Source organism: Rhodospirillales bacterium (assembly GCA_016712595.1).
Lineage (GTDB): Bacteria > Pseudomonadota > Alphaproteobacteria > Rhodospirillales > Defluviicoccaceae > Defluviicoccus.
In genome coordinates, this window is sequence record JADJQT010000002.1 from 977859 (window position 1) to 1093201 (window position 115343).

The window sequence follows — 115343 nt, forward strand, 5'->3', positions numbered from 1 at the left end:
CACGGGTCAGTGCCGAGGCAAGGCGGCGGCAACGGGCATACGTTTCGCGCCAGGTGTAGCGGCGCTCGCCATGAACGATGGACGGGCGATCGGGATAGACCATGGCGGCCCGGGCGAGAAACCCGAGTGGTGTAAGGGGCTGGTGATTGGCCTGGGTGCGATCAAGGCCGGTCTCGAACGGGTCGGCGGCAAGCGTGTCGATCGACATTACAGTCCTCCCTGTTTCCTCTTTTTAACCTTCGCCCGTGCGATCGGCAACTGTGCCAATGCCCTGAACTAAGAGGGGCACGACCCGCCTCGGAGTTGGCGGGGGAAACGCACTCCGCCGTCGGCGGCACGGCTCTTGCTTGAGACGAGCCAAGTTAGCCGGAGGAGTGGAGAATGAGTCGAATGCCACAGCTTAAGCGCGCGCTCAGCACCATCCACCTTTGGGGGATCGCGGTCGGGCTCGTCATCTCCGGCGAATATTTTGGATGGAACTACGGATGGGGAGCGGCGGGGACCATTGGTTTTCTCTGGGCAACCCTGATGATTACCTTGCTCTATACAACGTTCATTTTTTCCTTCACCGAGCTCACCACCGCGATTCCGCATGCTGGGGGTCCGTTTGCCTATAGTCGCCGTGCCTTTGGACCGATCGGCGGTCTCATCGCTGGTTATGCCACCTTGATCGAGTTCGTCTTTGCGCCTCCCGCGATCGCATATGCGCTCGGCGGCTACGTTCATTTTATGTACCCGGGGATTTCCGTCACCGCGATCGCGATCGGCGCGTATTTCATCTTCGTGACTATCAACATACTCGGCATCAAGCAGGCGGCGATGTTCGAGCTGCTGGTCACCGTTCTTGCCGTGGTCGAACTCCTGGTGTTCATGGGTATCGTCGCCCCCGGGTTTTCTTTTGGAAACTTCATTGCCAACAACGATGACTTCGGATTTGAAGGCATCCTTGCGGCAATTCCTTTCGCCATTTGGTTCTACCTCGCGATTGAAGGCGTCGCCATGGCTGCGGAGGAGGCGCGAGATCCGTCACGCACCATCCCGCGCGCCTATATTTTAGGCATTATCACATTGGTCGCGCTGGCGCTCGGCGTGATGATTCTTGCTGGCGGCGTCGGCGACTGGCGCGCCTTATCGAGTGTCGACTATCCTCTGCCGGAGGCGATGTCGATGGTGGTGGGCAAGGACTCGGGCTGGACGCATATGCTCGTCGCGATCGGCCTGTTCGGCCTCGTCGCTTCGTTCCACGGCATCATCATCGGCTATTCCCGGCAGATCTTCGCCCTCGCCCGCGCGGGCTACCTGCCGGCGGTCCTCGCCGCTGTTCATCAGCGTTTCCGCACGCCGCATTGGGCGCTGATCGCCGGCGGCATTGCCGGGATCGTCGGCATTCTGTCCGGCAAGACCGCCGAGTTGATCACGTTGTCGGCCTTCGGCGCGCTCGTTCTTTACATCATCAGCATGGCGGCGCTGTTCCGCCTGCGCGTCAAGGAACCGGACCTGACGCGGCCGTTTCGCGCGCCGTTCTTCCCGGTATTTCCAGCCGTCGCCCTGGTGCTTTCGCTCGGCTCGCTGATTGTCATGTTCTACTACAACCAAATTATCGGCGTTCTTTTCATCGGCCTATTCCTGCTGGCGCTGGCGTACTATTCGATGACGCGCCCGAGCCGGGAGGCGGCGCCCCGAGACGCCCTGCTGGAGAGCGTCCCGGTACTGGAGGGCGCCCTTGCCAGGGGTGACATCGACTGACAGGTCTCGGCGATCCGACGCGACGCGACGCGGCGGACCGGCGGTGACCTCGATCATGGTGCAGGGAGGGTGGGCTGATGCGCTACACCTCTACGGTCGCCGGGACCCGATGGGTCTTCACTGACCTTAAGGACCTGCTGGCGAAGGCGACCCCGGCCCGATCCGGTGATGCGCTTGCCGGTATTGACGCCGGATCGGACGCCGAGCGGGTGGCGGCCCGCTTCGCGCTTGCCGACCTGCCCCTTGCGGTCTTTCTCGACGAACCTGTCGTGCCCTACGAGTCCGACGAGGTTACCCGACTGATCATTGACAGCCACGATCGGCGGGCATTCGCGCCGGTTGCGGCGATGACGGTGGGAGAATTCCGCGACTGGCTGCTCTCGGATTTTGCGACGTCGGAACGTCTCACCGCCCTTGCCGCCGGAATTACGCCGGAGATGGCGGCGGGCGTTGCGAAGTTGATGCGCAATCAGGACCTGATCGCCGTTGCCCGGCACTGTCATGTCGTTACCGCCTTTCGCAATACGATCGGCCTGCCGCGGCGATTGTCGATCCGCCTGCAACCGAACCATCCGACCGACGACCTCAAGGGAATCGCCGCGGCAATTCTCGACGGACTGCTCTATGGCAGCGGCGATGCGGTCATCGGCATCAATCCCGCCACCGACAGTGTCGCCCAGACGACGGCCCTGCTGAACATGCTCGACCGGCTCATCGAGCGCTACGCTATACCGACGCAATCCTGCGTGCTCGCGCACGTGACGACGACGATGCGGGCGATGGCCGCCGGTGCGCCGGTCGATCTCGTCTTTCAGTCGATTGCCGGTAGCGAGGCGGCGAACGCGTCGTTCGGCACTTCGCTGGCGATGCTCACCGAAGCCCGCGAAGCGGCTCTGTCGCTCCGCCGTGGAACTGTCGGCGACAACGTCATGTACTTCGAGACAGGGCAAGGCAGCGCGCTCTCAGCCGATGCGCACCACGGGGTCGATCAGCAGACGATGGAGGCGCGCGCGTATGGCGTCGCCCGCACCTTTCACCCGCTTCTGGTCAATACCGTCGTCGGGTTCATCGGACCGGAATACCTGTTCGACGGCAAGCAGATCATTCGCGCCGGTTTGGAAGACCATTTTTGTGGCAAGCTGCTGGGGCTGCCGATGGGGGTCGACGTCTGCTACACCAACCATGCTGAAGCCGATCAGGACGATATGGACACGTTGCTGACGCTGCTCGGTGTCGCGGGGGTCACCTACGTCATGGGCGTTCCCGGAGCCGATGACATCATGCTCAATTATCAGAGCACGTCCTTCCACGATGGGCTTTACTTGCGGTCCGTCCTTGGCCTCGCGCCGGCACCCGAATTCGCGTCATGGCTCGGGCGGATGGGCATCAGCGATGACGCAGGGCGCATCCGGCCACGCCTCGCGTCTGGTGGTGCGATCGCCGGCCTTCTCGATTTCGAGGTAAGGCGATGACTGGTGGTGAGCAGGGTAATCGGGTGGCCCCGGGCGGCGATCCGTGGGCGGATCTGCGGGAATTTACGGTGGCCCGCATCGCCCTTGGTCACGCCGGCAACGCGCTGCCGACGGCAAGACTCCTGGAGTTCCAGCGCGACCATGCCCTGGCCCGCGACGCCGTCCACGTTGCGTTCGACCCCAGCGCCGTCGAGACGGCGCTCTCGGGCATGCGTTGCATCACCGTTCGCTCAAAGGCGCCAGATCGTAAGACGTATCTCCAGCGCCCAGACCTCGGCCGGACGCTGAGGGCGGTCGATCGTGGCTGTCTGGCGCGCGGTGATTACGACATCGTCTTCGTCATCTGCGATGGTCTCTCGGCCCTGGCGGTGCACCGTTGGGCTGCCGATCTGCTCCGGTCCTTGCTGCCGCGGCTGGAGGGCTTGTCCATTGCGCCGGTCGTCCTTGCTCATCATGGTCGGGTGGCGCTGGGTGACGCGGTGGCGCTCGCCCTCGGCGCGCGGATGGTTGTCGTGTTGATCGGCGAGCGACCCGGCCTGTCTTCGGCCGACAGTCTCGGAGCCTATCTGACTTTCGCGCCGCGCTGCGATACCCGCGACGCCGAGCGTAACTGTGTATCCAACATCCGTGGCGAGGGCCTGCCGACGACCGCCGCCGCCGGGGAAATCTCCTTCTTGGTCAAGGAAGCATTCCGACTTCAACTCACGGGCATTGAACTGAAGGCGGACCGGCCAGATGGGCTCCTTGCCTCGGGCGACCTGTCTTGCGCGTCCCGGGTGACGTAAGGCCGGTAAAGCCAGCGCGTCCCGGCGTGTGGGCAATGTGACGGCCCTCACGCCGCGCCGCTCAATTCGCCGCGAAATGCGCCGGCAGCGATCTTGACGCGTTGACCGCCGTGCTTGTTGCCGCGTCGTATTCGGAACTCTGGTTGCGGTCGGCAACCGCTCTTGCAGAAAGCGTGCGGTCGGCATGATCGGCACTGCGAAGTGCATACCATCGACCATAAGAGGTCTCCCAGACCACGTGATAGTCGCGCGACAAAAGAGCAGCCGTCTGGGGACTGTTGTGGGCAACGAGCGGGATGAACGGTGTTTCGATGAAGACCCAGACAGGGCGCGACGCGCGAAGTTCATCGGGCAATCTCCGCCACTGGTCCGGCAGATAGAAGTCCCATGCGCTGCCCTGCTGCGGGATGGCCTGCTCGCGTCCGCTGAGAAGGTGGATGGTCGGATCGCCGAAAACGTAGATTGGGCCAGGTGGCGCGTGGACTTCAAGAAACGCCGCGGCGTCTGCCGCCTCAGCGTATTGTAGCGAAGCTTCCCGGCGATATGCTTCGATACCGGCGCCGTCAGGCGCGAGGGCGGTAATCAGCGGGCGTGCCGTTTCGCCTGCCGGATAGCCCAGGGCCGCCAGGACCGGGGCGACCAGGATGACCGAGATGATCGCTGGCGAAAGGCTGCCCGGTGCCCGCCCGTGCCGCAAACGGCTGACCACCAAATCGACGCCGCGCGCTCCTAGAATGCCGACCGGCGCATAGAGCAAGAGCATATGGTAGGTCCACCAGGAACTCTTCTGGATGAGGATCACGCCAAGGCCAACGACGAGCCACAGGATCATCCGCGCCGTCAGATCCGCTTGTTTCGAGCGGCGCCAGCGAATCACCGCGTACGCCCCATAGGGGAGCCACGGTGCCGTCGCCGTGATGAAAATCGCCAAGGCGATCAATAACCGGCTGTAAGGAGCCTGGCTTACGTCCTCCAGCGCCATTATCGGATAGACGAAGGTCGTGGTTAGGAAGGCGTCGATCGCACCAAGACGCCAAAAGGCGAAGGCCATCCCGCCCCAGACGACGAGGACGCCGAGAATGAACGGCAGCCACATGCCGGCGACGAGTGCGACCGTGATACCCGGGCGCCGACGCCATTGTTCAAAGGTGGCAGCAAGCAGGAACGCAACCGGAATTGGCGCAAGAACGTGCTTGAAGGCCGTCACTATGCCCGCGGCGATCCCGGCGGCGAAGTATCCCAGCGCGCGGCGAAACTGGCTTCGCCAGTTGATTACGGTAATCCAGGCGACGATGAACAGGGGTAAAGCGACGAGGATCTCGAGTTGCGTTTGCTGATGCGACTGGCAGAAAACGTAATAGCTGGTCAGCGCCGCAGCAGGCCCGAGAACGGCGAGCCACGGGTGGCGCAACGACGGGCGCAGTGCGATCGTTGCAACCGCCGCGAAGGTGAGATGCCAGAGCAACTCGAAACAATGCACGCCTTCGGCGGTGAATCCGAACAGCCTGCCGGCCAGCAAGTCGAACATAAAGATGCCTGGTTGCTTGACGTCCCAGACATCGACGTAGAGGACCGCTCCTTGCTGGATGCGGCTTGCCAGCCACAAAAACGTCGCAGCGTCGCGATGAAGCGGCAGCGGGACCTTCAAGGCACCAACGGTGGCGATAACGGCGAACGCAGCAAAGACCCAGCAAATCTCGAGCTTTAAGCTGGGCTTGTCCCGCTGGAATTCGGAAATCGAAGACCATCGCTCCGCCGCTCGTTGTATGCTGGTCACGGTCTCCGCCGGGTGGTCTACTACCCTAGGCGCGGCAGACAAACTCGGGTACTCCTAACGCTGAAGGGGATACGTAACGGATTACTCCCCCCGGCGTTCTACCTTCTCGTCGTCTCAATAAGCGTTTTTGTGCGTCCAGCCGGCGAATGCGGTGAGGATCATGATTTTTATGTCGAACCACAACGTCCAGTTTTCGATGTAGAAGATGTCGTGATCGACGCGACCGCGCATCTTGTCGAGCGTGTCTGTCTCGCCCCGAAAGCCGTTGATCTGAGCCCAACCGGTAATCCCCGGCTTGACCTTGTGTCGGCCGTGATAGCCGCCGATCAGCTTGGCGTATTGTTCGTTATGCTCGACGGCATGCGGACGCGGTCCGACCATTGACATGTTGCCTTGCAGGACATTGAGCAATTGCGGCAGCTCATCGAGGCTTGTCGAGCGCAAGATTCGCCCGACGCGCGTGACCCGCGGGTCATTCTTGGTTGCTTGCGGCACGCCGGCTTCGCGAGGGCGGTTATGATACATTGAGCGGAATTTGTAGACGATAATCTCTTGATTGTTGAAGCCGTAACGCTTCTGGCGGAAGAGCATCGGCCCCGGGCTATCCAGGCGGATGGCGATTGCGACACCGAGCAGCAGCGGCGAGAGCAATAGAACGAGCCCGCCGGCGACAACCCGGTCTTCAATGGTCTTGATCAGTCCGCTCCATCCGGTCAGAGGCGCGGAGGCGATCTCTAGAACCGGGACTCCTTCAAGCAGCTGTTCGCGATGCCGCGGGAAATGATAGCCGATCAGATCGGAGCCGAGATAGATGTGCACCGGCAGGGAGCGAAGCTTGCCGATGATCGTAACCAGACGCTCGTCGGCGCTCCATGGCAGCGTAATTACCACGTCGTGGATCTTACCGGCACGAACATAGCGGACAAGGTCGTCGAGGTTGCCGAGAACCGGAAAGCCGTTGACGTCGCGGCTGATGCGGGTCCGCCGGTCGTCGAAGATACCGACAATCCGCTTCCACGGCGCGTCTTCCAGCTTCAAGCGAGAAACCAAGTGCTGTGCCTGGCCGCTGGCGCCGACGACGGCAACGTTCCGCACGAGCACTCCGGCGGTCGCGAGTTGGCGAATGACCAGCTTGGCGCAGCCCCGAAGGCTGAAAATCAGCACTGACGACGTCAGGAAGCTGGCGAAAAACCATAGCTGTGAAAACTTGTCGGCGATGCGCAACGCCAACGCGAGCGTAAGGAGGATGAGCGTTACCAGCGCTCCGAGGAGCACCATTTGCCGCATACGGCTCGGCCACGAGACGATCGTATTGCAGTCGTAGAGGCCGGCGTAATGAAAGACGCTCAGCGTCAAACAGACGTTGACAGCAATTTCTGTCAGGTAGGTCTGGTACGTGGCGCCGCTCCAACCCGGAATGACGGCGTAGTAGAACAGGCCGACGAGAGCGAGAGCCAGAGCATCGGATGCGCCGACCAAGCCAGAGACGATACTTTCCGACCACGAGATACTGCGCCGGGAGGCCGCCGGAAAATCCGCAAGACCGCCGCCGGCTTCTGCGGTCATCGAGGTCTCTATTACTGCCATGTTGCTGCCCGATGCTCCCGAGCGTTTTCTAGGCGCTGACACACCGTCCATCATTCGCTGGCATTCCTTGTCCAGCAGGAGATTCCGGAAACACGCTGTCCCTGGCGGCGTGGGCAAATCGGCGTACACGAAGCATTATGCCGATGACCAGCTTCCCCGACCAAGCCGTCAGCCGTCCGACCGACGAGGACAAACGATACTCGGTTTCGATCCCGATTACAATCATATGTTGAGCCGATGCCAAAACCAATCCATTTGCGCGCATTTTACGCACATATGAGGCAATTTAATGCAGCATTAGCGCATGCACGAAATAGCCGGGCTCGGCTTGATGAGACGCAAGACGTGATGCTGTCGCATCACCTTCTACAACTCTTTGGCATAACTGTCCGCGAAATGCACGCAACGACTGACCTAAGGATGCGCCAAATCCGCCAAGCAAAAGACAGACCGACCTCGCGCTTTCCTTAACTTTTTGGCTCGTTCCTCAGAGTCCTCCCTTGAGGCGGTTATAGCTGCCGACGACGGAAATGTCCACTCATTTATAGTTGGTATATATTCAACTCATGCGAGTTTTTCGAGCATTGTGCAAACAATATTAGAGATTATCACCATAACTTTAGCAACTCCGGCAAGGAAACGCGGTCTCCGCACGTTATGAAATGGCCGCGCGCGATACGCGCACGGCGCGGGTCGGACGAGGATGGATTGAGATTGTCTGCTCAGAATGCGCCCTATGAGCGCAGGGGGCGGATAGCGTCTAGAGTTCGCGTACCGGCGTCCCGGTCCTTGGCCGGTGCAGGTAAACCCAATCTTTCTCATGCTGCCGGCTCTTGTCCGGTGATGTCTGGCCGGGTCGGCAGGGATGGGCGGCGCGCCGTCGTCAACGCTGTGGACACCCGCATCGAACTGTGGTTTACGACCGGAAGACACTTCAGTATGGGAGGAGCTAGACCCGTGCCCCAGTTCGGCAAGGATAGCCTGCGCACGCGACGGACGTTGACCGTCGGCGCCAACAGCTATGACTATTACAGCTTGGCGGCGGCGAGTGCGGCGGGCCTTGGCGATCTCGCTAAGCTACCGTTTTCGCTCAAGGTCTTGCTGGAAAATCTGTTGCGCTGGGAAGATGGGCGCACGGTTACGGTGGACGATATCAAGGCGTTGGCCGGCTGGCTGGAGACCCGGTCGTCCGACCGGGAGATCGCCTTCCGTCCCGCTCGCGTGCTGATGCAGGACTTCACTGGCGTTCCTGCCGTTGTCGATCTCGCCGCCATGCGCGATGCGATGCAGACAAAAGGGGCAGACGCCGCGCGGATTAACCCGCTCGTGCCCGTTGACCTCGTCATCGATCATTCCGTGATGGTCGATGCCTTCGGCACGGCGGGCGCTTTCGCGGAAAATGCGAAGGTCGAGTACGAACGCAACCGCGAGCGTTACGAGTTCCTGCGATGGGGGCAGGCAGCCTTTGATAACTTCCGGGTGGTTCCGCCGGGAACGGGAATCTGTCATCAGGTCAACCTCGAGTATCTCGCGCAGGTCGTGTGGACCGCCGCGGACGATGGGACGATGGTCGCCTATCCCGATACCCTCGTCGGCACCGACAGCCACACGACGATGATCAACGGCCTCGCCGTGCTCGGCTGGGGCGTTGGCGGCATCGAGGCCGAGGCGGCGATGCTTGGCCAGCCGATCTCGATGCTGATCCCGCCGGTGGTGGGCTTCAAGCTTACGGGCAGGATGAAGGAGGGGACGACGGCGACCGATCTCGTGCTCGCCGTCACCCAGATGCTGCGCAAGAAAGGCGTCGTCGGCAAGTTCGTCGAATTCTTCGGTCCCGGGCTCGATCACCTGACACTCGCCGACCAGGCGACGATCGCCAACATGGCGCCCGAGTACGGCGCGACCTGCGGCTTCTTTCCGATCGGTCAGGCGACCATCGATTATCTGCGTTTTTCCGGCCGCGATGCCGATCGGGTGGCGCTGGTCGAGGCCTATGCCAAGGAACAGGGGCTATGGCGGGATTCGGCGACGCCCGATCCCGTCTTCACCGATACGCTCGAACTCGATATCGGCACGGTCGAACCGGCGCTGGCCGGACCGAAACGGCCTCAGGATCGGGTGCTTCTCTCCGAAGCGGCGAGCGCTTTTGCGTCCTACCATGCCAAGGAGCGCGGCGGCAGCGGCGAGCGTAAAAGCGTTGCTGTCGGCGACGGTAATTATTCGCTCACCGACGGTGATGTGGTCATTGCCGCAATCACCAGTTGCACCAACACCTCAAACCCGAGCGTGCTGATCGCCGCAGGACTGCTTGCCCGTAACGCCCGGCGGGCCGGCCTCGGGGTCAAACCGTGGGTGAAGACCTCGTTCGCGCCGGGATCGCAGGTGGTCACCGACTACCTCACCGCCGCCGGCCTGCAGAGCGACCTCGATGCCCTCGGCTTCAATCTCGTCGGCTATGGCTGCACCACCTGCATCGGCAATTCCGGGCCGCTGCCCGACGCGATCGCCAAGGCGATCGACGAGGGCGATCTGTTGGTCTCCTCGGTGCTTTCCGGCAATCGCAACTTCGAAGGCCGCATTCATCCGCAGACGCGCGCCAACTATCTCGCCTCGCCGCCACTGGTCGTCGCCTACGCCATCGCCGGCTCTCTCGCCGTCGATCTGCTCAATGATCCGATTGGCACCGGCGAAGAGGGGCAGGCGGTTTACCTGCGCGACATCTGGCCGTCGAACAAGGACATCCAGGCGACGATGGATGCGGTGCTGTCTCCGGAAATGTTCCGCCGGCGGTATGCCGACGTCTTCCGTGGTGATCAGCCGTGGCAGGACCTGCAGGTACCGAAGAGCCAGACCTATGCGTGGTCGGCGCCGTCGACCTATGTTCGCCATCCGACGTTCTTCGCCGATGGCGGCGCCACCGGCTTTGCCGACATCGCCATGGCCCGGCCGCTGGCGATCCTCGGCGACTCGGTGACCACCGACCACATCTCGCCGGCTGGTTCGATCAAGAAGGACAGCCCGGCGGGCCGCTATCTGATGGACCACGGTGTCGGGCCCGTCGACTTCAACTCGTACGGCTCGCGTCGCGGCAACCATGAAGTGATGATGCGTGGCACGTTCGCCAATATCCGCATTCGCAACGAAATGGCGCCAGGCACCGAGGGCGGGGTGACCCGCCACATGCCGGCCGGAGCGGTAATGTCGATCTACGACGCATCGATGCAGTACCAAGCGGATGGCGTGCCGCTGGTGATCATCGCCGGCGCTGAGTACGGCACAGGCTCGTCGCGCGACTGGGCGGCGAAGGGAACGCGGCTGCTCGGCGTCAAGGCGGTCATCGCCGAGAGCTTCGAGCGCATCCATCGCTCCAACCTTGTCGGCATGGGCATGCTGCCGCTGCAGTTCAAGGCGGGCACGACGCGCAAGACCCTGGGGCTCGACGGCAGCGAGCTGTTTGACATCACGGGCGTCGGCGGCGAGGTTCGCCCGCTCATGGACGTCACCATGACCGTGCATCGGGCAGACGGCCGTTCGGATGTCGTTCCGCTGCTATGTCGCATCGATACGCTCGACGAAATCGAGTACTACCGGAGCGGCGGTATCCTTCAGTACGTTCTGCGCCGACTCGCGGCGGCGTAATTTCTGCGAGCAGCGATGCCAGGCGGGCGCCCAGCGCCCGCCCACTTCACCCGCGCGTGATTGGCTTCGGCGGCTCGCCGTGGTTACGTCTGCTTCATGTTCAAAAGCCTTTCCGCCCTTGCTCTTGGCTTGATTGTAGCGAGCGGCGCGCCGGCCGTTGGCGCCCAGTCTCTCACCGTCGTCGAGCTGTTTACCTCTCAGGGCTGTTCGTCCTGTCCGCCAGCCGAGGCATTTCTCGGCGAGTTGGCGAGGCGCCCCGACGTTCTGGCGATTTCCGAGCATGTCAATTATTGGGACTATCTCGGCTGGGTCGATCCGTTCGCTGACGACGCCATTACGCAACGACAGCGCAGGTATGCGCGTCGCCTAGGTCTGAACTATGTCTACACGCCGCAGATCGTCGTTCGTGGTCAGACGCAGACCACGGGGGCTGATCGCACCGGCGTTCTCAAGATGATCGCGCAGGCGGATCCGGCGATATCCACCGATTTGCGCGTCACGCGTGCCGGCGAAAATCAGCTCGTTATTGACCTGCCGGCGGCCGACGTGCGTGACGAGGTGGATGTGTGGCTGGTGGAATACGATCCCGAGCAGACGACCAGCGTTGACCGGGGCGAAAACCGGGGGCGAAGCATTCGCGGCTTCAATGTCGTTCGCAATCTTGAGCGTTTGACAACTTGGCGGGGCGAGCCACGTACGTTCTCAGTTGTCGTGGACTCGCTGTCGACCGGCGGAAAGTGCGCAATCCTGGTACAGCAAGCCGATGCTGGGCCAATCCTTGCCGCCGTGCGCGCCGACACAGCCACTCCGGCGAATTCTCCCATTGGTGAGCGAGACGGCAAGCAAAATCTACCATAGCGCTTGTTTTGGTAAAAGATCGCCGCTATACTGTGGTTATCAGATTACAGGTGCGCTGGAGAGATGTGGGAAGGTGCGCTGGACTGGCGGAAGTCGGTTATGATGTGGCAAATGGCCACGATATGCGGGCGCGTACGGGCAATAAAAAGCGAACTGGATCCGTAAAAAGGCGCGCCAAACGCGCGCGACGCGTCAGCGTATGCAGACTAGCGGATTGTCAAGGCGGGGTTACACCCGCTTGAGGAAGGGAGGCTACAGGTGCTACAGATCGCCCTCGATCGCCGCGCCGCAGGTTCAGACGTGCCTGCCATGACGCGCGCACCAAGGCCGCGGCCGCCGCGGAAAGAACTCTACGCGGAAGGCGGCATCGAACCTGCGTTGGAGGAGCTTCTGACAGATCCGCTGACCCAAGCGGTGATGCGGCGCGATGGCGTCAGTGCCGCGAGTCTGCGCAATCTGATCAGCGCCATGCGCAAGGAACTTCGTGAGAGGGCGGCATCCTGTTGATCGCGGTACTGCCGGCCGCCAGCGGCCGGCAGTACCCCTCACGCGGCTATGGCGTTGGAGGGAGTGCACGATCGCGCTGATCGTCCGGCAGCGAGTAAGCAGCCGATGCCGCAGCCTCCCGCATCGCCAATCCTCTCTCGTATGCAACCAGATCAGGTCATCAGTCGAAAGAACTGAGCGATAGGTCGACTAGGCTGGTGCAGGATCGTGCGTGCTTGGCCGCATCGTGGTGGCAAGCGAAGTAGGTAATTTATCCTACACCGTGCCGTTTCGCGGTCCCCTGTGGGCGAAGTGGATGTGCTCATTCACAGCAGGGATCGTGGCACCGGGTTCGCGCCGGAGCGCGGAGCGGTTGGGTTGCGCTCCGCACTTCCGCTTCGCTTGAGTGCTTCTCCTCGCCGCAACATCACAGCATCCGTTATGTCCCAGCGAAAGACTATATCCCGGGTGTGCCGAGTCCCTGGGTCATGATCGCCGTGAGGCGGTGCGCAAAGGCCGCCGGATCGGGGAGGGGATCTCCTTCGATAATGCGTGCCTGATCGAGCAACAGCCATGCTGCGTCACTCAGACTCGCGTTCGCGTCGTCACCGGATGCCCGCTCGGCCATGCGCGCGATCAGCGGATGGCCGGGATTGATTTCGAGAATTCGCGCGGTGATCGAGTCAGCCTCCAGCTTGCGGTGTTGCCGCAGCAGGCGCTCGAGATACATATCCATATCTCCTTCGGCCGCAACTAGGCAGACAGCGCTTTCGGTCAGTCGTGTCGACACGCGCACATCCTTTACCGCATCGGCGAGGACCGACTTCAGCACGCCGACAAGGCGATCGACATCCGCCGACGGAACGTGCGGCGCGGCCTCGGTGCCGGCGGGATCGTCCGGTGACGACAGGGAGGCGATCTTGCTGAGATCGGCATCGGCCCCGGCAGCCGATTTAAACGGCTTATCCTTGTAGGTGCGCACCATCGGGATCCAGAATTCATCGATTGGATCGGTCAGGAGCAGGACCTCCACGCCCTTTGCCTTGAAGCCCTCAAGCTGTGGGCTGCGCCGAAGGGCCTCCAATTGACCCCCGGAAATGATATAGATCGCCTCTTGCTCCGGTTTCATCCGTTCGAGGTATGCGTCGAGCGAAGTGATCGCGTCGGTGGCCGTAGAACGGAAACGCGCCAGCGATAACAGCCGATCGCGATTTTCGAAGTCTTCGTAAATTCCTTCTTTGAGAACGGCGCCGAATGCATCCCAGAACACGGCATACTCGTCCGGGGCGTCATCGGCTTTCTTCGCCAGTTCGTCGAGTACCCGTTTGACGAGGCCGCCGCGGATTTTCGCCATACGCGGGTCGTGCTGGAAGTTCTCGCGGCTGATATTGAGCGGCAGGTCCTCGGAATCGACGACGCCGCGCAGGAAGCGCAGGTAGGCCGGCACCAGTCCTTCGCAGTCGTCGGTGATGAATACGCGTTTGACGTAAAGTTTCAGGCGACCCTTGCGTTCATTATCGAATAGATCGAGCGGCGCTTCTTTGGGCACAAACAACAAGTTGATGTAGGAAATGACACCTTCGACCGAGTTATGCACGACGATCCAAGGGTCGTCGAACGCGTGACTCACGTGGTGATAGAATTCTTTATACTGATCTGGGGTGATTTCCTTTTTCGCCAGGGTCCACAGTGACGATGCCGCGTTGAGCATCTTCCGCTCATCGCCCTCGCCCATGACGATCGCAACGCCGATATGATCGGAGTAGGTCTTGATGAGCTGGCGAAGGCGGCTTTCCTCGAGAAACTCGTCGGCCTCCGCATTGAGGTGGAGTGTTACGGTCGTACCGCGCGTCACCCGCTCGGCTTCCTCAATGGTGAACGCGCCCTTGCCGTCCGAGGACCACAGCCACGCCTGCGCGTCACCCGCCTTGCGCGTCAGCACGTCGACCCGGTCCGCAACCATGTAGGCGGAGTAGAAGCCGACGCCAAACTGGCCAATCAGCGAGACGTCTTTTTTCGCATCGCCGGTTAACTTTGCGAGGAACGCTTGTGAGCCGGACCGGGCGATGGTGCCCAGCGTCTCGATCAATTCGTCACGGTCCATGCCGATCCCGCTATCGGCGACGGTCAGCGTCCGCGCGCTGCGATCGAGATCCAAGCGAATTTCCAATGCCGCATCGTCGGCCATGAGGTGTGAATTGGTCAGCGCCGCGTAGCGCAGCCGGTCACACGCGTCCGACGCGTTGGAAATCAGTTCGCGAAGGAAGATTTCCTTATGCGAATAGAGCGAATGCGCGACGATGTCGAGCAGACGGCCGACCTCGGTTTGAAATGTGAACGTTTCTTGCGCCATCGGTTCTCCCCGTTTGCCGGAACGGCACGCTCCCGGTCACGCGGGGCATGAAACGCCATTTCCGCCTGTCCGCGCGGTGCCGGTCGCCGCGTGATATGTGCGACTTGCCGATGGGGCGCAAGAGGCTTGCAAGTCAGCCGGCGGCGGGAACTCGCTCATAACGTTGACACTCGACGAAGCGGGCGCTTGGTGTTCATACTTGCCACGAAGGACGAAGGGGAATGACTGACCCTCCCGAGATGGACGCGGCCCGCGTCGCTCTCCTCGATGAAATCGTCCGTGAAGCGGCGGAGACGGCCGCGTGGACCGGACGGGCCCATCTTGCGCCGCGGGTGCTGCAGGCGATGGCCCGTGTGCCGCGACATCGCTTCGTTGCCCGGCAGCAACGGCGTTTCGCCTATGATAATCGCCCTTTGCCCATCGGCTACGGGCAGACGATCTCACAGCCCTACATTGTCGCGATGATGACGGACCTGCTCGATCTCGCGCCCATGGATCGCGTTTTGGAAATCGGCACGGGTAGTGGATACCAGAGCGCTGTCCTGGCGGAACTCGTCTTTGCTGTCTTCTCCGTCGAACAACATCCGAAGCTGGCGGCGGGTGCACGCGAACGCTTAGCCGAGCTTGGCTATGCTGGCGTCGAAGTCCGCGTCGGCGATGGCAACCGCGGCTGGCCTGAAGCTGCGCCGTTTGACGCGATTCTCGTCACCGCGGCCGCGCCGGACTTTCCGCCGGCGCTGGAAGAGCAGCTCGCGTCCGGGGGCCGCCTGGTCATTCCCGTCGGCCCCAGCGGCGGGGCACAAACGCTTTGGCGCTGCGTTCGCAATCCCGATACGACGATAAGTCGTGAACGCGTTCTGCCTGTCGCGTTCGTGCCGTTGCTGCCTGGTGTTTAGAAACCCTGCGCGTCGGCGCCTCGATACTGAGCGCCCTGCGCGTCGGCGCCTCGATACTGAGCGCCCTGCGCGTCGGCGCCTCGATACTGAGCGCCCCGCGCGACGGCGCTTTAATACTGAATGTGATCCGACCTTGGAGGCGACTGATTGCGCGGCTGTCCGGCGCTCCCCGTTTTCCTGGCGGTCATCGGCGCGGAAGCGCCCAACAACCGATGGAAAATCAGAATAATCTGCTCTGCGGCCTGGGAATCACAATCGCGGCGGATCGAAGATGACCGTTGGATTGCGTATCGCGTACCGTTTGACATCCGTGCCCAGAATCTCTTAAGGTCCTATTTGGGTTACAGCCGGGATCGGCAATAGCGGTCCTGTAATGGGGGTGAGGTTCGACCGTCAGAAGGGAACCGGCGGCGGGCCACGTCCTGCGGGGATATTCCGGGTAATAGTCGTAGGCCGCTCGAAGTGTATGGGCGGGTCGGGTTGCAGGTTTTACGTGCGCACAGATGTGCGCGCACGCCCGTGTGTGCGGATTGAATTCAAGTTGGTCGGGGGACTATTGAATGAGCGGGACAGCAACGATCGTCGGTGGCAGCGAAGTTAAGCTCTATTTGGATCCTGCGGAAATTGCGGCGGCACAAGATGCCCTCGCCAAACTCGGACAAGGCTATACCAGCGGTATCGTCCACACGGATCTTTCCGATCCGGCGGTCTCCGGAAACCTCAACGTCTATAACGTGCCCGGCGGCGGCACCATCCACCTCCCCTCGGGCGGCCAGGGTGTCGTGCTCACCGGCGGCGCGGCGACATCGTTAACCGGCGTCAGCCCCGGCGGCTCGAACCCCAGCGCGATTCTGCTCATCGGCAACGAAGGCAACGATACGATCGCGTTGACCGGAGCGGGATCCGTGATGTCCGGCGACGGCAGCGACTCGATCTACGCCAAAGCGCTCGGCACCGCCTCTGTCTCCGTCCTTTCCGGCAACAACCAAGATACGATTTCTCTTCTCGGAAACGGCATGGCCGATGCCGGCGACGGCAACGACTCGGTCTACGCCAAATCGCTTGGCAGCGGCACCATTGCCGTGTTCGGCGGAAACGGCAGCGATACGATCACGCTGATCGGCAGTGGAACCATCGACGGCGGCGACGGCCAAGATAGCCTGAGCCTCGTCGGCCAGGGCTCGGTAAACGCCGGCGATGGTAATGATACGGTCTATGCGAGTACGACCGGGCCGGTTTCGATCACGGTCAATGCCGGCGATGGTGCCGATTCGATCACGTTGGTCGGCAGCGGCTCAGTCTCTGCCGGCGATGGCAACGATACGATCGCGCTGCTCGGCAGTGGAACCGCCGACGGCGGTGCCGGTCGCGACTCGGTGTATGCCAAGGCGAACGGCGGCGGCTCGATTTCGGTCAATGGCGGGCTGGATAACGATACGATCACGCTGATCAACAGCGGCACGATTTCCGGCGGCGATGGCAGCGATTCGGTCAGTCTGATCGGCCACGGCTCGATTGATGCCGGCGCTGGCGGCGATTCGATCTTCGCCCAGGCCAAGGGCAGTGGCTCGATTACGGTCGACGCTGGAAGTGGCGCTGACACGCTGACGCTCGTCGGCACCGGTTCGGTTTCCGCCTTTGGTGGCGACGGGGCCGACTCCGTCTACGCCCAGCCGGCGGTCGGTGGCTTCATCGCCGTGGACGGCGGCAGCGGCAACGATACGATCACGTTGATCCGTACCGGATCCATCGCCGGCGGCATTGGTCAGGATTCGCTCGCGCTGACCGGATCGGGGACCGTCGATGGCGGTACAGGCAACGACTACCTTTATGCAAAGTCGACCAATGCCGGGACGGTTTCGGTCGTGGGCGGTGATGGTAACGATACGATCGTGGTTGGCGGAACGGCCACCGTCGACGCAGGCGCCGGCAACGACTACGTCGGAGTCATGGTGGGCTCGACGGCGCAGATCGACGTTGGCACCGGCACGGACACCGTCGTCGTCTACGGCGGCAGCGCCAGTGTCGTCAATCAGGCGGGTGCCGCGACGGTGCTCACCGCCACGGGCAATGCCAGCGTCAATTTCTCAGGGTTTGGCAACGATACGATCACCTTGGGCTCCGGTGTCGACACGGTGGTCGAGGCCGGCTCGGCAACGGTCAAGGGCAGCTCAGGCATCTCTTCGGTGCACGGCGGTAGCGGCAACCTCTACTTCACCGGGACAAGCGGCACCGATTCCGTGGTCGCCGGCACCGGCGATGCGACGCTGATCGCCGGAAGTGGCCACAGCGAGTTCTTTGTCGGCAGCGGCGATGCGACCCTGCAGGGCGGTTCCGGCTCCGGCGAGGTCACCATGCATGGCGGCAGCGGCGAAGACCAGATGTACGCGAAGACCGCCCAGGTCCTGTTCGCTTTCGACAGCGCCCAGGCTGGCGGGCAGCATCTCATCTTCGGATTTACCGACGGCACCAAGACGACCCTCGACTTTACCGGTTACGGGGACGCTTCCGACATCTTGTCGCATTCACAAGTCATCGGGGGCGATACGATCATCTCGCTCGACGGCGGCAGTACGACGATCACGCTCAAGGGCTTTACCACGCTCGACGCGTCGGAAATCAAGACGCACTGAACGTAAGGCGTATCGAGCGCGGAGGCGCGGAGGCGGAAAACACTGAGGCTGCCGGCGACGCAATCCCTTCGAGGGGCGCCCGGCAGCCGGTTTTTCGCCTATCTGCGATCTCCGCTCCTCGCTTGAGGGTGTCTCGCGTTGTTCCGCGATCAAGATTTCCATCCAATCAATGGCGACGATACCCGACCAGGCGGCCGGGATCCGTCGGGACGAGTGGTGTTGGCCGGCGGCGATGCCGAGGAGGCTGGCCACCTCCGCCGACTGCTGCTGGACGCGGCTCGCGCCATTGAGGCGGGGAATTTCGATGTGGCGATCCGATGCGCCGACCGGGCATGGCGTCTTGCTCCTTCGAGTGTCCCGGTCGTCCTCCTCTATGCGCAGCTTCTCATCAACCGGCGAGAATTTTCGGGGGCGCTGTCGAGGCTGGAAGACGCCTTCAGACTGGAGCCTCATCCCGATACGGCGGTGCTGATCGTCGACGTGCACGCGCAGCAAGGCTGCTGGGACGAAGCCGTTAATTGGACGACGGCGGCTTTGCGTCGGTTCGCCGTCGTCGCCGATGGCCCGCTGGCACGGTGCGCGAGCCGGATCGCCGCAGCGCCGGAAAGCCGAAGCCGCGGCTGGATTGGCCTTGCTCCCGACCTCGATCTCATCGGCGAAGCTCGAAGCGACAACGCCGACGCCCGCTGCGCGGTGACGAGCGGGGATGGGGCGTTGATCGACGCCTTCGATGTTGTCCGCACCGGTGGGCGGCCGCACGTTTTCAAGTCGAGCCTCCGCCCAGCCGATGACGGCGCGCCCACCACACTTCATGCGACCCTTGGGGGCGCGCGGCTGCTCGGCAGCGGCCTTGCCTGGCCACCATGCTTCGCGCTCGATGGTCGCGCATCGGCGGAAAACGGCGCCATTATCGGCTGGGTCACCTGTGGCTGGCATCCCGGTCATCCGCTCGCGCTGATCGCCGAGGACGAGCGGGGCAGCCGCGTCCATATTGACACCCAGCCCGATGAGGAATCGCCTTTGCGCCGGCGGTTCAGCGTCGATTTTGCCGGTAGCGGGCTTCGTGGGACGCGTGTGAGCATCGCAGCAGTGCTGCCCGACGGCAGCAACGAGGACTTTCCGGATTCGCCGCTGCTGTTCGATGCGGCTGTCTCGCGGTTTACCGTGCGGGCGCATGAACAGCGCGTCCCGTCTAGCCGCCGCATGGCCTCCTTTCGCAAGGTGGTCAAGGCGTCCAGGGTGCTCAAGGCACCCCCGGTACTCGCGCGTCGAAACGTCACAATCGTCGTTCCGGTCTTTCGCGGATGCGACGAGACGCTCGCCTGCCTTGATGCCCTGCGCGCGCACGCGTCGCCCGACGTGGAAATCATCGTCGTCGACGACGCGACGCCAGAACCCGCGTTGCGAAACGCCCTGGACCGGTTGGTGGCGGCGGGCTCAATCACACTTCTGCGTAATGAGACTAACTGCGGGTTTCCGGCGACGGCCAATCGCGGCCTTGCCTTGCGGCCCTATAACGATGCCGTTCTGGTCAACGCTGACGCGCGGGTCTTCGCCGGCTGGCTTGAGCGCATGCGCGAGGCGGCTTACAGCGCCCCCGACGTCGGCACGGTTACCCCCCTGAGCAACCGCGGTTCCGTTGCGAGCTTTCCCTCGCCCGACGAGATGGACGTTGAAATCGATCAGGCATCGGCGCTCGACCAATTGGTTGCTCGCGTTCATTCCGGGCAGACCGTCGCGTTACCGGTCGGGGTCGGATTCTGTCTTTACCTGCGCCGGGATTGCCTCGACGAGGTTGGAACGTTCGACGTTGAGACGTTTGCCAAAGGCTACGGCGAGGAGAACGACTTCTGCTTGCGGGCAAGCAGCTTTGGCTGGCGTCACCTGCTTGCTGCCGATGTTTTCGTTCATCACTACGGTGCCCGGTCGTTCGGGCGTCGCCGCGATGCGCTGATGGAGCGAAACCGTCGTCTGTTGAATTTGCGGCACCCGGGATATGACGCGCTGATCGACGCGTTCGTCGAGCGTGATCCGGTCGCGCCGATCCGTCGATCTCTCAACGAAGCACGTCTGGTCGACTTGCGCGAGCGGTTCGTCCTGCTGATCTCGCTCGCGTTACCGGGTGGTGTCGAGCGGTATGTCCGCGAGCGCTGTGTCCGCTTGCGGCGCGCGGGACTGCAACCGCTGGTCCTGCGACCACTCGATGTCGAACGCAAACGCTACGAACTGGCCGGCGATGACGGGTTGCCGATCCGGCTGGTTTACGACATGCCCGACGGACGTGCGCACCTGCGCGCGCTGCTCGCCCGCGTCGCCTTGCGCCATGTCGAGTTGCATCACTTTCTCGGCGTCGATGCGCGGATGATCCAGACGGTTCTCGACCTCGGCCGGCCCTACGATGTCTATATCCACGATCATAGCTGGATTTGCCCGCGCCTGTCGCTGCTCGGCGGTAATGGGCGATACTGCGGCGAGCCGCTCATCGCCGCCTGCGAGCGTTGCATCGCCGCAAACGGCTCGTCGTTGCCGGAGGCGATCTCGGTCGCGGCGCTGCGCCACCGCAGCGCCCGCTGGCTCAGCGCCGCGCGCAGGGTGATCGTGCCGTCGGACGACACCGCGCAGAGATTGGCCAAGTATTTTCCCACGATACGACCCCTGTCGCGGCCGTGGGAGCGGGGCATCGTTCCCGCGCGCGCCACGCCGCCGCGCGATGGCGTCATTCGAATCGCACTGATCGGCGCCATCGGCGCGCAGAAAGGCTATCAGGTCCTGCTCGAGTGTGCTGCCGACGCTGCCGCGCGCGCACTGTCGCTCGAGTTTGTCGTCATCGGGTTTAGCGAGGACGACGAACGCCTGTTCGCCACCGGCAAGGTGTTTGTCACCGGCCGCTACGACGAGACAGAGGTCGTGGACCTGCTGCGTCGCGAACGTCCTGACGCCGTGTTTTTTCCGTCGCTAACGCCGGAGACTTGGTGCTTTACCCTCAGTCACGCCCTGCGGAGCGGCCTTCCCATTGTCGCGTTCGCGCTCGGCGCGATAGCCGAGCGGCTGCGCTCATCCGCGTTCGCGACGTTGCTCGCACCGGAGTCGACCGCGGCCGAGATCAACCAATCGCTGATGACCATCGCCCAGGTGGCGCGCGCGCCGGCGCAAAGCGCCAAAACGGGGCATACCGACTTCACGCAGGCGCTGCGCAATCACAAAAAAAACGGCCAGGCGGAGACAGCAATGATGCCGAACGAGGTACACGATACGGCGAATTTACCGCGCGGTGCGTTCAATACGTCCGCAGAGCTGCTGACGTTACGGCAGGGGCTCTATCTATTTTCCGTGCGCTCGGCGAACCCGGCCCGCGCCGCGCTGGCCGAGGAAAAACTGACGCTGCCGGCGGTGCACGTCGGCCTCGCACCCGGCGTTTCTTCCGCCGGTGTCGAGTTCATTCCCTGGCCACGCGTAAACAGTTGCTGGCTGTGCGAGCCGGGAGACATGATCGTAGCCAAGGTCGCTGAGGGAGCGGTGACCGTTTTGATGAAATCGATTCGCGCCGCCGGCGAGCAGCCGCTAGCCATCGATATCGAACGGCTCGACCGCAGCGGCGCGAACAGCGGCATCTCGCATGCGCCAGCGCCGGTTGCGCCTCCGTCCGTAGTTCCGGCGCGCGCCGGATATCCGCTGGCGCCGCTCTTGTCCGCCGCGAACGGAGGGCTCGCCGATGGCCGCCAAGCGGCCCTCGCCCCTTCACAGCAACCGCTCGCAAAGGTGCCGCCGCAACCTCCCGCGCCTGGACAAGGGAGCGGAATTCCCCTCGAAGTTCGCGTGCACGTGCGACATACCGGTGACCTGTCGACAACGGACGGCGGCTGGGCGGGGCGGCCCGGCGATGGGCTGTGGATCGAGAACTTCTCCATTCGGCCACTCGATGCAGTTTTGATGCAGATGATTGAATATAAGGGGCTGACGATCAACGGCGCTGAAACCGCCTGGGTCGACGGCGGGCTCGCCTGCGGGACGCGTGGGATGAGCGTTCCGCTCATCGCCTTTGCCATACGAACGAAGCCAAACCTCGGTCAGGCAGGATATGACTGTGAATACACCGGCCGCTTCCGCTCGGGCGCGGTGGTCGGCCCGGTATTGAACGGCGCGCCCTGTCGCTCACCCCAGTCGGGCGATCCGCTCGAAGGCCTGAAAGTCCGTATTGTCGAGCGCAACCCGACAGTCGCTCCCCTAACGACGCGCCAGCCCATCCTCGGGCCGCGTTTCGGCAGGTTGCGGGAATCGGCAGCGGCTGCCGATCCGCGCGACGCCGGCGGGACACCAATCGCGCCGGCCACGGCGCCAGCGCCCGTGGTCGCGCCGACGGCGGAGGGAACATCGGCGATCTTCGACTCTGGTCCTGGCGCGCGCAGTGCGCGGCCAGCAGTCAGCGACGCAAGCGATGCGGCGCCGATTGTCGAAGTCGCATCCGCCGCGTCGCGATCGGCGTTGATGAAGCGAATTCTACCGTTTCTTGCGCAATGACCCGGCCTGTGCTGATCAACGCCGGATGCGGTCCGGTCGGCAGCGCGCGGTTGCCGACGATGTTCGATCAATGGCAACACGTGCGCGTCGATATCGATCCGGCGTATACGCCGGACGTCGTCGCCAGCGTTACCAACCTTTCGGCGATTCCGAGCGGAGCGGCGGATGCTGTCTGGTCGGCGCATTGCGTCGAGCACCTCTATAGCCACGAGGTTCGCGCCGCGTTGACGGAATTTTATCGCGTGCTCGCCGACGATGGCTTCATCTGTGTCATCGTTCCCGATCTGCAGGCCGTCGCCGGCTTTATCGCCGCCGATAAACTGCACGACGTGATCTACCAATCGGCGATGGGTCCGATTACTGCGCACGACATGCTCTTCGGCTTCGGAGCGGCGATAGCGAGCGGCAACATCAGCATGGCCCACCGCTGCGGCTTTACGCCGACGGCGATGCTGCAACGGATGAGCGAAGTTCCGTTCGACGAGGTCGTCATTCGCCGGCGGCAGAACCTGGAAATTGCCGTCGTCGGCCGTAAGATTCGCTCCAACTCGTCAGCGGAACGTGACGCACTGCTCGCGGCGTTGGAACTATGATCATCTTGTTCATCCATCAGAACTTTCCGGCACAGTACAGGCACCTCGCCCGCTACTTCGCCGATCGTGGCGACAATACGGTTTATTTCATTACCCAGCCGAACGACAACCACATGCGCGGCGTCACAAAGATCACCTATAAGCCGGATCACGGTACGCCACAGGCCTCGCATCCTCTCTCGGCCGACTTCGATGCGACCATCCGCACCGGCGCTGCCGTCGCCGAGGTCTGTCGTACCTTGAAGATGCGCGGCGTGCGGCCGGATATCATCGTCGGCCACAATGGCTGGGGCGAGACCCTCTTCGTCAAGGATGTCTTCGCGGACACCCCGCTGCTGTCCTACTTCGAATTCTTTTATCATCCCAATGGAATAGACGTCGGTTTTGATGCTGAATTCGCGTCGATCTTCGACGATCCGAGCCGCCTGCGGGCGAAGAACGCGATCAACTTCATGGGACTTGACGCCGCTGAATGGGGGCACACCGCGACCCGCTGGCAACGAAGCCTCTATCCGCCGGAGCTGCGCGGGCGGATCACAGCGATCCACGAAGGTGTCGATACCGACGCGATCCGCCCCAACCCGTCGGCATGGCTCAAGCTCGCCCGCTCTGGGCAGGTGCTGACACCCCGCGATGAGGTGATCACCTACGTATCGCGCAATCTCGAACCTTACCGCGGATTCCACATATTCATGCGCGCGTTGCCGACCATTCTCCGCCGTCGTCCGCGTGCCCATGTCATCATCGTCGGTGGCGACAAGGTCAGCTACGGCTATCCGGCGCCGCCGGGAACCACGTATCGCGAGATGATGTTGCGTGAGGTTGGCTCCGGTCTCGACCTCGACCGGGTGCACTTTCTGGGTCAGATCCCCTATGAGACATACACCAACGTCCTGCAGGTCTCCTCCGTTCACGTCTACCTGACCTATCCCTTCATCTTGTCGTGGTCGTTCATCGAGGCGATGGCGTGCGGCTGTCTCGTTCTCGGATCAGCGACACCACCGGTGCTCGAGGTGCTTGAGGATCGGGTTAACGGCCTTGCCGTCGATTTCTTCGCCCCCGCGACGCTCGCCGACCGTGTCGATGAAGTACTCGATCATCCGGATCGCATGCAGCAGATCCGCGAGCGCGCGCGCGAGACGGCTGTGCGTGACTTCGATCTTAAACGGCGTCAGCTGCCGCGCTGGCAGTCGCTCTTCTTGGACATCGTCAACGAGCGTCGACCCGCGCTGGTGGCTTGACCAATAAGAGGAAATGGCCGCAGAAAGAGGGTGGATGTGCGGGACGGATGGTTCCCATGATAAGAATCTGGTAATGACGAGATTTTCCGCGATACGGACCGGCCATAGACTTTGAGTGAGGAGAAAAATGGATGTCCCCATAGTTTTGTTGCAGAACACAAAGCTTTTTGTCCCGGTTATTCATCGCGATTCGCGTGGTTCGTTTTGCGAGGTTTATAGCAAGCGAACCTTGCGTGAGTTCGGAATCGATGTTGATTTTGTGCAGGACAATCAATCGTCTTCCCTCGAAGCTGGCACGGTCCGCGGATTACATTATCAGAGCCCACCGTTCGCGCAGGCGAAACTGGTTCGTGTCGTCCGTGGGCGCATCCATGACGTCGTCGTCGACGTACGACGTGGTTCACCCACATACGGGCAATGGCACAAAGTCGAGCTGTCGGCAGACGGAGGTGAGCAACTGTTCGTGCCCGAGGGTTTCCTTCACGGATTCATTACGCTCGAACCCGATACCTATGTGATCTATAAGGTGAGCAACTATTACTCGCGTGAACATGACGGTGCCGTGTTGTGGAACGATCCGGATCTTGCAATCGATTGGGGGATTGCGGCCACGAGCGTGCACCTGTCCGAAAAGGACGCGAGTGCTCAGTCATTCGGCGCGTTTTGCTCACCGTTCGTTTATGCGCGATAAAGGATGTGCGTCGCGGAGACGGGTGCGCGGTGCAGTCGGCGATTTGATAGCGGGGGAAAAACGTGAAGGTACTCGTCACAGGGGGGGCAGGTTTCATCGGGTCGGCGGTGGTCAGGCGGGCCATCGCCGAGGGCTTATCGATCGTCAACGTCGACAAGCTGACATACGCAGCCAACCTCGATAACCTGCGCGCGGTGGTCGGCAATCCGGCCTACGCCTTCGTGCACGCGGACATTTGCGATGCGCCGGCGATGCGGCGGGTTTTTGCCGAGCACCAGCCGGACGCGGTGATGCACTTGGCGGCGGAATCCCACGTCGACCGGTCGATCGATGCGCCCGCTGCCTTTGTCGAGGCGAATGTCGTTGGTACAACCGTGCTGCTCGAGGCCGCGTCCGCCTATCTCAGCGCCGCGTCGGAGGCAGTCCGCCAGCGGTTTCGTTTCCACCATATCTCGACGGACGAGGTGTTCGGCTCCCTGAGCACCGAGGGCAGCTTCAGCGAAGATAGTCCCTACAAGCCGAATTCGCCGTATTCGGCGAGCAAGGCCGCGTCCGATATGTTCGTGCGCGCCTGGGGCGAGACCTACGGGCTGCCGATCGTTATCTCCAACTGTTCCAATAATTACGGACCCTACCAGTTTCCGGAAAAGCTCATTCCGGTGGTCATTCTCAACGCCATCGCCGGCAAGCCCATTCCGGTCTACGGCACCGGGGCGAACGTACGCGACTGGCTTTACGTGGATGATCACGCCGAAGCTCTGCTGCTGATCGTTCGAGAAGGCGACATCGGTGAGACATACAATGTCGGTGGCCATACCGAGACGAGTAACCTGACGCTCGTGCGCACGCTGTGCGGAATCCTCGACGACTTGTTGTCGGAAAGCCAGCACCGGCCCCATGCCGACCTCATCCAGTTCGTTACCGATCGCCCAGGCCACGACCTCCGCTATGCCATCGACGCGACAAAACTCCAGCGCAATCTCGGTTGGGTTCCATCGGTGACGCTGGCGGAGGGACTGCGCCGCACGGTTGCATGGTACCTGGATAATGCCTGGTGGTGGCAAGCCATCCGCGATCGTGGCTTTGCCGGCGAGCGTCTCGGTCTGCGGCGGAGCGCCTGAGATGCTGACGATCATGCAGTTCGGCGCGACCGGGCAGGTCGGACGCGAACTCATCACGCGCGCCGCTGGCGCCGGTGTGGGCCTGCGCGCTTTGTCGCGTGCCGAGGCCGACCTTAGCGATGCCCAGGCGTGCGCGGCTGCGATCGAGCACGCCGGCAGAATCGATGCGGTGATCAACGCTGCGGCCTACACCGCCGTCGATCAGGCGGAAACGGACGAGGCGGTGGCGTATCGAATCAACGCCGAGGCGCCGGGCGCGATGGCGCGGGCGTGCGCCGATCGCGGCATCCCCTTTTTGCACGTCTCGACCGACTATGTCTTCGATGGCGCCCTTGGGCGCGCCTATCGCGAGAGCGATCCGTCCGCTCCTCTTGGCGCCTATGGCCGCAGCAAGCTGGCCGGTGAGGCCGCCGTTCTTGCCGCCGGAGGGTCGGCGATCATCCTGCGCACCTCGTGGGTCTTCTCGCCATTCGGTAAGAACTTTGTACGCACGATGTTGCGGCTGGCGGCCGAGCGCGAGGAAATCGCCGTCGTCGATGACCAGTTCGGTGGCCCGACTGCGGCCGGGGATATCGCCGATGCGTTATTGGCGATGGCGATCGCCTGTGCGTTGGGATGCAGCGAGCGGGGCGTATTTCACTTCGCCGGCGCTCCGCTCACGACCTGGTGCGGCTTTGCTGAGGCAATCTTCGCTGCGGCCCTGCCAGCAGGGCATCGGCCACATGTGCGGCCTATCCGCACGTGTGACTATCCGACGCCGGCGGTGCGCCCGGTCAATTCGGCACTCGACTGTCGGCGGATCGCCGCGGTTTATGGACTGCAGCAGCCGTCCTGGCGAACGTCGCTCGCCGACGTTGTCACCCGCCTTCGTGCTGCAGAGACGCGGATGGCCACGGAGTCAGCACATGCGTAGGGGGATCATTCTCGCCGGTGGTGCGGGGACCCGGCTGCACCCGTTGACGCTGGCGCTCTCCAAGCAGCTCCTGCCGGTGTATGACAAGCCGATGCTCTATTATCCGCTGTCGGTGCTGATGCTGGCCGGCCTGCGGCAGATCCTGATCATCACAACGCCGCACGACATGCCGGCATTTCAACGGCTGCTCGGTAGCGGCGCGCAATGGGGCATTGCCCTGTCCTACGTCGTTCAGCCGAGCCCGGACGGGCTCGCCCAGGCGTTCATCCTCGGCGAAGACTTTCTCGACGGTGCGCCTTCGGCAATGATCCTCGGCGATAACATTTTCTACGGCCATGGCCTCGTTGCGCAGTTGAAGGCGGCGAACGAATACACCGAGGGAGCCACCGTATTCGGCTATCACGTCTCCGATCCCGCCCGTTACGGGATCGTCGCCTTTGATGCGCACGGCCAGGTGGTCTCGATCGAGGAGAAACCCGCCCAGCCGCAATCAAACTATGCCGTGACCGGGCTTTATTTCTACGACGCCAGCGCCAGCGCCATCGCCCGGACACTGCGCCCCTCGGCGCGAGGTGAGCTTGAGATCACCGGCTTGAATCAGGTTTATCTTGAGCGCGGGGCGCTGCGGGTCGAACTGCTCGGACGCGGTTACGCCTGGCTCGATACCGGTACCCACGATTCCCTGTTGCAGGCGGGGGAGTTCGTTCAGACGCTCGAAGAACGGCAGGGTCTGAAGATCGGCTGTCCGGAAGAAATCGCCTTCGCCAACGGCTGGATCGATCGCCAGTCGCTGCTGCAGGCGGCACGACGTTTCGGCAAGTCGTCCTACGGTGATTACCTGCAGCGTATTGCCGATGAATCCCGCCAGAGAGAAACGACCGAAGTCGCAGCCCTATAATCGCGCGTCAGCAAGGCCGGGTCGACGTCGGGGGGGCGTCGCTTCCGCTGATCGCAGAGGATTGCCGCGGTAAGGCGCCGTTCTTGCAAGAAGCCGGTGTGAGTAGGGCCTGCACCGGGCTTTGCTCGCTATCAGCCATAGTCCGGTTATCGCGTGCATGGGCGATCCCAACCTTACCATTCTGATCATCGAAGAGAACGCAGTCCGCGCCGCCATCCTCGAAGAAGGAATGCGCGATGCCGGCTATTGCCATATCCAGCGTATCGCTGACATGGCAAATCTTTTGAACAAGATTTGTGCAGTTGATCCGGATGTCATTGTCATCGGCCTGGAGAATCCCAGTCGCGATACCTTGGAACAGATGTTCCAGGTCTCGCGCAGTGTTCGTCGACCGATCGCGATGTTCGTTGACATTTCCGATACCGCGACGATTGAGGCGGCCGTTGATGCCGGCGTGAGTGCTTACGTCGTCGACGGCCTGAAAAAGGAGCGGGTGCGCCCAATCCTGGATGTAACGATCAGCCGCTTTCACGTCTTCCGGCGCCTGCAGGAGGAACTGGTTCAAGCGCGCGAAGCGCTCGAAGCACGCAAGATGATCGAGCGGGCGAAGGGAATTTTGATGAAACAGCAAAATCTCGGGGAGCAGGAGGCCTACAGCCTGATGCGACGAACCGCCATGAGCCAAAAACGCAAGCTCTACGACATCGCGCAAAGCGTTGTGACCGCAGCGCAGATGTTCGGGCAGTCCTGAGCGGTGCATTGGTGATGTCCGATACCACCGTTTCCGATCACACCTGCGGTCCCTTGAGCTTGGACGAACGCTCGCTGCCGACGATCACGCTCGGCTTCATTCCGCTTACCGATTGTGCGGTGCTTGCCGTGGCCAGCGAATTGGGCTTCGCCCACCGCCAAGGAATCGTGCTGCGCCTGAGCCGCGAGGTGTCGTGGGCCAATATTCGCGACAAGGTCGCGTTCGGTCTCCTCGACGGCGCGCAGATGCTGGCAGGCATGCCGATCGCGGCCACGCTCGGCATCAATCAGCTGCGCATGCCGATGCTCGCCCCGTTCTGCCTCAGCCGTAACGGCAATGCGATTACAGTCTCGTCCGGGCTTTATCGGGAAATGGCCCTTGCAGGTGGCCTGCGTGGCAATGATGCGCCGTGCGTCGTGGGTCATGCGTTGCGCGCCGTCATCGATGAACACCGAACTCAGGGTCGACCGCCGCTGACCTTCGGTATGGTCTATCCGTTTTCCTGCCACAATTATGAGTTGCGGTATTGGATGGCTGCCTGCGGCATCGATCCCGATATCGATGTTCGCTTGGCGGTCATTCCGCCGCCGCTGATGGTTGACAGCCTGCGCGATGGCTATGTCGACGGATTTTGCGTCGGCGAGCCGTGGAACAGCCTCGCCGTCGAAGCTGGCCTCGGTCAGATCATCGTCAGCAAGGCCGAGATCTGGCGACATGGCGTCGAGAAGATGTTGTGTGTGCCCTATGCCCTGGCGGTGGAAAAGCCGGACATCCTTGCGGCGCTGATCCGGGCTCTGGACGAGGCGGCGGCGTGGGCGGACGATCCTGCGCATCGATCCGAGCTTGTGGAACTGCTGGCGATGCCTGCCTATCTCAACGCGCCGGCGGCGATTATCGAACGCGCGCTGAACGGCGCGATGGTGCCGGCGCGCCCACTTGCCGCCCGGTCCGTCCCCGATTTTCTCGTTCTGCACCGCGAGGGGGCCAACCGGCCACCTGTGGATCAGGCACTGTGGCTCTATAGCCAGATGGTGCGCTGGCAACAGTCCGCCTGCCACCGTGGTGACGCGCAACTGGTGCGGCAAATTTTTCGCCCCGACGTCTACGAAGCGGCGCTGCGCGGAGGGGCATGGCAGGCGCCGGCGCCCGGGCAGGACTGGGACGTACCGGAAAGTGCGACGGCTTTCGATCCGACTTCGTCCAGTGTTCCGCATCTTGATCCCGGCCAGATTGACATCGCCGCGGCGGTTGCTGCGATCGCAGTGGCAGACGGGGCATCGGACTGAGCGCGGGGCGTCCATTGCGCCGGTTCCTCTGCAAAAAGATCGGGCGGACCTCAATTTTTGGGCTCAATGCGCACAACTTTTAATCAAATGCGATCTTAGGCACTGCCCGGGCTCGGTGTGCAAGGCTTTGAGTTGGTGAGATAAGCGCCTTCGAGCGTTTGTGGCGCACGTTTTGCATTATCCTTTATGGCACCAACGCTGCTGCCATTGATTGCGCCTCAGAGAAGGCGCGCGACGCAAAGCCGCTGTCGCTCCCAACGATTGGGGACGCGCGGCTTTTTTGTTGGCCAAACGGCCGTGGGCGCAAACGCAAAGACGTCGTGCGCACCAGCGGCAGCGATGGAAAGGAGACGTGGTGACGATGCTATCCGATTGTGTGCCCTTCGCTTTACGTCAGGACCACAAGCGACGGCCCGCCAAAGCATGGCAAGCTGCTATCGGTGGCTGCGTTCTCGCCGTCGGCTGCCTCGCAGGGACACTGTCGGCAGTGGCGAAGCCGCTCGCCGTCGAAAAAGAAGAAATCAAACTCGGTTTCATCAAGCTCACCGACATGGCGCCGCTGGCCATCGCCTACGAAAAGCATTTTTTCGAGGACGAGGGCCTTTACGTTACGCTCGAGCCGCAGGCGAATTGGAAAATCCTCCTCGATCGGGTGATTACCGGCGAGCTGGACGGGGCGCACATGCTCGCGGGGCAACCGCTGGGCGCGACCATTGGCTTCGGCACCCAGGCGCACATCATCACCGCCTACAGCATGGATCTGAACGGCAACGGCATCACCGTTTCCGATGAAGTGTGGAAGATGATGGAACCGGGCTTGCCGAAAGCGGCGGACGGCAAGCCGCAGCATCCGATCGACGCCAAGTATCTCAAGCCGGTGATCGACAAGTTCAAGGCCGACGGTCGCGCCTTCAACATGGGCATGGTCTTCCCGGTCTCGACCCACAACTATGAATTGCGTTACTGGCTGGCGGCGGGAGGGATCAATCCCGGCTTCTATTCCCCGCAGAACATCAGCGGTCAGATCCAGGCCGACGCGTTCTTGTCGGTCACGCCGCCACCGCAGATGCCGGCGACGTTGGAAGCGGGCACCATCTCCGGTTACTGCGTCGGCGAGCCGTGGAACCAGCAGGCCGTGTTCAAAAGCATCGGCGTGCCGGTAATCACCGATTACGAGATCTGGAAGAACAACCCGGAGAAAGTCTTAGGCGTTACCGCCGAGTGGGCCGAGAAGTATCCGAACACGCTGCTTGCCATGACCAAGGCCCTCATTCGCGCTGGTCAATGGCTGGATGCGGGTGGAAACGCCAATCGCAAGGAAGCGGCGAAGATTCTCGCCAAGTCGGAGTACGTCGGTGCCGATGTCGAGGTCATCGCCAACTCGATGACCGGCACATTCGAATATGAAAAGGGCGACAAGCGCGCCGTTCCAGACTTCAATGTTTTTTACCGATACTTCGCTACCTATCCGTATTATTCGGACGCTGTCTGGTATCTTTCGCAGATGCGCCGTTGGGGGCAGATCGCCGAGGGCAAGCCCGATTCCTGGTATCAGGACGTCGCCAAGAAGGTTTATCGGCCGGACATCTACCTGAAGGCGGCGCGCCTGCTGGTCGACGAAGGCAAGGCCAAGGAAGCCGATTTTCCCTGGGATAGCGACGGCTATCGCGCGACGACCGCGGCGTTCATCGACGGCGTTTCCTACGATGGCCACAAGCCGAACGATTACCTGTCCAAGCTGAGCATCGGCCTGAAAGGCGATCAGCGCGTTGACGGCACGCGGATCGTCGGTGCGAACACCAACTGACGCCGGCCCCGGACGTTTGCGACATTCTTGAACACAATACTTATGGAAGCGCGATGAATACTGTTACCGACGCCTTGAAATCGCCGATCGGGAAATCTCCGGTCGGCGCCGACACCGGCCACCCCGATGGCCATGGCGCCAAGCGCGCTCCCGTTCGCAACGGTGGGCGCCAGCGGATAAAATCCGCGATCGACCGCGCGTCCGGCTACCTCGACATCCTCGGGCTCGCCTGGGTGGCGCCGATCGCGCGCTTGTCGACCGGCGAGAACCCGCGCGAACAGCTCAAGCAGATCTGGCGTCTTTTGGGCGTACCGCTCGCGGCGATCGTCATCTTCCTTGTCCTGTGGGGATGGATCGCGCCGACGGTGCAGACTAGCCTCGGCGCCATTCCCGGCCCGGCACAGGTGTGGTCGGAGGCGCGGGCTCTCTACGCCGACCACGTCGCCGAGAAGGCCAAGGCGGCGGCGTTCTACGAGCGGCAGGAGCAGCGCAATGCCGAGCGCCTCGCCGAGGATGCCGGCGCGAGCGTGAAGATCCGCAAGTACACCGGAAAGCCGACGTACATCGATCAGATCGTCACTAGCCTGATCACGGTCTTCACCGGCTTCGTCTTCGCCACCCTCATCGCGGTGCCGTTGGGAATCCTCTGCGGCCTCTCGCCGTTGGTCAACGCCGCGCTCAACCCGTTGATCCAGGTGTTCAAGCCGGTCTCGCCGCTGGCGTGGCTGCCAATCGTAACCATGGTCGTCAGCGCCGTTTATGCCGGCTCCGATCAGATGTTCGAGAAGTCGTTCCTGAATTCGGCGATCACGGTCACCCTGTGCTCGTTGTGGCCGACGCTGATCAACACCGCCGTCGGCGTGGCCTCGATCGACAAGGACCTGATGAACGTCGGCCGCGTCCTGCAGCTGCGCTGGTGGACGAAGGTGCGCAAGCTCGTGCTGCCGTCGGCGCTGCCATACATCTTCACCGGCCTGAGGCTGTCGCTCGGCGTCGGCTGGATGGTGCTGATCGCGGCCGAGATGCTGGCGCAGAACCCCGGCCTCGGCAAGTTCGTCTGGGACGAGTTCCAGAACGGCTCATCGGCCTCGCTCGCCCGCATTATGGTCGCGGTCTTCACCATCGGCATCATCGGCTTCCTGCTCGACCGGGTCATGCTGGCGATGCAGGCCGCCGTTACCCACAGCGCGACGCGCTAGGCGAGGGGAGGTCTTGTCAATGGCGTTCCTCGAACTTCGTGGCCTGAGCAAGTCGTATGGGACCGGCGCTTCGCGCATCGACGTGCTGAACGACATCGACCTTGCGATCGACCGGGGTGAGTTCCTTGCCATCGTGGGCTTTTCCGGCTCTGGCAAGACGACACTGGTCTCGGCGATCGCTGGCCTAATCGCGCCCGATGCCGGGCAGATTCTTGTCGAGGGCAAGCCGGTCACCGGTCCCGGACCCGACCGCGGGGTCGTCTTCCAGAACTACTCGCTGATGCCGTGGCTGAGTGTCTACGGCAACGTCGCGCTTGCCGTCGATACCGTCTTCGCGCGCTGGCCCAAGGATCGCCGCGACGCGCATATCCGTAAGTATATCGGCATGGTCGGACTGTCTCACGCCATCGACCGGCGCCCGGCCGAGCTGTCGGGCGGCATGCGCCAGAGGGTAGCGGTCGCCCGTGCGCTGGCCATGGGTCCGGAGATCCTTTTGCTCGACGAGCCGCTGTCCGCCCTTGACGCGCTCACCCGCGCCAAGCTGCAGGATGAGATCGAGGGCATCTGGGAGCGCGAGCGCAAGACCGTCGTGCTGATCACCAACGACGTCGACGAGGCCATCCTGCTCGCCGACCGGATCATCCCGCTCAATCCCGGCCCGCGGGCAACCTTGGGGCCGACCTTCCAGGTGCCGCTGGAGCGTCCACGCGACCGCACGGCGATGAACCATTCCCAAGCCTATAAGAGCTTGCGCAAGCAGATCACCGAATACCTGATGTCCGCCGGGGGCGGTCACGGGGCCAAGCACGATGAAACGCTCAAGGCCCCGAGCGTGGTGCCGATCACCGTCGGCGGTCCGCCGCCGAAGGCCTATCGCGAGCGCGCCGGTAGTCCGATCCATGCGCGCTACGTCGAGTTTCACAAGGTCGCCAAGGTCTTTCCGACACCGAAGGGGCCGCTGACCGTGGTCGAGGACTTCACTCTCGCCATGCGCAAGGGTGAGTTCGTCTCGCTGATCGGCCATTCTGGTTGCGGCAAATCCACCGTCCTGTCGATGGCGGCGGGCCTGAGCGAGGTCAGCGGCGGCGGCATCGTACTCGACGGCCGTGAGATCGATGCCGCGGGACCCGACCGCGGCGTCGTCTTCCAGGCACCCAGCCTGTTTCCCTGGCTCACCGCGGGACAAAACGTCGCGCTCGGCGTCGATCGCGTCTATCCCCACGTCGACCGGGCGGAACGCGAGGACATCGTTGCTTACTACCTCGATCGTGTCGGCCTCGGCGATTCCATGACCAAGCGCGCGTCCGAGCTTTCGAACGGCATGAAGCAACGGGTCGGCATCGCCCGCGCGTTCGCCCTGTCGCCGAAGCTCCTTTTGCTCGACGAGCCGTTCGGCATGCTCGATTCACTCACCCGCTGGGAGCTGCAGGACGTGCTGATGGAGGTGTGGTCGCGCACCCAGGTTACCGCCGTGTGCGTGACCCACGACGTCGACGAAGCGATCTTGCTGGCCGACCGGGTGGTGATGATGACCAACGGTCCGAACGCGCGGATCGGCAGCATCATGGAGGTCGACATTCCCCGGCCGCGGACGCGGAGCGCGCTCCTCGAGCACCCGGACTACTACCGGTACCGGGAGGCGCTGCTGACCTTCCTCGAGGAATACGAAACCGCGGCTCCCGCAGCCGGCGCCGGCAAGGCCGCCGCCAAGTCGCGAAAGGCGGCCTGAGCCATGGGAGCACAGAGTGTCCGGGCTTTCGGCGGCGAACAGGGCGGCGGCGTGAGCGCAGACCCGCCTTTGACGCCGGCGAACCCCGCCGTGCCGGATCTGCCGAAACAGCCGTTCATCCGCGCAACCGAAATCTGGGTGCCGAGCGGCAATGGCCGACAGCTCGAACTCGCCTCGGGACTGTACGGCCCGCTCGCCCAGTTCGAAGCGGTCAGCAGGCAGACCCGTTTCGATCACAACGAGGGCCTTCCGGGCAAGGCGTGGGCCGCGGGCTACCCGATCGTGCTGAAGGATCTGACCCACTCGTACTTCAAGCGCGGCGCGGCGGCGAGCGCCGTAGGGCTGACCTGCGCGCTCGCGGTGCCGATCTTCGCCGGCGAGATCTTGAACGCCGTGATCGTGCTGTTCTGCGGGGATGACCGAGAGCACGTCGGCGCGATCGAACTGTGGCATTCGCCGCCGGACTCGGCGGAGATGGGACTGGTCGACGGTTACTACGGCACCGCCGAAGTGTTCGAATGGCAGTCTCGCCACGTCAAGTTCACGCGCGGCTCCGGCTTGCCTGGCCAGGTCTGGGACACCGGGATGCCGGCGATCATGGAAGATCTCGGCCGGTCGCGGCGCTTCCTTCGCTGGGAGGATGCAAGGCGGACCGGCATTAATCGCGGAGTGGGGATTCCCTGCGGCCGTGATGGCGCAGGGTCGTGGGTCCTGACCTTCCTGTCCGCACTCGGCACGCCGATCGCGCGAAGATTCGAAGCCTGGGTGCCGGACACCGAGCGCGGCGTGCTGATGTTCTACGGCGGCTATTGCGAGCATGGCGCCGATCTCGCGGCGACGTACGCCGGTGCCAGCGTGCCGCGAGGCGCCGGCACCCTGGGTCTCGTCTGGTGCAGCGGACGGCCGGCCATCGCCACCGATCTGTCCGGCGAGCCGGACATCATCGGCGCGTCGACCGGTGCCGCAGGACTGACAACCATGGTCTGCCTGCCGGTGTTCGCCGAGGGGGCGCCGAGGGCGCTCGTCGCCTGGTACCTCTAGGAGCACAAGACAGCCGCGTCCGGCCGCAGACCCAGGACCCAGCGGTTTTGCAAGGGGAACGAGGAAGGTGGAGCGATTAGTTGTCATCGGTAACGGTATGGCCGGACTGCGGTTCGTCGAGGAACTGGTACTCCGCCACGCCGGCCGCTTCGCGATCACCGTTATCGGCAAGGAGAGAGAGCCCGCCTACAACCGCGTGCTGCTGTCCTCTCTGCTCGCGGGCGAGGTCACGGACGCGGACATCCGCATGCGCGAGCGGACGTGGTACGACGAGAACGCGGTCGATCTGGTCACCGGCGACGCGGTGATCGCGCTTGATGCCGGCACCCGCCGGCTCCGGCTTGAAAGTGGTCGTGAGCTCGGCTTCGAGCACGCCGTGCTGGCGACCGGATCGCAGCCGATCCGCCCGCCGATCGAGGGCAGTGATCTTCCGGGCGTCGTCACCTTCCGGGATCTCGCGGATATCGCGGCGATGCGTGCGGCTGGTCCCGGCGCCCGGGTCGTCGTCGTCGGCGGTGGGTTGCTCGGGATCGAGGCGGCTTACGGCCTCGCCCGCGCCGGGATGAAGGTGAGCCTGCTGCACCTGACCGACCGGCTGATGGAACGCCAGCTCGATGGCCGCGCGGCCGAGCTGCTGGCGGACGCCATCGAAGCCAAGGGCATCGCCGTCGTCCTGAAGGCCGAGACCGCGCGCATCGCCGGGGACGGCCGAGTTGAAGTGGTGACGCTGAAAGACGGCCGGGAGTTTGCGGCCGATATGGTCGTTTTCGCCATCGGTATCCGCCCGGAGACGGCGCTCGCGCGCATGGCCGGCCTCGCCTGCAACCGCGGGATCGTCGTCGACGACGGGCTGGCAACCTCGCTACCGGGGGCCTACGCCATCGGCGAATGTGCCGAGCATCGCGGGCAGGTCTACGGCCTGGTCGAGCCGGCCTACACTCAGGCCCGCGGCCTCGCCGAACGGCTGTGTGGCTGTGGCACGCGTTTCGAAGGCGCCGTGCTTGCCACCAATCTGAAGGTTTCCGGCGTTCACGTCTTTTCCGCCGGCGAGTTCCTCGGCGGCGCCGGCGCCGAGGACATCGTCTTCTGCGATCCCGGCCTGCAGACCTACAAGAAACTCGTCATCCGTCGCGATGAGGGCGAACAGCGTCTCGTCGGCGCGGTTCTGTTCGGCGATACCGCGGACGGGCTCTGGTACCTCGATCTCATCCGCAAGGGAACGCCGATCGCCAGCATGCGCGGCGATTTGATTTTCGGGCGTCAATTCATCGACGCCGCATGAGGAAGACCATGACGACAAGCCAGGACTTTTCGCCGGAACAAAAGCGCTACCTGGAAGGATTCGTGAGCGGCGTGCAGACGGCCCGCGCCGCGCGCGGACTGAAGCCTTTCGGCGGCCAGAACGGCAACGGCTCTGCCGCCGGCGCACCCGCGGCACTGCTCTCGGCCAGGGCCGGGGAAGGGGTAGGAAGCGAGTCGTCCGGTCCGGACGACCCTCATCACCGCGCCCGGAACCGCTTCGTCGCCGAGGGCAAGAAGCTCGTCGCCGAGGAGACGGCGAAGCGCGACGAGCATCCGTTCGATATGTACGCGCGGATGAAGCGCGCGGCGCGCGAGGGCGTGTTTCCCAAGGGCGTCGATGTCTTTCGCTGGAAGTTTCATGGCCTGTTCTACGTTGCGCCGGCTCAGGATTCGTTCATGTGCCGGCTGCGTATCCCTAACGGCATTCTTGCCGCTTGGCAGTTTCGCGGCGTCGCCGACCTCGCGGAGCGCTGTGGCGGCGGATTTGCCGACGTCACCACCCGGGCGAACCTGCAGATCCGCGAGATTCCGGCAAGCCAGGGGATCGCCGTCATCGAAACCCTGCAGGGGCTGGGCCTGACGTCGAAGGGTACGGGCGCGGACAACATCCGCAACGTCACCGGCAGTCCGCTCGCCGGTATCGATCCCGATGAGCTCCTCGATACCCGCCCGCTCGCCCGTGAGTGGCACAACCACATCCTCAACGATCGTGCCCTCTACGGGCTGCCGCGCAAGTTCAACGTCGCGTTCGACGGCGGCGGCCGGCTCGCCGTGCTGGAGGAGACCAACGACATCGGTTTTCAAGCGGTCGAAATCCGCGATGGCGCCGACGGTGTGGCGGCGGGTCTCTCGCCCGGGGTCTGGTGCCGTCTCGTCCTCGGCGGAATTACCGGGCATGGCGATCTTGCCCGCGACGTGGGTGTGGTGTTGCGAGCCGAAGAGTGCTCCGAGGTCGCCGATGCGATTGTGCGCGTGTTCATCGATCACGGCGATCGCACCAACCGCAACAAGGCGCGGCTGAAATACCTACTCGACGCCTGGGGCTTTGAGAGGTTCATGGCCGAGGTCGAGACGCGGCTCGCCCGCACCCTTGTCCGTGTGCCGCTCGAGTGCTGTGCGCCGCGCCGTCCGGTCGATCGTCTCGCCCACGTTGGTGCGCATGGACAGAAGCAGGCGGGCCTCGCCTACCTCGGCGTCGTCCTGCCGGTTGGCCGGATGACTGCGGCGCAGATGCGCGGGCTCGCTGAGGTTGCCGAGCGCTACGGTGACGGCGATCTTCGCCTGACCGTCTGGCAGAACCTGCTGATCTCGGGGATCGCCGAGGCACGATTGGCCGAGGCCGAGGCGGCGATCGAGGCCGTCGGGCTCGATTGGCGGGCCTCGAATATCCGCGCCGGGCTCGTCGCCTGCACCGGCAACGCCGGCTGCCGATTTTCCGCCTCCGATACCAAGCAGCACGCCCGCGATATCGCCGATCATCTCGACGGCCGCCTGACGGTCGATACGCCGCTCAACATTCACCTGACCGGTTGCCACCACTCGTGCGCCCAGCACTACATCGGCGATATCGGCCTGCTCGGCGCCCGGGTCGCGACCGATCCTGAAGGCGAGGAGACGATCGAGGGCTATCACGTCTATCTCGGCGGCGGCTATGCCCAGGATGCCTCGATCGGCCGCGAGGTCCGCCGCGACGTTCCGGCCGAAGAGGTGCCGGCGTTGATCGAGCGGTTGTTGCGCTTCTATCTCGCCCAGCGCGAGGGGCCGGAGGAGACCTTCAAGCATTTCACCGAACGCCTCGATATCGCTCGTCTCCAGGCATTGGCAGAGGAGAAGGTGGCATGATGTGGTCGCCGATACTTCCCGAGAATGCGCCGTTCACCCCGGAACAGCGCGCGTGGCTGAACGGCTTTTTCGCCGGGCTGCTGAGCTACGACGGCGCTGGCGATGCGCCGGCGGCGATCCAGGGCGCGCCGGCCGGCGAAAGCGCAATCGGGGCCGATCCGCCCGCCGACGGCGACGATGGCGAAGCGCCCTGGCATGACCAGACGATGGCGATGGCCGAGCGGATGACCCTCGCCGAGGGCCGGCCACTGCGCCGGCGGATGATGGCGGCGATGGCGCAGCAGGACTGCGGCCAGTGCGGCTATACCTGCGAGGACTATTCCAACGCCCTCTACCTGCGCGCGGAGTCCCGGTTGAACCTGTGCGTGCCGGGGGGCAAGGAGACTTCACGGGCGCTAAAGGCGCTCTATGCTGAAATGGTCGATCCGTCGGCATCGGCGTCGGCGCTGGGCGGCGCGGCCAAGGTGGCAGCGCCGGCGGCGCAGCCGGGCCGGTCGCGCGAAGCTCCGGTGATGGCGACATTTCTCGGTGCTCGGCTGCTCAACAAGGGGGGATCGGAAAAGGAAACGCGGCACGTCGAGTTCGACCTCGACGGCCTGGGACTGGACTACAAGCCGGGAGACAGTTTTGGTGTCGTGCCGAGCAATGATCCGGAACTGGTGGCGGCGCTCGTCGCGCGCCTCGGTGTCGATCCCGCCAGCGAGGCCGGCGACGGCAACGGCCACAGCCGCCGCCTCGATATTGCCCTGAGCCAGGATGTCGCGCTCGCGCCGGCACCGGACGCGCTGTTCGAGCTGCTGGCGACCTTGGCGACGGACGCAGACGAGCAGGCAAAGCTGCTGGCGATGGCACAAGGCGAGGACCCCGACGGCGACCTTGAAGTGCTTGACGTGCTCGCGGCCCTGGAAAAGTTTCCAGTGCTCACGCCGACCCCGCGGGCGCTGCTCGCCGCGCTCGATCCGTTGCAACCGCGGCTCTATTCGATCTCCTCGAGTCCGACGGCGACGCCCGGCAAGCTGCACCTGACGGTCGATATCGTCCGCTGGCGCTCCGGCGAGCGCGAGCGCAAGGGCGTGGCGTCGACCTTTCTCGCCGAGCGGATCGCGCCGGGTGAGCGCCTGCCGGTCTACGTGCAGGCCTCCCACGGCTTCGCCTTGCCGGCTGATCCGGCAGCGCCGATCATTATGGTCGGTCCCGGCACCGGCGTTGCTCCCTTCCGCTCGTTCCTGCACGAGCGCCGGGCGGTCGGGGCGACCGGCCGATCGTGGCTGTTCTTCGGCCACCAGCGCCGCGCGTGCGATTTCTTTTACGAAGATGAGTTCACCGAACTCGCGGCGGCGGGCACGCTGACGCGGCTGACGACGGCGTTCTCGCGCGATCAGGCGCAGAAGGTCTACGTCCAGGACCGGATGATCGAAAACGGTGGCGAACTGTTTCGCTGGCTGCAGGACGGGGCATATTTCTACGTCTGCGGCGATGCCAAGCGCATGGCAGCGGACGTCGAGCGCGCGTTGCATCAGGTACTCGCCACCCACGGCGCGATGGACGCGGACGGCGCCAAGGCCTACGTCGCCGATCTGATCAAGTCGAACCGATACCTCAAGGACGTCTATTGATGCCCGATGCGGTCTCGTCCGCGGTGCGGACGACCTGCCCCTACTGCGGCGTCGGCTGCGGGGTCGTGCCGGCCGCGGACGGCGCCGGCGGCTGGCAAGCGCGAGGTGATACCGAACATCCAGCGAACTTCGGCCGGCTCTGTTCGAAAGGCTCGGCGTTGGGCGAAACCCTCGGACTCGACGGCCGGCTCTTGCATCCGATGATCGAGGATCGGCAGGTGAGCTGGGACGAGGCGCTTGCGGCCGTCGCCGCCGGCTTTTCCCGGGTCATCGACCGGCATGGCCCGGATGCCGTCGCCTTTTACGTATCCGGCCAGCTCTTGAGCGAGGACTACTACGTCGCCAATAAGCTGATGAAGGGCTTTATCGGCTCGGCCAACATCGATACGAACTCGCGACTATGCATGGCGTCCTCGGTGGCCGGCCACAAGCGTGCTTTCGGCGCGGACGTGGTGCCCGGCTGCTACGCGGACCTCGACGCCGCCGATCTGATCGTGCTCGTCGGCTCCAACGCCGCCTGGTGCCACCCGGTGCTGTTCCAGCGGATGGTGCGCAACCGCGCGAGCCGCGGCGCGCGGATTGTCAACATCGATCCCCGGCGCACGGCGACGGGCGAGGAGGCGGACCTGCAGCTCTCGCTTCGCGGCGGTGGCGATGCGATCTTGTTCAGTGGGCTGCTCGTCGATCTGGCGCGGCGCGGGCGGATCAATAAGTCCTATGTCGATGCGCACACCGAAGGGTTCGCCGAGGCACTGGCGACGGCGCGTGCGCTCGCCCCGGACGCGGCTGCGACGGCACGCGCCTGCGGACTGGCGATCGTGGACGTGGAGCGCTTTTTCGCTTGGTTCGCCGAAACCGAGCGGGTCGTTACCTGTTATTCACAGGGCGTCAACCAGTCGGCGGGGGGAACCGACAAGGTCAATGCCATTATCAACTGCCACCTCGCCACTGGCCGGATCGGCCGTGAGGGTGCGGGGCCGTTATCGCTCACCGGTCAGCCGAATGCCATGGGTGGCCGTGAGGTAGGCGGTCTCGCCAACCAGCTCGCCGCCCACATGGGGTTCGATCCAGCCTCGATCGACCGGGTGCGCCGCTTTTGGCGGGCACCGCGCATGGCCGTCGCCGAGGGCTTCAAGGCGGTCGAGATGTTCGATGCCGTCGCCGACGGACGCATCAAGGCCCTGTGGGTGATCGCCACCAACCCGGTGGTGAGCCTGCCGCGCGCCGATCGGGTGCGCGCCGGGCTCGAACGCCTCGAAATGTTCGTCGTCTCGGACAATGTCGCGCGCGCCGATACGGTCGTGCGGGCGCCGATCCGCCTGCCGGCGTGCAGTTGGGGCGAGAAAGACGGCACCGTTACCAACTCGGAGCGCCGAATCAGCCGGCAGCGCGCCTTCCTGCCCGCACCCGGCGAGGCCAAGCCCGACTGGTGGATCGTCTGCGAGGTCGCCAAGCGCCTGGGTCATGCACACGCGTTCGACTTCCCGTCGACGGCGGAGATCTTCGCCGAACACGCGGCGCTCTCCGCCTTCGAGAACGCGGGAAGCCGTGCCTTCGATCTGGGGGCGCTGGCGGACCTGTCACCCGCTGAGTATGACGGCCTTTTTCCAGTTCAATGGCCGGTGCGGCGGAACCTGACCGCGGCCGAGCCGTCGCGGTTCTTCGCCACCGGTGGGTTTTTCACTACGAGCGGCAAGGGGCGTTTTGTCGGCGTTGGCGCGCCGGCGGAGGTGGGGGAGGCTGGGACCACGACCACCGACAGCGCCTTTCCGCTACGCCTGAATACCGGTCGCATTCGTGATCAATGGCACACGATGACCCGGTCCGGCAAAAGCCCGCGCCTCGCCCAGCACCTGTGCGAGCCGTACGTCGAGATCAGCACCGACGATGCCAGCCGCTTGTGCCTGAGCGAGGGCCGTCTCGCCCGCGTCCGCTCCGCCCACGGCGAGGCCGTCCTTCGTATCGTCGTCAGCGAGGGGCAGCGGCCCGGCACCATTTTCGTTCCGATCCACTGGAGTGATGAGAATTCCAGCAGCGGGAGGATCGGCGCTGTGGTCCATGGGACCACCGATCCAATCTCCGGCCAGCCAGACAGCAAAGCAACGCCGTGCCGGATCGAGCCGTGCGAGTTCGCCTTCTCCGGCTATGTCCTCGCCCGCCAGCAGATCTCGATGCCCGCGCCGTTCTGGGTGCAAATCCGCCTCGGGGCCGGCTGGCTCTATAAGGTCGCCTTCGATGCCGAGCCACGGCCATCCTGGCCCGAGTGGACGGCGCGCCTGTTTTCCGCCGAACCTGCGCATCTGCTGACGCTCTCGGATCCGCAAAACGCCAGTTACCGCGCTGCCTACCTGCGCAACGGCGATCTTATCGGCTGCCTGTTCGTCGCGGCGCGCGCACCGTTGCCGGCCTGGGACTGGCTTGCCGGCCTGCTGGGTCAGTCCGCCCTGGATGACGTGAGCCGACGGGCGCTTCTCGCCGGACGGACCACCTCGGGCGCCGTCGATCAGGGACCGCTGGTCTGCGCCTGTTTCGCGGTCGGACGCAATCAGATCGCCAGCGCGGTCGCCGTCGATGGCTGCTCGTCGGTGGATGCGATCGGCGCCGTGCTGCGCGCCGGGACCAACTGCGGGTCCTGCATTCCCGAGTTACGCAAAATCATCGCCAGCGAGGGTGTCTGCGATGCCGCATGATCTCGATGACAGCCGGATCGGCCCGCTGGAGTTGCTGCCGGTGTTTTTCCGCCTGCACGATCGCACGGTGATCGTCGCTGGCGACCGCGATTGCCTCATCTGGAAAACGGACGTGCTGTTGGCGGCGGGCGCACGGGTGATCTTGGCAACGACAGCGCTGGCAACGGACGACCTGCGCGCGACTGTCCAGCGTACGTCGGGCCAGTTGACCGTTCGCTCACGCGCGTGGTGCGCCCAAGACCTTGGCGGCGGTGTGGCGCTTGCCATTGGCGCCTTTGCGTTTGAGACGGACGCGCTCGCGTTCAGCGATGCGGCGCGCGGCCAAGGGATACCCGTCTGTCTCGTCGATCGGCCGCAGCTCAGCGATGTCTGCTTCGGCTCGATCGTCGCGCGCGGACCGCTCACGGTCGCCATTTCGACCGGCGGTTCCGCGCCCATCGTCGCCCAGGCTGTGCGACGCCGCATCGAAGCCCTGCTGCCGTTGCGTATCGGCGACTGGCTGCTCGCGGCGAAGGCGCTACGCGCCGCACCCGCGTTCGCCGCGCGCGCTCACGTCGTCCGGCGCCGGTTCTGGGAGTCGTTCGCCGAGCGACTGTTCGATTGCGGCGAGCGCGCCCCAAACGCGGCCGACCTCGCGATTGACCTCGGTGAACGCGTTCCTGCATCCGCCAGCCTTACGGTGATGGACGACGCCGGCGGTTCGCCCGACGATCTCACCTTGCGCGCCGTCCGCGCCCTGCAGTGCGCCGATGTCATCCTTTACGACCGGGCCGTCCCTCCCGCCATCCTGCGGCTCGCGCGGCGTGACGTCATGCGCATGCCCGCCGACGCGGCTGCCGGCGAGAGCGCCGGCCCGGACATCGGCCCGTGCGAACCATTGACTGTCGCGCGTGCCATCCGCGCCGCGGTGGCCGCGGGCAAGCGGGTGGTTCGCGTCTGGTCGTCTGCCACGCCGATGGCCCAGCGGCGGGCCGAACTTGCCGGCGTCGGACGGCAGGACGTGCGAACGATCGGCCTGCCGTCTGCCGCGCGCACGATCCGTCTCGGCCAAAATGCTGCGGCGGCGCGAAATGGCGCCTTTGGCGGCAGCCAGCCGGTTCAGCGCGCACGCCAAGGGGTTGCGCGCAAGCGCGCTGCCGGCAAGTAGCGGCGGCGTCGGGTGAGCACCAGCGATACCGTCGAGCCCGAGCGCGCCCTGCGACAAGGGCTGCTGGAGCTGATCGCATCACGGCGATCCGTGGCGCCGAAACGCCTGCGCCTCCCGGGGCCGAGCGATGGTGAAATCATCCAGATGATCGCCGCCGCGCTGACCGCGCCCGATCATGGTGCGCTGCGACCGTGGCGCTTCATCCATGTCACGGACACGGCGCGCGCGTCGCTTGCCGAGGTGTTCGTTGAAGCGAAGCGACGGCGCCTGCCCGCGGCCGGCCCCGAAGTCCTTGATCGCGAGCGCGAGAAGGCGCTGAACGGGCCGTGCCTGCTTGTCGCCTGTGCGCGCCTGACACCCGACGCTGCCGGCATTCCCGTGCATGAGCAGCTTGTGTCGGTCGGCGCGGCTGTGCAGAACCTGCTGCTGGCGGCTCATGCCCTTGGATATGGTGCCATGCTCGTCAGCGGTGAGAAGGCGCGGGACGATCTGGTGCGCGCGGCGTTCGATCTGCGAGCGGACGAGATCCTGATTGGCTTCATTGCCATCGGCGCGATCGGCTCACCCCGGCCCGGCAGGCCGCGGGCGAGCGTCGAAGAGCATCTGTCGCGCTGGACCGGCCCGAGCGCTGCGAAGGCGCCGGAGGCCTGAGTGATCCCAGAAGATCCCGGTGATGCCAGCAGCGCCGTGGCCGCCGTAGACGAGGTCACGGCGGCGGTTATTCTCGCCGGCGGCCGCGGCACGCGGTTCGGCGGCGTCGATAAGGGGCTTGTGCTCCTCGCGGGTCGTCCCCTGATCGCCCATGTCGCTGGGCGTATCCGCGGGCAGGTGGCCCGGCTGTTCATCAACGTCAACCGCCCGGATGCCGCGTATCGTCGATTTGGCGCCATCCTATGTCCCGACGCGCCACGCGCGAGGCCGGCAACCGGTCCCCTGGTTGGCCTGGTCAGCGCTTTCGCAATGATCGATGCCGAAACGGGAGAGCCGCCGTACATTCTCAGCGTGCCCGTCGATACGCCGTTCCTGCCGTCTGACCTCGCCATGCGACTGGCGAGCGCGGCGAAGAAAACCGGAGCACCGGCGGCGTTTGCTACGAGCGGTGGCCGCGATCACCCGACAATCGCCGCATGGGATCGACGGGCTCGGCGCGCTGTTCGCCGCATGCTCGACGAACAGCCTGAGATCAGCCTTCGCGCGATCATGGTGCATCTGGGCGCGGTGCCCGTTGCCTATGCCGATGATCCCATCGATCCGTTTTACAACATCAACACACCCGCCGACCTTGATGCCGCAACGTTGGCGATTCATCAAGGGAACGAAAACGCCGATCCGCGGCAACCGCCCGACGCCGTTTAATCAGCGTCGTCGGCTGCGGCATCCGCCGGTTTGTTCATCCACAGGTACGCCGGAAGGCCGGTTATCGCCGTGCCGCCAGCGACCAACACCTGCTCAGTGACAGTAATCGGTATCTCGCCGGTGATGCTTAAATCACCATCGCGGAAGCCACGTGCTGAAAGACGAGGCTCGGCGGTTGCACTGACCGGCAACGCGCCGTGTCGCAGCGATCAAGAAATCGCATCCATAAGTAGAAATATTATAGTGAAAACGGCCAGAAAACGAGTACGCCCAGTCCGGTTGCGGCAATCAACAGGGGAACGAAGAACTGGGACGTCATTTCCTTCAGAAGCTTGTTCTGAATCATGATTGGTCCTCCTCGCAGAAGCATTGACTTGCATACGCTTGCACGTCAACCGCATTCGCTAATGCCACATATACCTGCGCTCAGTCAATTTAGCAGTGATATAAATCACAGAAGTTCAACCGAAGTAAACGCAGGTGTCATGGAAGAATAAGCAAGACTCGTGCCGAAACGTTCGCGCATGCAAAATGCGCGGGGATGCTGCGTTTAACGTGCATCGTGCAATCCTTGCGGGTGGCCGACGATCGCAAATGTCAGTCGATCGGCGTCGAGTAGCTCACGGGCAAGCGCGTCGACATCGGAACGAACGACATCGTTGATCAAGTGTTCCCGGCGATTGAGGTAATCGATGCCGAGATTTTCGATCTGGATCGAAACCAGCAACGCGGCCAACCGGCCACTTCCGGCGAATCGCAAGGGAAATGATCCGGTCAGATAGGCTTTCGCGTCCGCGAGCTCGCTGTCGCTCACGCCGTCGTGTGCGATCCGAGCCCACACTCGGCGAATCACCGCCACCGTTTCGCCGGCGCTCTTGTTGGCGGTACCGGCACCGCCGAGGATCAGTGCCGAGTGATCAAGCGGCGCGAGGCCGGTGTAGACCGAATAGGCGAGCCCGCGCTTTTCGCGTACTTCGTCGAACAGACGTGAGGTGAGGCCGCTTCCGCCGAGGATCTGGTTCAGGACGTTCAGCGCGTAAAAGCGCGCGTCGTCGCGTCGCAGGCCCGCCTGTGCGAAGGCGATCGCGCTCTGGGGGACGTTCATGTCGACGACCGCAATGCGCCCGTCGGCATTGGCCGCGACATCGGCGACGCTGCCCGGCGCGGCGTGGGGCGCCAGCCCGGCGAAGGTCGAGATGAGAACGCCCCTGAGTTGCTCCGGCGTGATGTCGCCGACGACACCGACGACGAGACGATCACGGGCAAGTCGTTCGGCGACGAACTGCCGCAGGTCGGCGACGGTGATGCGCTCAAGGCTTTCGGCCGTGCCCCCTGGCGGGCGGCCGTAAGGGTGATGGGGATAGAGCATTGACCAGAGCGTCCGAGCGGCCACGGCGTTCGGGTCTTCGGCCTCCTGACGCAGTGCCGCCTGCAGCTGGTTGCGGATGCGTGCGACCGGCTCGGCGTCAAACCGCGGCTGCGTCAGCGCCAGGCGCAGCAGGTCGAAGGCGATTTCGCGGTGCTGCGTCAACGTCTGCACCGTGCCGGCGAACGTATCCTGGCCGGCATCGAAGCCCAGGCGGATGCCCTGGTCTTCCAGGCGCTGCTGAAATGCGTCGCTTTCGAGGTCGCCGGCGCCCTCATCGAGCAATCCCGCCACCATCGTCGCGCGACCGGACTGGTCGGCAGGATCGCGCGAGGCACCGGCATCGCGAAAGGCGATGCGCATGGCGATGATCGGATTGGCATGGTCTTCGACCAGCCAGGCTTCGATGCCGTCGCCGTCGATTTTCTCGATCTGCACGGCGAACGCCGGCACGGGCGAAAGCAGGACGGCAAGGGCGAGAACACCGGCGCCGCACAGCAACCGGCGCCAGAGCACCACGACCGGTCCGGAGGGTTGCATCAGCGAATCCCCGAGTTCACGGGCGCATTGATCGGCGTGGACGAAGCCGCCGGCGCTGGGTGGTTCATGGCGTCGTCCTCGGTGCCTGCGGGAGCGCTCAGGCGGGCGATGACACTCGGGCGGCCGAACACGGCGCGGGCGGCGTCATCGACCTCGGCGGGCGTCACGGCGGCAATCCGCTCCGGCCAGTCCTCGACGTCGTTGATCGAACGGCCGACGGCCAACGCCTGCCCGAGGACGCGGGACGCGGTCGTGTATGAATCACGGGCGAAGACGACGTCGATCAGCATGTGCTGCCGTGAGCGCTCGACGTCGTCGACCGGCACGCCGGTCGCAACGACGGCGCCGACGATCTCTCGGATCGCGCTCTCAAGCTGATCCAGGGAAACGCCCGGACGGGGACTGGCGGCAATATCGAAGGTCGAAGGTCCCCGGCGCAGCGGATCATACCAGGCGGACGCGGAGATGGCGACGGGTCGCTCGACGACCAGCTTGCGATAAAGCTGGCTTGTCGCGCCGCCGCCGAGCGCGTCGGCCAGCACCTGCAACGCGTAGGTATCCGCTGTGGCGCTGGTGCCGTAGCTGGCGGCCGGCCAGCTCAGGGTAAGGAGCGGCTGGCGCACCCGCGGGTCCTGAAGTTCGACGATCCGCTCGGCCCGCTGTGCAGGCTCGGTGATCATCGGGCGCTGGGGCGTCTGCCCCTTCGGTACGGCGCCATAGGTGCGGCGCGCCAGCGCCTCGACCTCGTCACGGGTCACGTCGCCGGAGATCACGACGACAGCGTTGTTCGGCGTATACCACCGTTGGTAGAAATCAATCACGTCAGCGGTGGTGAGCGCGGCGATTTCGTGCTCCCAGCCGATGATCGGTTTCCGGTAAGGGTGGTTGAGGAAGCGCACGGCCTGCGCCTCCTCGCCGAGGATCGCACCCGGATCGTTGTCGATACGCTGGCGTCGTTCCTCGAGCACCACCCGCTTTTCCGGCTCGACCTGCGCGTCGTTCAAGGTGAGATTGCGCATCCGGTCGGCTTCCATGCGCATGACCAGCTCGAGCCGATCCTTGGCGATGTTCTGGAAGTAGGCGGTAAAGTCCTGAGAGGTGAAGGCGTTTTCCTGCCCGCCGTTGCGCGTGACCGCGGCGGAGAATTCGCCTTGGGGGACGTCCGGCGTTCCCTTGAACATCAGGTGTTCGAGCAGGTGGGCGAGACCGGACCGCCCGGGCTCTTCGTCCGCGGAGCCGACCAGGTACCAAGCCATGTGGCTGACGACTGGTACGCGCGGATCGGAGATGACGACGACGCGGAGGCCGTTGTCGAGCGTGAACGCTTGCGGATCGAACACGCGCGCCGCAGCCGTGCCCGCGGTAACGCCGATAGCGGCGATGCTCACGACGGCGATCAGCGCGCGCCAGCCGCGACGGCGACGCGTACGGCTCGCCGTCGTTCTCGGAAATACCATGAACTGTCCTTTGTCGGCTCCCGCCCCGGCGCTGCCCGTGTTCGCGATAGTGCCGGTGGAACCGATCAGAAGATGCCTTCGAGCAGCGCCTTGGGCTTTCTCTTGATGGTGGGGATTTCCCCGGTGGTCAGCGGCCTGTTCAGCGCCTGGTTCTCCTGGATTCGCCGGGCTTCCTTCGCCGGGTCGACGACGTCGGCCGGCGGCGGCTCGTCAGACCAGAACATCAGCCGCTCGATCAGGCTTTGATCCGCCTCGGCGAGAATCGTCGATTCCTCGTTTACCTGCGCACGAATATCGTGTCGCGCCGTGGTGGCGCCCGTACGCTCAAGCAGGTCTTGCAGGCCGGGAGACGTGCCCGGACTTGCCGCCGGCGCAGCATTGGGCGCGGTGTTCAACACCGCCTGACGGGCCGTCTCGCGCGGGGTCGCAGCCTGGCTCGCCGCGGTCGTTCCGGCCGGTGGCCGCAATCCGAAATCCGGCGGCATGCTGAGCGGCGCGCGGGAATAGACGGAGAACTCGTCCGGTGGCCGCTTGGCGCCGATGCCGAGGTCCTGCTTGACCCCCTCACATCCGACAAGTGCAACCAGTGCGGCGGTCATCGCGACTATTCTTATGCGGTTTGTCATTCCCGGGTTTCCCTGCCGAGCCCGGATCGCCGCTCCCGGCCGGTCGACGGACCGGTCAGCGAGTCGACGATCAGGACGACTACGCCGAGCGTAATCGCCGAATCAGCGATATTGAATGCGGGCCAATGGTAACCCGCGACGTGCATGTCGAGAAAGTCGACGACCGCCCCCACGCGCAGCCGGTCGATCAGATTGCCGATGGCACCGCCGACGATGGCGCCAAGGCCATAGGCGAGGGGAAGGCGGTCGGCGCGGAACAGCCAGCCGAGGAGAAAAGCTACGATGGCAAGGGCGATGAGCGGCAGGACCCACGACGGTAGCGGATCGCCGTGATTGAACATTCCGAAGCTGACGCCGCGGTTCCAGGTGAGCACGAGATTGAAGAAGGACGTCACCTCGATCACCCGCGGCGGTGTCATTACCGCCAGCACGATCCACGCCTTGCTTGCCTGATCGAGGGCGATGATCAGGATGGCGATGGCGAGCGCGCGCGCGAGCAGCGGCGATCGCTTCATTCGGCGGCCGCCCGGTGGCGGTCGACGGCATCGACGCAACGCCGGCACAAGCTCGGGTGCCGTGCGTCGATGCCCACGTCCGGCAGGATCTGCCAGCAGCGATCGCACTTCTCGCCTTGCGCGCGCTCGATGCGAACGGCGACGCCGGGAACGTCGGCGAGAGAGAATGCGTCCGCCGGTGGCTCGCCGTCGACGAAGCTTGCCGCCGAGGTGATCGCCAGTTCCGCCCAGTCGAGTCCTTCGGACGCGGCACGATCGGTGGCATCGGCCCAGATGAGCGGATGCGTCTGCAGGCTGGAGCCGATGCGCTTTGCCGCCCGTTCGACCTCGATGGCGCCAGTAACGACACGACGGATCCGGCGTACGGCCGCCCAGCGCAGGGCGAGCGCGTCATCGCGCCAGTTGGCGGGGATCTGCGGAAATTGGCGCAGGTGGACGCTTTCGTCCTCGCCCGGATGGCGCGCCAGCCAAGCCTCTTCGGCGGTGAAGCACAGAAATGGCGCCATCCATGCGGTCAGGCAGTCGAACACCGCATCGAGGACGGTGCGCACGGCGCGCCGTCGCGGCGAATCCGCCGGATCGCAATAGAGCGAATCCTTGCGAACGTCGAAATAGAACGCGGAAAGATCGACGGCACAGAACGCGTGCAAATCGGCGAAGACGCCGTGAAACTGCAGATCGGCACAGGCGCGTCGCAAGGTACCGTCGAGCTGCCAGAGCCGGTGCAGAACCCAGCGCTCCAACTCGGGCATCGCGTCGGGAGTGACGCGCTCGTCCGCCACGAAGCCGTTGAGGTTGCCGAGAAGATAACGCAGCGTATTGCGCAGGCGCCGGTAGATGTCGGCGTGCTGCTTGAGGATCTCGGGACCGATGCGGAGGTCCTCGGAATAGTCGGAGCCAACGACCCACAGACGCAGAACGTCGGCGCCGTGCGTGTCGATGACGTTCTGCGGCGCGGTGATGTTGCCGAGCGATTTCGACATCTTCTGGCCGTCTTCGGCCATGACGAAGCCGTGGGTCAGCACCGCGTCGTAGGGTGCGCGGCCGCGAGTGCCGCAGGATTCGAGCAGGCTGGAATGGAACCAGCCGCGGTGCTGGTCGGAGCCTTCGAGATAAAGCGCCGCGGGCCAGCCGAGGTCGGCGCGCTCCTCGAGCACGAAGGTGTGGGTGCAGCCGGAATCGAACCAGACATCGAGGATGTCATAGACCGGCTCGTACTGCTCCGGATCGTGCTCGGGGGAGAGGAAACGGCGAGCGTCACCGGCGAACCAGGCGTCGGCGCCTTCGTCCTCGATCGCGGCGGCGATACGCTCGATCACCGCGGCATCGCGCAAGGGCTCGCCGGAGCGCTTGTCGACGAAAACGGTGATCGGGACTCCCCAGGCGCGCTGGCGGGAGACACACCAGTCGGGGCGGCTCTCGATCATGCCGCGCAGGCGGTTCTGGCCGCTTGCCGGCACGAAGCGGGTCTCGTCGATCGCCGCCAGCGCCGTGGCGCGCAGGCCGGTGCGGTCCATGCTGATGAACCACTGCGGCGTATTGCGGAAAATCAACGGCGCCTTCGAACGCCACGAGTGCGGATAGCTATGCACCAGCTTACCGCTGGCGAGCAGCGCGCGCGCGTCCTCGAGTGCCTGGAGCACCAGGGCGTTGGCGTCGCCGTCCTTGCCGGACGGCGTCAGCACGCAATGGCCGGCGAACAGCGGTACGGTCTCGCAGTAGCGCCCGTCGGGTCCGACCGTGTCCGGCACCGGTACCCCGTGCCGCACCCCCAGATCCCAGTCGTCGGTGCCGTGACCGGGGGCGATATGCACGAAGCCCGAGCCGGTCTCGAGGTCGACGAAGCCCGCCGGCAGCAGCGGGACGTCGAAGTCATAGCCGGATTCGAACAGGGGATGGCGGCAGACGGTGCCGGCGAGGTCCGCGCCGTCGATCTCGCCAAGCCGCAACCAATCGCTGATCTTCAGTTCGCCCTGCACCCGGTCGGCGAGGTCCGCACCGATGACCAGACGGTCGCCGGGGCGGACATGGCTGCCCTCGCGGACGACGGTCACCTCGAAGGTCGCGTACTCGAAGTCCGGCCCGTAGGCGATCGCCCGGTTGCCGGGGATGGTCCATGGTGTCGTCGTCCAGATCACCACCGAGGCACCGGTGAGCATCGGGTGCGAAGAATGATGGACCGGAAAGGCGACGAAGATCGTCGTCGAGGTATGATCGTGGTACTCGACCTCAGCCTCGGCGAGGGCGGTCTTTTCGACGACCGACCACATGACCGGCTTCGCGCCCTTGTAGAGCGCGCCGCTCATGAGAAACTTGCCGAGCTCGCGGACGATCTGCGCCTCGGCATGGAAGTCCATCGTCGCGTAAGGGTGCGCCCAGTCACCGATGACGCCGAGGCGCTGGAACTCGCGACGCTGGACGTCGACCCAGCGCTCGGCAAAGGCACGGCATTCGCGCCGCAGCTCGAGAATCGGGACCTCATCCTTGCTGCGGCCCTTGGCGCGGTAGCCTTCCTCAATCTTCCATTCGATCGGCAGGCCGTGGCAATCCCAGCCGGGGACGTAGTTGGAATCCCGGCCGAGCATCTGCTGCGAACGGCTGACCACGTCCTTGAGGATCTTGTTGAGGGCATGGCCGATGTGCAGGTGGCCGTTGGCGTAAGGCGGGCCGTCGTGCAGCACGAAGCGCGGCCGGCCGGCCGCATCGGCGCGCTGCCGGCGCCAGAGATCGAGACGCTCCCAGCGGGCGAGAATCTCCGGTTCACGTTTCGGCAGGCCCGCCTTCATCGGGAAGGCGGTCAACGGCAGGAAAACAGTCGACTTATAATCCACGAAACTTGGTCCGCCTCAGGCGAGTGATCAGGATCGCGCCGCTCGCAGAACGGCTGGACCGTCCTCGGCTCCTAAGGTCCGGCGCGCCCGCGTACAGTCCTCGGCGATTTGTGCCCGCAAAAGCTCAAGACCGTCAAACTTCTTTTCTTCGCGCAGGAACGCGATGAGTTCGACGCGCAGTGTCCGGCCATAAAGATCGCCGGCGAAATCGAACAGGTGGGCCTCGAGCAAGGGTTCATGACCGCCGAAGGTCGGGCGCAGGCCGAGATTGGCGACGGCTGGCCATGCGAGGGTGCCGGTCTCATCCGTAAAGCATGCGCGCACCGCGTAGACGCCGTGCGCCGGGCGGACGTATTCGCCGAGCTTGATATTGGCCGTCGGGAAGCCGAGGGTCCTCCCGCGCTGATCACCGCTGACCACCTCGCCTTCAATGGCGAAAGGTCGGCCGAGCAGGTGAGCTGCGACGTCGGGTCGCCCCATGCGCAGATACTCGCGGATGCGGGTCGAGGAGAACGGCTCGCCGTCGTCATCCTTGATTTCGGGCACGCACGTAAAGCCGAAATCGAATTCGTCACCCATCCAAAGCAGCAGCTCGGGCGTCCCCTTGCGCCCGTGGCCAAACGCGAAGTCGTGACCGCAGACGACGTGTCTTGCGCCCAGACCATGGACGAGCACGCGCTCGACGAAGGCTCGCGGCGCCGTGCGGGCGAATTCGCTGTCGAAGGGGATGACGACCAGGGCCATCGGTCCGATCTCGCCGATCAGACGGACTTTCGCCGGATAGGGCGTCAGGCGGAACGGCGGCGTGCCCGGATCGAAGATGCTCTTCGGATGCGGCTCGAGGGTGAGAACGGCCCAGGGAATCGCTGCGGCGCCGGCAATACGCCCGGCTTCGCTGATCACTTCGTGGTGGCCGCGGTGGACACCGTCGAAATTGCCGACGGCGACGGCGGCGCCGCGGATCTCGGACGGAAGGTTCTCGAAATGGCGAAAGACACGCATGCCTGATTACGAGCGAAACGGGGCTTGCGGGTCAAGAGGCAAGCGTGAGACGGCCGTATCCGCCGGGGTTGAGGGGGGAAGAGCGCTGCGAAAACGAGGATCGCCGCGGCGGTTGGCCGCGGCGATCCGGATCACACGGTCGAAACGGGACGGTACGGGCGCGCCGAGGCGTCAGATGCGCAGCAGGGCAATGATGGTGGCGATCGTTCCCAGCGCCGCGAGGCCATAGACGATCACCGCGACGATGGTATCGGCACGGATGCCGAAATCGTGCGCGCAAACCCGCAAGCGGTGGGCGGCATGCCACACCGCAAGGCCGATGATCCCCAGCAGCGCCAGCTTGACGATCCACGTGCCGACGAAGTTGCTCATCCCCTCGTAGCTGAGCGCTCCGTCGAACAGGCCGAGCGCCGGCGCGAGATTGGTGACGAACAACATCACCGGCAGGACGAACGCGGTCACCGTGCCGCCTGCGGCGAACAGGAACCAGGGAACTGCTTTTGCCGAACGCGCCATCTTATGCCACTCCCGCCAGGATGAGAACGAATATGGATACGACGCCGAGCACGGCGTAGTGCGCGCCGACGATCAGGTTTCCCGGGACGAAGTGTTCTCCCTGCTGAATTCGCATCGCCTGGGGTACCGCCTTGAACCATGACATCGTGTGGACAACGAAGAAAGCGAAGGCAACGAGCGAAAAGATGACGACGAACGGGCTTTTCACGTAGTTGATCCACGCCTGCCACGACTCCGGTCCGCCGGCAAGGCCGAACAGTCCATCGATCAGCAGCCACATATAAAGGGCGACGAAAACGGAACTGACTTCGTGCAGCATGTAGCTCTTGAACCGCGCGTGGGTCAAAAACCACGATGTCTTCGACATGTGTCGAACGTAAGGCTTGCGTCCGCTCATTTTACTTGCCTCCGATGCCGACGAGGGAGGTGAGGTAGTCGATGGCGCTGGTGAACTTCGCCTGCTGGATGGCGCCGGCCGGATCGACGTCCTTGGGGCAGACCACCGAGCATGCGCCGACGAAGCTGCATTCCCAGACGCCTTCGTGGGCGGCGAGCACGTCCTCGCGAGCTTTGCGGCCAACGTCGCGGGAATCCATGTTGTAGCGGTGGGCGAGCGCCAGGGCGGCGGGGCCGATGAACTCCTGTTCGGTCAGCCCGTACTGTGGGCAGGCCGAGTAGCAGAGCAAGCAGTTGATGCACATGGAATACTGCTTGAACGCCTTGAGCTGTGCCGGCGTCTGCAGGTATTCGCCCGCCGAGATCGGCTTTTCCTCCTTGGGGATGATGTAGGGTTTGACGCTTGCCAGCTTCTCGACGAAATCGTCGATGACGACGACGAGGTCGCGCTCGATCGGAAAGTTGTCGAGCGGCTCGACGCGGATCTTATCGCCGTAGTCGCGCAGGAACGCCTTGCACCCCAGCTTGGGCTCACCGTCGATCTTGTAGCCGCAACTGCCGCAGACGAACATGTGGCACGACCAGCGGAAGCTCAGCGTGCGGTCAATCTCGTCCTTGACGTAGTTGAGCGCGTCGAGGACGACCCATTCCTCCTCACACGGCACCGTGTAGGTCTGGAACACCGGCTCCTTGTCCTGCTCCGGCCGGTAGCGGAGCACCTCGAGCTGAATGGTGCGCTGACTCATGCCTTCTGACCTCCCGCGGCGGCGCCGTAGACGCGCTCGGCCGGCTTTGACTTGGTGATGACCACGTCGAGATAATCGATGCGCGGCGTGCCATCCGGGCTGTAATACGCCATCGAGTGCTTTAGATAGTTGACGTCGTCGCGGGCGACGAAGTCGAGCCGCTGGTGGGCACCGCGCGATTCCTTGCGCGCGATGGCCGACTGGGCGACCGTGTCCGCGCACTCGATCATCGCCCCCAGTTCGAGGGTTTGATAAAGGTCGGTATTGTAGACCGAGCTCTTGTCTTCGAGAGAGATTTCCTTATAGCGTTCACGGACTTCGGTGACGACATTACAGGTGTCGATCAGCGACTTCTCGTCGCGGTAGATGCCGCATCCCTCTTCGAGGGCGGTATTCATCATCCGCCGCAGGTTTGCGACCCGCTCCTTGCCGCCCGGGCGCTTGAACAGTTCCTTCACCCGCTCCTCGGCGTCCGCCGCCAGGGCCGTGACCGCTCCGTCGGAGGGTTTTTTCGCCGTCTTGGCATACTCGATGGCGAAGCGTCCGGCGCGGGCGCCGAACACCAGCAACTCGCCCAGCGAATTGGAGCCCAGCCGGTTGGCGCCGTTGATGCTGACGCAGGCACATTCGCCCGCGGCGTAAAGACCCGGCACCGGGGTTGCGGCGTCGATATCGGTGTGAATGCCGCCCATCATGTAGTGAACGACCGGCCGGACGGGGACCAGGTCGGTGACCGGGTCGGCGGCGACGTAGGAGATTGACAGGTCGCGAACCAGCGGCAAGCGCTCGTTGATCAGTTTCTCGCCGAGGTGACGCATATCAAGCCAGACGACGTCGCCCCACTTGGTCGGCACTGTGCGGCCCTTTTTCTGTTCCTGCCAGAACGCCTGGCTGAGCCGGTCGCGCGGCCCCAGTTCCATCGCCTTCAGCACCGGTTTCGGCGTTTCCGGGCCGAGGCCGTAGTCCTGCAGGTAGCGATAGTTATCCTTGTTCAGCATGTAGCCGCCTTCACCGCGGCAGCCTTCCGTCAGCAGGATGCCCGAGCCCGGCAGGCCCGTCGGGTGGTACTGGACGAACTCCATGTCTTTGAGCGGTACGCCGGCGCGATAAGCCATCGCCATCCCGTCGCCGGTCTTGATGGCCCCGTTGGTGGTGAACGGGAAAATCCGTCCGGCCCCGCCGGAGCAGATGATCACCGACTTGGCGCGGAACAGCCGCATCTCGCCGGTGCGCATCTCGATGGCGGTACAGCCATGGCACACGCCGTCATCGACGATGAGGTCCGTCGTGTAATACTCGTCGAAGCGCTTGATCGAGGGGTATTTCAGCGACGTCTGGAACAGCGTGTGCAGCATGTGGAAGCCGGTCTTGTCGGCGGCGTACCACGTGCGCATGATTTTCATGCCGCCGAACGGCCGCACGGCGACGTGCCCGGTGGATTCGCGGCTCCACGGGCAGCCCCAGTGCTCCAGTTGCAGGAGTTCGCTGGTGATCTCGTTGACGAATAATTCGACGGCGTCCTGATCGGTGAGCCAGTCACCGCCGCCCACGGTGTCGTCGAAATGATAGTTGAGGCTATCGTTGCTCTTGACCACGCCCGCCGCGCCGCCTTCGGCAGCACAGGTGTGGCTCCGCATCGGATAGACTTTAGACAGTAGCGCGATCGAGACGTTCGGATCGGCTTCGGCGACGGCGATCGCCGCGCGTAAGCCCGCTCCTCCCGCGCCAACGATGACGATGTCTGCATTGATGACGTGCATTGACCTCTCCCGATCCTCCTTCTTATCGTGCGCGCGGAGTATATCCCGGCTCTCTACGATTGCCAGTGCCGCCCGACTTTTGTCTCAGGGAAATCCGGCTGGTTTCTGCTCGAAGCAAGTATATTAGGGTTGAGCGAAGGATAGTCTTCAATGCGAACCGCTATTTATGTGCAGGTAAGGCGACCGGTCGCCTGTTGCGCTCGCGCATGAGGATTGTGGCGCTTCCCTCGCCGTTGCCGTACCGCTAGACTAACCGGTCACCAAGTCTGCTGGCACGGCGCCGGGAAGGACAGAACTTGACCCACAGGAAGCGCGAGAAGGCGTGGACGGACTTCCAGGCGTGGTGTACCGCTCGCGGCTTGCGCGCGCTGCCGGCCCACCCGTGGACCGTCGCGGCATACGCCAGGTGGTGTGAGGCCCGCCACCGCTACCCCATTATCCTCAATCGGGTGCGCGCCATCGCCCGGGCGCACCTGCTCGCCTGCGTCGCCTCCCCCGACCGCCATCCGACGGTGACCCGGACGTTGCGGACCCTCGAGATTCGCAACCGCAGCCGCGCCGACCGCGCGGCGCTGTTTCCCGCCGAGGAAATCGCCCCGATGCCGGTGTCGGCGAAGCCGTCGCGGCGTTCGCTGCGCGATCGTCGGCGCGAGCGCGTGCTGCGTGCCGTGCCGCGGCTCGTCTCCCGCCGCCCGAAGGGGTGACCGGCGTCCGGTCCGCTGGCGATCAGCGCTCAGACGCCTCGCCGGCGAGGCGTTTCGGCAAGATGTCGCGGCACAGCGCGCTCGCCAGGATCTCGCCGCCGAGTTTGTGTCCGTTCTCGTTCCAATGTCCGCGACAGGGCAGGGCGTTGGCGAACCCGTGCACGCAGGTCTGGTTCGCCTCCGCCCAGGCAGCGAGGTCCGGGCCCAGGGTGATGGAGGGAACGCCCGCGGCGTCGGCCATCGCCGCGAATCGGCGATCGGGATAGAAGAGGTCATCGGCCCCAACGAGTTCGGCGCTTCGCCGGCGCACCGCCGGGTCGGGGTCGACCTGCACGCCGTTGGAGAGACTCGCCAGAACGAAGAGCGCTCCATGCTCTCGCACCTCGGCGGCCATCGTGTGCACTAACGCTTCGGTGACACGCCATGCGTCCCGCCAGACGGCGGTTTGGGGGGGGCGATAGACCGCATCGAACAGGCCAAGTTCACCGCCGGTCGGCGTGTTCGCCTGGTCGGCGCGCAGCATCAGGCGAAACTGCCGGTACGCCTGCATCACCACCTGCAGCACTCGCGAGCGGTTGAGCAGCCACTCCCACCCCCCTTCGAGCCGGCCTTCGTGCATGTCTTGCGATTTCTCGACAAACACGGGATCGAGAACCAGATCGCCATTGGCATCGAAGATAAAGTAAGGCGCGCGCGATGAGCCCTTCAGGGCGCGGGAATTGTCACTGACGTCGTTGCCGGTCGTCACCGCGAGGAGGACGATGTCGGGTGCGTACTTCCACACGCGCTTGCGCAAAATGAGCAGTTCCTGGGCCGTACCGGCGCCGCCGAGGCCGAAGTTGATAACCTCGACGGGGCGTCCAGCGAGGGCGGGACACCCTTCGAGGTCGCGCTGCATCTCCGACCAGAATGTCTGACGCATCGGAACTTCGAATGCGGCTGCGTAAGAATCACCGAGCACGGCGATACGCAGGGTTCTCGCCGGCTTGTCGAGCGTGTGCGCGCGATCGCGCAGACCGTCGGTGTTGATCTCGATGTACGCATTGCCTTCGCTCGTCCACCATCCGCTCGCGTCGGGGCGGAGCGCGCGTCCAATCTCGGCATCGTCGCGAAAGAAATCGGGATAGGAGATGCCGGCGAGCCGCAGGACCCCTTCGAGCACCAGGATGCCGATGATGAGTGCGCCGGCGACGACGGCGGCACCGGCAAAGACAGACCCGCGCACTGGCCCGCTCAAAACAGGGTATAGATGAACGGGGCGATAACAGTCGCCTTGGCGAAGACGACGAGCGCGCCCATCAACAGCATCAAGATGACGATCGGCCACATCCACAGTTTGCGGCGCTCGTTGAGGAACAGCCAGAGATCCTTTACGACTTCGATCATTCAAAACGGCCTTTTCATGTGCTCGGGCGGCGCGCTCGTGCTCGCGGCGCGGTAGCTCGCCGTGGCGCGATCCAGGCGCCGGCGCATCGGATCGTGCCCGAAAAGGCGCAACAGCACGCCGGCGGGAACGAAGACACTCGCATAGATGACGGCGAGGACGATCGGATTGACGAAGCGCTGCAGAACGAGCGCGAGCCCCATCCAAAAGCGATTGAGCGGCGCGAGGCTTTGGGGCGCGGCCAGCGCCCAGGCGACGAGTGCGCCGCCGATGATCCACGGCCAGAGCGGGATGCCTAGCCCCCAGATCAGTGGCAGGACCAGGCCGAAGACGCCGGCGATCAAACCGCCGAGTTGCAGGCCGAACGATCGCAGCGCGCGGCGGTCGGGCGTGGCGGTGCGCGACTGGCTCATTGCCTTCGCCTAGTCCAGTTCGAATTCATCGCGCCAGCGGCCGTCGTCCGGATGCTGGGGCTGGTCGGCGCGGGCGAGCAGGTAATTTCCGATCGCAAGATAATCCATTTCGGTGCGCATGAAGCATCGGTATGCGTCCTCCGGCGAGCAGACGATCGGCTCACCGCGGACGTTGAACGAGGTGTTGATCAGCACGCCGCACCCGGTTCGCGCCTCGAATGCCTTGAGCAGGCGCCAGAAGCGCGGATTGGTCTCAGCGTGCACGGTCTGGATTCGCGCCGAATAGTCGACGTGGGTGACCGCCGGAATCTGCGAGCGCGGCACGTTCAGGCGCTCGAGGCCGGACAGCGCCTGCTGTTCCTCGCTCATAGCGAGACGAATTGCCTGACCGACCGGTACCGTCAGCAGCATGTAGGGGCTCGGCCGGTCGAACTCGAAGTAGTCGCCGAGGCGCTCGGCGAGGACTGCCGGGGCGAACGGGCGAAACGATTCGCGATATTTGATTTTCAGGTTCATCAGCGACTGCATCTTGGGACTGCGCGCATCACCGAGGATCGAGCGCGCGCCGAGCGCGCGCGGACCGAACTCCATACGCCCCTGCATCCAGCCGAGAACATGACCCTGATCAAGCAGAGCCGCGAGTCGCGAGAACAGCACGTCATCGTCAAGCCAGGTCCACACCGCGCCTTGACCGCTGAGTTGCGCCTCGATCTCCTCGTCGCGGAATCGTGGTCCGAGATAGCCGCCGTTCATCGCGTCAAGGGGAGCATCGTAGCCGTTGGTGCGAGTTCGCGCGTTGTCATCGTTGGCACGAGCAGGCATGTCGCCATTGGCGCGCGTACGCGCGTTGCCCAGGAACTCGTTCCACACTGACAGGGCGGCGCCGAGCGCGCCGCCGGCATCGCCGGCGGATGGCTGAATCCACATCGCCTCGAATGGCCCCTCGCGCGCCAGCCTGCCGTTGGCGACGCAATTCAGCGCGACGCCGCCCGCGAGGCAGAGATTCTTCGCTCCGGTCTCGGCGTGAACGGTGCGGCCCAGCCGCAGGACGACGTCTTCGGTGACGACCTGAATCGAGCGGGCGAGATCCATGTGGCGTTGTGTCAGTGGCGTTTCCGGCGTGCGCGGCGGGCCGCCGAATTCCTCGTGGAAACGCGCATTCGTCATCGTCAAGCCGGTGGCGTAGTTGAAATAGGCCATGTCGAGGCGAAACGTGCCGTCGTCTTTGATGTCGATCAACCGGCTGCGGATACGCTCGGCGTAGGTCGGCTCTCCGTAGGGGGCAAGCCCCATCAACTTGTATTCGCCGGAGTTGACCTTGAAGCCGCAATAGGCAGTGAAGGCGGAATAGAGGAGGCCCAGCGAATGGGGAAACTGGATTTCCCACAACGGTGTCAGGCGATTTCCCTCGCCCAGCCAGACCGAACTCGTCGCCCACTCGCCGACGCCATCGAGGCAGAGAACCGCCGCCTGGTCAAACGGGCTGGCGAAAAACGCCGAGGCGGCGTGGGAGCGATGATGCTCATTGAACAGCAGCGGTGGCAGCTTCGGCTTCTGGCCGTTTGCCGGCGCGAGGGCGGCCAGTTCATCGCGCAGCACCGTCTTCAGGTAGAGCTTTTCCTTCAGCCAGATCGGCATGGCGGTCGCAAAGGACCGCAGCCCCCGCGGCACGAAGGCGAGATAGGTTTCGAGCAGCCGCTCGAACTTTAAAAACGGCTTGTCGTAGAAGACGACGTAGTCGAGGTCGGTCACCGCCAGGTCCGCCTCGTTTAGGCACCAACGGGCGGCGTGCGCCGGGAAGGCGGCATCGAACTTCTTGCGGGTGAATCGCTCTTCCTGTGCGGCGGCGACGATCTGGCCATCACGCACCAGCGCCGCGGCGCTGTCGTGATAGTAGGCCGAAATCCCCAAGATGGTTATCGCCATCCCACGCCCTTCCCAAACCCCACGCCCAAACCGCACGAGCCAAACGCGCGATTGATTTTGCCGATATTGCCGGCCCGAAAGCGCCCGCGCGGGGCGACGTCCACATTGGCTCCGCCGGGCTGCGCATAAGGCCACGGCGATGGGACTTACCACCGCTCGACGCGTCCGTGAAGGGCTGCTGAGCGTCTGCCGCTGGTTGCGAGCCCGGTTATTCTTGCCTGCGTTGATTCCCGGGGCCGCTCGGCGGTTCAAGGCTCAGCCGCATATGCGGCAATGAAAATGGGCGCCAGCGGGCGCTTGACCGCGCAGCACGGAACCACTTTGCTGTTGGATGGCTCGGTTCCGCGTAGCCCGCAGACAGGGAAGATAATGAGAACGTCACGTGTGCCATGGGTCGCCTTTCGGCTTCGATGCGCGCTTTGGGTGTTTGCCGTGATGGTGCTGAGCGCCGGCGCTTCCGGTGGGTCGGCGCGCGCCGACGAGAGCGCCCCGGGCGTCGGCGAGGCCAAGGCGACCGTCGGTGAGCCGGCGACGCTCCGCGTATGGAACCGGACCATCGTCACCTTGCGCGCCCAGATCGGTTCGCTGACCCCGCAGACGCGCATCGAGCGCATCGGCCAGCGAATCGCCGATCTTCCGCTCGACGCCTTGACCGGCGCTGTCACTGCGGTGCCCGCAACGGTGGGCAAAATGAGCGGATACTGGATCTACGTCGGAGGGCGTACCGTCCTCGCGCTGCTGCCGGAGGACATTGATCCGGAATCGGAACTGACCCTCGATCAAGAGGCAGCGGCTGTCGCCCAACGGCTGCGCGACTCCCTGCTCGCGCGTGCCGAGCAACAGAGTGCCGCCCTCTTGCTGCGCGCGATCGCACTCAGCGCTGGCGCAACCGCGTTGTTCGGCGGCGGGCTGTGGGCGATCGCCTGGATGCGCCGGCGCGCGCTGCGCCGGCTCGCGGCCTCGGCCGTCACGCGGCCTTTGCGGGTGCGCGGCCTCAATCTCAGGCCGTTTTTTCGCACGATCGAACAGAGCGCGATCAAGCTGACGGCTCTGGCCGGCGGTCTCGCCGCCGGTTACCTGTGGCTTACGTACGTTCTTTTGCAGTTTCCCTATTCGCGTCCCTGGGGCGCGGGTCTGGGGATATGGCTGGTCGAGCTGTTGCGTGGGCTGGGCTCGGGCGCGCTGAATGCGCTGCCGGGATTTTTCACCGTCATTGTCATCTTTCTCGCCACCCGTCTGGTCGCCCAGGCCGTCGACCGGTTTTTCCGCAGCGTTGAAAGCGGCTGGTTGCGTGTGAGCTGGCTGGAGGCGGAAACGGCACGTGCCACCCGCCGCCTTGCCATCGTCCTCATCTGGATCTTTGCTCTGACCGTCGCTTATCCCTACATCCCCGGCTCTCATTCGGATGCCTTCAAGGGGATCAGCGTGCTGATCGGCCTCATGGTCTCGCTGGGCTCGGCGGGCTTCGTCAATCAGGTGATGAGTGGGCTGGTCATTGTTTATTCCCGCTCGCTGAGGTCCGGGGAGTTCGTGCAGGTCGGCGAGACTCAGGGCAGAATCACCGAAATCGGCGTTCTTGCGACCAAAATGGTCACGCCGACCCTCCAGGAAATCACCATCCCCAACGCCGCTCTCGCGGCAACCTCGATCACCAATTTTTCCCGCCTCGCCAATGCCGAGACCGGATCGATCATCGGCACCACCGCGACCATCGGCTACGATACACCGTGGCGGCAGGTGCATGCGATGCTGCTGCTCGCGGCCGAGCGAACCCCGGGCGTGCGCACGACGCCGAAGCCGCGGGTGCTCCAACGCGTACTCAGCGACTTCTATGTCGAATATCAGCTCCTGGTCAGCCTTGACGATCCCGAGGTCCAGCGTGTTGTCCTGTCTGATCTGCATGCCAACATTCAGGACGTCTTCAACGAATTCGGCGTGCAGATCATGTCGCCGCACTTCAAGGATCAGCCGGCGGAAAAGGTCTGGGTGCCGAAGTCCGAATGGTTCGCGCCCCCCGCCGTATCTCTCGATCCGTCCGATTCGTCCACGAACGCCGCGCCCACCCGCCTATGATATGGGTGCTGTAACTGGGTGCGCCGCAACGTGCGGCCGGATCAGAGTCGAGGCGACGTGACCCGTGCCCGACGGCACCAAGCCGAAAGAGCGAGGCATTGATTCCGCCCGGGTTATGGCTAGGGTGAGCCGCGGATCGGAGCGAGATGGCAGAATTTTCCGGCAGCGGACTCGATTGCGTGCGCAGCGAACGACTGGTGTTCGCCGCGTTGTCGTTCTGCCTCGATAGCGGTGGCGCGATGGTGCTTGTCGGGCGCAACGGCGCTGGTAAGTCGAGCCTGCTGCGGATGATGGCCGGGTTCCTGGCACCGGTCGCGGGCACGCTGATGTGGGACGGAGAACTGCTGGTGCGTGATCTCGAGGCTCACCGTCGCCGGGTGCGCTATGTCGGGCACGCCGATGCGATCAAGCCGCCGCTCACCGTAATTGAGAACGTGCGCACCTGGGCGGTGCTGTGGGGCGGACGCGCGGCGGCCGAGGAGCGTTGCTTCGATGCGCTTTCGGCGTTCGCCATCGACCATCTCGCCGACGTTCCCGGGCGTTATCTCTCCGCCGGGCAGCGGCGGCGCTTGGCGCTCGCCCGGCTGCTGGTGGCGCCGGCCGCATTGTGGCTTCTCGATGAGCCGCGCACCGCGCTTGACGCCGAGGCGATCGGCCTGCTCGACGAGGCGATCGCCGGGCAGCGGCGTCGCGGTGGCATGGTGGCGATGGCGCTACACGGCGGCGCCCACCCGCCGGGCGCGAGCACGCTCGATCTCGGCGGGCTCGGCGCGTTCGCTGGCAGCACGACGGAGCTTCCGGCTTGCTGACGGCGGCGGCGGCATTGGTCCGCCGCGATCTCGGCCTCGCCCTGCGCCAGGGGATGGACAGCCTTATGGCCGTTCTGTTCTTTGTCCTCGCCTGCGTGCTGTTTCCGCTGGGCGTAGGTCCCGAGCCACAGATGCTGGCGCGCATCGCCTCGGGGATCATCTGTGTCGCGGCCCTGCTCGCGGCCCTGCTGTCACTCGAGCGGCTATTCCAGGCGGATTACGAGGACGGCTCGCTCGAGCAGATCGCCTTATCACCGCTGCCGCTCGCCGTCGCCGTCCTTGCCAAGGTTCTGGCGCACTGGCTGACGACGGGCTTGCCGCTCATCGCTGTCTCACCCGTGCTGGCGGTCCTTTTGCAGCTCGATCTGCGCGCGTTGCCGGTAATGATTGCCGCCCTCGCGCTTGCCACGCCAAGTCTCAGCCTGATCGGTGCGGTGGGCGCGGCCCTCGTCCTCGGCGCCCGCCGCGGCGGCGTCCTGTTGGCGCTGCTGGTCTTGCCGCTCTATATTCCGTTACTGATCTTCGCGGTGAGTGCGATTGATGCCGCCATCTTCGGCTTCGCGGTGCGTCCGCACCTGATGCTGCTGGGCGGGGTGCTGGCCGGCGCATCGGTACTGGCACCGGTGACCGCGGCGGCGGCGGCACGCCAGGCGCTCACCTGAGCGGACCGCGGGCGCTTTCGTCGTTTATGCGGTTTAGGTCATAGACGCGACAACGGCGCGCGGTGTAGGTGTGATGCCGGTTCGCTTCTCTGGTGCGGCCGTGGGCAGTCGGAAAAAGTATGCAGAGTCTCGCCAATCCCAATCGGTTCATGCGCCTCAGCCGCCCGCTGGTGCCGTGGCTGGCCGGGGCGACCGCCGTCCTGATGGCGGTCGGCATGTACCTCGCGCTGCTTGCCTCCCCGCCGGACTACCAGCAGGGTGAGAGCGTGCGCATCATGTACGTGCATGTTCCGGCGGCATGGATGGGGCTGTTCTGTTATACCAGCATGGCCGTCGCCTCGGCGGTAGGGCTGATCTGGCGGCATCCGGTCGCCGAAATGGCAGGCAAGGCGACGGCGCCCATCGGCGCGTGTTTCACCTTTCTCGCGCTGCTCACCGGCTCGCTGTGGGGCAAGCCGATGTGGGGAGCGTGGTGGGTGTGGGACGCCCGCCTGACGTCGATGCTCGTGCTGTTCTTTCTTTATCTCGGTTACATGGCGCTGGAGGGCGCGTTCGACGATCCGGCGCGCGGTGCGCGTGCGGCCTCGATTCTCGCCATCGTCGGTTTCGTCAACGTGCCGATCATCAAGTTCTCCGTCGACTGGTGGAACACCTTGCACCAGCCGGCGAGCGTCATACGCATGGGCGGTCCCACGATCGATGCGAGCATGCTGGCGCCGCTGCTGGTCATGGCTGCGGCCTTCACGTGCTATTACTTCTGGGTGATGCTGCTGCGTCTGCATGGCGAGATCATCGCCGGGAAAATCCGCGGCGTACGGCTGCGTCAGGTCCACGGGTGAGCGTACGCGTTGAATGGACGGGCTGGAAACCTACTTCGAAATGGGCGGCTACGGCGGCTATGTCTGGCCGGCCTTCGGCATAACCATCCTCGTGCTCGCGGCGCTGCTGATCGCCAGTCTGCGTTCGCTGCGGGCGCGCAAGGCCGCGCTCGATGCGCTGGAGCGTCAGGCGGCCGAGTCGGGCGCTCCGGTAACCAGACGGCGGAGGATCGCGCGTGAAGCCTAGACACAAACGACTCGTCTTCGTCGGCGTCGGGCTTGGCATCCTCGGGCTGGCGGCGTTCCTCGTCCTCAACGCGCTTGATGACTCGGTGGTCTTCTTCCATACGCCGACGGAGATCGCCGAGCAGAAGGTGCCGCTCGATCGCCGCCTGCGGCTGGGTGGCCTGGTCGAGGAGGGCAGCGTCCTGCACGGCACCGGCGCACAGGTGCGCTTCCGGGTGACCGACCTCGCGAACGACGTTGCAGTGACCTATTCCGGCATCCTGCCTGATCTGTTCCGCGAAGGGCAGGGCGTCGTCGTCGAGGGCCGCATGCACAACGGCGTGCTCACCGCCGATCAGGTGCTCGCCAAACATGACGAGAAGTACATGCCACCTGAAGTCGCCGAAGCCCTGAAGAAGTCCGGCCAGTGGCAGGGCATCAAGCAGAGCATGCAGGACGCCGGGCAGCTTCCCGGTCTGAGCGCGGTCCAAAGGCCGGCGCAATGATCGGCGCGAGGGCGCACGGGGCGCATGGCGCGGCGGGGCAGGGGCGATGGGAGCGGGGGCGATGAGCGTCGAGATTGGCCATTTCGCCCTGATTCTGGCGCTGATCGTGGCCCTCGTCCAGGGAACGCTGCCGATGATCGGCGCGGCGCGGGCCAGGCCCGAGTGGATGGCGATCGCTCCCGCGGCAGCGCTGGCGCAGTTCATGCTGATCGCCATTTCGTTCGGCTGCCTGATGCACGCGCACATCGTCTCCGATTTCTCGGTGCTGAACGTGGCGATGAATTCGAGCGCGGCGAAGCCGATGCTCTACAAGGTCGCCGGCACCTGGGGCAATCACGAGGGCTCGATGATGCTCTGGGTGCTGATCCTTACCGTTTTCGGCGGTACGGTGGCGGCGTTCGGCGGCAACCTGCCGCCTGGGCTTCGCGCGCGGTCGCTGGCGGTGCAGTCGTGGATCGCCATTGGCTTTTACCTGTTCATCCTGCTGACGTCGAATCCGTTCGAGCGCCTCGATCCGCCGCCGATCGACGGCCAGGGCCTCAATCCGCTGCTGCAGGACCCGGGCCTCGCCTTTCATCCGCCGTTCCTCTACCTCGGCTATGTCGGCTTCTCCATGGCGTTCTCCTTCGCCGTCGCGGCGCTGATCGAGGGCCGAGTCGATGCCGGCTGGGCGCGGTGGGTGCGGCCGTGGACGCTCGCCGCCTGGGTATTTTTGACCTGCGGCATCGGTCTCGGCTCGTGGTGGGCCTACTACGAGCTTGGCTGGGGCGGCTGGTGGTTCTGGGACCCGGTGGAAAACGCCTCGTTGCTGCCGTGGCTCTCCGGCACGGCGCTGCTGCACTCGGCGATCGTCGTCGAGAAGCGTGACGCGCTGAAGGGTTGGACGGTTTTCCTCGCCATCGTCACTTTCTCGCTCAGCCTGCTCGGCACCTTCCTCGTCCGCTCCGGCGTGCTCACCTCGGTGCATGCGTTCGCCACCGATCCCACTCGCGGCGTCTTCATCCTCGCCTTGCTGATCGTCGCCATCGGCGGCTCGTTCGCGCTGTTCGCCTGGCGTGGGCCGCAACTGCCCGCGGGCGGACTGTTTCAGCCCATCTCGCGCGAGGGCGGCCTTTTGATCAACAACCTGCTGCTCAGCGCCGGCGCCGCGACGGTTCTGCTCGGCACGCTCTATCCGCTCATGCTCGAGGCGACCGGCGGCGCCAAGGTCTCGGTCGGCCCGCCCTTTTTCAACGCCGTGTTCATCCCGCTGATGGCGCCGCTGATTATCGCCATGGCCGTCGGCCCGCTGCTGCCGTGGAAGCGGGCGGATCTTGCCGCGGCACTGCGCACCTTGTGGCTGGCGGGCCTGGTGGCGGCCGGCGCCGTCGTCCTCGGCTGGGGCGGCTATGGCGGACGCAGCCTACTCGGACTCCTTGGCCTCGGGCTGGCGGGCTGGCTGTTTGCCGGCACGCTCATCGCATTTGCGCGGCGTATCGGCCTCTTTTCCGTATCGCCGCGCACGAGCCTCGGCCGGGCTGGTGGCCTGTCGCGGGCGACGTGGGGGATGACGCTGGCCCACGCCGGCCTCGCGGTCGCCATCGCCGGGATGAGCGCATCAGCGGCGTGGAAGGAAGAGCGCATCCAGGCCGTTCGGCCGGGGGATCATATCGACATCGCCGGCTATACAATCACCTTCGAGGGGGCGGACGAGAGTGAGGGGCCGAACTATCGGGCGCTTCGCGGCAACTTCGCCGTCCGCAGCGGCGGCCGTCCGGTGGCGATCATGCGACCGGAGCGCCGGTCCTACGCGCTCGAGGGACAGCAGACCACCGAGGCGGCGATCCGCCCGACCGTCCTCGGCGATCTCTACGTCGTCATCGGCGAGCCGCAGAGCAACGGCGCGTTCGTCAGCCGCATTTATTTCAATCCGCTTGTCGGCTGGATCTGGGGTGGCATCGGCCTGATGCTCGCGGGTGGCGTCATCAGCCTGTCCGACCGGCGCTTTCGCATCGGCGCGCCCGCCCGCCGCCGCGCCGCCGTGGCCGCCGGAGCGGCGGCGGAATGACCAGCACCGGCGTCGGCAGCAACGGTGGTGGTAGCCGGGCGTTCGTCCGGCGCCTGCCCTATCTGTTGCCGCTCGCCCTGTTCGGCGTTCTTGCCGCGTATTTCTGGGCGGGTCTCGGCATGGACCCGCATGCGGTTCCCTCGGTGCTGATCGACCAGAAGGTCGAGCCGTTCGATCTCGCTCCGATCGGCGGTCGCGAGCGCGGATTTTCCTCGGCGGATCTGCAGGGGCAGGTCTCGCTGGTCAACGTCTTCGGCTCCTGGTGCATCGCCTGCCAGATCGAACATCCCTATTTAACCCAACTGGCGCAGCAGGGCAGCGTGCCTATCTTCGGCATCGACTGGCGAGAAAAGGACGCCAAGGCCGGGCCGGCATGGCTGGGACAGCATGGCGATCCCTATGCGCTGGTCGGCGACGATCCGCAGAGCCGGGCAGCGATCGCCTTCGGCGTGACCGGCGCGCCGGAATCCTTCATCGTCGATGCCAAGGGCATTATCCGCTACAAGCACGTCGGCCCGATCACCCCACAGGTTTGGGAGGAAACGCTATGGCCGATCGTCCGTCGCCTGCAGCAAGGCGGCTGATCGCGGCGCTCGGCCTGCTGCTGGCGCTGATCACGCCGCCAGCGCTGGCGGTCGAGCCGCAGGAGGTGCTGAGCGATCCGGCGCTCGAGGCGCGCGCGCGCGAGATCGGCCGCGAACTGCGCTGCCTCGTCTGCCAGAACCAGTCAATCGACGACAGTGACGCCGACCTCGCCCGCGACCTGCGCCGGCTGGTGCGCGAACGGCTGAGCGCCGGCGACGACAATCAACAGGTGATCGATTACGTCGTTTCGCGCTACGGCGACTTCGTGCTGCTTCGCCCGCCGCTCAAGCCGGCAACTTATGCGTTGTGGCTGGGGCCGCCGGCGATCCTGGTCATCGGCGCCGGCGCGCTCGTGCTCTATTATCGCCGCCGGCGTGCGGCTGCCGCGCCCACGGCCCGGGCAGCGGCGATCGACGCGCCGCTCGATCAGGCCGACGAGGGCCGACTTTCCCGGCTGATGGCAGCGGCGGGCGAAAACCCGAGTTCGACGATTTCACCACCGGAGGATCGGCACGCGTGAGCCTGTTTTTCGCCCTTGCCGCGGTGCTCACGCTGATCACGCTCGCGCTGCTGCTAGTGCCCCTTTTGCGGCGCCAGCCACCGTCCGTGCCGACGCGCGCGCACTTCGACCTGCGCGTCTTTCGTGACCAGCTCGCCGAGGTCGATCGCGATCAGGGGCGGGGACTGCTCGGCGCGAGCGAGGCCGAGGCGGCGCGCAACGAGGTCAAGCGCCGGATGCTCGCGGCGGGCGACGCGATCGAACATGCGCCCCCGCCGAAGACCCCGGGCCGGGGCGGTGGCCGTCTTGTCGCCGCTGCCCTCGTCGTCGTCCTGCCGACGGCGGCAGCGCTCATCTACGCCGCCCTCGGCGCACCGGGCAACCACGATCAGCCGCTCGCGGCGCGGCAGGCGGAACTGGCGGGCACGCCGCCTTCGGGAGAAGCCCCGGTATCGATGGAGGCGGCAATCACGCAGCTTGCCCAGCGTCTGGAACAGCAGCCCGACGACGCGGGCGGCTGGTACCTTCTTGGGCGCGCCTATCTCAGTCTCGATCGCTATGACGAGGCGATCACCGCGCTGAGCCGGGCGCAGGCCCTGGCCGCGGATGTGCCCGAGGTCGTCGCCGCCCTTGCCGAGGCGCAGATCGCCGCTGCCGGCGGGCGCATCGGCGATGCGGCGCGGGCGGGGCTGCAGCACCTGCTGGCGCTTGACCCGTCCAGTCCACAGGCTCGCTTCATGCTGGCGCTGGATCGTGCGCAGCAGGGCGATCTGCGCGCCGCGGCGCAGGGATGGACCGATCTTCTGGCGATGGCGCCGCCCGACGCCCCGTGGGTGGCCGTGGTCAAGGCGCATCTCGACCAGGCGGCTGAGAAAGGTGGAATCGATCTTTCGGAGGTCAAGCCGTCGCCCGAAGCGCTGGTCTTGGGCAAGCGGATTGCCGAGGCGAACGCGTTGCCATCCGAGCCGGGCTCAGGTTCCGCGGACTCAGGTCCTGCGGGGGCGGGGCCTGAGACTCCGGGGCCCTCCGACAGCGACGTTGCCGCAGCTGCAGAGATGACGCCGCAGGCCCGCACGCAGATGATCCGCGGGATGGTCGACCGCCTCGCCGCGCGCCTCAACGACGAGCCTGACGATCTCGATGGCTGGCGCCGGCTCGCCCGTGCCTACGACGTGTTGGGCGAGACCGACAAGGCGGCACAGGCCCGCGCACGCATCGCCGAGTTGGAGCAGCGATAAACCTGGCGGGCGCGAAGCGCGCGCGTGGCACCGGCCGGCATCGAAGTGAAACATTCGTGGCATGCCGAGGCTGACGCTTGCCTTTTCGTCGGCTTCTCCCCATAAAGCGCGGATCGCAGGTTCCGAGAGCGGCAGACAATGCCGCCGCGGGCGAAAACGGACTGCCACCGGGCAAACCAGGAACGGTTATGCGGTCGCGGAAGCTCCCGGCGTTTCGCCGCTGGCCGCCTTGCGGGCTTATCGGAGCGGCATGAAGGGAGGGTTGAGCAGCCATGGCAGAGATCAGAACCATCGACGACCTCGACGTCGCCGGCAAACGAGTCCTCGTTCGCGTTGACTTCAACGTGCCGATGAAGAACGGCAAGGTCACCGATACCACGCGCATCGACCGCACCGTGCCGTCGCTGCAAGAACTCGCCGGCAAGGGCGCCAAGGTGATTATCCTCAGCCACCTCGGCCGGCCCAAGGGCAAGAAGAACCTCGAATTCACCCAGGCGCCGGTCGCCGAAGCGTTGGCGGCGGCCCTGGGCAAGCCGGTGGCGTTCGCGCCCGACTGCATCGGTCCCGAGGCCAAGGCGGTGGTCGACGCGGTAAAGCCCAGCGAATTCGCCATGCTCGAAAACGTGCGCTTCTACGCCGAGGAAGAGAAGAACGACCCGGAGTTCGCCAAGAAGCTGGCCGAGATGGGCGATATTCTCGTCTCCGACGCATTTTCCTGCTCCCACCGGGCGCATGCCTCGGTCGAGGCGCTGGCGAAGCTGATCCCGTCGTGCGCTGGCCGGCTGATGCAGGCCGAGATCGAGGCGCTGTCGGCGGCCCTGGAGGCACCGGCACACCCGGCGGCGGCGCTCGTCGGCGGCGCGAAGATTTCGACCAAGCTCGATGTTCTCGGCAATCTCGTCGCCAAGGTCGACCAGATCATCATCGGCGGCGCGATGGCAAACACCTTTCTTGCCGCTCAGGGCAAGGACGTCGGCAAGTCGCTGTGCGAGCACGAGATGCTCGATAACGCCCGGGCGATCATGGAAAAGGCGCAAAAGGCCGGATGCGAGATCGTCCTGCCGTCTGACGCCATCATCGCCGGCGAGTTCAAGGAAGGCGCTGCGTCGGATTGCGTCGGCGTCGATGCGGTTCCGGCCGACAAGATGATCCTCGACGTTGGCCCGAAGTCGATCGGCGATCTCAGTGCCCGTCTCGCCGGGCTGAAGACGCTGATGTGGAATGGTCCGCTCGGCGCCTTTGAGGTGACGCCCTTCGACAACGGCACCAACAAGGTGGCGCAAGCGGCGGCCGCTCTCACCAAGGAAGGCAAGCTGATGAGCGTCGCCGGCGGCGGCGACACCGTGGCCGCACTCGCCCATGCCGGGGTCGAGGAGGACTTCTCCTACATCTCGACCGCGGGCGGCGCGTTCCTCGAATGGCTCGAGGGCAAGACGCTTCCGGGCGTCGCTGTTCTGCGCAAGTAAGGTCCCGCAAAACCCGGGCTCCGCTCCCGTTGGGGCCCGCGGTCCGCTCCGCCCTTCCGCCGGCTGGTTCCAGCAGGCCCAGGCCGCCCCGCATCCGCTAATTGGCGGTCCAGCGCGGGGCGGTGGCGTCGGGGCACTGAAGGTCACCCGTTCTTGCGCTTGCTTCGGCGCGGCCGGATTGTCACACTTGCGGCATGACTGAAAAAGCGGGCAGAGGTCCTTCGGTCGAGGTCATTCCCGAAGGTGACAATCGCACCCGGTTGGTGTGTCCGGACTGCGGCTATATCGAATACGCCAATCCTAAGGTCATCGTCGGCGCCGTCTGCACCTGGCAGTCCTCGATCTTGTTATGCAAGCGGGCGATCGCCCCGGCGCTGGGGCTGTGGACGATCCCCGCCGGCTTCATGGAACTGGGAGAGACATCGTCGGCCGGCGCGGCGCGCGAGGTTTGGGAGGAGGCGCAGGCGCGGGTGATCGTCAAGGAGCTGCTCGGTATCTATGAGATCCCGCACATCAGCCAGGTGAACATCATCTATCGCGCGACGATGATCGCCCCGGAGTTCGCGCCGGGAGTGGAGAGCGAAGCGGTCAAGCTCGTCACCTGGCAGGATATTCCCTGGGACGAGCTCGCCTTTCCCTCGGTTCGCTGGTCGCTGGAGCGCTACCGTGCCGGCGACGGACCCGGTGTCTATGCCGCGACGGCGCCGATGCCCGCACATGTCAGCGCGCGTTGATCTGCGGGGGAGCTTTTTGACCGCGTCGACGTTGACTTGGTGTTAACACCCGTCGTGAGACCTTCGCCGTCATGATCGAGCCGATGAACACGATCGCCAACGCCGCTTCGACGCCCCGCTCGCGCGGCAAGGACAGCTACGCCACTGCGCGCGCCGCCGAAGTTCGTGCGCTTTCGACCCACTATGACCAGGACGCCGCCTCCCGCCAGGCGTTCGAGCGCCTCGACCGGCAGCTCTCGTCCGGCCAGCCGCTACGCCGCGACGTCCCGCCGGGGTACTATCTCGACGTCCGGGTCTGATCATCGGGATTAAATCGCCTCAGTCCGATTAGCCGGATCTGCACGCTTCCACCGGCGCCGCGCGATTGCTACCGGTGCTACCGGCGGCGCAAGTCCGGGCTGAGCCTGCCTCCTTTCTCATCCGCATCGTCCGATCTCGATGCCATCCGATTCATTCCACAACCAGCCGGGAGCGAAGATCGTTGTCTTCTTGCCATCGCCTTGCAGGCGGAATCCTCAGTGTTGCATCGGCGCTCGCGATTGGCGGCTGCATGGGCCCGCCGGTCCTCGAACAGCAGGTGCTGAGCTACGACGAAGTCGCCAAGACCCTCGACGAGAAGATCCTTCTGCTCAATATCGCCCGCGTCTCCCGCGGCGATACCGTTCACTTCACCTCGACGTCGAGCATCGCCGCGACCTTCGACTGGACGACGACAATGGGCGTGGGCGGCCAGATCCAGGAGCCGCGGGGCATAGATTTCCTCAGCTTCAATCTTGGCGAGAGCGCATCCGAGAACCCGACGTTCAGTATCATTCCCGTCTACGGCGAGGAGTTCACCAAGCGTGTGGTCACGCCGTTCAAGGATACCGTCTTTGAGTTCCTCGTCTTCCAGGGCGGCCGCATCGAGCAGGTCATGCGGCTGATGGGCTCGGGCATCGAGGTGCAGGCCGCCGATGGCCGCTTCGTGCGCTTCATCGAGAACAGCCCCGGGCACCCGCGTGAATACGAGGAGTTCCGCCGCATCGCCGACCATCTGCAGTGGCTGAACGACAATCGCCAGCTCTTCGTCCGCTCCTTGATCTTCGATGAAGTCCTCGTCGACGACGTCAAGACGATGCCGCGTCCGGAGGACATCAACAACGGCTACAACATGGGGCTCCGCTGGCGCCAGAAGCCGGACGGCGGCTTCGAACTCACCCGGCTGAGCGGCGGTCGCGTTCTCGTTTCCAACTTCGATCCGATGGCGCTGAGCGACCGGGAGCGATTCAAGCTGAACGAGCGCATCCGCTTAAATCCTGCCGGTTTCGCCTATGTCGAGATTCGCCCCGATGGCCCCGGCGGCGATTTTGCGCTGACGGGCGCAATCAAGCTGCGCAGCATGCTGCAGATGCTGGGCTTTCTCGCCAGCAGCCTCGGCGAGACGAGGGAGTACGAGGTCGCCCCCGATCCCCGCACCGGGCCGTTCGAGCGCGGCGCCGCCGAGATCTTGAAGATCAACGCCTCCAACGAGGCGCCGAAAAGCGATTTGCCCTCAGTTTACTTCGACGGCCGCTACTATACCGTCAACGACACTTTCTGGGACCGGACCTCGTTCAATCTGTTGAGCGTGCTGTTCCAGACCGCCGTCGGCACGATCGAGAACGTCAGCATTCCCATAACCATCGCCAAATAGGCGGCTCTCGATTCGGTTCCGCGGCGAAAGCGGCGCGTTGTGACCTTGTAACGCGCCGCCCCGGGCCGGGTTATTTTCGACAACACATTGATCTTTATGAATGGGCGTGCGCGCACACGTCGCGCACGTCATCATTTGTCGCTCATTTTGCAGTCTACACCATGCGTCATAGCTGGAACATAACAAGAACATAAGCGGGCGGAGCGCGAAAGTCAACCATTTGGCGAACACGGCGTCGGCCGGACGGGATCGGCGACGAAGGTCGTGTACGGCCCACTGCGCCGGCTCGGCGAGCGCGGCTCGGTGCTCGGCAGACGCAGCGAGTACGCCTTCTTGATCAGCCGCCAAGCGGGTCGGGAAGTCGTCATCGCCGGCGGGCAGGGTCCAGAGCGCGTGCGGGTGGTCGGGGAGGACGACAAAGGCATCGATGCGGAACGAACGTGTCCGCCGGACGGCGCGCACCGCCTCGCGCAGGACGTCGATATGCCGCACCAGCATATCCGAGCCCAAATCCGCGGCGACGACGGTGAAGAACCAGCACCCGCCGGGTATGCGCAATCGCCGATAATCCGACATGGCGCCGGATCATGCCGGGCAAAGGTTAAGATCACGTGCATGCCGTAGGGTGCCGTCCCGCGCAGCGGCACGCACCGTTTCCCACTGGCCAATGAGGTATAATCGCGGCGCGGTTCAACACCGACGCTGCCTTCAACAAAGACGCGCCATCATTGGCGGGAAATGGGATGTGATGGCTGACCCGGAAAGGAGGCGGACAATGCGCAAGCCGATCATGGCGATGGTGCAGTTGCTGGCAAGCACGGGCGCCCCGTCCGCCGCTGATACCCCGCCTTACCCGATCCGGCTGCGGACCGGGGGCAACGAGGGGCAATGGAGCGAGATGGCGTTCTTTATCAAGACGTTCAACCGGCGCGACTTTTACAGAGGCGGCGACGGCGATCAGTATGATCCGGGCGATCTCAACAAGGTATTTTACTGGATCTACTCGGCAACCGGCGACTATTCGAGCTTCGATGCCAACGCCTATGTCGCCGACTGCATCGCTCGCACCTATCAACGGGTGTTAACCAGCCGCGGCGCCAACGAGGCGGAGCTCAACGCCACCCCCGCCCGCGTGTGGAACGCCCCGATCCGCCCGTTCGCCGCGGGCAGCGTGGCCACCATCGCCGGCCACTATCACTGCGAGCCGTTGTATCGGTAAGCCCGCGGCGATGTGCGGTCGGGGTTGGACCCCCCACCACTACCGCCAAACAAAGGGATCGACGGTCGGAGTGCCCGGAGCCGGTGGAATTCGCTCCGCTCATTCCAGCCTACGGGTCATGTGGAATCAATAATGTGGGAGGGTGCACGATTGCAAAAAAATGCAACTTATGGTGAAAAGTTATCCACCAAAATGAAGTATTTTCATCTTCATTAGTCGTTACGTATCTGTAACGAAATTGGCCGCATCGCAAACCCTTAAGCGGCACGTCTACCAATATCTGTATAATATCTCTTATCGTATCGTCTTTCCAAACTGCAGATTTAAGCCAATCTGCAAAGAAAATATCTACGACATATCTGTTAGATGTTGATAAACATTCTTTCCACACGAGCGCCCTGACAATTCTACTCATTGTCGCTTTTAGTCTAAGCGGCTCGATTCGTATCGCCCATGTCTCTCCAAGGTACACTCCCCCATCTGACGTCACGGGAAGTTTTCGCAAGCCTCTCAATACTTTTTTCTTGAAGGCTACCTTTTCTGGCCGTCGAAAATTGCGAACAGTCTTCTGGAAGAGGATCTGTCCTGCATGTGTCTCACGGCCGTTAGAAAGCACGGACAACACAAAGAAAAAATATTCATCATCAAGCTGAAAACCGCTATTGCACCGACAACAACTCGGTACAGTGATTAAGTCACTTGGCCTTGGCGATGGAAACAGGCACTTTGGTGGAACGTGATCCATAGTAAGCTGTGTGTTTGTGCCGCAATAGGTGCATCTCTTCTTAACATTGCCGAGCAGGTCCACCCGTGATGCCGAAGTATCCTTCACGAACACCCCGTCGTGCTGCCGCAGGTCATGCACTTCAGGCAGGTGCCGTTGCGGACGAGGGTGAAGTTGCCGCAGTCGCCGCAGCTATCGCCCTCGTAGCCCTTGAGGCGGGCGATGCGGGCGAGGGCGGCGGAGTCGTCGAGGTCGCTGGCGGCAGGCTCGGCGATGGCGGCGTTACCGGCGAACAGGACGGTGGTCTCGCTCTGGGTGGTGGTGACGATCGCCGCCGCTTCGGCGCGCACGGCGCCGGAGACGGCCGGCGTGGCGACCGGAGTGGCGATGACCGGTGCGCCAGCCGCCGGCGCGGCGGCGCCGCGCGCGGCGCCTTCGTAGACGCGGAAGCGCGAGCGGACATAGCCCTTGGAGGCGAAGCGCTTGACGAACGGCATAGGGTCCTCGCCGTCGCGCAGGCCGCCCTCGGCGTCGCCGCGGCCGACGGTATCGGGAGTGATGTCCTGCGGCTGGTTGTGGGCGAGGTCGAAGCGGCCGAGATAGGAGACGGCGAGTTCGCGGAAGATGTAGTCGAGGATCGAGGTGGCGTTCTTGATGGTATCGTTGCCCTCGACGAGGCCGGCGGGCTCGAAGCGGGTGAAGGTGAAGGCGTCGACATATTCCTCGAGCGGCACGCCATACTGCAGGGCGATGGAAATGGCGATGGCGAAGTTGTTCATCAGCGAGCGGAAGGCGGCGCCCTCCTTGTGCATGTCGATGAAAATCTCGCCGAGGCGGCCGTCCTCGTATTCGCCGGTACGCAAGTAAACCTTGTGCCCGCCGACCTTGGCCTTCTGGGTATAGCCCTTGCGGCGGTTGGGCAGGGAGTTGCGCGCCATCTTTGTCTCGGCGCGGCCGACGAGGCGCTCGACAAGGCGCTCGCTCAGCATCTCGGCGCGCACCGGCGCCGGCTGAGCAATCGAGGCGGCGAGGGAATCGACGATCTCGTCCGCCTCCTCGTCGAGCACGGCGGCGGAGAGCGGTTGCGAGAGCTTCGAGCCGTCGCGGTAGAGCGCGGTCGCCTTCAGCCCGAGATGCCAGGCGAGCAGGTACGCCTGCGCGCAGTCGTCGATGGCGGCGGCGTGCGGCATGTTGATGGTCTTGGAGATGGCGCCGGTGATGAACGGCTGCGCCGCCGCCATCATGCGGATGTGGCTTTCGACCGAGAGGTGGCGGGTGCCGGTGCGCCCGCAGGCGCTGGCGCAGTCGAAGACCGGGAGGTGGGCGGGATCGAGGCCGGGGGCGCCCTCGACGGTCATCGCTCCGCAGACGTAGGTGTTGGCCGCGTCGATCTCGGCCTTGGAGAATCCCAGCGCCGTCAGCAGGCAGAAGCCGGGGGTATCGAGCCGGGCGGCGTCGATGCCGAGGCGCTCGACGCAGAACGCCTCGCCCAGCGTCCACTTGTTGAAGGCGAAGCGGATATCGAAGGCATCGGCGAGGGCGGCTTCGATGCGGGCGATCGCCTCGTCGCCGAAGCCCTTGGCGCGCAGCGCCGCGTGGCCGATCGCCGGCGCGCCGCGCAGAGTGGCGTGGCCGACGGCATAGCGCTCGATACCGGCGATGTCGTCATCGTCATAGCCGAGGCGGGCGAGGGCGACGCGAACGAGTTGGTTGATGATCTTGAAGTAGCCGCCGCCGGCGAGCTTCTTGAACTTGACCAGCGCGAAGTCGGGCTCGATGCCGGTGGTATCGCAGTCCATGACCAGGCCGATGGTGCCGGTTGGCGCGATCACCGTCGTCTGCGCGTTGCGAAAGCCGTGGGCCTCGCCCAGCGCCAGCGCCCGGTCCCAGGCGTCAGCGGCCGCCTCGGCCAGCGCCTCGTCGGGAACGAAGTCGGCGTTGAGCGGGACCGGCAGGACCGACAGGCCCTCATAGTCGCGCGCCTCGCCGTGGGCGGCGCGCCGATGGTTGCGCACGACGCGCAACATCGCCGCCCGGTTCTCGGCGAAGCGGGGGAAGGCGCCCAGCCCGGCGGCGAGCTCGGCCGAGGTGGCGTAGGCCTCGCCGGTCATCAGCGCGCTGACGGCGGCGCACAGGTGGCGCCCTTCGTCGGAATCATACGGCAGGCCCGCAGCCATCAGGTAACCGCCGATATTGGCGAAGCCGAGGCCGAGGGTGCGGAATTCGTAGGACAGGCGGGCGATCCGGCGCGACGGGTATTGCGCCATCATCACCGAGATCTCGAGAACGACGGTCCACAGCCGCACCGCATGGGCGAAAGCTTCGACGTCGAGGCTGCCGTCCTCGCTCTGGAAGGCGAGCAGGTTGAGCGAGGCGAGATTGCAGGCGGTATCGTCGAGGAACATGTACTCCGAGCACGGGTTCGAGGCGTTGATCCGCCCGCTTTCCGGGCAGGTGTGCCATTCGTTGATCGTGGTGTCGTACTGCACGCCGGGATCGGCGCAGGCCCAGGCGGCCTCGGCGATCCGCGCCCACAGGGCGGTGGCGCGCACCCGCTTGGCGACCGTGCCATCGGTGCGCCGGATCAGCGCCCACTCGCCGTCCTGCAGCACCTTTTCGAGAAAGGCGTTGGTCACCCGCACGCTGTTGTTGGCGTTCTGGCCGGAGACGGTCAGGTAGGCTTCCGAATCCCAGTCGATGTCGAACTCAGGAAAGTCCGCCGTGCGCCGTCCCTGGCGGGCGAGTTCGATCACCCTTTGGATCATGCTCTCGGGGATGAGCGTCTTGCGCGCCGCGCGCATCGCCGCGCGCAGGGCCGCATTGGCCGATGGATCGAAGCGCGCGCCATCACCGGCCAAGGTGCCGTCGCAGCCGTCCTCAACGCCGTCCTCGCCGTCCCAGCACGCCTGCATCACCGCCTCGAGCTGGCGGCGGGCGAGGCGCGAGCCGGTGACCAGCGCCGCCACCTTCTGCTCCTCGCGCACCTTCCAGCCGATGAACTGCTCGACGTCCGGGTGATCGACGTCGACGACCACCATCTTCGCTGCGCGACGGGTGGTGCCGCCGGACTTGATCGCACCCGCTGCCCGGTCACCGATCTTCAAAAAGCTCATCAGGCCCGACGACTTGCCGCCGCCCGACAGCCGCTCGTTCTCGGCGCGCACGCGCGAGAAGTTGGTTCCCGAGCCGGAGCCGTACTTGAACAGGCGCGCCTCGCGCACCCACAGGTCCATGATCCCGCCTTCATTGACCAGATCGTCGTCGATGCTCTGGATAAAGCAGGCGTGCGGCTGCGGGTGCTCGTAGGCCGAGGCCGAGGCTTCGACGTCACCGGTGCGGGGATCGACGTAGAAGTGGCCCTGGGCCGGACCGTCGATGCCGTAGGCCCAGTGCAGGCCGGTGTTGAACCACTGCGGCGAGTTCGGCGCCGCCTTCTGCGTCGCCAGCATGTAGCGGAGTTCGTCGTAGAAGGTGCGGGCGTCGGCCTCGGTATCGAAATAGCCGCCCTTCCAGCCCCAGTAGGTCCAGGTGCCGGCCATGCGGTCGAAGACCTCGACGGCGCTGCGCTCGCCGCGGCTGCGCTCCCCCTCCGGTACCCGCGCCAGCGCCGCCGCGTCCGCCTCGCGCCGCCACAGCCACGCCGGAATGCCCTCTTCCGCCACCGGGGCGAGCTGGCAGGGGACTCCCGCCTTGCGGAAGTACTTCTGCGCCAGCACGTCGCAGGCGACCTGCGACCACGCGGCTGGCGCCTCAACGTTGTCCTGGCGGAACACCACCGAGCCATCGGGATTGCGGATCTCGCTGCACACCTCGCGGAATTCGATGGAGGCATAGGGCGAACGGTCCGGGTGGGTGAAGAGCCGGGAAAAACGCATCTACAAGAGCCTCCGTTCTGCGTGGGCGTTCCAGCCGGGGACTGCGGCGGAGAGCGGCGGAGGGGTAATCCGCGCGTACCGCACTGTCCCCGAAAGGGAGCGAAGCCATTTTGACGGTGCGGCCTCGAGACGCTAGATGACGTGGTCGCAACCGCAGCAGCCACTATATTCAGGGGGTCTCGGAGACGCAACAAGATGTGTGACCCGGATGGCCCAATCCGAACCATATCTGGCGATGGAAGGACGGATGATGGCGCCGCCGTCGCGCCGGCCCCGCGCATGCGCCAGCGGGGCTGGACGCGCGCCGTCGCCGATGCCATAGTGCCGCCGCTTCCTGCGCAGCCACGCGCGTCTCTTGGTCTTTTTGCGAAAATAATGTCGACGATCGGAACGCTGATCTACACATGGATGTTCGGAGAGCGCGTCGGTGACGATGCGTTCGGCAACCGTTACTACCGTTCGCGCCGCCAGCGGCAGAAACTCTACGGACGCGAGCGCCGCTGGGTCGTGTTCAAGGGAATCGACGAAGCGAGCAAGGTGCCGCCGGAGTGGCACGCCTGGCTGCATCACATCAGCGCCGAGCCGCTCACCGAGCGTGCCGCGAACGCGCGCCCATGGCAGAAGCCGCACCTGCCGAATCTGACCGGCACGCCCTACGCCTACCGCCCCAAGGGGCATGAGTTGAGCGGCGGCGTGCGCGCCCGGGCGACGGGTGATTACGAGGCATGGACGCCGGATTGACGCTCACGGTGAGCAGCGCGGAGAACGTCGAGCGGATCGGTCAGGTCGAGGCGCGGGAAATCCTCGTCGGGCTTGCGGCGGCCGGAGTGTTCGCCGCCATTGTCGTACTGTCCTACCTGGGTGCGCTCGGCGACGTGTCCGGCGGCGCGGACAGCTATCGTATCTTCGCCCCGTTCAATCGCATCGATGGCCTGCACGTCGGCGACGAGGTGGAACTCGCCGGAATTCCGGTGGGGCAGGTCGACAGCCTTGAACTGGACAGCGACTTCCGGGCGCGGGTGGCGTTGCGCATCGACGACGACGTGCGCGTTCCCACCGATACTTCGGTGGCGATTCACACCGATGGACTATTCGGCCGCAAATTCGTCGTGCTCGAGCCGGGAGGGTCCGAGGACATGGTCTCCGAGGGCGGTGTGCTGATCTTCACCCAGGATTCGCTGATCGTAAGTGAGCTTCTCGATTTGATCATCGCCGAGGGTCGGGCGCGCGCCAGGGCCGCCGGCGAAGAGGACCCGCACTGATGCGCCGAAACGTCCTTGAAACCGTCATGGGCGCGGTCGTGCTGCTGGTCGCCGCCGTCTTCGTCTCGTTCGCCTATGAAATGACCCAGGCGCGCTCGACGCCGGGCTATACGCTCAACGCCACCTTCGGCAAGGTCGGCGGCCTCGCCGTCGGCAGCGACGTGCGGATCAGCGGCATCAAGGTGGGGACGGTGTCGGATCGGCGGCTGGACCCGCACACCTACGATGCGGTCGTAACCGTGAAGATCGACGAGCAGATCAAGCTGCCCGAGGATACCGTCGCCGCGATCGCCAGCGAGGGTCCCCTTGGCGGGCGCTATCTGCGGCTGCTGCCGGGGACCTCGACCCAGACCATTCCACCCGGCGGGTCGATCAAGGAGACGCGCGGCTTCCGCTCGCTGGAGGACCAGGTTGGCGAGATCATCTTCCTCGCCACCGGCAAGTCCGAGCAGCCGAAATAAGCCGGCAATGACGAGCGCGCAGCAATGGGACCCGCAGGCGTACGCGCGCAATGCGTCCTTCGTGCCCGAGCTCGGATCCCCGCTGATCGATCTGCTGGCGGTACGACCAGGCGAGCGTGTTCTCGATCTCGGTTGCGGTGACGGCGCGCTGACGGAGCGCATCGCCGCCTCGGGTGTCCAAATCATCGGCGTTGATTCCAGCGCGGCGATGGTCGACGCGGCGCGCGCGCGCGGCCTCGATGCCCGCGTCGGCGATGGACGTTCGCTCGCCTTCGTCGCGGCGTTCGATGCGGTGTTCACCAACGCCGCGATGCACTGGATGGGCGACCTCGACGCGGTTTGCCGCCGGGTGTTCCGCGCGCTCGCGCCGGGCGGCCGCTTCATCGGCGAGTTCGGTGCCGCGGGCAACGTTGCCAGCGTCGTCGCTGCGCTGGATGATGTCTTGCAGCGGCAGGGCGTTGATCTGACCGCGCTCAATCCGTGGGTCTTTCCCACCGAGGCGGAGTTCCGTGCCATCCTGCAAACTGCGGGGTTTGAAATCGATTTCGTGAAGGCTTTTCCCCGCCCGACACCGTTGCCGGGGGATATCGGTGACTGGCTGCACACGTTCGCGGGCATCTTTCTCGGCGCGGTCGCGCCCGACGCGCGCGCATCGGTCATCGATGCCGTCCGCGATTGCCTCGCGCCCAGCGCTCGATCCGACGACGGCACCTGGACGATCGATTACGTCCGCCTGCGATTTCGCGCCTTTCGGGCGGCGGGGGTGGACACAAGGAATGGGGCAGGGTGATGCGAAGAGTGCTGCTCGCGGCTCTCTCGCCGTTGCTGGCGATCGCGGCCGTCGCTCGCGCCGATCCTTATCCGGTCGCGGTCCTGCGGGCGCTCGACAAGGTGACCGCGCGGGTGACGACGCTGCGGGCGCCGGTGGGCACGCCGGTTCACTTCGGTGCGCTCGAGATAACCACGGAAGTGTGCGACAAACGGCCGCCGGAAGAGCCGCCGGAGGCGGCCGCGTTCCTCAAGATCATCGAGACTCGCGCCGAGCAGCCGGCGGTCGAGGTCTTTCACGGCTGGATGTTCGCCTCGAGCCCCGGCGTCTCGGCACTGCAGCATCCAGTCTACGATATCTGGGTGCTGGACTGCGAGAACAGTGCCGAGAATACCGAGTCCAGCGCCTCCGGCGGCGGATCGCCGTAAAAGCAGGCGCGGCGGCGCAGGGCCTCGTCAAGGACCTGAAGGTAGGTAGGCGCCGGAATCTCGACTGCGCCGAACTGTTTGAGATGATCGGTGATGAACTGGATGTCGAGCAGGGTGAATCTGCCGAGTTGCAGACGCGCGACAAGGTGGACGAGCGCCACCTTGCTGGCATCGGTCGCGTGCGAGAACATGCTCTCGCCGAAAAACGCCCCGCCCAGCGCCAGTCCATAAAGGCCGCCGACGAGGCGGCCATCCAGCCAGGTTTCGACGCTGTGGGCGTGCCCCAGCCGGTGCAGCTCACAGAACACGCGGTTGATCTCGGTATTGATCCACGTCTCCGGGTGACCCTCGCGCGGCGCGGCGCAGGCCGCGATCACCTCGGCGAAGGCCGTATTGCAGCGAACGGTGAAACGCTCCGAGCGCAGAATCCGGCGCAGCCTTCGGGCGATGTGGAACGATCCTAAAGGCAGGACTCCACGCATCGCCGGCGCGACCCAGTGCACAGTCGGATCGCCCCGGTGGCTGGCCATCGGAAAGATGCCGATCGAATACGCGCGTAGCACCGTTTCCGGTGTCAGCCGTTCGGCATCGGAAAGTCGTCTAATCGTCACCTCGCACGAAGCGCTCCAGCCAGTGAATCGTATAGTCGCCAGCGATGAAGCGTGGCGCCTGGACGAGAGTCTGGTGCAACGGAAGAGTCGTCTCAATACCGGTAATCACATATTCATCGAGTGCCCGGCGCAGGCGGCTGAGGCAGATGGCACGGTCCGGTCCGTGGACGATCAGCTTGGAGATCATGCTGTCGTAATAGGGCGGGACGGAATAGCCGGAATAGAGCGCCGAATCGACGCGCACGCCGAGGCCCCCCGGCGGATGGTAGTCGGCAATGCGGCCGGGGCACGGCGCGAATGTCCGCGGGTTCTCGGCGTTGATCCGGCATTCGATCGCATGTCCGGAAAAGCGGATGTCTTCCTGGGCAAAGCCAAGCGGCAACCCCGCGGCCACGCGCAGCATCTCGCGGACGAGGTCGATTTCGCAGACCATCTCGGTGACCGGGTGCTCGACCTGCAGTCGGGTATTCATCTCGATGAAGTAGAACGCGCCGTCCTCGTAGAGGAATTCAAAGGTGCCGACGCTGCGATAGCCGATTCGTGCCGCCGCCGCCGCCGCGATCGCGCCGATGCGGGCGCGCGCTTCGGCATTGAGCGCCGGCGACGGGGACTCCTCGAGCACCTTCTGGTGGCGGCGCTGCAATGAACAGTCGCGCTCGCCGAGGTGAACGACGGCGCCGTGCCGGTCGGCGAGGATCTGGACCTCAATGTGTCGCGGCTGGACGAGGTACTTTTCAAGATAGACGTTGCCGTTGCCGAACGCCGCCTTGGCTTCAGCGCTTGCCATCGCCAGTGCCGAGGCCAGGTCCTCCGGCGCATTGACCACCTTCATGCCACGGCCGCCTCCCCCCGCGGTCGCTTTGACCAGCACCGGATACCCGACCTCCGTGGCGGTGGCCCGCGCCTGCTCTTCGCTGGTGATCGGGCCATCGGAACCCGGCACCACGGGGATGCCGGCCTCGCGGCACAACCGCTTTGCCGCGACCTTGTCGCCCATCAGCCGGATGTGGTCGGGCGAGGGGCCGATGAAGGCGATGCCGTGCTCTTCGACCATCGCGGCGAAGTCGGCGTTCTCGGACAGGAATCCGTAACCGGGATGGATCGCCTCGGCATTGCTGATCGCCGCGGCGGTGAGGATTGCGACCGGGTTCAGGTAGCTCTCCGGCGCCGGCGGCGGGCCGATGCAGATCGATTCGTCGGCGAGGCGAACATGCATCGCGTGCGCGTCAGCAGTCGAATGCACGGCGACCGAGCGGATTCCCATTTCGCGACAGGCGCGTTGGATGCGCAGCGCGATCTCGCCACGATTGGCGATGAGGATCTTCTTGAACACGGGAGGTCAGACGATGAGCAGCAGGGGCTCGCCGTACTCGACGGGCATGCCGCTGGTCACGAAGATGCGCTCGATGCGTCCGCTGCGATGGGCCTTGATCGGGTTAAACACCTTCATCGCCTCGATCAGTAGCACGGTATCGCCGACGGCGACGACATCGCCGACCTTGATGAACGGCGGTGCCGCCGGGTCTGCTGCGGTATAAACGACGCCGACCATCGGCGATGCGAGAATCCCGGGATGGTCAGCCAGCGAATCGCCCTCGCGCGGCGCGGCGGCGTCCCCGGCGGGCGCGGACGGAGCGGGCGCAACAGACGGAGCGGCGGAGGGAACCGCGACCGTCGTCGCCATCACCGGCGCGGGCGCCTTGACCACGCGCACGCGCCAGCCGCCGGTGTCGTATTCGATCTCGGTCAGCCCGGCATCGACGAGAACGCCCGCCAATTGGCGAACGACTTCAATCTCGGGACCGAACGACTTTTTCTCATGCGTCATGGAGGTGTCCGATGACTTCAGTTGAGGGGGCGCTCGTCGATCAGGCGCGCCGCAGCATCGAGGGCCATCTCATAGCCGAAGCCGCCGAAGCCGCAAACAACGCCGTTGACGACGTCCGAGACGAACGAGTGATGGCGGAAGCTTTCCCGCTTGAAGATGTTGGAGAGGTGGACCTCGATTACCGGAATCGAAACGGCCGCGAGGGCGTCGTGTATGGCGATCGAGGTATGCGTATAGGCGGCGGCATTGATGATCAGCGCCGCGGCGGTACCGCGCGTGTGCTGGATCCAGTCGACGAGCTGGCCCTCATGGTTGCTCTGGCGGAAGTCGAGCTCAAGCCCCAGCGATGCCGCCCGGCGGCGGCACGACGCCTCGACGTCGGCCAGCGTCGCCGCGCCGTAGATTGCCGGCTCGCGGGTTCCCAGAAGGTTGAGATTGGGACCGTTGAGGATGAGAACCTTGGGCAGCATCGATCTCGGCTCACTTGATCGCGCGCGACGACCACAGAGCGACCGCTCGCCCTCGACGCCACGTCAGTGGGTCATAGCACGACCACGGGCTTGTGTAACGCGACAGGTCGAATATGTTAACCGGCACGGGACGGCGCTTCGGCGTCACGTCTTTTGTGAACAGAGCACGGAGCGTCTGCTTGCCATGCAGGTGACGGTAAACGGCGAAGCCAAGGTGATCAGCGCGCCGATGACAGTGGCGCAATTTCTCGCCGATTGTGGCCTTGACGCCCGCAAGGTGGCGGTCGAGCGTAATCTCGAAATCGTACCCCGGTCAGGGTACGACGCGCAGGCCCTCGCCGAGGGGGACCGGATCGAGATCGTTCACTTCATCGGCGGCGGCGCGCCGGACACGGTGCTTCCCATCGTGGGAGACGACGATCCGCTCATCGTCGCCGGGCGGTCCTATTGCTCGCGGCTGCTGGTCGGGACCGGCAAATATAAGGACTTCGACGAGACCGCTCGCGCGATCGAGGCCTCCGGCGCGGAGATCGTCACGGTTGCCGTGCGCCGGGTGAACGTCACCGACCGCAGTCAGCCGATGCTGGTCGATTACGTCGATCCCAAACGCTACACCTACCTGCCGAACACTGCGGGCTGCTACACCGCCGCCGACGCCGTGCGCACGCTGCGCCTCGCGCGTGAGGCGGGTGGCTGGGATCTCGTCAAGCTGGAGGTTCTAGGCGATCAGAAGACGCTGTTTCCCAACATGATCGAGACGTTGGCCGCGGCCGAGCTGTTGATCAGCGAAGGCTTCAAGGTGATGGTCTACTGCAGCGACGATCCAATCCTGGCCAAGCGTCTGGAGGATCTCGGCTGCGTTGCGATCATGCCGCTCGCCGCGCCCATCGGCTCCGGACTCGGCATTCAGAACCCGGTGAACATTCGCCTGATCATCGAGCAGTCCTCGGTCCCCGTGCTCGTCGACGCCGGTGTCGGCACCGCCTCCGATGCGACGGTGGCAATGGAGCTTGGTTGCGACGGTGTGCTGATGAATACGGCGATCGCGGAGGCGAAGGATCCGCTGCGGATGGCGCGGGCGATGAAACTGGCGATCGAGGCCGGGCGCCTCGCCTATTGCGCCGGGCGGATGGCAAAGAAGCGCTACGCCGATCCCTCCTCACCGCTCGCTGGCCTGATCTGACCGGCGATGGCGCATGCTCGGCCGGTGTCGCGCGTCCGTTGCCGAAGAGGTCGGAACGGTTGTCGCGAGCGGCGGGGCGGCAGGGAGGATTGTGACAAAAGCGATGCGTTGTTATTGCCCGCGCCGCGGTTTACGCCTACTTTGCGCCGCGACGATGCGCATCCATCTGCGGCTCCCATCGAAAACGCGGCACGCGATTAAGAGCTGAGCCAAAATTGGGGGATAGTTTAGCGGTAGAACTTCCGGCTCTGGACCGGACAGCCCTGGTTCGAATCCAGGTCCCCCAGCCAAACCGCACGCATCGTTGACATCGCGTTGCCGCCGTTCTTTCGGTGGGTGGCGTTTGTGGTATTTTCGATTAAGAAATCAAAGGGTTGATGGAAGGTCGCGGGTTCCCTGAGGAGCTTGTGATGCGCCCTTCGATTGAAGGAGACCCAAGTGCCGGCGGGTCTTTCGTGCCCGCTGGCGCGTGAGCGGGGTTTGTGGGCGCCATCGCCGTGGTGCCCGGAGGCGTAACGCCGGCGGGTTTATCGCGCGTGCGTCGAGAATTCGCCCTATAACGACGCTTTGAGGCATATCCGGGCGCGCGGGGAGGGGCGCCGAGGCGGGAGCGGTGACGGCGTATTCGGTCAAGGAGATCTATTACACGCTGCAGGGCGAAGGCGTGCAGGCCGGCCGGCCAGCGGTGTTCTGCCGGTTCGCCGGATGCAACCTGTGGAGCGGGCGCGAGGACGATCGGCCTGGGGCCACCTGCACGTTCTGCGATACCGATTTCGTCGGCGTCGACGGGCCGGGCGGCGGGCGATTCGCTTCGGTCGACGCGCTTGCCGGTGCGATCGCCGGACATTGGCCGCAGGCGGGCTCTGTTCGGCCGTTCGTGGTGCTGACCGGCGGCGAGCCGCTGCTTCAAGCGGACGGTGCGCTGATCTCGGCGCTGCATGCCCGTGGCTTTTTTGTCGCCGTCGAGACCAACGGTACGATCGCGGCGCCGGCTGGCCTCGACTGGGTGTGTGTCAGTCCGAAAGGACGGGCGCCGCTGACGTTGCGATGTGGCGACGAACTCAAGTTCGTCTTCCCGCAGGAGGGGCTCGACCCGTCGGCGTTCGAGGCGCTCGACTTCGCGCACTTCGTGCTGCAGCCGATGGACGGGCCGAAGCAGATGCGCAATATACGGCTCGCGCTCGATTACTGCCTCGCCCATCCGCGCTGGCGCCTGAGCTTGCAGACCCACAAGATCCTGAGCATCCCTTGATGACCGCGTGCATGGAAATCGCCTACGAGTTTGGCTTCGACGCCGCCCACCACTTCTTGCATCAGCCTGAAGGACACCTTTACCGGCGGATGCACGGCCATTCGTTCTTCGTCGAGGTGGCGATCGCCGGCGATCCCGATCCCGCGACCGGCTTCGTCGTTGATTTGGCCGCGCTGGAAGCGGCGAGTGACGAGCTGCGCCGGCAGCTCGACCATACGCTGCTCAACGACGTTCCCGGTCTCGAGGTCCCCAGCCTCGAGAACATCGCCATCTGGACCTGGGAGCGGCTGGCGCCGCAGTTTTCGGGCCTCGCCCGCGTGACCGTGCGTCGGCCGTCGTGCCGGCAATCGTGCGTCTACCGTGGCTACAACCAGACGCGCCGATAATCGCGGAGCGCGAATCAGGCTGATCTCCGATCCTTTGGTAGCATTTCTTGCCGCCCGTCGAACCGCGCTTTAAGGTTCGCGTCGGATTTCCGCGAAACGAGAACTAACTCCATAGGGAGAGCGCACGATGGCCGACGACTCCTATGCCCACGGCTGCTTTTGCTGGACCGATCTCGCGACGACCGACACGACGAGCGCCAAGGCGTTCTACGAAGTCCTGTTCGGCTGGAGCTTCGTCGATCAGGACATGGGCGCACAGGGATTCTATACGCTGTGTCGGCTGGATCAGGGCGACGTCGCCGGTCTCTACGCCCTGTCCGGGGAGCAGTTGCAGGAGGGATGGCCGGCGGCTTGGTCGATCTATGTCGCCGTCAACGGTGTCGACCAGGCGGCGACAGATGTCGCCGAACTTGGCGGGCAGATACTCGCCGAACCCTTCGATATTCCGCAAACGGGACGGATGGCGGTCGGTGTCGATCCGCAGGGTGCGCTGTTTTGTCTGTGGCAGCACGACAACCCGCACGCGGGATATGCCCGACTCGGTCTGCGACCCGGAATCGCGTGCTGGTACGAACTTGCCGCCCGTGACACCGAGGCGGCGGCGGCCTTCTATACCCGCCTGTTCGGTTGGAACGCGCGACAGACCCCGATGGGCAATCCGCCGTACGTCGAGTTCATCCGCGAGGATGATCCGGTCGCCGGCATGCTGCCGCTTTCAGCGATCGGCGAGGGGGTGCCGCCGCACTGGCTGATCTATTTTTGCGTCGGCGACTGCGAGACGGCTGCGGTGAAGGCGCAGGGCGCGGGCGGATCGGTGCTGTGCGAGCCGTTCGACGTGCCCGACGTCGGCCGCATCGCCGTCCTGCAGGACCCCCAAGGCGCGGTCTTTGCCATAATCGCGCTTAGGACATAAGCGCCATTGGTGTGTTTGCCAAATGGGGGCGCCTTTGGGGGCGCCACGTGCCAAGCGCCGCGAAGGCCACGACTAATCGGCCGTCGTCGGCGAATCGTCGCTGGTCGTCGGAGAACGGCCGCAGAACAACGCCACGGCATCGAAATACGCTTGCCGTCCGACGAGCATCAGATCGTTGTGCCCGGCGCTGGGAATGCGCAGCAGTGTCTTGTTCGTCGACGGCGAGGCTTCGTGCAGCGCCTCGGCGTCCCCGATGGGGATAATCCAGTCGCGCTCACCGTGGATAATTAGGGTCGGCAGCCGGGCTGATGCGATCTTGTCAAGGTTGCCGAATCCGTCCTTGTGCTCGTAGGAATCGGCAAGCTGGAGAAAGCCGATTCGCTCGATCAGCGGAAACGTATAAGCGAAGCCGCTCTCGATGATCAGACCGGCGATGTTCGGCAGGCTGCTTTCCGTGTTCGAGGCAATGCTGTTGGCCTTTGACATTTCCGCCCGGTGAACGATTTCGAGCGCGGCCGCGCTGCCGAGCGAGCGCCCCATGACATAGAACTGGTCGGTGGTGATCCCGTTTTCGGCGAGCACGCCCTGGGCCTGGGCGTACACCGACCAGGCATCGTCGATCAGGCTGGTGCCGTTGGGCGCGCCGCCGCTGACGCCATATCCACGGTAGTCGACAACGAACAGCGTGATGCCAAGGCGGGTGTAGAACGGTGCGATGGTATCGTAGTCCGAGGCAATCTCACCGTTGCCATGAAAGTAAAGAATCACCGGCGCGCGTGCCTCGGCGACGAAGATCTTACCGCCAAGATGAACGCCGTCTTCGACCGGAATGCGCACAGAATGCACGCCGGGCGCGAGCCGCGGCACGCCGACGTCCCGGCGTGGGTAAAATAGAACACTGACGACTTCCGGCCGATCCAGCACGCGATAGATTCGTTGGCTCATCGTTCTTCCCTCGCCCTGCTTTTCGTCGCCCGATCACGTGCCATGCCGGATTTCGCGCTTTCGCGTCACGTCGGTCTAATTCTTCGCTGTTTTCTTCCGCTTTTTCACATGTGTCCAGATGTACCAGGCTGCCGCCAGCAGCAGAACACCGACGATGACCGCATCGAACTGGTGGAAGATTTCGCGAATGCGCGGATCGCTGTTCCATCGTTCGCCGAGTTTCATGCCGATGTAGGCGAGACCGTAGCACCACGGCCACGATCCGGCGAAGGTATAGAGATGAAACTTCACCTGCGGCATCCGGGCCATGCCAGCCGGAAACGCGATGAATGTGCGGACCACCGGCAGCAGGCGGGCAATGAATACCGTCGCCGACCCGTAGCGACGGAAGAAGGCTTCGGCAATGTCGAGTTCGTGGGTACCGACGAGCACGTAACCACCCCAGCGCTCGATGAAGGGCCGCCCGCCGTAGAGTCCGATGAAGTAGGCGACGGCCGAACCGATGTTGCAGCCGATGGCTCCCGCGGTGGCGACGAGGACAAGATCAAGTTTGCCAAGGGACACCAGATACCCGGCGAACGGCATGATGACTTCGGACGGCAGCGGAATGCAGGCCGACTCGATCGCCATCAGCAAGGCGATACCGACGTAACGGGTCTCGGATATCGTGCCAACGATGATTCCAGTCAGAAACGACAGGATCTGTTCAATCACTTCGGATCTGCCTCTTCAGTGACGTTGGCAAAGGGGCCAATCGCCGTTTCACAACAGTCGCCGTTTTGGGACACAATCGCGATTGCCGTGCACGGCAGCGGTCCGAGACGCCCACACCCCGGCGAACGGCGCGGCGGGGGTTCTATCAGGCCAGCCCATGGCCCGGCAAGGACGCTCGTCACATCCGCCTGCAAGACCCGCCGGGCTGCGCCTTCGTCACCAGATGCTCGCCGGCGGGCTACTCTGCGGGGGCCTGGCTCGGCGGCGGCGAAGGCGTTTGGACCTGCGCGCCCTTCTTGGCCGACCGACGCTCGCTGATCCGCTGCATGGTGATGTAGAAGACCGAGACGAACGGGATGGCGAATAGGGTCGAGGCGAGCATACCGCCAACCACGACGGTGCCAAGCGCCTGCTGGCTGGCGGCACCGGCGCCGCTCGCCGTCGCCATCGGCACGACGCCGAGGATGAAAGCGAACGAGGTCATCAGGATCGGGCGGAATCGCCTGCGCGTCGCCTCGATCGCCGATTCGACGATCGGCATGCCTTCGGCGCGCAGTTCTCTGGCGAACTCGACGATGAGAATGGCGTTCTTGGCCGCCAGCGCGATCATCAAGATCAGGCCGACCTGGGTATAGAGGTTGTTGTCGAAGCCGCGGATGATCAGTGCCAACAGCACGCCGACGAGCGCCATCGGTACTGTCAGGATCACCGCTGCTGGACTGGTCCAGCTCTCGTACTGCGCGGCAAGGACAAGGAAGACGAGGGTGAGCGACAGGGCGTAGATGAAGTAGGCCGTATTGCCGATATGCTTTTCCTGAAGCGCCGTTGCCGTCCATTCGTAATCCATGCCTGACGGCAGGGTGTTTTCCGCTACCTGTTCCATCAGCGACAGTCCCTGGCCGGAACTGAAACCGGGAGCCGAAGCGCCGAAGATCGGCGCTGCAGGATAGAGGTTGTAGCGGGTGATCAGCTCGCTGCTGAGGACGGTGCGTGCGCTCATCAGTGTGCCGAGCGGGACAACCTGGTCTTGGTTGTTGCGCACATAGAGGCTGCGGATATCGTCCGGATGCAGGCGGAATGGCGCATCGGCCTGTACGTAGACCTGGTAGACCTGGTTGAACTTGTTGAACAGGTTGACGTAGGCGGAGCCGAGATAGCCCTGCAGGGTCGCGAACACGTCGGTCGTCGAAACACCGAGGGATTCGACCTTCGTCCGGTCGATGTCGAGGAAGAGTTGCGGGCTGCGGGCGCTGTACGTCGTCGCAAGGCCGACCAGCCCGGTCTGACCGTTGCCGGCCGCAGTGAGTTCGCGCGCAACCTTGTCGAGTTCGGTCAGTCCGAGGTCGCTGCGGTCCTCGACCATCATCTGGAAGCCGCCCGACTGGCCGAGGCCGCGGATTGGTGGCGGGATCAGCACGAAGACGAACGCGTCCTCGATTGAGGCGAGCTTCTGGCGCAGGCTGGCGACGATGTGCGCTTGGCTGAGCTCCGAGCCGCGCTCGCTCCAGTCCTTGTAGGTGACGAACGTCGTCACCGCCGTCGACAGGTTGGCCCCGTCGAGGATCGACAGACCGCCGATCGTCACCCAACCGCCGACCCCGGGTTCCTTGGAGACGATGGCATTGATCTTCTCGACCACCGCCCGCGCCCGAGGTTGGGCCGCTCCGTCCGGAAGCTTGGTGGCGACGATGCAGTAGCCCTGATCTTCCGTAGGCAGGAACCCGCCCGGCTGTTGGGAGAAGCGCCAGCCGGCGATGACGATCACGGTAAAAAAGACGAGCAGCATCAATCCGGTGCGATGCGCCATCCAGGAGACGATGCCGACGTAGAAGCGCTCGATGTAGCTGTAGACGCGGTTGAAGCCGCGATAGAAGGCATTCGGGCGGTAACCTTCCTTGCGCGCGCGCAGGTAGAGCGCGCACTGCGCCGGCTTGAGCGTGACGGCGTTGAGCGCGCTAATCACCGCCGTCGCGGCGATGACGAGGGCGAACTGGCGGAAGAGCTGACCGCTGATCCCGGGCAGGAAAGCCGCCGGCAGGAACACGGAGATGAGCACCAGAGTGATGCCGATGACCGGGCCGGTCAGTTCCGACATCGCCTTGATCGCCGCGTCCTTCGGTGTCAGGCCCTTTTCGATATAATGCGAGGCATTCTCAACGATGATGATCGCGTCGTCGACGACGATGCCGATAGCGAGGATCAGTGCGAACAAGGTCATCAGGTTGATGCTGAACCCCAGCGCCGCCATTGCGGCGAAGGCGCCGATGATCGTCACCGGCACGGTGGTTGCCGGAACCAGCATCGCCCGGAAATTCTGCAAAAAGACCATGATCACGATCAGGACGAGGATCGCGGCTTCGAACAGTGTATGATAAACGGAACTGATCGCCTGCTGGACGAACTTCGTCGTATTGTAGACCGACGCGTAATGCATCCCTTCTGGGAATTTCGCCTTCATCTTCTCGACTTCGGCGAGAACGGACTTGGCGACATCCAGGTCATTGGCGCCGGGCAGCGTATAAAAGACGATGTGCGCCGCGGGCTTGCCGTAGACTTGCGAGAAGTTGGCGAACGTCTGCTGACTGAGTTCGACCCGGGCGAGATCACGGATGCGGACGATCTGCGCCGTTTCGTTGTCGCGCCTGGTTTTGACGATGATGTTCTGGAATTCTTCAATGTCCGACAGACGGCCGAGGGCGTTGACGGTGAACTGGAACGCCTGATCTTTCGGCACCGGCGGACCGCCGAGCTGGCCGGCGACGACCTCCACGTTCTGTTGCTCGATCGCCCGCTCGACGTCGAGCGTGGTCAGTCCGAAGTACTGCAGCTTGTTCGGATCGAGCCATACCCGCATGCTGTACTTGCCGGCGCCGACGACTTTGACCTGCCCGACGCCGGGAAGCCGCGCCAGCGGATACTGCATGTTGATGATGGCGTAGTTGGCGAGAAATTTTTCGTCGAACTCAGCGCTATCCGAATAAAGGTTGATAACCAACAGAATGTTGGTGCTGACCTTGCGAACGGTGATGCCCTGGGCATTTGCCCCCGCCGGCAGTTGCGCTAGAGCGGTGTTAACGTAGTTCTGTACCAGCGATAAGGCGGTATTCAGATTGCTGCCGACATCGAAGCTGATAGTCAGCGTGTAGCTGCCATCGCTGCCGCTGGTCGACGACATGTACATCGCGCCTTCGACGCCGTTGACCGCCTGTTCGATCGGCACGCCGATGGTCTTGGCGACCGTCTCGGCGCTGGCGCCCGGCATACTCGTCGAGACCTGGATGGTTGGCGGTGTGATCTCGGGGTACTGGCTGATCGGCAGGGTGGCGATACAAACAGCACCGATGATGATCGTGATGATGGCGATGACGTTGGCAAAGATCGGGTGCTCGATGAAAAACTTCGACATGCGGCTGCTCCGGGTTCGTCAGCCGCCGGCAGCGGCGGTGCCGCCGGATGCAGCCGTGGGTGTCGCCTCGCCCTGCATTTCCGGCGTGACCTGACGGCCCGGGATAGCCCTGAGAAGGCCGTTGACGATCACACGCTCGTCACCCTTCAAACCCTCCTGGATCACCCGCTCCTCGCCCAAGAGCGTCCCCGTGGTGACGGCCCGGCGCTCGACGGTGTTCTTGTCATCGACGATCAGTACGTATCGCCCGATCTGATCGGTACCAAGAGCCACCTCCGGTACGAGAATGGCGTTTGCCGTCCGTCCGACCGGCACGCGGATACGCGCGAACAGCCCGGCGAGGACAACCCGGTCGGGATTCGGAAAGACCGCCCGCAACAGCAAGGTTCCGGTCGTCGTATCGACGCTGATCGCGGCGAAGTCGATGCGGCCTTCATGGGGGTAGCCGTTTTCGTTGGCGAGCCCGAGCCAAGCCGGAATTGGTCGCTGGCGATAGTCACCGCCGCCGCCTTCCTGCTGTGCTTGGCGGACCTTCAGCAGTTCGCGCTCGTTGATCGTGAAGTAGGTATAGATCGGATCGATCTGATTGATCTCGGCTAGGGTGGTTTCCTCACCGCCAGCGCCGACGAGGTTGCCCGGATCGACAAGCCTGCGGCCCATGCGGCCGTTGAACGGCGCCGTGACCCGCGTGTACTCCATGTTGAGTTGGGCGAGATCGATCGCGGCCTGGGCGTTGGTCAGGGCCGCGCGCGCCGAATCCCGCTGGAAGCGCCAGTTGTCGACATCGGTCGCCGCCGCCGCCTTCTGCTCATAAAGCCGGGAATAGCGCTTGAATTCGGTCTCCGCGTGTTCGAGCGCGGCCTGCTCGGTCTGGAACTGCGACTGCGCTTGCTGCAACTGCGCCTTGTACTGGTCCTGCTGGATGCTGAACAGCAGATCGCCGCGCTTGACGTCGGCGCCGTCCTGGAAGTGCAGTTTTTCAAGGTAGCCTTCGACCCGCGCCCGCAGTTGCACCGTATAGATCGCCTGGGTATTGCCGGTGAATTCCAGGTAGTCCGTCACCGATTTCTGGATCGGCTTCGTTACCGTCACTTTCGGTGGCGGTGGCGCCTTGTATTCGTTCTTTTCCTCGCACGCGGTGAGGAACAGCGCCGACAGCGCGACGATCACGACGGGTGCAGCGAGCCACGGGCCGGAGCGACGTTTCGGCATGCACGCGGGAAGTCTCATCGATAAGGCCATCCTACCAGACCGGAGTGGGAGCGAAGGCGGAAGGCGGCTGCTCGCTCGCCCGCTGCACTTCCCCGGGGGTTAACAGCGTGCCCCAGTCGGTGCGCCGATCCATCGCGTCGCGAACCGCTGGTGAAATCAGCTCTCCGTCACCGCGGATTTCCCAGCCGCCGCCGAGCGCGCGATAGGTGCGGACCAGGCTCGAGGGGATGTCGCCGCGACTGACCGCCAGAGAGTCCTCTTGTGTCAGCAGATTCTGTTCCGCCGTGAGCACGGTGGTGAAATCGGTGATGCCTTCGCGATACTGAAGGACGGCAAGGTCAAGCGAGCGACGCGCCGCCGCTGAGCTTTCCTGCAGCAGATCGGTGCGTTGCCGTGCTCTGAGGAAGGCGACCAATCCGTCCTCGACCTCCTGCTGGGCGACGAGCACGGTGTTCTGATAGACGGCGAGCTGTGCCTGGAAGGCGGCGTCCTGTGCCCGCACGTTGTTGGTGATCTGCCCGTAGTTCAGGAAGTTCCACTGAATTGTCGGGCCGATCGAAAACGCCCGGCTTTTGCTCATGAAGATGTCGGTCAGATCGTAGTGGGACCAGTCGGACGACAGATATCCGAAGTTGCCGGTCAACGAGAACGCCGGATAAAGGTCGGCCTTGGCGACACCGATCTGCGCACTTTGCGATGCCGCCTGGAGTTCGGCCGCGCGCACGTCCGGGCGCCGCCGCAGCAGATCCGCCGGGATGCCGACCGAGACTTGCGCTGGCGCGACGGGAATGCCCGAGGTAAGCGACAGTTCGGAATCGAGCGGTTGGGGCGGCACGCCGAGAAGAACGCACAGCGCGTTCTTCGATTGTCGTAACGCCGCTTCGAGCTGCGGGATTGTGGCTTCGGTGGAGGCCAGTACCGTGCGCGCCTGCTCGACGTCGCGTTCGCTCGTCGTGCCGCCCTGGAAGCGGATCTCGGCGATATTAAGGCTCTCGCGCTGGACCTTGACGTTGTCGTGGGCGATTCCGAGTCTCGCTTCGAGCGTGCGGATGTTGACGTAATTGGTCGCAACGTCTGCCGTGAGTGTGACCAGGACGTCGTCGTAATCGGCGATCGAGGCGAGAAGCTGGGCGTCGGCTGCCTGCACCGCCCGGCGGAAGCGGCCCCAAAAGTCAATCTCCCATGCCGCCTGCAGGCCGATCTGGTCCTGCCAATAGGTAAGGGCGCTGGCGCTCGACTGCGTCTGGAACGGTGCCCGCTCGCTTTCCCTGTTGTAGGAGATCGAGCCGAACGCCTGTTGCGTCTGAGGATAGATGTTCCCGACGGCAATCGCGAGTTGCGCGCGCGATTGAAGGACGCGCACGCCAGCGGCCTGTAGCGACAGGTTCTGCTGATAGGCGCTCGTAACCAGGCGATTGAGCGCCTCGTCATCGAACACGGTCCACCAGGCGGCATCAATCGCGCGCGTCGCATCGACCGACGCGTCGCGCGCTTCCATCCACTGGTCGGCAATCGAAACGTCAGGCGCGGTGAAGTCGGGGCCGACCATCGTGCAGCCGGCAGTAGCAAGAACAATACCCAGCAGAGCCGCTGCTCGTCCGCTTGCACTCATGAATGCATCACTGCGATGGCCTGATTCCACCTTGGCATTCTCACCTTTAGACTGGCAGTAACCGGGAAGTCAACGGATGCGCGTCGCCGTGCCGTGCCGCTATCGGAAGGTGGATCGGCGCGGTTGATCGGGGCAGTGGTGAACTCAGCTTGCCGCTGCGCCGGACCGTGCCGTGGCGGCGAGCGCAAGGAACGCCTCGCGCAGGCTGGTGGAGTCGGTGACCGGCTGAGGGAAAGACAGGCGGGCGAAGGTGGTTGCACGGCGGACGAGGTCGCAGCCGTCCGGATCGAGCGCGACGATGCGCCAGCCACTGCCGGCCCGGCGCAGCAGTTGACGGGCGTAGAGTCCTATCGTCTCGCCGTGAGCGGTGTTCATGTGGGCGATCGCGCCCGGCTCGACCTCACCGATCGCCGCCGCCGCGGCGGCGGCCGAGAGCACGGCGGCGGACTCCAGCCAGCGGGCTTGCGCGAAGCCGCCGACCCAGTGAGCGCGCTCGATCGCCATGCGGTAGATACGGAAATCCCCGAATTCGGCGTACATCGCCGCGCCGGGGTTCAGGGCGAGAAATCGACGGCGCAGCCGCGGCTCCTCATCGGGAGCGATTCGACCGACGAGGGTCAGGCGGGGGCCTGTCTGCGGGTTCGCGCGGCGGCCCGCATCCTCGATCAGCAACGAGGCACGTGCGTCGGCGGCAAGGTTGCGCGTGTGATCGGCGAGGGTGGAGAATAGAAAGATCGGACTAGCATCGGTATCGCAGGCATAGGTGACCAGCGAGGCATAGGGCCGGCTGTCGTCGCTGGCGAGCGCCGTCGCCAGCATGCCCACTCGCCGCGAACGCGCCAGGGCCCGCGCGGCGTTCGCCGTCTCGGTTTTGTTTTCGCTTGCCGATCCGCGCTTTTGCACAGCTTCTCCCGTTGTTCGCCGACGCCAGCTTATTTGTCCGCCGCCGAGGTGCCCCGCCTACTCCGCGTGCCGCAGGACGAGGTCGCGCAGCGTGACGATACCGACCGGTGCGCGTTCGGCGTCGACGACGAGCGCGCGCGAGACGTTGAACTTGACCAGCAGCCGCACCGCATACTTCACCTGCATGTCTACCGCGACTGTCAGCACCGGCTTGGACATGACCTCGTAGACGTTGACGCGTTCGGCGGACCGATCCTTGGCGATGACCTCGCGGGCGATGTCGGTGACGACGATCAGGCCAAATTCGTCATCCGGATCGCGCCGCTCGACCGCAAGCGAGCTCACCCCCGCCTCGCGCATGGCATTGATCGCTTCCGAGACCGTCGCCATCCGGCCGATGGTGCGCACGTCGCTGCTCATCACGTCGCCGACGTGCGGAATGTGGGTCGCGCTCATATTTTTTCCGCGATCGCGGTGAGCAGCGCTGACTGCTGCGAGCTCAGGCCCACGGCATCCTCGATGGCGATCTGGCAGGCAATCCCGGCGCCCGGTTCGCTGTCGAGCCGGCCGACGCGGGCGATCGTCTCGAGAATCTCGCGCGCTTTCGGCTCGGCGACAAGAAACAGCAGCACATCGCATTGCGCCGCGAGATCGAGGCCGAAAAACGTCTTCTCCGGTTTTAGTCCCTCGCCGCGGACGTTGGTGATGACCGTAGCTCCGGTTGCGCCCGCCGCTCGGGCCGCATCAAGCACGTCCTCGCTACGATCCTCGGCAACGAACGCCATGATCAGTTTGAGCTTCATCGTTCTTCGCCCGTCTCCTCTCGTCCCCTCGAGTGCCGGCGGCGCACGCTTTGTGCGACAGTCGCGTAGGCGAGCACCGACATAATGGGACACAGACACGTAAATGCAATCAGTCCGAAGCCGTCGAGCAGCGGACTACGTCCGGGAATGGCGCTCGCAAGACCCAGGCCGAGTGCGGTCACTACCGGTACGGTTACCGTCGAGGTGGTCACGCCGCCAACGTCATAGGCGATCGGTACGATGGCGCGCGGCGCAACCGCCGTCTGCAGCGCGACGATGGCATAGGCGGCGGCGATCATCATCGGCATGGGCAATCCCGCGGCGATCCGCAACGTGCCCACCGCGACACCCAGGCCGGCACCCACCGCGACGGCAACGCGCAAGCCGGTGGCCGGAATCGTTCCGGCGGAGACCTGCTCGGCCTTGAGGGACACGGCGATCAGCGCCGGCTCGGCGATGGCGGCGGCGAAGCCCACGGCGGCGGCGAAGGCGTAGACCCAGCCATAGGCGGACCAGTTGGCGGCCCCGGCTGCGATCATCGGCGAAACCGCGGTCAACTGCTGCGCCATCGTCCGGCCGATGGGAAACAGCGCTTCTTCGAGCCCGACGAGAAACAGCGTCAGCCCGAGAACCACGGCGGCGCAGCCGACGGCGATTCGCCGGACGTTGGCGATGGGTCGGCGCAGCACCAACACCTGGAAGCCGAGCAGCACCGCGACGATCGGCGCGACATCGACGGCGGTCGCGCCCGCGATCACCAGCGTCCGATCGAGCAGGTCCATGCGCGCTCAGCCTCCGCTCGCCCGATTGGAGACGATGCCGAACACCAGGACAAAGAGGATTGGAAGAAGGCTGGCAAAGGCGATCAGGCCGAAGCCGTCGGTGAGCGCGTTGCGACCGCGCAGGCTCGAGGCGAGGCCGACGCCGAGGGCGGCGACCAGCGGCACGGTGACGGTCGAGGTCGTCACTCCGCCACAGTCGTAGGCGAGCCCGACGATTTCGACCGGGGCTAGCGGCGTGATGGCGATGACGACGGCGTAGCCGGCGATGATGATCCGATAAAGGGGCCAGCCTTTGAGAATGCGCAAAACGCCGAGCACGAGGGCGCAACCGACGGAAACGGCGACGGTGAGCCGCAGTTCCAGCGCATAGGCGGCACGACCCTCGAGAGTGGTGGCGATCTGGCCAGCATCGGCGGCCGCCGCCGCGCCTTCGGAGGCGACGGCGATCAGCGCCGGCTCGGCAATTGTGGTCGCGGCACCGAGCGCGAAGGCAAAGGAAATCAGCGCGATAACGCTGCCCTTCCGGGCGAACGCCTGAGCCATCGATTCGCCCAACGGGAACAACCCGGATTGAAGACCGATGACGAACAGGCGCAGGCCAGCGACGACGAACACAGCGCCGATGAGGACACGCTGCAAATCCGGGAACGGCCGGTCGAGCACGATGACCTGGAAGAAGGCCACGACCAGCGCCAGCGGCGCCAGGTCGCGCAGCGGCGCTGCGATCGATGCGTGAACGGATCTGAGGATTTTGCGTATCGGCCGGGTTCCTGCGCTGAACGCGGTGAAAAGTCGCAGTAAGGGATCGCGATTGTCGTTGGTTTTCGTCGCCCGATCCAGCAGCGCAATCCGGTGTCACAGGACGGCAAAGAAAATCGGCGCGCGTGCCGTCACAGCCGAAGAGCGCCAGATCGGTTATTTTGCTCCGCCGTCGTCGCGACGGACGCGATGGAGTCTTTGGAAGGAATCGGAGCATGACCGCTGGTGCGGCATGGGTGGATGAGGTTTGCCGGGACTTGCAACTCGACGATGTCTCGGACTGGTTGCCGTGGGCAACCCGCGAGCAGGGTAACGCTCTCGGGGCCGATGGCGAAGGGCACGGTGCTGCCGGCGTCTACCTGATCGGATGGGGTGAGAACGTTGATGCGATCGAGGTTCTATACATCGCCGGCACGGGCCGGGCGCGAACACGCCTGTCGCGCCTCGAGGCACAGGTGAAGTGGGGCCTGAATTACGGGTTCGAGGCCCTGCGCGCGGAAATCCAGCAACGGGGCGATCATCGGACGATGCGCCATGTCTGGGTGAAGATGATCCCCATCTCCGAAGAACCGCTGTTCGCCTCGTCGCTGCTGACGGCCAACCGCCTCAACGCGCTCGGCGGCAGGCGCCGCCAGCTCGAAATCGTTTTGCTGGCCGAGCAGTATCGGCGGTTCTGCGCGCCGGTACCGGCGAATCGCCGCACGCTTGGCCTTTTCGCGCACGAGTTCGCCGATGTGAGACCCCACCGGTCCGTGCAGCACGCCGCAGCCTGAGTGTGGGATGGGATGAGCGCGGGGCGGGGGGGGGGGCGGCTGGCCGCCCTTTCTGTCTATCGACGGCGTGGCCTGCGGGGTTTTTGGCAATGCCTTAAGGCGATGACGGGCCGGTCGCCGCGTATGGATTGCGCGAACGCCGCAGTGTCAGGCGGAGCGGGACGCCGGCGAAGCCAAATTCGTCCCGGAGCCCATTGGCGAGATAGCGCACGTAGGTTTCCGGAACCGCCTCCGGCCGGTTGGCGAAGAGCAGGAATGTCGGCGGCCGTGCCTTGGTCTGGGTTGCATAGCGGATCTTGATCGGCCGGCCGTGCATGGACGGCGGCGCCTGCCGGTCGGTCATCTGTGCCAGCCATCGGTTCAGCCGTGGCGTTGTCACCTGCCGGTTCCACACGTCGTAGATCGTCATCACTTCCGGCAGCAGCGCGTCCACGCCTTCGCCGGTCAGTGCCGAGAGCGGCACGACGCGCAGGCCGCGCACCTGTGACAGCGAATTTTCCAGGCGATGGGAAATCCCCGCCACGGCCGCGTCACGCGCGCCAAGCAGGTCCCACTTGTTGACCGCGAGGACTGGCGCGCGGCCCTCGGCGATGACCTGGTCGGCGATCGTCAGGTCCTGTTTTTCCAGTCCGGCCGTGCCGTCGATGACGATCACCACGACATGGGCGAAGCGGATCGCCCGCACGGTGTCGGCGCCGGCCCGTTCCTCGAGGCGGTCGTCGACGCGTCCGCGCCGCCGCAGTCCGGCGGTATCGAACAGGCGCAGGGCGCGACCGCGAAATGACCAGTCGATGGCGATCGCATCGCGGGTGATCCCGGCTTCCGGGCCGGTGACCAGGCGCTCGTCGCCGATCAGCCGGTTGATCAGCGTCGACTTGCCGACGTTTGGCCGGCCGACGACCGCGAGGTGCAGTGGTGCCTCGCTCGCGCCCGCCGCCGGCGGATCGCTGGCCGCCCCATCGGGCGTTGTGCTGTCGGGTGTCGCGTCTTCGGGCGTCTTGGCCTCGGCCGCATCGACGATCGGTCGCAAGGCGTCATAGAGCAGGCTCAGCCCGTCACCGTGCTCGGCCGACAGCGGGATCGGTGCCCCCAGGCCGAGGGCGAAGGTTTCGGCAAGATTGGCCTCTCCGGCGCGGCCTTCGCACTTGTTGGCGACGAGCACGGTGGGCAGGCCGGAGCGTCGCAATGTTGCGGCAAGCTCCCGGTCAAGCGGCACGAGGCCGGTGCGTGCGTCGATGACGAACAGAGCGACGGCGGCCTGTTCGATTGCCCGCTTCGTCTGCGCCTGCATGCGGCCGGCGAGATTATCGGCCCGCGCGTTCTCGAATCCGGCGGTATCGACGATGCGGAAGCTGAGATCGCCGAGGCGCCCTTCAGCCTCCCGGCGGTCACGGGTCACCCCCGGCGTATCGTCGACGATGGCCATCTTGCGCCCGGCAAGACGGTTGAACAGGGTCGACTTGCCGACATTCGGTCGGCCGACGATGGCAATGTTGACGGTCATTGATGATGCTTGACCCGAGTTCAATGACCGCCGCTAACGATAGGCGGACAAATCGCCATCGCTGGAGAGCAAAAAGACGGTGCCGTCCGCCACCACCGGTGAAACGGCGAAACCGTCGGACAATGAGCGGTTTTCCACAATCCGTCCATCAGCGGCCGAGACGGCGGCAAATCGGCCATCGCTGCTGACGACCAGCAGCCGCTCGCCGGCGAGTACGGGACCGAACCAGAGGATCGGCCGGCTGTGATCCTTTTCGTCCTCGAATTCCGCAAGCTGCGTCACCCAGGCGATGCGGCCGTTGTCGGCGTCGATGCAGACGAGAAGGTTATCGTTGGTCAGCTGATAAAGCTGATGTCCGGCGAGCCAGGGGCTTTGCGTGCCGCCGATGTCCCGGTCCCACAATCTCTGACCGCTGCGCATGTCGAAGGCGGCAAGGACACCTCCCGCGCTGATCGCATAGGCGCGCGCGCGATCGATCACCGGCCGCGCGCGGATTTGCGCCAGCGACGACAGCTCGTCGGTCCGGCGCGCGGGCGCCAGCGATTCGGACCACAGAGGCCGGCCGGTATCGGTCCTCAGCGCGACGATTTCGCCGGACGAGAACGGAGCGACGACGACGCTTCCGTCGGAAGCGGAGTTGGCGCCTCCCACCAGCCGGGCCGTCTCGGCCAGTCCCTGGTAGGGTGGCCACGCGTCGCTGCCGTCGGTCGAATTCAGCGCGCGAAGCTCGTTTTCCACGGTCACGACGAACACCAGCCCGCCTGCAACCGTTGGCGGCGCGTGCATCGGTAAACCGACGTTGCGTCGCCAGACGCGCTTGCCGGTGAACGCATCAAGGGCAATGACCTTGGAGAAGCCGGTGGCGACGTAGATCTTGCCATCATCGAAGGCGATGCCGCCGGGCTCGGCATCGTCGTCGTCTTCGTTCTCGGCGAGGTCATTGCTCCACAGGCGCTTGCCGGTCCGCGTATCGAATGCCGAGACGACGTGAAGCGCATCGATGGTGAACACTCTGCCGTCGGCGACGACGGGAGGCGGCAGGATTGGCCGGTCATCGTCGGTCCCGGTGCCGATGCTGACCTGCCATGCCGGCCGGTTCAGTCCTCCCGCCTCAACGTTCTGCATCGAATGGGTGGCGATGCCACCCGCCTGGGGCCAGGATGCGTTCAACACCGGCGCTGGCAGGACGATCGGCTCAGTACTGGCACGCGGATCGGCGGTTAACGCCCGCTGGTGCTCAAGCACCGAGATGCGTTCGCCCGGCAGCGGTGGCGCGTCGGCCTCGCCGAACCATGTATCGCATCCGCTAAGCAGCAAGGCTGCCAGCACGATTGCTTTCCACTGCCGTGCCATACGTCCGCTCCGATACTTCGATTTAAGTCCGCCGTTGCGCGCGATCAGTTCTCGCCGATCTGCGCCACTAGCTGCCGGGCGCGGGCACGCAGATCGGGCGGTGCCTGCGAATCGGCCGCCAGCGCCGCCAGGGCTGATTTCGCCTCGGCCGCGTGACCGGATCGCCAGTCGAGCAGGGCAGTCAGTTCGCGAGCGGAATAACGCCACGGATTTGAGTCCGCCGTCAGCGGTTGCAGCTTGGCGCGGACGGTGTCGGCGTCGATGGGAGAGGCCTCACTGCGCATGGCGACCATTGCGTCAAAAATGATCGCGAGATCACGATAAATTTCCGAGCCGGCCGTTTGCTGCAGCTGCTGATAGGCGCGGCGGGCTTCCTGGGGGTCGCTTTTCTCCAGCAGAGCCGCCTGCTGAAACGCGGCAAGCAGCGCATATCCGGCCGGTCCGTGCTCGGCGATGGCCTGCATCGCTTGTTCCGCCGCGTTTCGATCCTTGCCCTCGATCGCCATCGCCGCGAAAAACTCGGTGGATGCCGCGTCGCGCGCCGCGCTTTGGTGATTCTTCCACACCGTGTAACCGGCAACGGCGGCAACGAACAGCGCCGCCGCGGCGATGACGTAGCCGCCGAAGCGCTTCCACAGCTTGGCATAGCGCTCGCGACGGATGTCCTCGTCGATCTCGCGAAGCAGGCTGTCTTGCGAAAGGTCGTTCATCGTACCCGTGTCTCGGTCAATCTCGCGCGTGCTCGCGCCGCTGGCTCCAAAAGGCGCGACACCATACGCGCTCAAAGCGCGTGTGACAAACTTGCGGACGGCGGACGGCTTCGCGCCTCAGCCACCCGGCTCTCCGGCGGGGGCTTGGATCGCCGGCGAGGCGGTTCGGATATGGCGCGCGCACGCGTCGCGGAAGACGCGGGCGTCGACGGCCAGGGTTCCCGGCTCGGCGCCGTTGATGGCAACGGCGGACGTCAGCCCGGCGATGGCCGGGGCTTCCCCGGGGGCGGCGATCAGCAGTGGCGAGCCGGAATCACCGCGGGTGGCGTCGCAGTCGGTTAACAGCACACGGCCTTCGGCCAGATGCTCGAGGATGGTGCAACCGCGATGCACGGAGAGCATATGCGGGCGATCCTGGCTGTATCCGGCGCGCCATAGCGAAATGCCTTTGATCGCCTCGGCCGGGGTGAGGGGGCGGATGGCGAGAGGGCGAATGGTCAGCGGTTGCTGCAGCACGATGATCGCCCAGTCCTGGGTGATGCTCTCCGGCGTCAGGTGCAAGGCAGGTATCTCGCCGCCGGCTCGTTCGATCTTGCGGCCGATGCCGTGAGCGAAGAACTCGCCGCGGCGATAGCCGGCGAGAAAATGCAACTCTTGCGGAGCAACGATTCGCTGGGTGCGCACGTCGTAGAGACAATGCGCAGCGGTCAGGACGGCGTCTGCGGCGATGAGGGTGGCGGTGCAGTGCCCGCCGTCCTTGCGGTTGAGGCGGCCGATCGCCTGCCACGGCCAGGCCGACGAATCGACCGGCGTCCGGTCGTCGGGGCCGACGATCCCAGGCAGGAGAGGCCGTTCGGCCGCCGCGGCCATCGGCGTGCCGGCGACGACGAGTGCCATGCCGAACAGCAACGCAAACACCCAGCCGGCGGCTATCCGGCGGCTCATTGGTCGTATCGCCCGCCACGCTGGGGCAAGCCCCGCGCCGGCAGCCGATCGGGTCTCGGTTCGCGACGCATTAACCTCTGCTCAATCATCAAGGCGCAAGATCGAACAGGCGGCACCCCCGGCCGGGTTGTACGAGACGAAAGGACGCCGATGATCCCGCTCACGCACATGCGCCCCCTTCGCCGATGGTGCTCTCGCCTTGGCGGTGCAGCGATGCTGCTCGCCGTGAGCATTTCATTGAGCGGGTGTTTCGCCGCGCTCGGCGCTGGAACCGTCGTTGCCAGCAAGAAGACTCCGATCGATCATGTCGTCTCGCTGTTCACCGGCAAGGATTGCTCGATCGTGCGCAAGAATCGCGGCGATACCTACTGTGTCGAAGACGAAGTTGCCGCACCGGTCTCTGTCTACTGCTATCCAACGCTGGGAGAGGCCACCTGCTACGCGTCGCCCGACCCCTATCCCGGCGGCCAGCGCAGGCTCGGCAGCATCGCCGGCGTGGCCGCCGGCGGCTGATGCTCTCGTGTTCTGATCGCCGGCCCAGATGGCGGGGCTCCGGCTGCTGAGTACCCACGGCTCGGTCCTTGGCCCCGCCTGATCGCCCCGATCGTCGGCGCACGGCCTCGGGTTACTCCGTGTCGGGTGCGGCCGGCCGGGGCGGCGCGGACGCTGCGAGCGCGCGCTGCGAGCGCATCGATGCGGCTGGCGATACCGCCTGTGGTCGCCAGCCCGCCAGCGCTTCGGCCAATCGGTCGAACGCCTCGTCGTCTCCCGGAACACCGAACCGCAGCCATTCCTGCTGCTCGTCAAATCGCCGGACGAGAATTGCCGCACGGGCCAGCATCTCGAACAGTTCCCAGGCGCGCGTGTGCTCGATCAGCCGGAAGAGGCTGGTGCCGCCCACGGCGCGCAGGCCGGTGCGCATCAGCAGTCCGTCGAGCCGGCCGGCGGCGGCCTTGAGCCGCACCCGCGCGGCGCGTGCCCATGCGCCGTCGGCGAGGGCGACGGCGCCGACGGCGGCGGCGGGTCCGCTCACCGCCCACGGACCCAAAGCCCGGCGCAACCGGCTCGCCAAAGGCTCGCCGAGGAGGGCGAACCCCAGCCGCATGCCGGCGAGACCATAGAATTTGCCGAAGGAGCGGAGCACCACCAGATCCGGCCGGCCGGCGTGCGATGCGAGGCTGATTTCCGGCGCGACGTCGGCAAACGCCTCGTCGACGACGAGGAGGCGGCCACGGCCGAGGTGCAGCAGCCGCTGCGGATCAACCGTCCGGCCGTCGGGATTGTTGGGATTGGCGATGACGAGAATGCCGGCGTCCTCTGGCAAGCTGTCGGAGATGCCAACTTCGATGACGCGGTGTTCACCCGCCGCCCAACAGGCGCGATGCTCGCGATAAGTCGGGCCGACGATGGCGACGCACGCCGGCGGCAGCATCCGGGGTAGCCACTGGATGATCGCCTGCGATCCGGGCGCGGGCACTACATGGGCAGCGTCGGCCACGCCGTAGCACGCCGCCGCCGCCTCGCGCAGCCACGCATCGAGCGCCGCGTCCGGTAGTCGGTACCAGTACTCACGCGCGAGGTCGGGCAAGGGGTAGGCGTTGGGGTTGATGCCGGTGGACAGATCAAGCCAGCGGTCCCGCGGAATCGCGTACCGCTCCGCCACCGAATCGACTTCGCCGCCGTGTTGCAGGTCGTCCTCCGACATCACGTCACCTCCCGTGCCGTCATCGAGTCACGGGGCATCGAGTCACCGGGCGACCCGCATGTCTGGCGCGCGCCGGAACGGAGGCGGAAAGGCGATCTTACGGTCCTGATCATGTCCATCGAGGCAAGGCGATCGGCTTTTGCGCGCAGCGCAGGCGCAAGCACCGCGAACGAACAACATTGGGTGGCAGGAGAGCTGCGGCGCGGCGAAGCCAGCAGCAATGCCAATACTCTATCACGGGACTGTGCGCTTTCCATCCCTACAACCGCAGAACCCACCCATGTGTTGAATGGACCCAGCCTCTCGCTCCGTCATTCCGGCCTATCGTTCCGCTATCAATGAGAATTGGCTTTCGTGCATGCGATTGCCAGGGCCGATCGGACCAGGGTCGCGTTCGACCTTGTGCAAACTGCCGGTGGCGAAGCGAGCGAAACGGCCGAGCGCCAGCCTCAGGACCGAATGAGGCTCACCACCGCTCGCACAGTCAGTCCGGGTCGACAACCGGCCGTTCCGTTAATGGCGTCCGCTCTCAGGGAGGAGGCGACGGGTTTACCCCATCGATGAATGGGTTCGCCTCCCGACATATCGGCGTCAATCCTGCCGCGATAGACGCTCCAGGACACCCAGCACGCCACCTACGGGAATCGCCAGCCAGTCGGGACGGTTCGCCGCCTCGTAGCACACTTCGTAGAGGGCCTTTTCGAGCAGGAACAGATTGAGCAGTTCCTCGAACGCGGCGTCGTCGGCCGGCACGGACGGGCATCCATCGACTTCAGCGCGATAGCCGGCGAGGAACTGTTTGCAGGCCAATCCATGCCACGCCGCCATCTCCGTGCGTAAAACCTCGGCGACGCCGGGACGGACCTCGGGCCGGCGGTGCACCGCGGAATAGGCGGCGTAGTCGAAGGAGCGGAGCATGCCGGCCACGTCCTTCAGCGGCGATTGTTTCGCCCGCCGCTCGGCCATCGGCCGCAAGGGCTCTCCTTCGAAGTCGAGGATGTAGAAATCTTCGCGAACGACGACGACCTGGCCAAGATGAAGATCGCCGTGGACCCGTGTCTTAACGACATTATAGGTCTGGTTGCGGATACGAGCGATGGCGGTGTCGATGTCGGCGAAGCGCGATAGCAGGTCCTCGACGTCTTGATGCAATGTCTCGTTCAAGCCGGATGCGCGGGCATGCTCGAGGTCTTCACGCGCTCTGCGGGCCTGATCGAGGACCCCGTCCGTCCAGGCGATGACATCGGCGTTGCTGGTCGGCTCAGGCTGGAACGCGGGATCATCGACGGGCAGCGCGAACGCCTTGTGCATCTCGGCAATGCGCCGGCCCAAAGTCTCTGCCAGAGCGGCGTAGACGACGTGGGCATCGACTTGCTGTGTTGCCTCGTCTGCCGGCATGAATTCGAGCTGGCCAACAAGGCGATCAAGATAATCGAGGGTGAACCCCCAACCGTCGCCTTGATTGCGGACAAACTTTTGCAGAACCGCGATGGCTGTCGGCACGCCATCGGCGTCGATAAGCTCGACCGAACCCAGCAGCGCCGGAGCATTCTCAAAACCGCTCACATCCGTCAGGAACCGGCCAATTTCAACCTCGGGATGGATGCCCGGCTCGATCCGCCGGAAGGCCTTGAGGATGACATCCTCGCCGATGAGTACCGACGTGTTGCTTTGCTCGCGGCCCAGTCGCCCGGCTGCCAGCGCGTCGATGTCGTCGAACAGGGGAAATGCCTTCGTGCGTCGAAACATGAGCCGCCCGCCACGAGACGTCGGGAGTTCCTTCTGGTCCCGCGCGCCAATCAAGACGGCGCGCGCGAACTGCGGGCTCGCCATCGCGTCATGAATGGCGCCGATTCGCCCACCAATGCGGGCGCGTGCCAGTGTAAACGCCTGCAAACGGCCGAATGGATCATCTTGAGTGGTTTCCCAGGCGATCGCCAGCGGTAGGAGATAGCGTTGGCGCCGCTCTTCGCCGCCGGGAGTCGGCATTACCGCGTCGATCAGCGCGATGAGAAAATCCTCGCTGCCGGAGGCGTATTCGACGGCGTCGGCGAGATCGATCCGATCGATCCGGCTGCCTTTGGCGGCGAACCAGCGCTGGTTTGGCAGGAAGTCGGGCAGGATTGTCTGCCGCAGTAATGTGCCGTTGCCACCATCGATCACGCTTGCCCAGCTTCGGTTCATGATCAGCGTTCGAAACTCGGGAAGCGGCGCGACATGGGGTTCGTGCCACTTGGGCGCTTCCGTCTCCTCGGCGAGAAGGAACCAGTAAAAGCCGTATCCCGGCATGGTGATGAAGTAAGGCAGCGTGCCCACCGGCGGAAACGCGCTCTTGCCCAGCAACTCGACTGGCACGCGTCCGTTGAACGCCGCAAGATCGAGTTCCGCCGATTGGGGTGCCGCACTCATGTTGGCGATGCACAAGATCGTCTCCTCGCCATCGGAGCGCAGATAGGCGAGAACCTTGCGGTTATTCGGGTAGAGAAAGGACAGACTACCGCGACCCAGCGCCTTATGCTGCTTGCGTGCCGAAATCAGCCGGCGCATCCAGTTGAGAAGCGAAGCCGGCTGTCGCAATTGCGCTTCGGCATTGACCGCCTCGTAACCATAGATCGTGTCCATGATCGGCGGCAGATAAAGACGCTCCGGGTCGGCGCGCGAAAATCCGCCGTTGCGGTCGGGAGACCACTGCATCGGTGTGCGCACGCCGTTGCGATCGCCGAGGAAGATGTTGTCGCCCATGCCGATCTCGTCGCCGTAATAGATGATCGGCGTGCCCGGCATGCTCATCAGCAGGCTGTTGAGCAGTTCGATCTTGCGTCGGTCACCGGCCAACAGCGGCGCCAGCCGGCGGCGGATGCCGAGATTGATCCGCGCCCGCGTCTCGGCGGCATAGAATTGCCAGAGGTAATCGCGTTCTCGATCGGTGACCATCTCCAGCGTCAACTCGTCATGGTTGCGCAGGAACACGGCCCACTGGCAGTTGTCCGGAATGTCGGGCGTCTGGCGCATGATATCGGTGATCGGGTAGCGGTCTTCACGCGCCAACGCCATGTACATGCGCGGCATCAGCGGGAAGTGAAACGCCATGTGGCATTCGTCGCCATCGCCGAAGTAGGGCCGAACGTCTTCCGGCCACTGGTTGGCCTCGGCCAGGAACATCCGATCGGGGTAGTGGTCGTCCAGCCACTGGCGCAGGCGCTTGAGGACGAGGTGCGTTTCGGCCAGATTCTCGTTATTCGTTCCCTCGCGTTCGACCAGATACGGCACCGCGTCGAGGCGCAGCCCATCTACGCCCATGTCGAGCCAGAAGCGCATGATCCGGGTGACTTCGACGAAGACGCGGGGATTATCGAAGTTGAGGTCTGGCTGGTGCGAGAAGAAGCGGTGCCAATAGTAGGCCTTGGCGACCGGATCCCAGGTCCAGTTGGATAATTCGGTATCGCAAAAGATAATCCTGGTATCGACGTACCGCTGGTCGCTGACGCTCCAGACGTAATAGTCGCGCGCGCGCGACCCAGGGGAGGCAGTACGGGATTCTTGAAACCACGGATGCTGATCCGAGGTGTGATTGATCACGAGCTCGGTGATGACCTTCAGCCCCCGCCGGTGGGCCTCCCGGACAAACTGTCGGAAGTCGCGCAAAGTCCCGTAAGCCGGGTTGACGTTCCGGTAGTCGGCAATGTCGTAGCCGTCATCGCGCAACGGCGATGGATAAAAGGGGAGCAGCCAGATTGCCGTCACCCCCAGCTCGGTAAGGTAGTCGAGTTTCTGGGTTAAGCCGGCGAAATCGCCAATTCCGTCACCGTTGGCATCGTAAAACGCTTTGACGTGCGCCTCGTAGACAATGGCATCTTTGTACCAGAGCGGATCGCTGTTCATTTTTGCCGCTTCCCGTCCGTTCAACTCCGCACCCGCGCCCCTAAACGTTCGGCTCGCGGATGTCAATCTAACGCGCGCGCTGGCGAAAGGATGCGCTTGAGGTAGGGGCAGCGATCGCTGGCTGGCTGGCGGCTGAGGCGGAGGTGGCGCGCGCAAAAAAAGCCCCACCGCCAGAAGCGTGGGGCTTTTCTATGGGCGATTATGCCGACGTATGGAGCGCGGCCGCGTCGGATTCGCTGTAACTCGGGCGAAACCGACGCGACTTTGATTTACCGGCTCTTCTGCAGACTCGAAATAATCTGATCGAGCTTAGAACCGGTAGCCGGCGCCGAGACCGCCGTTCGGAATGCCTTGCGTCCACTCGTTCCGGAAGTCGTGGTCGTAGGCCGCCCGGGCGTAGAGGTAGAGGTTTTTGCTGACGTCGAAGTTGACGCCGAGCTCGGGACCGATCACCGCGCCGTCCTCAACACCCTTGCCGAAGATGTAGCCGGCATGGGGGCCGATGAACGGATGCCAATCGCCCAGATTCCACTGATGGGTCAGGGCGACAAGACCACGGCCGCCCCAGCCGTCGTCACTGCTGGTTCCGACGGTGTTGAACGCGGCACCATCGACTCCAACCAGCCAGTTCGGGGTGATGGCGTAATCGACGCGCACTTCCGGTCCGACCAGATTGCTGCTCTTAAGCGGGTTGCCCGGGTCCTTCTCACGAATGTTGTAGCCGTACCACGGACCCAGCGATGCCGACCATTTGGGCGCGGGCGGCGGCGGCGGCGGGGGCGGTGCGGCGGCGACGACAGGGGCGGGCGGCGCCACCTGCGCGACCGGCTTCGGAGGCAGCGGGAAGACGATCGAGACGCGGCGGTTTTGTGGCTCGCGCACACCGTCCTTCGTCGGAACCAGCGGGTCTTCTTCGCCGCGACCGACGGTGGAGATCGCCGAGGCCGGCACCCCGAGGCGCACCAGTTCAGCCTTCACCGATTCGGCGCGCTGCACCGAGAGTTTGTAGTTGTACTGCGGCGTACCGGAAAGGTCGGTATAGCCGGTCGCAACCAGACGGGCGGCACCGGTCTGCTTGAATTCAGCTGCCGCCTTCGCGACGATCTGCCGGGCTTCGGCGGTCAGGATCGCCTTGTTCCAATCAAAGAAGACGAGATACTGCGCGTCCGAATGCGCAGCGGTCGCTGCCGGCGGCATCGCCGGCTTGCCTGACTGTTGCGCATATGCAGCCGGCGCCATCAACGCCAACACGGATACACCCAGCAAAAGTGATCTCATTCCATAGCTCCGTTGGTATTCGTGCGTTCCGATGCGCGGCCTACACGCTTCAAGAGCATTGCTGGCGGCGCACCCATCCCACGACGCGAAGGGTCGTTCCCCACGTGTGGCCCGCTAATTACCAGATAAGAGTGATACATGCGTAACAATTCGCGTCAGTCCGACTTCAAAAGTCTGTTTTTTTCGGCCATTGAGATATTTCTACCCACTTCGCCGAACATCGGGATCTGCCATACGTTCTTCCTCCCCAGTGCACGTCACCGAGACGCAAGCTCCACGTTGTCCCAACGCGCAGAGCGACCTTCCGTTCCCCGCGCTGCGGTCGATGGTGGAGAGGCGCAACGCAGCGATGCTGGCATCGCGCCCGGAGTTCGCCGCGGCCGTCATTGCGTTCTGGGCCCGATGGTTCGCATATTCGATGCAACGGTCCCGGCGGGGCGCCGTTAGGTGCTGCCTGCTTCTTCTGGGGTGCGCGTCGAAATTTCCAACGCATGAACAGTGCCGGCGAGTTCGGTGGCGAGCGCGGCGTAAACGAGCCGGTGACGCTCCAGTCGTGCTTTGCCGGTGAAGGCGGACGCAACGATATCGATGCGGAAGTGCGTTTCGCCGCCGGGCCGAGCGCCGGCATGGCCCGCGTGCCGATGGGAGTCGTCGATGACGTCGAGGCGGACGGGACTCAGCGCCTCGGTCAATTTGCGGGCGAGCGTTTCGGTCATGGCGGTCATCGGCGGTGCCCGGAAAGCAAGTGTTCAGTCCGCGTTGTGATAGGATCGGCGCGCGGGGTCAAGAGACCCGGTCCGGTCGCGTGTCAGCTCGCGTCATCAAGCCGGAGGGAGGACGATGACGGAGACGACAGCCGTGAGCTGCTCACGTGCGGACGATGGAGAAGCCCGGCGGATGCGAACCGGGCACGCGGCACTGCTTCTCGTGCTGGTCGTCGTGCTTTGGGGCGTCAACTGGCCGATGATCAAGCTGGGGCTGCAGGCGATGCCGCCGCTGTGGTTTGCCGTTGCCCGCGTCTTTATCGGCGGCGCGACCATCGCGGCGATCATGCTGGCGAGTGGTCGGTTGCGTCTGCCGGCACGCGGCGACGTGCCGGTGATTCTGTCGGTCGGCGTCTTGCAAATCGGTTTTTTTCTGGCGACGACCCATGTCGCGCTGCTGTTTGTCGAAGCCGGGCGCTCGGC

General features: G+C 64.7%; 98 protein-coding genes, 1 tRNA gene and 1 pseudogene (2 of these 100 cut by a window edge). 58 read left to right on the forward strand and 42 right to left on the reverse strand.

Annotated features, from left to right (window positions below; genetic code table 11):
• On the reverse strand, window positions 1-208 hold the start of the coding sequence (locus IPK66_16260; GenBank protein MBK8176745.1) for an acyl-CoA synthetase. Its footprint begins 1439 nt before the window's first position; only the first 208 of its 1647 coding nucleotides appear in the window; the start codon lies at window positions 206-208; its stop codon lies beyond the left edge, outside the window.
• A gap of 173 nt (window positions 209-381) precedes the next feature.
• Here IPK66_16260 and eat point away from each other — a divergent pair, with 173 nt between their 5' ends.
• The 3 genes from eat (at window position 382) to eutC (ending at window position 4003) form a co-directional block, all read left to right on the forward strand.
• Window positions 382-1746, forward strand: coding sequence for an ethanolamine permease (gene eat / locus IPK66_16265; GenBank protein MBK8176746.1), 1365 nt, complete (start codon window positions 382-384; stop codon window positions 1744-1746).
• Window positions 1747-1823: 77 nt separating this feature from the next.
• Window positions 1824-3218: an ethanolamine ammonia-lyase subunit EutB gene (locus IPK66_16270; GenBank protein ID MBK8176747.1), complete on the forward strand. Its 1395-nt coding sequence runs from the start codon at window positions 1824-1826 to the stop codon at window positions 3216-3218.
• Window positions 3215-4003 (forward strand): ethanolamine ammonia-lyase subunit EutC, encoded by a 789-nt coding sequence (eutC, locus tag IPK66_16275; protein ID MBK8176748.1) that lies wholly within the window; start codon window positions 3215-3217, stop codon window positions 4001-4003. Before IPK66_16270 ends, eutC begins: the two co-directional genes overlap by 4 nt.
• A gap of 61 nt (window positions 4004-4064) precedes the next feature.
• On the opposite strand, the gene IPK66_16280 is transcribed toward eutC, so the two are convergent.
• Both IPK66_16280 and IPK66_16285 read right to left on the reverse strand, forming a co-directional pair.
• Window positions 4065-5780 (reverse strand): hypothetical protein, encoded by a 1716-nt coding sequence (locus IPK66_16280; protein MBK8176749.1) that lies wholly within the window; start codon window positions 5778-5780, stop codon window positions 4065-4067.
• 114 nt (window positions 5781-5894) lie between these two features.
• On the reverse strand, window positions 5895-7346 hold the full coding sequence (locus tag IPK66_16285) for an undecaprenyl-phosphate glucose phosphotransferase (GenBank protein ID MBK8176750.1): 1452 nt from the start codon (window positions 7344-7346) through the stop codon (window positions 5895-5897).
• A 960-nt stretch (window positions 7347-8306) separates the two neighbouring features.
• Here IPK66_16285 and acnA point away from each other — a divergent pair.
• From acnA to IPK66_16300, 3 genes are all read left to right on the forward strand, one after another.
• Window positions 8307-11006 (forward strand): aconitate hydratase AcnA, encoded by a 2700-nt coding sequence (gene acnA, locus IPK66_16290; GenBank protein MBK8176751.1) that lies wholly within the window; start codon window positions 8307-8309, stop codon window positions 11004-11006.
• Between the two features lie 96 nt (window positions 11007-11102).
• Complete coding sequence (locus IPK66_16295) at window positions 11103-11864, forward strand: DUF1223 domain-containing protein (GenBank protein ID MBK8176752.1); 762 nt, start codon at window positions 11103-11105, stop codon at window positions 11862-11864.
• Window positions 11865-12122: 258 nt separating this feature from the next.
• Window positions 12123-12371 (forward strand): hypothetical protein, encoded by a 249-nt coding sequence (locus IPK66_16300; GenBank protein ID MBK8176753.1) that lies wholly within the window; start codon window positions 12123-12125, stop codon window positions 12369-12371.
• 436 nt (window positions 12372-12807) lie between these two features.
• On the opposite strand, the gene htpG is transcribed toward IPK66_16300, so the two are convergent.
• A complete protein-coding gene (gene htpG, locus IPK66_16305) occupies window positions 12808-14703 on the reverse strand; it encodes a molecular chaperone HtpG (GenBank protein ID MBK8176754.1) in 1896 nt (631 codons plus the stop codon).
• Between the two features lie 239 nt (window positions 14704-14942).
• On the opposite strand from htpG, the gene IPK66_16310 reads away from it, so the two are divergent.
• The 22 genes from IPK66_16310 (at window position 14943) to mobA (ending at window position 45973) form a co-directional block, all read left to right on the forward strand.
• A complete protein-coding gene (locus IPK66_16310) occupies window positions 14943-15599 on the forward strand; it encodes a protein-L-isoaspartate(D-aspartate) O-methyltransferase (GenBank protein MBK8176755.1) in 657 nt (218 codons plus the stop codon).
• A 560-nt stretch (window positions 15600-16159) separates the two neighbouring features.
• Window positions 16160-18232, forward strand: a complete 2073-nt coding sequence (locus IPK66_16315) for a calcium-binding protein (protein MBK8176756.1) — start codon at window positions 16160-16162, stop codon at window positions 18230-18232.
• Window positions 18233-18370: 138 nt separating this feature from the next.
• Entirely contained in the window at window positions 18371-22750 is a 4380-nt protein-coding gene (locus IPK66_16320) for a glycosyltransferase (protein ID MBK8176757.1), read from the forward strand.
• Complete coding sequence (locus IPK66_16325) at window positions 22747-23343, forward strand: methyltransferase domain-containing protein (GenBank protein MBK8176758.1); 597 nt, start codon at window positions 22747-22749, stop codon at window positions 23341-23343. The genes IPK66_16320 and IPK66_16325 overlap by 4 nt, the downstream gene beginning before the upstream one ends.
• A complete protein-coding gene (locus IPK66_16330) occupies window positions 23340-24584 on the forward strand; it encodes a glycosyltransferase family 4 protein (GenBank protein ID MBK8176759.1) in 1245 nt (414 codons plus the stop codon). Before IPK66_16325 ends, IPK66_16330 begins: the two co-directional genes overlap by 4 nt.
• 127 nt (window positions 24585-24711) lie before the next feature.
• Complete coding sequence (rfbC, locus tag IPK66_16335; protein ID MBK8176760.1) at window positions 24712-25275, forward strand: dTDP-4-dehydrorhamnose 3,5-epimerase; 564 nt, start codon at window positions 24712-24714, stop codon at window positions 25273-25275.
• Window positions 25276-25337: 62 nt separating this feature from the next.
• A complete protein-coding gene (gene rfbB / locus IPK66_16340; GenBank protein ID MBK8176761.1) occupies window positions 25338-26396 on the forward strand; it encodes a dTDP-glucose 4,6-dehydratase in 1059 nt (352 codons plus the stop codon).
• Between the two features lies 1 nt (window position 26397).
• A complete protein-coding gene (gene rfbD / locus IPK66_16345) occupies window positions 26398-27309 on the forward strand; it encodes a dTDP-4-dehydrorhamnose reductase (protein MBK8176762.1) in 912 nt (303 codons plus the stop codon).
• Complete coding sequence (rfbA, locus tag IPK66_16350) at window positions 27302-28207, forward strand: glucose-1-phosphate thymidylyltransferase RfbA (protein ID MBK8176763.1); 906 nt, start codon at window positions 27302-27304, stop codon at window positions 28205-28207. Before rfbD ends, rfbA begins: the two co-directional genes overlap by 8 nt.
• A gap of 157 nt (window positions 28208-28364) precedes the next feature.
• Window positions 28365-28958 (forward strand): ANTAR domain-containing protein, encoded by a 594-nt coding sequence (locus IPK66_16355; GenBank protein ID MBK8176764.1) that lies wholly within the window; start codon window positions 28365-28367, stop codon window positions 28956-28958.
• 14 nt (window positions 28959-28972) lie between these two features.
• The gene (locus IPK66_16360; protein ID MBK8176765.1) at window positions 28973-30244 is read left to right on the forward strand and encodes an ABC transporter substrate-binding protein; all 1272 of its coding nucleotides are present in this window, start codon (window positions 28973-28975) and stop codon (window positions 30242-30244) included.
• A 361-nt stretch (window positions 30245-30605) separates the two neighbouring features.
• Window positions 30606-32051 (forward strand): ABC transporter substrate-binding protein, encoded by a 1446-nt coding sequence (locus tag IPK66_16365; GenBank protein MBK8176766.1) that lies wholly within the window; start codon window positions 30606-30608, stop codon window positions 32049-32051.
• A gap of 53 nt (window positions 32052-32104) precedes the next feature.
• On the forward strand, window positions 32105-33250 hold the full coding sequence (locus IPK66_16370) for an ABC transporter permease (protein MBK8176767.1): 1146 nt from the start codon (window positions 32105-32107) through the stop codon (window positions 33248-33250).
• A 19-nt stretch (window positions 33251-33269) separates the two neighbouring features.
• Complete coding sequence (locus IPK66_16375) at window positions 33270-34979, forward strand: ATP-binding cassette domain-containing protein (protein ID MBK8176768.1); 1710 nt, start codon at window positions 33270-33272, stop codon at window positions 34977-34979.
• A gap of 3 nt (window positions 34980-34982) precedes the next feature.
• A complete protein-coding gene (locus tag IPK66_16380; protein MBK8176769.1) occupies window positions 34983-36020 on the forward strand; it encodes a GAF domain-containing protein in 1038 nt (345 codons plus the stop codon).
• 97 nt (window positions 36021-36117) lie between these two features.
• Complete coding sequence (locus tag IPK66_16385) at window positions 36118-37302, forward strand: NAD(P)/FAD-dependent oxidoreductase (GenBank protein MBK8176770.1); 1185 nt, start codon at window positions 36118-36120, stop codon at window positions 37300-37302.
• An 8-nt stretch (window positions 37303-37310) separates the two neighbouring features.
• Window positions 37311-39164: a NirA family protein gene (locus IPK66_16390; GenBank protein MBK8176771.1), complete on the forward strand. Its 1854-nt coding sequence runs from the start codon at window positions 37311-37313 to the stop codon at window positions 39162-39164.
• Entirely contained in the window at window positions 39161-40780 is a 1620-nt protein-coding gene (locus IPK66_16395; protein MBK8176772.1) for a sulfite reductase subunit alpha, read from the forward strand. Before IPK66_16390 ends, IPK66_16395 begins: the two co-directional genes overlap by 4 nt.
• The gene (locus IPK66_16400) at window positions 40780-43470 is read left to right on the forward strand and encodes a molybdopterin-dependent oxidoreductase (protein ID MBK8176773.1); all 2691 of its coding nucleotides are present in this window, start codon (window positions 40780-40782) and stop codon (window positions 43468-43470) included. The genes IPK66_16395 and IPK66_16400 overlap by 1 nt, the downstream gene beginning before the upstream one ends.
• On the forward strand, window positions 43460-44617 hold the full coding sequence (locus tag IPK66_16405; GenBank protein ID MBK8176774.1) for a hypothetical protein: 1158 nt from the start codon (window positions 43460-43462) through the stop codon (window positions 44615-44617). Before IPK66_16400 ends, IPK66_16405 begins: the two co-directional genes overlap by 11 nt.
• Before the next feature lie 12 nt (window positions 44618-44629).
• A complete protein-coding gene (locus tag IPK66_16410; protein MBK8176775.1) occupies window positions 44630-45268 on the forward strand; it encodes a nitroreductase in 639 nt (212 codons plus the stop codon).
• Entirely contained in the window at window positions 45269-45973 is a 705-nt protein-coding gene (gene mobA, locus IPK66_16415; GenBank protein MBK8176776.1) for a molybdenum cofactor guanylyltransferase, read from the forward strand.
• Here mobA and IPK66_16420 read toward each other — a convergent pair.
• The 11 genes from IPK66_16420 to frdA all read right to left on the reverse strand — a co-directional run bounded on the left by IPK66_16420 (window position 45970) and on the right by frdA (window position 57728).
• The gene (locus IPK66_16420; protein ID MBK8176777.1) at window positions 45970-46164 is read right to left on the reverse strand and encodes a hypothetical protein; all 195 of its coding nucleotides are present in this window, start codon (window positions 46162-46164) and stop codon (window positions 45970-45972) included. The two genes, mobA and IPK66_16420, sit on opposite strands and share 4 nt — an antisense overlap.
• 359 nt (window positions 46165-46523) lie before the next feature.
• Window positions 46524-47879: an insulinase family protein gene (locus IPK66_16425; protein ID MBK8176778.1), complete on the reverse strand. Its 1356-nt coding sequence runs from the start codon at window positions 47877-47879 to the stop codon at window positions 46524-46526.
• Entirely contained in the window at window positions 47879-49336 is a 1458-nt protein-coding gene (locus IPK66_16430; protein MBK8176779.1) for an insulinase family protein, read from the reverse strand. The genes IPK66_16425 and IPK66_16430 overlap by 1 nt, the downstream gene beginning before the upstream one ends.
• A gap of 65 nt (window positions 49337-49401) precedes the next feature.
• Window positions 49402-49935: a DUF3035 domain-containing protein gene (locus IPK66_16435; GenBank protein MBK8176780.1), complete on the reverse strand. Its 534-nt coding sequence runs from the start codon at window positions 49933-49935 to the stop codon at window positions 49402-49404.
• 23 nt (window positions 49936-49958) lie between these two features.
• Window positions 49959-50477 carry a signal peptidase II gene (gene lspA / locus IPK66_16440; protein MBK8176781.1) on the reverse strand — a complete coding sequence of 173 codons (519 nt, stop codon included), beginning with the start codon at window positions 50475-50477 and terminating at the stop codon, window positions 49959-49961.
• On the reverse strand, window positions 50474-53263 hold the full coding sequence (locus IPK66_16445) for an isoleucine--tRNA ligase (protein ID MBK8176782.1): 2790 nt from the start codon (window positions 53261-53263) through the stop codon (window positions 50474-50476). Before IPK66_16445 ends, lspA begins: the two co-directional genes overlap by 4 nt.
• Before the next feature lie 72 nt (window positions 53264-53335).
• Window positions 53336-54310: a bifunctional riboflavin kinase/FAD synthetase gene (locus tag IPK66_16450; protein MBK8176783.1), complete on the reverse strand. Its 975-nt coding sequence runs from the start codon at window positions 54308-54310 to the stop codon at window positions 53336-53338.
• Between the two features lie 171 nt (window positions 54311-54481).
• Window positions 54482-54826, reverse strand: a complete 345-nt coding sequence (locus IPK66_16455; GenBank protein MBK8176784.1) for a fumarate reductase subunit D — start codon at window positions 54824-54826, stop codon at window positions 54482-54484.
• Between the two features lies 1 nt (window position 54827).
• On the reverse strand, window positions 54828-55223 hold the full coding sequence (locus IPK66_16460; protein ID MBK8176785.1) for a fumarate reductase subunit C: 396 nt from the start codon (window positions 55221-55223) through the stop codon (window positions 54828-54830).
• 1 nt (window position 55224) lies between these two features.
• Complete coding sequence (locus IPK66_16465; GenBank protein MBK8176786.1) at window positions 55225-55968, reverse strand: succinate dehydrogenase/fumarate reductase iron-sulfur subunit; 744 nt, start codon at window positions 55966-55968, stop codon at window positions 55225-55227.
• Window positions 55965-57728 carry a fumarate reductase (quinol) flavoprotein subunit gene (gene frdA, locus IPK66_16470; protein MBK8176787.1) on the reverse strand — a complete coding sequence of 588 codons (1764 nt, stop codon included), beginning with the start codon at window positions 57726-57728 and terminating at the stop codon, window positions 55965-55967. Before frdA ends, IPK66_16465 begins: the two co-directional genes overlap by 4 nt.
• Window positions 57729-58024: 296 nt before the next feature.
• Between frdA and IPK66_16475 the strand changes: the two genes are divergently transcribed.
• Window positions 58025-58432, forward strand: a complete 408-nt coding sequence (locus IPK66_16475) for a hypothetical protein (GenBank protein MBK8176788.1) — start codon at window positions 58025-58027, stop codon at window positions 58430-58432.
• 22 nt (window positions 58433-58454) lie between these two features.
• On the opposite strand, the gene IPK66_16480 is transcribed toward IPK66_16475, so the two are convergent.
• From IPK66_16480 to IPK66_16495, 4 genes are read right to left on the reverse strand one after another with little or no spacing between them, the layout of a single operon-like run.
• A complete protein-coding gene (locus IPK66_16480; protein MBK8176789.1) occupies window positions 58455-59657 on the reverse strand; it encodes an SGNH/GDSL hydrolase family protein in 1203 nt (400 codons plus the stop codon).
• 8 nt (window positions 59658-59665) lie between these two features.
• On the reverse strand, window positions 59666-59818 hold the full coding sequence (locus IPK66_16485) for a hypothetical protein (protein ID MBK8176790.1): 153 nt from the start codon (window positions 59816-59818) through the stop codon (window positions 59666-59668).
• The gene (locus IPK66_16490) at window positions 59819-60229 is read right to left on the reverse strand and encodes a sxtJ (protein MBK8176791.1); all 411 of its coding nucleotides are present in this window, start codon (window positions 60227-60229) and stop codon (window positions 59819-59821) included.
• Window positions 60230-60238: 9 nt separating this feature from the next.
• Window positions 60239-62155, reverse strand: coding sequence for a carbamoyltransferase (locus tag IPK66_16495; protein MBK8176792.1), 1917 nt, complete (start codon window positions 62153-62155; stop codon window positions 60239-60241).
• Window positions 62156-62587: 432 nt separating this feature from the next.
• On the opposite strand from IPK66_16495, the gene IPK66_16500 reads away from it, so the two are divergent.
• The 16 genes from IPK66_16500 to IPK66_16575 all read left to right on the forward strand — a co-directional run bounded on the left by IPK66_16500 (window position 62588) and on the right by IPK66_16575 (window position 76708).
• The gene (locus IPK66_16500) at window positions 62588-64228 is read left to right on the forward strand and encodes a mechanosensitive ion channel (GenBank protein MBK8176793.1); all 1641 of its coding nucleotides are present in this window, start codon (window positions 62588-62590) and stop codon (window positions 64226-64228) included.
• Window positions 64229-64374: 146 nt separating this feature from the next.
• Window positions 64375-65037: a heme ABC exporter ATP-binding protein CcmA gene (gene ccmA / locus IPK66_16505; GenBank protein MBK8176794.1), complete on the forward strand. Its 663-nt coding sequence runs from the start codon at window positions 64375-64377 to the stop codon at window positions 65035-65037.
• On the forward strand, window positions 65034-65699 hold the full coding sequence (ccmB, locus tag IPK66_16510) for a heme exporter protein CcmB (protein MBK8176795.1): 666 nt from the start codon (window positions 65034-65036) through the stop codon (window positions 65697-65699). The genes ccmA and ccmB overlap by 4 nt, the downstream gene beginning before the upstream one ends.
• A 119-nt stretch (window positions 65700-65818) precedes the next feature.
• A complete protein-coding gene (locus tag IPK66_16515; GenBank protein MBK8176796.1) occupies window positions 65819-66538 on the forward strand; it encodes a heme ABC transporter permease in 720 nt (239 codons plus the stop codon).
• Between the two features lie 13 nt (window positions 66539-66551).
• A complete protein-coding gene (gene ccmD, locus IPK66_16520; GenBank protein MBK8176797.1) occupies window positions 66552-66764 on the forward strand; it encodes a heme exporter protein CcmD in 213 nt (70 codons plus the stop codon).
• Window positions 66754-67248, forward strand: a complete 495-nt coding sequence (ccmE, locus tag IPK66_16525) for a cytochrome c maturation protein CcmE (protein MBK8176798.1) — start codon at window positions 66754-66756, stop codon at window positions 67246-67248. The genes ccmD and ccmE overlap by 11 nt, the downstream gene beginning before the upstream one ends.
• A 61-nt stretch (window positions 67249-67309) precedes the next feature.
• Entirely contained in the window at window positions 67310-69295 is a 1986-nt protein-coding gene (locus tag IPK66_16530) for a heme lyase CcmF/NrfE family subunit (GenBank protein MBK8176799.1), read from the forward strand.
• Entirely contained in the window at window positions 69292-69879 is a 588-nt protein-coding gene (locus tag IPK66_16535) for a DsbE family thiol:disulfide interchange protein (GenBank protein ID MBK8176800.1), read from the forward strand. The genes IPK66_16530 and IPK66_16535 overlap by 4 nt, the downstream gene beginning before the upstream one ends.
• Complete coding sequence (locus IPK66_16540) at window positions 69843-70400, forward strand: cytochrome c-type biogenesis protein CcmH (protein MBK8176801.1); 558 nt, start codon at window positions 69843-69845, stop codon at window positions 70398-70400. The genes IPK66_16535 and IPK66_16540 overlap by 37 nt, the downstream gene beginning before the upstream one ends.
• Window positions 70397-71617: a c-type cytochrome biogenesis protein CcmI gene (ccmI, locus tag IPK66_16545; GenBank protein ID MBK8176802.1), complete on the forward strand. Its 1221-nt coding sequence runs from the start codon at window positions 70397-70399 to the stop codon at window positions 71615-71617. Before IPK66_16540 ends, ccmI begins: the two co-directional genes overlap by 4 nt.
• A 272-nt stretch (window positions 71618-71889) precedes the next feature.
• The gene (locus tag IPK66_16550; protein ID MBK8176803.1) at window positions 71890-73083 is read left to right on the forward strand and encodes a phosphoglycerate kinase; all 1194 of its coding nucleotides are present in this window, start codon (window positions 71890-71892) and stop codon (window positions 73081-73083) included.
• Between the two features lie 194 nt (window positions 73084-73277).
• Window positions 73278-73817, forward strand: coding sequence for an NUDIX hydrolase (locus IPK66_16555; protein ID MBK8176804.1), 540 nt, complete (start codon window positions 73278-73280; stop codon window positions 73815-73817).
• Between the two features lie 83 nt (window positions 73818-73900).
• Window positions 73901-74116 (forward strand): hypothetical protein, encoded by a 216-nt coding sequence (locus tag IPK66_16560; GenBank protein MBK8176805.1) that lies wholly within the window; start codon window positions 73901-73903, stop codon window positions 74114-74116.
• A 251-nt stretch (window positions 74117-74367) separates the two neighbouring features.
• Entirely contained in the window at window positions 74368-75489 is a 1122-nt protein-coding gene (locus IPK66_16565) for a hypothetical protein (protein ID MBK8176806.1), read from the forward strand.
• 264 nt (window positions 75490-75753) lie between these two features.
• Window positions 75754-76113: a hypothetical protein gene (locus IPK66_16570; protein MBK8176807.1), complete on the forward strand. Its 360-nt coding sequence runs from the start codon at window positions 75754-75756 to the stop codon at window positions 76111-76113.
• A gap of 151 nt (window positions 76114-76264) precedes the next feature.
• Window positions 76265-76708: a hypothetical protein gene (locus IPK66_16575; protein MBK8176808.1), complete on the forward strand. Its 444-nt coding sequence runs from the start codon at window positions 76265-76267 to the stop codon at window positions 76706-76708.
• Between the two features lie 828 nt (window positions 76709-77536).
• Here IPK66_16575 and IPK66_16580 read toward each other — a convergent pair.
• Entirely contained in the window at window positions 77537-81307 is a 3771-nt protein-coding gene (locus tag IPK66_16580) for a vitamin B12-dependent ribonucleotide reductase (protein ID MBK8176809.1), read from the reverse strand.
• Window positions 81308-81682: 375 nt separating this feature from the next.
• On the opposite strand from IPK66_16580, the gene IPK66_16585 reads away from it, so the two are divergent.
• Genes IPK66_16585 through IPK66_16605 form a run of 5 tightly spaced genes read left to right on the forward strand, consistent with a single transcriptional unit; the run spans window position 81683 to window position 84227 of the window.
• Complete coding sequence (locus IPK66_16585) at window positions 81683-82048, forward strand: NADH:ubiquinone oxidoreductase subunit NDUFA12 (GenBank protein MBK8176810.1); 366 nt, start codon at window positions 81683-81685, stop codon at window positions 82046-82048.
• Entirely contained in the window at window positions 82033-82569 is a 537-nt protein-coding gene (locus tag IPK66_16590) for an MCE family protein (protein MBK8176811.1), read from the forward strand. The genes IPK66_16585 and IPK66_16590 overlap by 16 nt, the downstream gene beginning before the upstream one ends.
• On the forward strand, window positions 82569-83030 hold the full coding sequence (locus tag IPK66_16595; GenBank protein ID MBK8176812.1) for an MCE family protein: 462 nt from the start codon (window positions 82569-82571) through the stop codon (window positions 83028-83030). Before IPK66_16590 ends, IPK66_16595 begins: the two co-directional genes overlap by 1 nt.
• 7 nt (window positions 83031-83037) lie before the next feature.
• Window positions 83038-83820, forward strand: a complete 783-nt coding sequence (locus IPK66_16600) for a methyltransferase domain-containing protein (GenBank protein MBK8176813.1) — start codon at window positions 83038-83040, stop codon at window positions 83818-83820.
• Window positions 83820-84227: a DUF2155 domain-containing protein gene (locus IPK66_16605; GenBank protein MBK8176814.1), complete on the forward strand. Its 408-nt coding sequence runs from the start codon at window positions 83820-83822 to the stop codon at window positions 84225-84227. The genes IPK66_16600 and IPK66_16605 overlap by 1 nt, the downstream gene beginning before the upstream one ends.
• Here IPK66_16605 and IPK66_16610 read toward each other — a convergent pair.
• From IPK66_16610 to aroQ, 4 genes are read right to left on the reverse strand one after another with little or no spacing between them, the layout of a single operon-like run.
• Window positions 84149-84832, reverse strand: a complete 684-nt coding sequence (locus IPK66_16610) for a leucyl/phenylalanyl-tRNA--protein transferase (GenBank protein ID MBK8176815.1) — start codon at window positions 84830-84832, stop codon at window positions 84149-84151. The genes IPK66_16605 and IPK66_16610 overlap by 79 nt on opposite strands.
• A complete protein-coding gene (accC, locus tag IPK66_16615) occupies window positions 84828-86171 on the reverse strand; it encodes an acetyl-CoA carboxylase biotin carboxylase subunit (GenBank protein MBK8176816.1) in 1344 nt (447 codons plus the stop codon). Before accC ends, IPK66_16610 begins: the two co-directional genes overlap by 5 nt.
• 6 nt (window positions 86172-86177) lie before the next feature.
• A complete protein-coding gene (locus IPK66_16620) occupies window positions 86178-86666 on the reverse strand; it encodes an acetyl-CoA carboxylase biotin carboxyl carrier protein (protein ID MBK8176817.1) in 489 nt (162 codons plus the stop codon).
• 17 nt (window positions 86667-86683) lie between these two features.
• A complete protein-coding gene (aroQ, locus tag IPK66_16625; protein MBK8176818.1) occupies window positions 86684-87136 on the reverse strand; it encodes a type II 3-dehydroquinate dehydratase in 453 nt (150 codons plus the stop codon).
• 184 nt (window positions 87137-87320) lie between these two features.
• On the opposite strand from aroQ, the gene thiS reads away from it, so the two are divergent.
• The 5 genes from thiS to IPK66_16650 all read left to right on the forward strand — a co-directional run bounded on the left by thiS (window position 87321) and on the right by IPK66_16650 (window position 90870).
• Window positions 87321-88319, forward strand: a complete 999-nt coding sequence (gene thiS, locus IPK66_16630) for a sulfur carrier protein ThiS (GenBank protein MBK8176819.1) — start codon at window positions 87321-87323, stop codon at window positions 88317-88319.
• A gap of 216 nt (window positions 88320-88535) precedes the next feature.
• A tRNA-Gln gene (locus tag IPK66_16635) sits at window positions 88536-88609 on the forward strand.
• Window positions 88610-88932: 323 nt separating this feature from the next.
• Window positions 88933-89571 (forward strand): 7-carboxy-7-deazaguanine synthase, encoded by a 639-nt coding sequence (gene queE / locus IPK66_16640; protein MBK8176820.1) that lies wholly within the window; start codon window positions 88933-88935, stop codon window positions 89569-89571.
• A gap of 11 nt (window positions 89572-89582) precedes the next feature.
• Window positions 89583-89957 (forward strand): 6-carboxytetrahydropterin synthase, encoded by a 375-nt coding sequence (locus IPK66_16645; protein ID MBK8176821.1) that lies wholly within the window; start codon window positions 89583-89585, stop codon window positions 89955-89957.
• 127 nt (window positions 89958-90084) lie between these two features.
• Complete coding sequence (locus tag IPK66_16650) at window positions 90085-90870, forward strand: VOC family protein (GenBank protein MBK8176822.1); 786 nt, start codon at window positions 90085-90087, stop codon at window positions 90868-90870.
• A 72-nt stretch (window positions 90871-90942) separates the two neighbouring features.
• Here IPK66_16650 and IPK66_16655 read toward each other — a convergent pair whose 3' ends face one another.
• The 10 genes and pseudogenes from IPK66_16655 to IPK66_16700 form a co-directional block, all read right to left on the reverse strand.
• The gene (locus tag IPK66_16655; GenBank protein ID MBK8176823.1) at window positions 90943-91815 is read right to left on the reverse strand and encodes an alpha/beta hydrolase; all 873 of its coding nucleotides are present in this window, start codon (window positions 91813-91815) and stop codon (window positions 90943-90945) included.
• Window positions 91816-91890: 75 nt separating this feature from the next.
• Complete coding sequence (locus IPK66_16660) at window positions 91891-92529, reverse strand: DedA family protein (GenBank protein ID MBK8176824.1); 639 nt, start codon at window positions 92527-92529, stop codon at window positions 91891-91893.
• A 238-nt stretch (window positions 92530-92767) separates the two neighbouring features.
• Window positions 92768-95935, reverse strand: a complete 3168-nt coding sequence (locus IPK66_16665) for an efflux RND transporter permease subunit (GenBank protein ID MBK8176825.1) — start codon at window positions 95933-95935, stop codon at window positions 92768-92770.
• Between the two features lie 18 nt (window positions 95936-95953).
• On the reverse strand, window positions 95954-97147 hold the full coding sequence (locus IPK66_16670; GenBank protein MBK8176826.1) for an efflux RND transporter periplasmic adaptor subunit: 1194 nt from the start codon (window positions 97145-97147) through the stop codon (window positions 95954-95956).
• Window positions 97148-97178: 31 nt separating this feature from the next.
• Window positions 97179-98759 (reverse strand): efflux transporter outer membrane subunit, encoded by a 1581-nt coding sequence (locus tag IPK66_16675; GenBank protein MBK8176827.1) that lies wholly within the window; start codon window positions 98757-98759, stop codon window positions 97179-97181.
• A 447-nt stretch (window positions 98760-99206) separates the two neighbouring features.
• Window positions 99207-99695, reverse strand: a pseudogene (locus IPK66_16680) (pyridoxamine 5'-phosphate oxidase family protein).
• Window positions 99696-99719: 24 nt separating this feature from the next.
• Complete coding sequence (locus tag IPK66_16685; protein ID MBK8176828.1) at window positions 99720-100118, reverse strand: CBS domain-containing protein; 399 nt, start codon at window positions 100116-100118, stop codon at window positions 99720-99722.
• Window positions 100115-100465, reverse strand: a complete 351-nt coding sequence (locus IPK66_16690; GenBank protein ID MBK8176829.1) for a P-II family nitrogen regulator — start codon at window positions 100463-100465, stop codon at window positions 100115-100117. The genes IPK66_16685 and IPK66_16690 overlap by 4 nt, the downstream gene beginning before the upstream one ends.
• Window positions 100462-101247, reverse strand: coding sequence for a DUF1538 domain-containing protein (locus IPK66_16695; protein ID MBK8176830.1), 786 nt, complete (start codon window positions 101245-101247; stop codon window positions 100462-100464). The genes IPK66_16690 and IPK66_16695 overlap by 4 nt, the downstream gene beginning before the upstream one ends.
• A gap of 6 nt (window positions 101248-101253) precedes the next feature.
• Window positions 101254-102006 carry a DUF1538 domain-containing protein gene (locus tag IPK66_16700; protein MBK8176831.1) on the reverse strand — a complete coding sequence of 251 codons (753 nt, stop codon included), beginning with the start codon at window positions 102004-102006 and terminating at the stop codon, window positions 101254-101256.
• Window positions 102007-102221: 215 nt separating this feature from the next.
• On the opposite strand from IPK66_16700, the gene IPK66_16705 reads away from it, so the two are divergent.
• Window positions 102222-102779, forward strand: a complete 558-nt coding sequence (locus IPK66_16705; protein ID MBK8176832.1) for a hypothetical protein — start codon at window positions 102222-102224, stop codon at window positions 102777-102779.
• Between the two features lie 94 nt (window positions 102780-102873).
• Here the strand turns inward: IPK66_16705 and der are convergent, their stop codons facing one another.
• The 4 genes from der to IPK66_16725 form a co-directional block, all read right to left on the reverse strand.
• Complete coding sequence (gene der / locus IPK66_16710; protein ID MBK8176833.1) at window positions 102874-104283, reverse strand: ribosome biogenesis GTPase Der; 1410 nt, start codon at window positions 104281-104283, stop codon at window positions 102874-102876.
• 33 nt (window positions 104284-104316) lie between these two features.
• Window positions 104317-105636: a PQQ-binding-like beta-propeller repeat protein gene (locus tag IPK66_16715; GenBank protein MBK8176834.1), complete on the reverse strand. Its 1320-nt coding sequence runs from the start codon at window positions 105634-105636 to the stop codon at window positions 104317-104319.
• 44 nt (window positions 105637-105680) lie between these two features.
• Window positions 105681-106346, reverse strand: a complete 666-nt coding sequence (locus IPK66_16720; protein ID MBK8176835.1) for a tetratricopeptide repeat protein — start codon at window positions 106344-106346, stop codon at window positions 105681-105683.
• Window positions 106347-106463: 117 nt separating this feature from the next.
• Entirely contained in the window at window positions 106464-107291 is an 828-nt protein-coding gene (locus tag IPK66_16725; GenBank protein ID MBK8176836.1) for a trypsin-like serine protease, read from the reverse strand.
• 150 nt (window positions 107292-107441) lie between these two features.
• Between IPK66_16725 and IPK66_16730 the strand changes: the two genes are divergently transcribed.
• Complete coding sequence (locus IPK66_16730) at window positions 107442-107804, forward strand: hypothetical protein (protein ID MBK8176837.1); 363 nt, start codon at window positions 107442-107444, stop codon at window positions 107802-107804.
• Between the two features lie 112 nt (window positions 107805-107916).
• On the opposite strand, the gene IPK66_16735 is transcribed toward IPK66_16730, so the two are convergent.
• The 4 genes from IPK66_16735 to IPK66_16750 all read right to left on the reverse strand — a co-directional run bounded on the left by IPK66_16735 (window position 107917) and on the right by IPK66_16750 (window position 114881).
• Window positions 107917-108981: a threonine-phosphate decarboxylase gene (locus IPK66_16735; GenBank protein ID MBK8176838.1), complete on the reverse strand. Its 1065-nt coding sequence runs from the start codon at window positions 108979-108981 to the stop codon at window positions 107917-107919.
• A 606-nt stretch (window positions 108982-109587) separates the two neighbouring features.
• Window positions 109588-112878, reverse strand: a complete 3291-nt coding sequence (gene treS, locus IPK66_16740) for a maltose alpha-D-glucosyltransferase (protein ID MBK8176839.1) — start codon at window positions 112876-112878, stop codon at window positions 109588-109590.
• A gap of 309 nt (window positions 112879-113187) precedes the next feature.
• A complete protein-coding gene (locus IPK66_16745; GenBank protein MBK8176840.1) occupies window positions 113188-114126 on the reverse strand; it encodes an OmpA family protein in 939 nt (312 codons plus the stop codon).
• A gap of 473 nt (window positions 114127-114599) precedes the next feature.
• Complete coding sequence (locus tag IPK66_16750) at window positions 114600-114881, reverse strand: BolA family transcriptional regulator (GenBank protein MBK8176841.1); 282 nt, start codon at window positions 114879-114881, stop codon at window positions 114600-114602.
• A gap of 172 nt (window positions 114882-115053) precedes the next feature.
• Here IPK66_16750 and IPK66_16755 point away from each other — a divergent pair, with 172 nt between their 5' ends.
• Window positions 115054-115343 carry the 5' portion of an EamA family transporter gene (locus tag IPK66_16755; protein MBK8176842.1) on the forward strand. The gene runs 595 nt beyond the window's last position, so the window shows 290 of its 885 coding nt (coding positions 1-290); it begins with the start codon at window positions 115054-115056; its stop codon lies off the right edge, out of view.

Excerpts from the sequence above, each read along its gene's own strand:
- eat (MBK8176746.1), top strand. The coding sequence starts at position 382 with ATGAGTCGAATGCCACAGCTTAAGCGCGCGCTCAGCACCATCCACCTT.
- IPK66_16270 (MBK8176747.1), top strand. The coding sequence starts at position 1,824 with ATGCGCTACACCTCTACGGTCGCCGGGACCCGATGGGTCTTCACTGAC.
- eutC (MBK8176748.1), top strand. The coding sequence starts at position 3,215 with ATGACTGGTGGTGAGCAGGGTAATCGGGTGGCCCCGGGCGGCGATCCG.
- IPK66_16285 (MBK8176750.1), bottom strand. The coding sequence starts at position 7,346 with ATGACCGCAGAAGCCGGCGGCGGTCTTGCGGATTTTCCGGCGGCCTCC.
- acnA (MBK8176751.1), top strand. The coding sequence starts at position 8,307 with ATGGGAGGAGCTAGACCCGTGCCCCAGTTCGGCAAGGATAGCCTGCGC.
- IPK66_16295 (MBK8176752.1), top strand. The coding sequence starts at position 11,103 with ATGTTCAAAAGCCTTTCCGCCCTTGCTCTTGGCTTGATTGTAGCGAGC.
- htpG (MBK8176754.1), bottom strand. The coding sequence starts at position 14,703 with ATGGCGCAAGAAACGTTCACATTTCAAACCGAGGTCGGCCGTCTGCTC.
- IPK66_16310 (MBK8176755.1), top strand. The coding sequence starts at position 14,943 with ATGGACGCGGCCCGCGTCGCTCTCCTCGATGAAATCGTCCGTGAAGCG.
- IPK66_16315 (MBK8176756.1), top strand. The coding sequence starts at position 16,160 with ATGAGCGGGACAGCAACGATCGTCGGTGGCAGCGAAGTTAAGCTCTAT.
- IPK66_16325 (MBK8176758.1), top strand. The coding sequence starts at position 22,747 with ATGACCCGGCCTGTGCTGATCAACGCCGGATGCGGTCCGGTCGGCAGC.
- IPK66_16330 (MBK8176759.1), top strand. The coding sequence starts at position 23,340 with ATGATCATCTTGTTCATCCATCAGAACTTTCCGGCACAGTACAGGCAC.
- rfbC (MBK8176760.1), top strand. The coding sequence starts at position 24,712 with ATGGATGTCCCCATAGTTTTGTTGCAGAACACAAAGCTTTTTGTCCCG.
- rfbD (MBK8176762.1), top strand. The coding sequence starts at position 26,398 with ATGCTGACGATCATGCAGTTCGGCGCGACCGGGCAGGTCGGACGCGAA.
- rfbA (MBK8176763.1), top strand. The coding sequence starts at position 27,302 with ATGCGTAGGGGGATCATTCTCGCCGGTGGTGCGGGGACCCGGCTGCAC.
- IPK66_16355 (MBK8176764.1), top strand. The coding sequence starts at position 28,365 with ATGGGCGATCCCAACCTTACCATTCTGATCATCGAAGAGAACGCAGTC.
- IPK66_16360 (MBK8176765.1), top strand. The coding sequence starts at position 28,973 with ATGTCCGATACCACCGTTTCCGATCACACCTGCGGTCCCTTGAGCTTG.
- IPK66_16365 (MBK8176766.1), top strand. The coding sequence starts at position 30,606 with ATGCTATCCGATTGTGTGCCCTTCGCTTTACGTCAGGACCACAAGCGA.
- IPK66_16370 (MBK8176767.1), top strand. The coding sequence starts at position 32,105 with ATGAATACTGTTACCGACGCCTTGAAATCGCCGATCGGGAAATCTCCG.
- IPK66_16375 (MBK8176768.1), top strand. The coding sequence starts at position 33,270 with ATGGCGTTCCTCGAACTTCGTGGCCTGAGCAAGTCGTATGGGACCGGC.
- IPK66_16380 (MBK8176769.1), top strand. The coding sequence starts at position 34,983 with ATGGGAGCACAGAGTGTCCGGGCTTTCGGCGGCGAACAGGGCGGCGGC.
- IPK66_16385 (MBK8176770.1), top strand. The coding sequence starts at position 36,118 with ATGGCCGGACTGCGGTTCGTCGAGGAACTGGTACTCCGCCACGCCGGC.
- IPK66_16390 (MBK8176771.1), top strand. The coding sequence starts at position 37,311 with ATGACGACAAGCCAGGACTTTTCGCCGGAACAAAAGCGCTACCTGGAA.
- IPK66_16395 (MBK8176772.1), top strand. The coding sequence starts at position 39,161 with ATGATGTGGTCGCCGATACTTCCCGAGAATGCGCCGTTCACCCCGGAA.
- IPK66_16400 (MBK8176773.1), top strand. The coding sequence starts at position 40,780 with ATGCCCGATGCGGTCTCGTCCGCGGTGCGGACGACCTGCCCCTACTGC.
- IPK66_16405 (MBK8176774.1), top strand. The coding sequence starts at position 43,460 with ATGCCGCATGATCTCGATGACAGCCGGATCGGCCCGCTGGAGTTGCTG.
- IPK66_16425 (MBK8176778.1), bottom strand. The coding sequence starts at position 47,879 with ATGCAACCCTCCGGACCGGTCGTGGTGCTCTGGCGCCGGTTGCTGTGC.
- IPK66_16430 (MBK8176779.1), bottom strand. The coding sequence starts at position 49,336 with ATGGTATTTCCGAGAACGACGGCGAGCCGTACGCGTCGCCGTCGCGGC.
- IPK66_16435 (MBK8176780.1), bottom strand. The coding sequence starts at position 49,935 with ATGACCGCCGCACTGGTTGCACTTGTCGGATGTGAGGGGGTCAAGCAG.
- lspA (MBK8176781.1), bottom strand. The coding sequence starts at position 50,477 with ATGAAGCGATCGCCGCTGCTCGCGCGCGCGCTCGCCATCGCCATCCTG.
- IPK66_16445 (MBK8176782.1), bottom strand. The coding sequence starts at position 53,263 with ATGAAGGCGGGCCTGCCGAAACGTGAACCGGAGATTCTCGCCCGCTGG.
- IPK66_16450 (MBK8176783.1), bottom strand. The coding sequence starts at position 54,310 with ATGCGTGTCTTTCGCCATTTCGAGAACCTTCCGTCCGAGATCCGCGGC.
- IPK66_16455 (MBK8176784.1), bottom strand. The coding sequence starts at position 54,826 with ATGGCGCGTTCGGCAAAAGCAGTTCCCTGGTTCCTGTTCGCCGCAGGC.
- IPK66_16460 (MBK8176785.1), bottom strand. The coding sequence starts at position 55,223 with ATGAGCGGACGCAAGCCTTACGTTCGACACATGTCGAAGACATCGTGG.
- IPK66_16465 (MBK8176786.1), bottom strand. The coding sequence starts at position 55,968 with ATGAGTCAGCGCACCATTCAGCTCGAGGTGCTCCGCTACCGGCCGGAG.
- frdA (MBK8176787.1), bottom strand. The coding sequence starts at position 57,728 with ATGCACGTCATCAATGCAGACATCGTCATCGTTGGCGCGGGAGGAGCG.
- IPK66_16485 (MBK8176790.1), bottom strand. The coding sequence starts at position 59,818 with ATGATCGAAGTCGTAAAGGATCTCTGGCTGTTCCTCAACGAGCGCCGC.
- IPK66_16490 (MBK8176791.1), bottom strand. The coding sequence starts at position 60,229 with ATGAGCCAGTCGCGCACCGCCACGCCCGACCGCCGCGCGCTGCGATCG.
- IPK66_16495 (MBK8176792.1), bottom strand. The coding sequence starts at position 62,155 with ATGGCGATAACCATCTTGGGGATTTCGGCCTACTATCACGACAGCGCC.
- ccmA (MBK8176794.1), top strand. The coding sequence starts at position 64,375 with ATGGCAGAATTTTCCGGCAGCGGACTCGATTGCGTGCGCAGCGAACGA.
- IPK66_16515 (MBK8176796.1), top strand. The coding sequence starts at position 65,819 with ATGCAGAGTCTCGCCAATCCCAATCGGTTCATGCGCCTCAGCCGCCCG.
- ccmD (MBK8176797.1), top strand. The coding sequence starts at position 66,552 with ATGGACGGGCTGGAAACCTACTTCGAAATGGGCGGCTACGGCGGCTAT.
- IPK66_16530 (MBK8176799.1), top strand. The coding sequence starts at position 67,310 with ATGAGCGTCGAGATTGGCCATTTCGCCCTGATTCTGGCGCTGATCGTG.
- IPK66_16535 (MBK8176800.1), top strand. The coding sequence starts at position 69,292 with ATGACCAGCACCGGCGTCGGCAGCAACGGTGGTGGTAGCCGGGCGTTC.
- IPK66_16540 (MBK8176801.1), top strand. The coding sequence starts at position 69,843 with ATGGCCGATCGTCCGTCGCCTGCAGCAAGGCGGCTGATCGCGGCGCTC.
- IPK66_16550 (MBK8176803.1), top strand. The coding sequence starts at position 71,890 with ATGGCAGAGATCAGAACCATCGACGACCTCGACGTCGCCGGCAAACGA.
- IPK66_16555 (MBK8176804.1), top strand. The coding sequence starts at position 73,278 with ATGACTGAAAAAGCGGGCAGAGGTCCTTCGGTCGAGGTCATTCCCGAA.
- IPK66_16560 (MBK8176805.1), top strand. The coding sequence starts at position 73,901 with ATGAACACGATCGCCAACGCCGCTTCGACGCCCCGCTCGCGCGGCAAG.
- IPK66_16565 (MBK8176806.1), top strand. The coding sequence starts at position 74,368 with ATGGGCCCGCCGGTCCTCGAACAGCAGGTGCTGAGCTACGACGAAGTC.
- IPK66_16575 (MBK8176808.1), top strand. The coding sequence starts at position 76,265 with ATGCGCAAGCCGATCATGGCGATGGTGCAGTTGCTGGCAAGCACGGGC.
- IPK66_16580 (MBK8176809.1), bottom strand. The coding sequence starts at position 81,307 with ATGCGTTTTTCCCGGCTCTTCACCCACCCGGACCGTTCGCCCTATGCC.
- IPK66_16585 (MBK8176810.1), top strand. The coding sequence starts at position 81,683 with ATGTCGACGATCGGAACGCTGATCTACACATGGATGTTCGGAGAGCGC.
- IPK66_16590 (MBK8176811.1), top strand. The coding sequence starts at position 82,033 with ATGGACGCCGGATTGACGCTCACGGTGAGCAGCGCGGAGAACGTCGAG.
- IPK66_16595 (MBK8176812.1), top strand. The coding sequence starts at position 82,569 with ATGCGCCGAAACGTCCTTGAAACCGTCATGGGCGCGGTCGTGCTGCTG.
- IPK66_16600 (MBK8176813.1), top strand. The coding sequence starts at position 83,038 with ATGACGAGCGCGCAGCAATGGGACCCGCAGGCGTACGCGCGCAATGCG.
- IPK66_16605 (MBK8176814.1), top strand. The coding sequence starts at position 83,820 with ATGCGAAGAGTGCTGCTCGCGGCTCTCTCGCCGTTGCTGGCGATCGCG.
- IPK66_16620 (MBK8176817.1), bottom strand. The coding sequence starts at position 86,666 with ATGACGCATGAGAAAAAGTCGTTCGGTCCCGAGATTGAAGTCGTTCGC.
- aroQ (MBK8176818.1), bottom strand. The coding sequence starts at position 87,136 with ATGCTGCCCAAGGTTCTCATCCTCAACGGTCCCAATCTCAACCTTCTG.
- thiS (MBK8176819.1), top strand. The coding sequence starts at position 87,321 with ATGCAGGTGACGGTAAACGGCGAAGCCAAGGTGATCAGCGCGCCGATG.
- IPK66_16645 (MBK8176821.1), top strand. The coding sequence starts at position 89,583 with ATGGAAATCGCCTACGAGTTTGGCTTCGACGCCGCCCACCACTTCTTG.
- IPK66_16650 (MBK8176822.1), top strand. The coding sequence starts at position 90,085 with ATGGCCGACGACTCCTATGCCCACGGCTGCTTTTGCTGGACCGATCTC.
- IPK66_16655 (MBK8176823.1), bottom strand. The coding sequence starts at position 91,815 with ATGAGCCAACGAATCTATCGCGTGCTGGATCGGCCGGAAGTCGTCAGT.
- IPK66_16665 (MBK8176825.1), bottom strand. The coding sequence starts at position 95,935 with ATGTCGAAGTTTTTCATCGAGCACCCGATCTTTGCCAACGTCATCGCC.
- IPK66_16670 (MBK8176826.1), bottom strand. The coding sequence starts at position 97,147 with ATGCCGAAACGTCGCTCCGGCCCGTGGCTCGCTGCACCCGTCGTGATC.
- IPK66_16675 (MBK8176827.1), bottom strand. The coding sequence starts at position 98,759 with ATGAGTGCAAGCGGACGAGCAGCGGCTCTGCTGGGTATTGTTCTTGCT.
- IPK66_16685 (MBK8176828.1), bottom strand. The coding sequence starts at position 100,118 with ATGAGCGCGACCCACATTCCGCACGTCGGCGACGTGATGAGCAGCGAC.
- IPK66_16690 (MBK8176829.1), bottom strand. The coding sequence starts at position 100,465 with ATGAAGCTCAAACTGATCATGGCGTTCGTTGCCGAGGATCGTAGCGAG.
- IPK66_16695 (MBK8176830.1), bottom strand. The coding sequence starts at position 101,247 with ATGGACCTGCTCGATCGGACGCTGGTGATCGCGGGCGCGACCGCCGTC.
- IPK66_16705 (MBK8176832.1), top strand. The coding sequence starts at position 102,222 with ATGACCGCTGGTGCGGCATGGGTGGATGAGGTTTGCCGGGACTTGCAA.
- der (MBK8176833.1), bottom strand. The coding sequence starts at position 104,283 with ATGACCGTCAACATTGCCATCGTCGGCCGACCGAATGTCGGCAAGTCG.
- IPK66_16715 (MBK8176834.1), bottom strand. The coding sequence starts at position 105,636 with ATGGCACGGCAGTGGAAAGCAATCGTGCTGGCAGCCTTGCTGCTTAGC.
- IPK66_16720 (MBK8176835.1), bottom strand. The coding sequence starts at position 106,346 with ATGAACGACCTTTCGCAAGACAGCCTGCTTCGCGAGATCGACGAGGAC.
- IPK66_16725 (MBK8176836.1), bottom strand. The coding sequence starts at position 107,291 with ATGAGCCGCCGGATAGCCGCCGGCTGGGTGTTTGCGTTGCTGTTCGGC.
- IPK66_16730 (MBK8176837.1), top strand. The coding sequence starts at position 107,442 with ATGATCCCGCTCACGCACATGCGCCCCCTTCGCCGATGGTGCTCTCGC.
- treS (MBK8176839.1), bottom strand. The coding sequence starts at position 112,878 with ATGAACAGCGATCCGCTCTGGTACAAAGATGCCATTGTCTACGAGGCG.
- IPK66_16750 (MBK8176841.1), bottom strand. The coding sequence starts at position 114,881 with ATGACCGCCATGACCGAAACGCTCGCCCGCAAATTGACCGAGGCGCTG.